The sequence below is a fragment of the Pantoea sp. sgz302252 genome (assembly GCF_047713085.1).
In the GTDB taxonomy this organism is placed as follows: Bacteria; Pseudomonadota; Gammaproteobacteria; order Enterobacterales; family Enterobacteriaceae; genus Scandinavium.
Window position 1 is genome coordinate 1 of record NZ_JBLFJW010000019.1, and the last position, 105155, is coordinate 105155.

98 protein-coding genes, 1 tRNA gene and 3 pseudogenes are annotated in these 105155 nt (G+C 52.7%); 30 read left to right on the forward strand and 72 right to left on the reverse strand.

The window, feature by feature from the left end; genetic code table 11:
* A pseudogene (locus ACLW56_RS14980) lies at positions 1 to 331 on the reverse strand (transposase); the annotation flags it as partial.
* Between the two features lie 64 nt (positions 332 to 395).
* Here ACLW56_RS14980 and ACLW56_RS14985 point away from each other — a divergent pair.
* Positions 396 to 524: pseudogene (locus ACLW56_RS14985) on the forward strand (chemotaxis protein CheW); the annotation flags it as partial.
* A 165-nt stretch (positions 525 to 689) separates the two neighbouring features.
* Here the strand turns inward: ACLW56_RS14985 and ACLW56_RS14990 are convergent.
* Genes ACLW56_RS14990 through ACLW56_RS15010 form a run of 5 tightly spaced genes read right to left on the reverse strand, consistent with a single transcriptional unit; the run spans position 690 to position 5983 of the window.
* Positions 690 to 1532: a hypothetical protein gene (locus ACLW56_RS14990; RefSeq protein ID WP_330984552.1), complete on the reverse strand. Its 843-nt coding sequence runs from the start codon at positions 1530 to 1532 to the stop codon at positions 690 to 692.
* 9 nt (positions 1533 to 1541) lie between these two features.
* Positions 1542 to 2576 carry an oxidoreductase gene (locus tag ACLW56_RS14995; protein ID WP_330984553.1) on the reverse strand — a complete coding sequence of 345 codons (1035 nt, stop codon included), beginning with the start codon at positions 2574 to 2576 and terminating at the stop codon, positions 1542 to 1544.
* Positions 2577 to 2596: 20 nt separating this feature from the next.
* On the reverse strand, positions 2597 to 4303 hold the full coding sequence (locus ACLW56_RS15000) for a PTS transporter subunit EIIC (protein WP_330984554.1): 1707 nt from the start codon (positions 4301 to 4303) through the stop codon (positions 2597 to 2599).
* A gap of 28 nt (positions 4304 to 4331) precedes the next feature.
* Positions 4332 to 4637 carry a PTS sugar transporter subunit IIB gene (locus ACLW56_RS15005; protein ID WP_330984555.1) on the reverse strand — a complete coding sequence of 102 codons (306 nt, stop codon included), beginning with the start codon at positions 4635 to 4637 and terminating at the stop codon, positions 4332 to 4334.
* A 23-nt stretch (positions 4638 to 4660) separates the two neighbouring features.
* Positions 4661 to 5983, reverse strand: a complete 1323-nt coding sequence (locus ACLW56_RS15010) for a PTS sugar transporter subunit IIC (RefSeq protein WP_330984556.1) — start codon at positions 5981 to 5983, stop codon at positions 4661 to 4663.
* 228 nt (positions 5984 to 6211) lie between these two features.
* Here ACLW56_RS15010 and ACLW56_RS15015 point away from each other — a divergent pair, with 228 nt between their 5' ends.
* Positions 6212 to 6952: a GntR family transcriptional regulator gene (locus tag ACLW56_RS15015; RefSeq protein WP_330984557.1), complete on the forward strand. Its 741-nt coding sequence runs from the start codon at positions 6212 to 6214 to the stop codon at positions 6950 to 6952.
* A 210-nt stretch (positions 6953 to 7162) separates the two neighbouring features.
* A complete protein-coding gene (locus ACLW56_RS15020) occupies positions 7163 to 8575 on the forward strand; it encodes a DUF1996 domain-containing protein (protein WP_330984558.1) in 1413 nt (470 codons plus the stop codon).
* A 57-nt stretch (positions 8576 to 8632) separates the two neighbouring features.
* On the opposite strand, the gene nuoN is transcribed toward ACLW56_RS15020, so the two are convergent.
* From nuoN to lrhA, 14 genes are all read right to left on the reverse strand, one after another.
* Entirely contained in the window at positions 8633 to 10090 is a 1458-nt protein-coding gene (nuoN, locus tag ACLW56_RS15025) for an NADH-quinone oxidoreductase subunit NuoN (protein ID WP_330984559.1), read from the reverse strand.
* A 6-nt stretch (positions 10091 to 10096) separates the two neighbouring features.
* On the reverse strand, positions 10097 to 11626 hold the full coding sequence (gene nuoM, locus ACLW56_RS15030) for an NADH-quinone oxidoreductase subunit M (RefSeq protein WP_330984560.1): 1530 nt from the start codon (positions 11624 to 11626) through the stop codon (positions 10097 to 10099).
* Between the two features lie 27 nt (positions 11627 to 11653).
* Positions 11654 to 13495, reverse strand: a complete 1842-nt coding sequence (gene nuoL / locus ACLW56_RS15035) for an NADH-quinone oxidoreductase subunit L (protein WP_330984561.1) — start codon at positions 13493 to 13495, stop codon at positions 11654 to 11656.
* The gene (gene nuoK, locus ACLW56_RS15040) at positions 13492 to 13794 is read right to left on the reverse strand and encodes an NADH-quinone oxidoreductase subunit NuoK (protein WP_154159391.1); all 303 of its coding nucleotides are present in this window, start codon (positions 13792 to 13794) and stop codon (positions 13492 to 13494) included. The genes nuoL and nuoK overlap by 4 nt, the downstream gene beginning before the upstream one ends.
* Positions 13791 to 14342, reverse strand: a complete 552-nt coding sequence (gene nuoJ, locus ACLW56_RS15045) for an NADH-quinone oxidoreductase subunit J (RefSeq protein ID WP_330984562.1) — start codon at positions 14340 to 14342, stop codon at positions 13791 to 13793. Before nuoJ ends, nuoK begins: the two co-directional genes overlap by 4 nt.
* Before the next feature lie 11 nt (positions 14343 to 14353).
* Positions 14354 to 14896, reverse strand: coding sequence for an NADH-quinone oxidoreductase subunit NuoI (gene nuoI / locus ACLW56_RS15050; RefSeq protein WP_330984563.1), 543 nt, complete (start codon positions 14894 to 14896; stop codon positions 14354 to 14356).
* A gap of 14 nt (positions 14897 to 14910) precedes the next feature.
* Positions 14911 to 15888, reverse strand: a complete 978-nt coding sequence (nuoH, locus tag ACLW56_RS15055) for an NADH-quinone oxidoreductase subunit NuoH (RefSeq protein WP_097161763.1) — start codon at positions 15886 to 15888, stop codon at positions 14911 to 14913.
* Positions 15885 to 18611 carry an NADH-quinone oxidoreductase subunit NuoG gene (nuoG, locus tag ACLW56_RS15060; RefSeq protein WP_330984564.1) on the reverse strand — a complete coding sequence of 909 codons (2727 nt, stop codon included), beginning with the start codon at positions 18609 to 18611 and terminating at the stop codon, positions 15885 to 15887. Before nuoG ends, nuoH begins: the two co-directional genes overlap by 4 nt.
* A gap of 142 nt (positions 18612 to 18753) precedes the next feature.
* Positions 18754 to 20091, reverse strand: coding sequence for an NADH-quinone oxidoreductase subunit NuoF (gene nuoF, locus ACLW56_RS15065; RefSeq protein ID WP_330984565.1), 1338 nt, complete (start codon positions 20089 to 20091; stop codon positions 18754 to 18756).
* Entirely contained in the window at positions 20091 to 20591 is a 501-nt protein-coding gene (gene nuoE / locus ACLW56_RS15070; protein WP_330984566.1) for an NADH-quinone oxidoreductase subunit NuoE, read from the reverse strand. Before nuoE ends, nuoF begins: the two co-directional genes overlap by 1 nt.
* A 2-nt stretch (positions 20592 to 20593) precedes the next feature.
* Positions 20594 to 22399 carry an NADH-quinone oxidoreductase subunit C/D gene (gene nuoC, locus ACLW56_RS15075; protein WP_330984567.1) on the reverse strand — a complete coding sequence of 602 codons (1806 nt, stop codon included), beginning with the start codon at positions 22397 to 22399 and terminating at the stop codon, positions 20594 to 20596.
* Positions 22400 to 22488: 89 nt separating this feature from the next.
* Entirely contained in the window at positions 22489 to 23163 is a 675-nt protein-coding gene (gene nuoB, locus ACLW56_RS15080; protein ID WP_097161758.1) for an NADH-quinone oxidoreductase subunit NuoB, read from the reverse strand.
* 15 nt (positions 23164 to 23178) lie between these two features.
* Positions 23179 to 23619, reverse strand: a complete 441-nt coding sequence (nuoA, locus tag ACLW56_RS15085; RefSeq protein ID WP_330984568.1) for an NADH-quinone oxidoreductase subunit NuoA — start codon at positions 23617 to 23619, stop codon at positions 23179 to 23181.
* Positions 23620 to 24248: 629 nt separating this feature from the next.
* Complete coding sequence (gene lrhA / locus ACLW56_RS15090) at positions 24249 to 25190, reverse strand: transcriptional regulator LrhA (RefSeq protein ID WP_330984569.1); 942 nt, start codon at positions 25188 to 25190, stop codon at positions 24249 to 24251.
* A gap of 937 nt (positions 25191 to 26127) precedes the next feature.
* Between lrhA and alaA the strand changes: the two genes are divergently transcribed.
* Both alaA and yfbR read left to right on the forward strand, forming a co-directional pair.
* Positions 26128 to 27342: an alanine transaminase AlaA gene (gene alaA / locus ACLW56_RS15095; protein WP_330984570.1), complete on the forward strand. Its 1215-nt coding sequence runs from the start codon at positions 26128 to 26130 to the stop codon at positions 27340 to 27342.
* A gap of 82 nt (positions 27343 to 27424) precedes the next feature.
* Positions 27425 to 28024: a 5'-deoxynucleotidase gene (gene yfbR / locus ACLW56_RS15100; protein WP_330984571.1), complete on the forward strand. Its 600-nt coding sequence runs from the start codon at positions 27425 to 27427 to the stop codon at positions 28022 to 28024.
* A gap of 71 nt (positions 28025 to 28095) precedes the next feature.
* Here the strand turns inward: yfbR and ACLW56_RS15105 are convergent, their stop codons facing one another.
* From ACLW56_RS15105 to yfbV, 4 genes are all read right to left on the reverse strand, one after another.
* Positions 28096 to 29922, reverse strand: a complete 1827-nt coding sequence (locus tag ACLW56_RS15105) for an SLC13 family permease (RefSeq protein WP_330984572.1) — start codon at positions 29920 to 29922, stop codon at positions 28096 to 28098.
* A 75-nt stretch (positions 29923 to 29997) separates the two neighbouring features.
* A complete protein-coding gene (locus ACLW56_RS15110; protein WP_330984573.1) occupies positions 29998 to 30657 on the reverse strand; it encodes a sugar phosphatase in 660 nt (219 codons plus the stop codon).
* Positions 30658 to 30668: 11 nt separating this feature from the next.
* Complete coding sequence (locus ACLW56_RS15115) at positions 30669 to 31163, reverse strand: YfbU family protein (RefSeq protein WP_330984574.1); 495 nt, start codon at positions 31161 to 31163, stop codon at positions 30669 to 30671.
* Between the two features lie 85 nt (positions 31164 to 31248).
* Positions 31249 to 31704, reverse strand: coding sequence for a terminus macrodomain insulation protein YfbV (yfbV, locus tag ACLW56_RS15120; protein WP_330984575.1), 456 nt, complete (start codon positions 31702 to 31704; stop codon positions 31249 to 31251).
* 339 nt (positions 31705 to 32043) lie between these two features.
* On the opposite strand from yfbV, the gene ackA reads away from it, so the two are divergent.
* Both ackA and pta read left to right on the forward strand, forming a co-directional pair.
* A complete protein-coding gene (gene ackA, locus ACLW56_RS15125) occupies positions 32044 to 33246 on the forward strand; it encodes an acetate kinase (RefSeq protein WP_330984576.1) in 1203 nt (400 codons plus the stop codon).
* 75 nt (positions 33247 to 33321) lie between these two features.
* A complete protein-coding gene (gene pta / locus ACLW56_RS15130; RefSeq protein WP_330984577.1) occupies positions 33322 to 35463 on the forward strand; it encodes a phosphate acetyltransferase in 2142 nt (713 codons plus the stop codon).
* Between the two features lie 120 nt (positions 35464 to 35583).
* Here pta and ACLW56_RS15135 read toward each other — a convergent pair whose 3' ends face one another.
* The 5 genes from ACLW56_RS15135 to ACLW56_RS15155 form a co-directional block, all read right to left on the reverse strand.
* Positions 35584 to 36537 (reverse strand): transketolase family protein, encoded by a 954-nt coding sequence (locus tag ACLW56_RS15135; protein ID WP_330984578.1) that lies wholly within the window; start codon positions 36535 to 36537, stop codon positions 35584 to 35586.
* The gene (locus tag ACLW56_RS15140; RefSeq protein WP_330984579.1) at positions 36530 to 37363 is read right to left on the reverse strand and encodes a transketolase; all 834 of its coding nucleotides are present in this window, start codon (positions 37361 to 37363) and stop codon (positions 36530 to 36532) included. The genes ACLW56_RS15135 and ACLW56_RS15140 overlap by 8 nt, the downstream gene beginning before the upstream one ends.
* Positions 37363 to 38751: a PTS ascorbate transporter subunit IIC gene (locus ACLW56_RS15145; RefSeq protein WP_330984580.1), complete on the reverse strand. Its 1389-nt coding sequence runs from the start codon at positions 38749 to 38751 to the stop codon at positions 37363 to 37365. Before ACLW56_RS15145 ends, ACLW56_RS15140 begins: the two co-directional genes overlap by 1 nt.
* Positions 38752 to 38780: 29 nt before the next feature.
* On the reverse strand, positions 38781 to 39053 hold the full coding sequence (locus ACLW56_RS15150) for a PTS sugar transporter subunit IIB (RefSeq protein WP_330984581.1): 273 nt from the start codon (positions 39051 to 39053) through the stop codon (positions 38781 to 38783).
* A gap of 82 nt (positions 39054 to 39135) precedes the next feature.
* Positions 39136 to 39579 carry a PTS sugar transporter subunit IIA gene (locus tag ACLW56_RS15155; protein WP_330984582.1) on the reverse strand — a complete coding sequence of 148 codons (444 nt, stop codon included), beginning with the start codon at positions 39577 to 39579 and terminating at the stop codon, positions 39136 to 39138.
* 218 nt (positions 39580 to 39797) lie between these two features.
* On the opposite strand from ACLW56_RS15155, the gene ACLW56_RS15160 reads away from it, so the two are divergent.
* Complete coding sequence (locus ACLW56_RS15160) at positions 39798 to 40817, forward strand: LacI family DNA-binding transcriptional regulator (RefSeq protein ID WP_330984583.1); 1020 nt, start codon at positions 39798 to 39800, stop codon at positions 40815 to 40817.
* Between the two features lie 3 nt (positions 40818 to 40820).
* Here ACLW56_RS15160 and yfcD read toward each other — a convergent pair whose 3' ends face one another.
* Genes yfcD through yfcF form a run of 3 tightly spaced genes read right to left on the reverse strand, consistent with a single transcriptional unit; the run spans position 40821 to position 42667 of the window.
* Complete coding sequence (yfcD, locus tag ACLW56_RS15165; protein WP_330984584.1) at positions 40821 to 41363, reverse strand: NUDIX hydrolase YfcD; 543 nt, start codon at positions 41361 to 41363, stop codon at positions 40821 to 40823.
* A gap of 55 nt (positions 41364 to 41418) precedes the next feature.
* Positions 41419 to 41970, reverse strand: coding sequence for a phosphodiesterase (gene yfcE, locus ACLW56_RS15170; protein WP_330984585.1), 552 nt, complete (start codon positions 41968 to 41970; stop codon positions 41419 to 41421).
* A gap of 52 nt (positions 41971 to 42022) precedes the next feature.
* The gene (gene yfcF / locus ACLW56_RS15175; protein ID WP_330984586.1) at positions 42023 to 42667 is read right to left on the reverse strand and encodes a glutathione transferase; all 645 of its coding nucleotides are present in this window, start codon (positions 42665 to 42667) and stop codon (positions 42023 to 42025) included.
* A 138-nt stretch (positions 42668 to 42805) separates the two neighbouring features.
* Between yfcF and yfcG the strand changes: the two genes are divergently transcribed.
* The 6 genes from yfcG (at position 42806) to ACLW56_RS15205 (ending at position 46322) form a co-directional block, all read left to right on the forward strand.
* Positions 42806 to 43435, forward strand: a complete 630-nt coding sequence (gene yfcG / locus ACLW56_RS15180) for a GSH-dependent disulfide bond oxidoreductase (RefSeq protein WP_330984587.1) — start codon at positions 42806 to 42808, stop codon at positions 43433 to 43435.
* Between the two features lie 50 nt (positions 43436 to 43485).
* On the forward strand, positions 43486 to 43848 hold the full coding sequence (folX, locus tag ACLW56_RS15185; RefSeq protein WP_330984588.1) for a dihydroneopterin triphosphate 2'-epimerase: 363 nt from the start codon (positions 43486 to 43488) through the stop codon (positions 43846 to 43848).
* 18 nt (positions 43849 to 43866) lie between these two features.
* Positions 43867 to 44763 (forward strand): TIGR01777 family oxidoreductase, encoded by an 897-nt coding sequence (locus tag ACLW56_RS15190; RefSeq protein ID WP_330984589.1) that lies wholly within the window; start codon positions 43867 to 43869, stop codon positions 44761 to 44763.
* Between the two features lie 217 nt (positions 44764 to 44980).
* Positions 44981 to 45232, forward strand: coding sequence for a hypothetical protein (locus ACLW56_RS15195; RefSeq protein ID WP_330984590.1), 252 nt, complete (start codon positions 44981 to 44983; stop codon positions 45230 to 45232).
* A 20-nt stretch (positions 45233 to 45252) separates the two neighbouring features.
* On the forward strand, positions 45253 to 45813 hold the full coding sequence (locus tag ACLW56_RS15200) for a DNA-binding protein (RefSeq protein WP_330984591.1): 561 nt from the start codon (positions 45253 to 45255) through the stop codon (positions 45811 to 45813).
* Positions 45814 to 45827: 14 nt separating this feature from the next.
* Positions 45828 to 46322, forward strand: coding sequence for a GNAT family N-acetyltransferase (locus ACLW56_RS15205; RefSeq protein ID WP_330984592.1), 495 nt, complete (start codon positions 45828 to 45830; stop codon positions 46320 to 46322).
* A 28-nt stretch (positions 46323 to 46350) separates the two neighbouring features.
* On the opposite strand, the gene hisP is transcribed toward ACLW56_RS15205, so the two are convergent.
* From hisP to ACLW56_RS15240, 7 genes are all read right to left on the reverse strand, one after another.
* The gene (gene hisP / locus ACLW56_RS15210; protein WP_330984593.1) at positions 46351 to 47124 is read right to left on the reverse strand and encodes a histidine ABC transporter ATP-binding protein HisP; all 774 of its coding nucleotides are present in this window, start codon (positions 47122 to 47124) and stop codon (positions 46351 to 46353) included.
* 7 nt (positions 47125 to 47131) lie between these two features.
* A complete protein-coding gene (locus tag ACLW56_RS15215; protein ID WP_330984594.1) occupies positions 47132 to 47848 on the reverse strand; it encodes an ABC transporter permease in 717 nt (238 codons plus the stop codon).
* The gene (locus ACLW56_RS15220) at positions 47845 to 48531 is read right to left on the reverse strand and encodes a histidine ABC transporter permease HisQ (protein WP_330984595.1); all 687 of its coding nucleotides are present in this window, start codon (positions 48529 to 48531) and stop codon (positions 47845 to 47847) included. Before ACLW56_RS15220 ends, ACLW56_RS15215 begins: the two co-directional genes overlap by 4 nt.
* A gap of 224 nt (positions 48532 to 48755) precedes the next feature.
* Positions 48756 to 49538, reverse strand: a complete 783-nt coding sequence (gene hisJ / locus ACLW56_RS15225) for a histidine ABC transporter substrate-binding protein HisJ (RefSeq protein ID WP_330984596.1) — start codon at positions 49536 to 49538, stop codon at positions 48756 to 48758.
* 251 nt (positions 49539 to 49789) lie between these two features.
* Positions 49790 to 50572 carry a lysine/arginine/ornithine ABC transporter substrate-binding protein ArgT gene (argT, locus tag ACLW56_RS15230; RefSeq protein ID WP_330984597.1) on the reverse strand — a complete coding sequence of 261 codons (783 nt, stop codon included), beginning with the start codon at positions 50570 to 50572 and terminating at the stop codon, positions 49790 to 49792.
* A gap of 294 nt (positions 50573 to 50866) precedes the next feature.
* Positions 50867 to 51436 (reverse strand): UbiX family flavin prenyltransferase, encoded by a 570-nt coding sequence (locus ACLW56_RS15235; RefSeq protein ID WP_330984598.1) that lies wholly within the window; start codon positions 51434 to 51436, stop codon positions 50867 to 50869.
* A gap of 41 nt (positions 51437 to 51477) precedes the next feature.
* Positions 51478 to 52491, reverse strand: coding sequence for a LacI family DNA-binding transcriptional regulator (locus ACLW56_RS15240; protein WP_330984599.1), 1014 nt, complete (start codon positions 52489 to 52491; stop codon positions 51478 to 51480).
* 294 nt (positions 52492 to 52785) lie between these two features.
* On the opposite strand from ACLW56_RS15240, the gene ACLW56_RS15245 reads away from it, so the two are divergent.
* Both ACLW56_RS15245 and ACLW56_RS15250 read left to right on the forward strand, forming a co-directional pair.
* Positions 52786 to 54189, forward strand: a complete 1404-nt coding sequence (locus tag ACLW56_RS15245) for an MFS transporter (protein ID WP_330984600.1) — start codon at positions 52786 to 52788, stop codon at positions 54187 to 54189.
* 10 nt (positions 54190 to 54199) lie between these two features.
* Positions 54200 to 56158, forward strand: coding sequence for a glycoside hydrolase family 127 protein (locus ACLW56_RS15250; protein WP_330984601.1), 1959 nt, complete (start codon positions 54200 to 54202; stop codon positions 56156 to 56158).
* 53 nt (positions 56159 to 56211) lie between these two features.
* Here the strand turns inward: ACLW56_RS15250 and purF are convergent, their stop codons facing one another.
* The 9 genes from purF to pdxB form a co-directional block, all read right to left on the reverse strand.
* Complete coding sequence (gene purF / locus ACLW56_RS15255; RefSeq protein WP_330984602.1) at positions 56212 to 57729, reverse strand: amidophosphoribosyltransferase; 1518 nt, start codon at positions 57727 to 57729, stop codon at positions 56212 to 56214.
* A 33-nt stretch (positions 57730 to 57762) separates the two neighbouring features.
* Entirely contained in the window at positions 57763 to 58251 is a 489-nt protein-coding gene (gene cvpA, locus ACLW56_RS15260; protein ID WP_330984603.1) for a colicin V production protein, read from the reverse strand.
* Between the two features lie 289 nt (positions 58252 to 58540).
* Positions 58541 to 59257 carry a cell division protein DedD gene (dedD, locus tag ACLW56_RS15265; protein WP_330984604.1) on the reverse strand — a complete coding sequence of 239 codons (717 nt, stop codon included), beginning with the start codon at positions 59255 to 59257 and terminating at the stop codon, positions 58541 to 58543.
* On the reverse strand, positions 59247 to 60515 hold the full coding sequence (gene folC / locus ACLW56_RS15270) for a bifunctional tetrahydrofolate synthase/dihydrofolate synthase (RefSeq protein WP_330984605.1): 1269 nt from the start codon (positions 60513 to 60515) through the stop codon (positions 59247 to 59249). Before folC ends, dedD begins: the two co-directional genes overlap by 11 nt.
* A 71-nt stretch (positions 60516 to 60586) precedes the next feature.
* On the reverse strand, positions 60587 to 61501 hold the full coding sequence (accD, locus tag ACLW56_RS15275) for an acetyl-CoA carboxylase, carboxyltransferase subunit beta (protein ID WP_330984606.1): 915 nt from the start codon (positions 61499 to 61501) through the stop codon (positions 60587 to 60589).
* A gap of 175 nt (positions 61502 to 61676) precedes the next feature.
* Positions 61677 to 62336 carry a DedA family protein gene (locus ACLW56_RS15280; protein ID WP_330984607.1) on the reverse strand — a complete coding sequence of 220 codons (660 nt, stop codon included), beginning with the start codon at positions 62334 to 62336 and terminating at the stop codon, positions 61677 to 61679.
* A gap of 26 nt (positions 62337 to 62362) precedes the next feature.
* The gene (truA, locus tag ACLW56_RS15285; protein ID WP_330984608.1) at positions 62363 to 63175 is read right to left on the reverse strand and encodes a tRNA pseudouridine(38-40) synthase TruA; all 813 of its coding nucleotides are present in this window, start codon (positions 63173 to 63175) and stop codon (positions 62363 to 62365) included.
* Positions 63175 to 64188: an aspartate-semialdehyde dehydrogenase gene (locus tag ACLW56_RS15290; protein ID WP_330984609.1), complete on the reverse strand. Its 1014-nt coding sequence runs from the start codon at positions 64186 to 64188 to the stop codon at positions 63175 to 63177. Before ACLW56_RS15290 ends, truA begins: the two co-directional genes overlap by 1 nt.
* A 66-nt stretch (positions 64189 to 64254) precedes the next feature.
* Positions 64255 to 65391: a 4-phosphoerythronate dehydrogenase PdxB gene (gene pdxB, locus ACLW56_RS15295; RefSeq protein WP_330984610.1), complete on the reverse strand. Its 1137-nt coding sequence runs from the start codon at positions 65389 to 65391 to the stop codon at positions 64255 to 64257.
* A gap of 105 nt (positions 65392 to 65496) precedes the next feature.
* Here pdxB and flk point away from each other — a divergent pair, with 105 nt between their 5' ends.
* Positions 65497 to 66498 (forward strand): flagella biosynthesis regulator Flk, encoded by a 1002-nt coding sequence (gene flk / locus ACLW56_RS15300; protein WP_330984611.1) that lies wholly within the window; start codon positions 65497 to 65499, stop codon positions 66496 to 66498.
* Between the two features lie 59 nt (positions 66499 to 66557).
* On the opposite strand, the gene ACLW56_RS15305 is transcribed toward flk, so the two are convergent.
* Positions 66558 to 68021 carry an aspartate aminotransferase family protein gene (locus ACLW56_RS15305; protein ID WP_330984612.1) on the reverse strand — a complete coding sequence of 488 codons (1464 nt, stop codon included), beginning with the start codon at positions 68019 to 68021 and terminating at the stop codon, positions 66558 to 66560.
* Between the two features lie 17 nt (positions 68022 to 68038).
* Positions 68039 to 69421, reverse strand: a complete 1383-nt coding sequence (locus ACLW56_RS15310) for a diaminobutyrate--2-oxoglutarate transaminase (protein WP_330984613.1) — start codon at positions 69419 to 69421, stop codon at positions 68039 to 68041.
* A 612-nt stretch (positions 69422 to 70033) separates the two neighbouring features.
* Between ACLW56_RS15310 and lysC the strand changes: the two genes are divergently transcribed.
* Positions 70034 to 71404 carry a lysine-sensitive aspartokinase 3 gene (lysC, locus tag ACLW56_RS15315; RefSeq protein WP_330984614.1) on the forward strand — a complete coding sequence of 457 codons (1371 nt, stop codon included), beginning with the start codon at positions 70034 to 70036 and terminating at the stop codon, positions 71402 to 71404.
* Positions 71405 to 71471: 67 nt separating this feature from the next.
* On the opposite strand, the gene fabB is transcribed toward lysC, so the two are convergent.
* The gene (gene fabB, locus ACLW56_RS15320; RefSeq protein ID WP_330984615.1) at positions 71472 to 72689 is read right to left on the reverse strand and encodes a beta-ketoacyl-ACP synthase I; all 1218 of its coding nucleotides are present in this window, start codon (positions 72687 to 72689) and stop codon (positions 71472 to 71474) included.
* A 158-nt stretch (positions 72690 to 72847) separates the two neighbouring features.
* Here fabB and mnmC point away from each other — a divergent pair, with 158 nt between their 5' ends.
* Complete coding sequence (gene mnmC / locus ACLW56_RS15325; protein ID WP_330984616.1) at positions 72848 to 74857, forward strand: bifunctional tRNA (5-methylaminomethyl-2-thiouridine)(34)-methyltransferase MnmD/FAD-dependent 5-carboxymethylaminomethyl-2-thiouridine(34) oxidoreductase MnmC; 2010 nt, start codon at positions 72848 to 72850, stop codon at positions 74855 to 74857.
* On the opposite strand, the gene ACLW56_RS15330 is transcribed toward mnmC, so the two are convergent.
* On the reverse strand, positions 74844 to 75701 hold the full coding sequence (locus tag ACLW56_RS15330; RefSeq protein ID WP_330984617.1) for an AraC family transcriptional regulator: 858 nt from the start codon (positions 75699 to 75701) through the stop codon (positions 74844 to 74846). The two genes, mnmC and ACLW56_RS15330, sit on opposite strands and share 14 nt — an antisense overlap.
* 228 nt (positions 75702 to 75929) lie before the next feature.
* Between ACLW56_RS15330 and ACLW56_RS15335 the strand changes: the two genes are divergently transcribed.
* The 3 genes from ACLW56_RS15335 to ACLW56_RS15345 are packed head-to-tail and all read left to right on the forward strand — an operon-like array spanning position 75930 to position 80258.
* On the forward strand, positions 75930 to 77762 hold the full coding sequence (locus tag ACLW56_RS15335) for a DUF2264 domain-containing protein (protein ID WP_330984618.1): 1833 nt from the start codon (positions 75930 to 75932) through the stop codon (positions 77760 to 77762).
* Positions 77763 to 77777: 15 nt separating this feature from the next.
* Positions 77778 to 79058, forward strand: a complete 1281-nt coding sequence (locus tag ACLW56_RS15340) for an oligosaccharide MFS transporter (RefSeq protein WP_330984619.1) — start codon at positions 77778 to 77780, stop codon at positions 79056 to 79058.
* A 9-nt stretch (positions 79059 to 79067) separates the two neighbouring features.
* Positions 79068 to 80258, forward strand: a complete 1191-nt coding sequence (locus ACLW56_RS15345; protein WP_330984620.1) for a glycoside hydrolase family 88 protein — start codon at positions 79068 to 79070, stop codon at positions 80256 to 80258.
* Between the two features lie 84 nt (positions 80259 to 80342).
* On the opposite strand, the gene ACLW56_RS15350 is transcribed toward ACLW56_RS15345, so the two are convergent.
* Genes ACLW56_RS15350 through prmB form a run of 6 tightly spaced genes read right to left on the reverse strand, consistent with a single transcriptional unit; the run spans position 80343 to position 84875 of the window.
* Entirely contained in the window at positions 80343 to 80618 is a 276-nt protein-coding gene (locus tag ACLW56_RS15350) for a YfcL family protein (RefSeq protein WP_330984621.1), read from the reverse strand.
* A 14-nt stretch (positions 80619 to 80632) separates the two neighbouring features.
* On the reverse strand, positions 80633 to 81178 hold the full coding sequence (locus tag ACLW56_RS15355; RefSeq protein ID WP_330984622.1) for an elongation factor P hydroxylase: 546 nt from the start codon (positions 81176 to 81178) through the stop codon (positions 80633 to 80635).
* A complete protein-coding gene (locus ACLW56_RS15360; protein ID WP_330984623.1) occupies positions 81178 to 81987 on the reverse strand; it encodes a sulfite exporter TauE/SafE family protein in 810 nt (269 codons plus the stop codon). Before ACLW56_RS15360 ends, ACLW56_RS15355 begins: the two co-directional genes overlap by 1 nt.
* Positions 81987 to 82811, reverse strand: a complete 825-nt coding sequence (mepA, locus tag ACLW56_RS15365; RefSeq protein WP_330984624.1) for a penicillin-insensitive murein endopeptidase — start codon at positions 82809 to 82811, stop codon at positions 81987 to 81989. The genes ACLW56_RS15360 and mepA overlap by 1 nt, the downstream gene beginning before the upstream one ends.
* Positions 82812 to 82834: 23 nt before the next feature.
* Positions 82835 to 83920: a chorismate synthase gene (gene aroC / locus ACLW56_RS15370; protein ID WP_330984625.1), complete on the reverse strand. Its 1086-nt coding sequence runs from the start codon at positions 83918 to 83920 to the stop codon at positions 82835 to 82837.
* 22 nt (positions 83921 to 83942) lie between these two features.
* The gene (gene prmB, locus ACLW56_RS15375; RefSeq protein ID WP_330984626.1) at positions 83943 to 84875 is read right to left on the reverse strand and encodes a 50S ribosomal protein L3 N(5)-glutamine methyltransferase; all 933 of its coding nucleotides are present in this window, start codon (positions 84873 to 84875) and stop codon (positions 83943 to 83945) included.
* 165 nt (positions 84876 to 85040) lie between these two features.
* On the opposite strand from prmB, the gene smrB reads away from it, so the two are divergent.
* Positions 85041 to 85592: an endonuclease SmrB gene (gene smrB, locus ACLW56_RS15380; protein ID WP_330984627.1), complete on the forward strand. Its 552-nt coding sequence runs from the start codon at positions 85041 to 85043 to the stop codon at positions 85590 to 85592.
* 71 nt (positions 85593 to 85663) lie between these two features.
* On the opposite strand, the gene sixA is transcribed toward smrB, so the two are convergent.
* From sixA to ACLW56_RS15400, 4 genes are all read right to left on the reverse strand, one after another.
* The gene (gene sixA / locus ACLW56_RS15385; protein ID WP_330984628.1) at positions 85664 to 86149 is read right to left on the reverse strand and encodes a phosphohistidine phosphatase SixA; all 486 of its coding nucleotides are present in this window, start codon (positions 86147 to 86149) and stop codon (positions 85664 to 85666) included.
* Between the two features lie 205 nt (positions 86150 to 86354).
* Positions 86355 to 88502, reverse strand: a complete 2148-nt coding sequence (gene fadJ, locus ACLW56_RS15390) for a fatty acid oxidation complex subunit alpha FadJ (protein WP_330984629.1) — start codon at positions 88500 to 88502, stop codon at positions 86355 to 86357.
* Positions 88502 to 89812, reverse strand: coding sequence for an acetyl-CoA C-acyltransferase FadI (fadI, locus tag ACLW56_RS15395; protein ID WP_330984630.1), 1311 nt, complete (start codon positions 89810 to 89812; stop codon positions 88502 to 88504). The genes fadJ and fadI overlap by 1 nt, the downstream gene beginning before the upstream one ends.
* Positions 89813 to 89984: 172 nt before the next feature.
* Positions 89985 to 90269 (reverse strand): YfcZ/YiiS family protein, encoded by a 285-nt coding sequence (locus ACLW56_RS15400; RefSeq protein ID WP_330984631.1) that lies wholly within the window; start codon positions 90267 to 90269, stop codon positions 89985 to 89987.
* Between the two features lie 372 nt (positions 90270 to 90641).
* Between ACLW56_RS15400 and fadL the strand changes: the two genes are divergently transcribed.
* Positions 90642 to 91928 (forward strand): long-chain fatty acid transporter FadL, encoded by a 1287-nt coding sequence (fadL, locus tag ACLW56_RS15405; protein WP_330984632.1) that lies wholly within the window; start codon positions 90642 to 90644, stop codon positions 91926 to 91928.
* A 227-nt stretch (positions 91929 to 92155) separates the two neighbouring features.
* On the opposite strand, the gene mlaA is transcribed toward fadL, so the two are convergent.
* Complete coding sequence (gene mlaA / locus ACLW56_RS15410; protein WP_330984633.1) at positions 92156 to 92911, reverse strand: phospholipid-binding lipoprotein MlaA; 756 nt, start codon at positions 92909 to 92911, stop codon at positions 92156 to 92158.
* A gap of 170 nt (positions 92912 to 93081) precedes the next feature.
* On the opposite strand from mlaA, the gene ACLW56_RS15415 reads away from it, so the two are divergent.
* Together ACLW56_RS15415 and ACLW56_RS15420 are read left to right on the forward strand one after the other, a co-directional pair.
* Positions 93082 to 94011, forward strand: a complete 930-nt coding sequence (locus ACLW56_RS15415; protein ID WP_330984634.1) for a formate/nitrite transporter family protein — start codon at positions 93082 to 93084, stop codon at positions 94009 to 94011.
* 80 nt (positions 94012 to 94091) lie between these two features.
* Positions 94092 to 94166 (forward strand) — tRNA-Arg (locus ACLW56_RS15420).
* Positions 94167 to 94196: 30 nt separating this feature from the next.
* On the opposite strand, the gene ACLW56_RS15425 is transcribed toward ACLW56_RS15420, so the two are convergent.
* On the reverse strand, positions 94197 to 94829 hold the full coding sequence (locus ACLW56_RS15425; RefSeq protein ID WP_330984635.1) for a hypothetical protein: 633 nt from the start codon (positions 94827 to 94829) through the stop codon (positions 94197 to 94199).
* Between the two features lie 232 nt (positions 94830 to 95061).
* On the opposite strand from ACLW56_RS15425, the gene ACLW56_RS15430 reads away from it, so the two are divergent.
* The 3 genes from ACLW56_RS15430 (at position 95062) to ypdK (ACLW56_RS15440) (ending at position 97085) form a co-directional block, all read left to right on the forward strand.
* The gene (locus ACLW56_RS15430) at positions 95062 to 95658 is read left to right on the forward strand and encodes an Ig-like domain-containing protein (RefSeq protein ID WP_330984636.1); all 597 of its coding nucleotides are present in this window, start codon (positions 95062 to 95064) and stop codon (positions 95656 to 95658) included.
* A 17-nt stretch (positions 95659 to 95675) separates the two neighbouring features.
* Positions 95676 to 96350, forward strand: a complete 675-nt coding sequence (locus ACLW56_RS15435; RefSeq protein ID WP_330984637.1) for a hypothetical protein — start codon at positions 95676 to 95678, stop codon at positions 96348 to 96350.
* A gap of 663 nt (positions 96351 to 97013) precedes the next feature.
* Positions 97014 to 97085, forward strand: coding sequence for a membrane protein YpdK (ypdK, locus tag ACLW56_RS15440; protein WP_077777854.1), 72 nt, complete (start codon positions 97014 to 97016; stop codon positions 97083 to 97085).
* 234 nt (positions 97086 to 97319) lie between these two features.
* Here the strand turns inward: ypdK (ACLW56_RS15440) and ACLW56_RS15445 are convergent.
* The 8 genes and pseudogenes from ACLW56_RS15445 to ACLW56_RS15480 form a co-directional block, all read right to left on the reverse strand.
* Positions 97320 to 97484: pseudogene (locus ACLW56_RS15445) on the reverse strand (alanine transaminase); the annotation flags it as partial.
* A gap of 176 nt (positions 97485 to 97660) precedes the next feature.
* On the reverse strand, positions 97661 to 98062 hold the full coding sequence (locus ACLW56_RS15450) for a type II toxin-antitoxin system VapC family toxin (protein ID WP_330984644.1): 402 nt from the start codon (positions 98060 to 98062) through the stop codon (positions 97661 to 97663).
* Positions 98063 to 98085: 23 nt separating this feature from the next.
* Complete coding sequence (vapB, locus tag ACLW56_RS15455; RefSeq protein WP_330984638.1) at positions 98086 to 98316, reverse strand: type II toxin-antitoxin system VapB family antitoxin; 231 nt, start codon at positions 98314 to 98316, stop codon at positions 98086 to 98088.
* Positions 98317 to 98645: 329 nt separating this feature from the next.
* Positions 98646 to 99305 (reverse strand): DsbA family protein, encoded by a 660-nt coding sequence (locus tag ACLW56_RS15460; protein ID WP_330984639.1) that lies wholly within the window; start codon positions 99303 to 99305, stop codon positions 98646 to 98648.
* Positions 99302 to 101089, reverse strand: a complete 1788-nt coding sequence (locus ACLW56_RS15465; protein ID WP_330984640.1) for an ABC transporter ATP-binding protein — start codon at positions 101087 to 101089, stop codon at positions 99302 to 99304. The genes ACLW56_RS15460 and ACLW56_RS15465 overlap by 4 nt, the downstream gene beginning before the upstream one ends.
* On the reverse strand, positions 101082 to 101939 hold the full coding sequence (locus tag ACLW56_RS15470; RefSeq protein ID WP_330984641.1) for a hypothetical protein: 858 nt from the start codon (positions 101937 to 101939) through the stop codon (positions 101082 to 101084). Before ACLW56_RS15470 ends, ACLW56_RS15465 begins: the two co-directional genes overlap by 8 nt.
* Positions 101923 to 103440, reverse strand: a complete 1518-nt coding sequence (locus ACLW56_RS15475; RefSeq protein WP_330984642.1) for a type 2 lanthipeptide synthetase LanM — start codon at positions 103438 to 103440, stop codon at positions 101923 to 101925. The genes ACLW56_RS15470 and ACLW56_RS15475 overlap by 17 nt, the downstream gene beginning before the upstream one ends.
* A 57-nt stretch (positions 103441 to 103497) precedes the next feature.
* On the reverse strand, positions 103498 to 103668 hold the full coding sequence (locus tag ACLW56_RS15480) for a hypothetical protein (RefSeq protein ID WP_330984643.1): 171 nt from the start codon (positions 103666 to 103668) through the stop codon (positions 103498 to 103500).
* Between the two features lie 1183 nt (positions 103669 to 104851).
* On the opposite strand from ACLW56_RS15480, the gene ypdK (ACLW56_RS15485) reads away from it, so the two are divergent.
* Positions 104852 to 104923 (forward strand): membrane protein YpdK, encoded by a 72-nt coding sequence (ypdK, locus tag ACLW56_RS15485; protein WP_077777854.1) that lies wholly within the window; start codon positions 104852 to 104854, stop codon positions 104921 to 104923.
* The last annotated feature ends 232 nt before the right edge of the window (positions 104924 to 105155 follow it).

The window sequence follows — 105155 nt, forward strand, 5'->3', positions numbered from 1 at the left end:
TCAGCCTGATGTTTTTCGATAAAGACATACTTCATTTCAGGCGCTTCGCGAAGTATGTCGCGGCCTTTTGGAGAATGGCCAGCTCTTCATCTCGTTCGGCCAATTGGCGCTTGAGTCGGGCATTTTCGGTCGCGAGTTCCTGCTCACGTTCGCAAGCGGACAGGCTCTGCTGTTGCTTGCTGCGCCAGGCATAGAGCTGAGATTCATACAGGCCGAGTTCGCGCGCTGCTGCGGCCACGCCAATACGTTGAGCAAGCTTAAGCGCTTCGTCACGAAAGGCAGGCGAGTGTTGTTTACGGGGCTTGTTTTTCGTTGCTGATGGTTTAGTCATGAGTCACCTCTGGGTTAAGAGTTTACTCACTTAGTGCCGTGTCCACTATTGCTGGGTAAGATCAAACGTCTTTAAGCTGCGTGAAATTGTGCCGATGCCCTCCTTCACCAAACCTGCTGGCATTAAAGCGCCGGTGATGGGTATGGTGAACATTCGCGACCAGATTATCCCGGTTATCGACCTGCCGTCGGTGATTAAGGAAGTGCTGGAGCGCGCCGAGCGTCACGAGGATGGGCCTTTGATCAGCCGTTTGCATTCGGTGTGATGTTTATTGCGAGCAAATCGCAGAGAGAACAGGGTGATTCTCTCTGCGCCAGGGAGGATAAACGCAAGCCCCCCCGTTAAGCCTGACTCTCAATTATCGTGTCCGGGAAGCCGCCATCCTGACCCAGGTATGGCGCTTGCCGCGTACCGCCATCGATAACGTATACACCGCCTGTGGGTCCGCCATGCCAGCAACGCCCGCATCACCGAAATTGTAGACATCAGCCCCACAGCGTTTGCTGGCGAGCGCTATCTGGCGCACCGTCGCTTCGTCCGCCCCTTCCTGGCTACTGCTGATCGTCGTAATCGCCAGACCTCCCGCCGCCTGAATGGCACAGAGAATCGACTCCACACGCGCTTCCGATGCTCCCCGGCAACTGGACGGCGCGGGCACAATAACCCCGTCGGCCCCCGCAGCAATATAGCCCGCATACTCTTCGGCACAGGCAAGCCCTGCGCTGTAGAACTTCGCCACCAGAACAAGTTTATCGGTTAGCCCGCGCAGTTGCCCCAGCGCATCGCGGACGCGCGCCGCGGTAACGCCAGGCTTATCGTAGGCCGTCAGGCAGTAAAAATCCGCATTCGCCACCAGCCTCAGATTCATCGGGTCCCAGGCTCGCGGGTTATCCGGCGTGTCTTCCGCCAGCACTTCCAGACTGACCCCCACCAGACGCCCCGTAAGCTGTTTGAAATGGTGCAGACTGTCGCACCCCTGGATCTTCTGGCTATGGCAATCCATCCCTTTTACCAGCAGCAAATCCGCACCAAAGGCACACAGCAGTTCACCGTTGGTCACTTCGCCGTACAGCGGCGCAGTACCTGCGGCAACTTCTGCCATAATCACCCGCCCTTCCGAAGCGCCGATCGCCTGCTTTAACGCTCCCGCCGTCACCGATTGTGAAAAATCACTGGCTCGGCAATTCAGTATCCGTTGCATATCTTGTCCTTAATTTAACGTCACCAACGCGGGTGATGGCTGGCGAAAAGCCCCGTCGAGTATTTCCAGATTGGCTAACGCCTGCTCTTCGCTAACGTAGTTCGCCGCACCGGTCGTCAGGGTCGCAAAGATGGCATCGTAAACCCGGCCATAGTCGCCCTTCACCGAAGGCAGATGTTCAATATGGTTCACGCCCTGCTCGTCAACGTACTCCAGCCGCGCCCGTTCTTCGTCTTGCGCAAAGTGGGCGTCATTTGGCATCACGTCGTTTTTCAGGCTGGTTTCCTGCTGGTCAATTTGATAGCGCACGAACGAACCGCGCGTGCCATGAACGAGGAATTTAGGGTACGGCGTTTTCACCAGGTGGCTGGTTTTGATAATGGCCGTCATGTCGTCATAAATAAGCTGCGCTTCAAACGTATCGTCGGGATTATCCGGCTGCCGCAGATGTCGCAGGTGATAGAACACCTGCTGCGGGCGGCCAAACAGCGCCAGCATCTGATCGAGCGTATGCACCCCAAGGCCATAGAACGCACCGTCAAAATGGTCGCCTGGCTGACGCTCCGCCTCCGGGCGGAAGTAGTCGAAGTGGCTTTCCACCTCGACAATCTTACCCAGTTTTCCGCTTTCAATTGCCCGCTTCATGGTCAGAAAGCAGCTATCAAAGCGACGGTTCTGGAAAGGGGTAATCAGCAGCCCTTTTTCACGAGCCAACGCAAACAGGGCTTTTGCTTCTTCATAGGTAGTGGTAAACGGTTTCTCTACCAACACGTTTTTTCCATGTTCCAGGCAACGCCTGGCGTAGTCAAAATGGCTGTCGGGATGAGTACAGATTGTCACCAGCGAAATATCCGCATCATTGAGAATATCCTCAACTTGAGAAGTAAACTGAATACCACGATAGGCCGCTTCCTGCTCGCGCTGCGGGTTTCGCCGATGGTCATAAATACGCTTAACGTTAAACTTCTCTTTGCGTATCAGAACATAAGGCAAATGGTAGCGCGTGGCACTTTTGCCAAAACCAATAAATGCACTGTGAATCATCGTATAACCTCCTGTTAAACCTATTGCGCGCACGCCAGTTGAGCCGCTGCATCTTCGAGGGCGGATTTCCCGTCAAGTTTGCTGAAATATTGCGTATTAATGGGGAGTACCGGACAGGCGGAATGAATATTCGCCACAATGCTGTCTTTCATATAAACCACCTGCGGCCCTAATAAAATCAGGTCAGCCTTGTGAGATTCCTCTTCAATGCGCCCAATATTGACGGCATATACCGAAAGCGAGCAGCCCTGCGACTGCGCGTACTGGCGCATTTTGTTCGCCATAATCGAGGTGGACATTCCTTCGTTGCACGTGAGGATAATGGTTTTATTATGCAGAATATCCAGCCCGCTTAATTCAGGAGCCGTTTCCGGAGCAGCGGTCGTCGTCGCGGCCGCCAGATGATTCACCAGCACCTCGACTTTGCTTTTCAGCATCGTGCGTTCATAAGCCATTAAGAACGGTAAATAGATCATCACGCCTAATGCGATTAACAGCACTTGCAACAGCACGTTGCGAAAATCACCGCCAGAGCCTAACCAGCCGGATAACAGCGGCGGAACGGACCACGGAACATAGGCGACAATTTTCGAAACCATCCCAAACTGAGTGGCGAAATAAGCGATCACAAAGTTAATCTGCGGGTAAATAATAAAAGGGATCATAATCAACGGGTTATACAGCACCGGAAAGCCGAAAATGACCGGTTCGTTGATATTAAACAGCCCCGGCCCCAGCACCGTTCTCCCGAGCTTTTGATGACTGGAGATTTTGCTGCGCAGGAATACCGCAATCAACAATGCCAGCGTGCTCCCCGTCCCTCCCATATGCCCGTACAAATCACGAAATGGCAGCACGATAATATGCGGCGGTACATCACCACGGGCAAACGCGGCCATATTTTCCTGCATTGCCACCAGCAACGGCGGTTCGAGAATCGGGTTAATAATGCCTGACGGATGGATCCCCAAAGAAAAGAGAAAGTTAGTTAACGTAGTGAGTACCAGAAACCCCGGCAGGTTGGTGGTCAGATGAACTAACGGAGCCTGAATGACCGTCTGGATAATTTCATGTACTTCTTTGTCGAAAATCGCCTTCACACCGGCCGCAAACAGCGCAAATGCCAGAACCACCAGCATGATGGAAAACATGGACTGGAACGACTGAACCACCATCGGTGGTACTTCATCCCCCATGCGGATTTGCAACCAACGAACGTTCGCCACCCATAAAAAGAGGTCAGTGGCGATAACCGCCGTAAGAATCGCTACAAAAACCCCGCCAGCATTTGTCAGACTAAACGAAACAACACCGCTGACTTCTACTGGCGTTTGACCGGATAACGGCATCAGTGTTTGACTAACAGGCATCAGCACTAAAAAGCAGGTCAATGAGGCCATCGCCGGAATGATTGGCGAATCAAATTTGCGTTTACTGGCAATACTCCACGACACCAGAATCACCAGCATAAGCGCCAGTATACTCATGGTACCGTTAAGGATCCGATCACCAACGCCGCGCAAACCGACCAGCGTTTTGGCATCAACGATTGAACTAAGGATCCCTTTGCTGTCCAGGAAAACAGCGTTCACCATAATGAACAGGCCTGCGAGTACAAGGAATGGCACCGTTATGATGAAACTGTCACGCAGACTGCGTAAATGGATCTCTGACGCCATTTTCTGCGAGGCATTAGTAATACGTTGTAATACTGTTTCGCGGCTCATTCTTCTATCCCTCCCGGATAACGAGCGTTTATTCTTTAATTAATGAAAGCGCATGCTCGAGAACCGCCTTTGCATTTGTTCTACCAAAATCAACCGGGTTTATGGCATCTACCGGCACACTATTCCCAACACGCTGGCGGATAGACCCCAGTAAATATTTTATTTGCGGTCCAACCATGATCACATCCACCTCTTTGTAGTGACCCTCCAGCGCTGATTCAGGTACCGCTCTGGCTCTGACCAGGATCCCTTGCGCCTGCGCAACTTCATTCATTTTATTGCACAGATACCCTGTCGACATGCCTTCATTGCAGATCAAAAGAATATTTTTCATCACCACTCCTTTAGCATTTATAGTTAAGGGTTCATCGTTTTTGCATCCTGTGCACTTAATACTTTTTCATACAACATCAAGAACGGTAGATAGAAAATAACGCCCAGGACTAACAAGATGAACTGCAAAATAACATTTCGATAGTCACCGCCACTCGCCAGATAACCAGAAATTAACGGTGGCACTGACCATGGCACAAAGACCACGATTTTTGACACCCATCCCCAGGCCGTCGCGTAATAAGCAATAACATATAATACTGATGGCACAAAGGTGAAGGGAATCATCAGAACAGGGTTAAATATAATAGGAAAACCAAAAATAACAGGCTCATTAATATTAAAGGCCGTTGTAGGTATCACCGTTCGTGAAAACGAACGAAGCTCCTTTCTTTTGCACCGGATAAATGTGGCAATGATGAGACATAAGGTCATCCCGGTACCGCCCATTCGCCCATAGAGATCGCTAAATGGGCGCACGATAATATTGGGAATTTCCCTGCCAGCGGCCCAGGCATCCATGTTTTGCTGCATAGCGACCAACATTGGCGCTTCAAGTACGGCTCCCGTAATACCACCAGGATTGATCCCCAATGAAAAAACAAAATTGTTGACCATATCAATCAGGATATAAGCCGGCAAGCTAGTGGTTAACCCCAGCAACGGCGCCTGAATAATATTATTGATTAATTCGTGAAGTTCCATATTGAGAAATCTGACAATCAAGTAAGATGCCAGCGCAAAAGCCAGGATAGTGATCATGACCGCAAAGAGCGTATTAAATGACTGAATAACAGCGGGTGGGACATTCCCCTCAATGCGGATTTGCAGACGCCGGTTTTTACTGATTCGAATAAATAATTCGGTCGCCAGCCCACCGCAAACTAAAGCCACAAACGTACCACTGGTCCCTAACAATGAATAGGGTGCGGCTCCCGTAATCATTATCGTCTCACTAGCGCCTGGTGGCTTAAACTCGTTCATCACCGGCATGAGTACGAATAAACAGCTCATGACCACCAGCGCCGCCATAAGTGGATTCGTGAATTGTCGATTACGGGCAAGTGTGTAACTAAATACGGCCCCGATAAGCAAACCCAAAATATTCATTGTGCCGTTAACGACTTTGTTCCCAACCGTTTGCCATGAGGAGAGCGTCGCGTCAGTAAACAAGCCAGATAAAATACCGCCAGGATTAATGACAATATTATTCACAAGTATCATTATCCCTGATAAAACAAGAAATGGTATCAACATAATAAATGAATCACGCATGGTACGGAGATGTATCTGCGATGCCATCCATTGCGCTAGCGAAAGCATTTTTTTCAAAATAAGGTCTTTCATGATAAATCCCCAGACATGGTGTTAAAACATTCATGAATTGAATTAAAAAAACAAATAAATTCATGATTGTGATTGTATTATCAGTGACCACGTGTTGAGGATGCGTTGAATAAAAAATCAAGTCAATACATTTACTTTAAAAGTAGTCCACTTTTAAAGTAAATGAGATCTGGATAAAATTTTAAGGTGTAGAATATACTTAGCTTAATAGCAAAACGGGGGTGTACATTGCGGCGATATATTGAAATATCAAATATAATAAGAGAAAGGATAATCAATAATATATATTTGACAGGAGAGAAAATCCCCTTTGGGCATCAGCTTTGTGAGGAGTTTAGCTGTAGCAAAATTACGCTGAACAACGCTCTGGAGATCCTGGTCAACGAAGGTTTTATCACTCGCCAGCGCGGATTAGGTACGGTGGTCAAAACAGCCACTCCGCGTTATACCCACTCCGAAGGAAATCCGGTATCACCGATTCTTGGGGTAAGCACGATTAACCTTGCGCAGGGACATAACGTCAGGAGCCATATACTGCTGTTTGAAATAGCCAACCCTTCCACAGAGATCGCGGAAATTTTGGCTATCCAGGGGGAGCGTTTCTGCTGGCACTTTCGTCGTGTGCGCTACGTGGACGACCTGCCCCTCTCCATTGAGGACACATGGTTGCCGCTCCACATTCTGCCGGAATTTACCCGCCAGGACGCACTAAGTTCGATTTACCAGTACGTTGAAACGACGCTAAGGAAAATTCCGACCAGCAGTCATACCCAATTTGCGTCACTTCCAAGCGATGCAGAAGCACAGGAGTGGTTACAGTTACAACCCCATGAGCCGGTTAGCGTGACCCGTTCGGTCACCTATCTGAATGACGGACAGCCATTTGAGTTTTGTACCAGTCGGTATCACTATCAGCGCTTTAACTATAACTCTGTTATCCAGCGAAATGGCACGAATGTGGGCATGTAAGGTTCGCCTTCAACTGGAATGATCAGGAGCCAGCCTCGACTGTCTGGCTCACACACTCTCTTTGTTAGCACGACCCATGTCACCCCGATGGCTTGCGAAATCATAAAACATTAAAAAAAATGAAAAACTGACCTGCTGATAGTTTTTGATTTTTTCCTTATTCGACAGCGAATTATGTTGGTATTCCCTTAATTGCTGAGAGTAAAGAAAATGAAAAATGTCCCCTTATTCGGATGTTTAGCCCTACTTACGCTTCTGTTTGGCCCGCTGACTGCCCAGGCAGGACCGCAGGCGCAGGTCGATTGTAGCTATAGCCACACATTGGGGGACGATCCCATCATGATGTTTGGCAAACCCAATCAGGCCATGATCCATGACTTCTATGGTAATGAGCACACGGACGCATGGTCCGACTATGTCTCGTTGCGCACGAAATCTGAGACAACCTGTGATAATCAGGCAGATGCAACAGGTTACTGGACGCCTGCCCTGCGCCTGCCTTCAGGGGAGGTGGTACACCCGGCTTATCAGAAGACCTATTACCAGGCGACGAGCACGGTCAATAATCCATTGACGGCTTTTCCCCCAGGCCTGCAACTATTAGCAGGTAACCATCACGGCTCATCACCGAATCCTTACGTCAATTTTCTCTGTGCTAATGGCAAAGGCTATACCCATGAAGTGGGTGAGGTTTGTGGTTTAAGATCCACTGGCGATGCCGTACAGTTTAATATTGCCATCCAGTTTCCGGACTGCTGGGATGGCACAACGCTGGCGCCCATGAAAGGCATGCCCAATGCCGTTTACGATGTAGACGGTACCTGCCCGGCCAACTATCCGGTCAAAATACCCACCGTAAACCTCAATGCCGCCTGGGTTCTGCCACAAATCACCTCTCTCGATACGGCACAGGTCAGCCTCTCTATGGACCCCATCATGGAGGGCAATCAACGCATTGAACAGTGGGGTAGCCTCTATACCGCTCACGCTGATTTCATGAACGGCTGGGCCCCAAGAGCGGCGGAATTTATGGTCAGCCAGTGTATGAACCTGGACATGGATTGCGGTACCAATGTCGCTTATGACTGGACAAATGCGCAGGATACTTACGTCGACAGCACTCATCCGGACGATAACTTCAGCGCCAGCCAGCAGTTACTGGTGCAGGATGACTGGAGCGGACAGGGGCGAAACACCCATCCTCAAATCATGACTCTGGTGAAGTTCAGCATTCCTCCTCTGCCGAAAAATCTCTCCCCGGAAGAGGACGCTTTGTACACCTACCAGCTTCGGACCTTCGGGGGAAAAAACGAACATAATGGCTCAGACCAGATCTTTTTTTACCCCACCTCGACGGACTGGAATGTTGATACGGTGAACTGGAATAACCGTCCCGCCTGCAATTACAGCTCGGACGCCATTCTTTACCTCGATGACGCGAAAACTTATCGCTATGTCAACGTTGATCAAGTGGTACGCGATGCTTTAGCTCAGGGTCAAACTGAAGTGGCCTGGTTTATTGGCGGTGACCGGAAAGGCGATACCTTTACGTTCAATTCAGCCGAAACGTCGGAAAACTTTATTCTGATGCTAAAAGGTTATCAGCACGTTCCGGAAAATTAAAAACAAAAGCCCCCGATTTGTTCGGGGGCCAGAGTGTTTTTACTTCAGAGTGACAAATTACATCATCGGCATGGCCATCTGAACAATGTTGATCAGCGGCTGCGGGTAAATACCGAGGATCAGCACCAGCAGGGCGGAAATCAGGACCACGATACCGCCAGCGCTGTACTGCCAGTTCGACGGCGCATCGCGGTTCAGCTGCTGCGGCGCTTCCAGATACAGACTCACCGCTACGCGCAGGTAGTAGTAGAGACCAATCGCAGAACCGATAACCACTGCTGCGGTCAGCCACCACAGGTTGGCCTGAACACCGACGGCCAGCACGTAGAACTTACCGATAAAGCCCAGCGTCATTGGGATACCCGCCAGAGACAGCATCATCACGGTCATGACCGCTGACAGAATCGGACGGTGCCAGAACAGACCACGGTAAGAGTACAGAGAGTCTGCATCCGGGCCACGGTATGGGCTGGACATCAGGCTGACTACGCCGAACGCGCCGAGGCTGCTGAACAGGTAACCGGCCAGATACACGCCAACGGTTTCCATGGACATCTTGCCGCTGTGTAGCGCAATCAGCGCCACCAGCAGATAACCCAGGTGCGAGATGGAGGAGTAACCGAGCAGACGCTTGATGTTGGTCTGACTCAGTGCCATCAGGTTACCGAAGATGATGGAGACGAAGGCGATGACGCCCAGCACCACGCGAACGGCTTCGCTGTCGCCCACTGGCGCGTACAGGAACAGACGCATTACCACGCCAAAGATGGCGATTTTGCTCGCGGTCGCCAGGAAGGTGGAGACCGGTGCAGGCGCGCCCTGATACACATCTGGCGTCCACAGGTGGAACGGCACCAGAGAGAGCTTGAAGCCAAGGCCAACGATCATCAGACCCAGGCCTGCCAGCAGCAGCGGCTCATGCAGCATGTTGTCTGCCAGCGCTTTCCCCAGCGCCAGGAACGACAGGCTGCCGGAGTTCGCGTACACCAGCGCCATACCGAACAGCAGGAAGGAAGACGCTGCAGCAGACAGAATGGTGTACTTGATGCTCGCTTCCAGTGAGCGCTTCTGACGATACGCATAGCCAATCAGGCCGAACAGCGGCAGCGAAATCAATTCGATACCGAGGAACAGCGAGGCCATGTGATTGGCGTTAGCCAGCAGAATTCCCCCGAGGGCAGCAATCAGCACCAGCAGGTAGAACTCTTCTTTGTTGTCGTAGTAGCCCTCAAGCCATGGGTAGGCAAACGTACAGGTGGCGAGGCTCGCGAGCAGTACCAGCCCGGTGTAGAGCATGGCATAGCCATCGACGCGCATCAGCGGCGTCACATCCATTGCACCCGCCTGGCCAACAAACCAGAGCGACAGCAGCGCGGCGTTAAGACCGAGCACCGCCAGCGTGGCATTCAGGAAATGATTGCGTCGCCACGCAATGGAGAGCATCACAACCACCACCGTCAAGCCGACGATCAGCAGCGGTAGCAGTGCGATCAGTTGTTGTGGAGTTATTGTCATGGCGATTTACGGCCTTGTAGTAGAAACAGAATGAACAAACCACTGCTGAATATTGCCCATCGCAGCATGAGAAGTGTCGAGGATCGGCTGCGGGTAGAACCCGAGCAGAACCAGCAGCACTACCAGCAGCAGGATGATAAACAGCTCGCGCAGCGACATCCCCGGCAGCTCTTTCGCTGCAATTTCACTCTTCGCTTTACCGAAGTAAGCGCGGTGCAACATCGCCAGCGAGTAAACAGAGGCAAAGACCAGACCGAAGGTCGAAATCACGGTGATGACCGGCACAACGTGGAAGCTGCCGAACAGGATCATGAATTCACCGACGAAGTTACCGGTGCCTGGCATACCCAGAGTCGCCACAGCGAAGAACATCGACAGCGCTGGCAGCCACTTAATTTTGCTCCACAGACCGCCCATCAGACGCATGTCACGGGTGTGCAGACGTTCGTACAGCTGACCGCAGATGATGAACATCCCCGCCGCCGACAGACCGTGAGCAATCATCATGATAATTGCGCCCTGGTACGCCAGCTGGCTGCCGGTGTAAATCGCAATCAGCACGAAGCCCATGTGCGAAACAGAGGTGTAGGCGATCAGACGTTTGATGTCGTACTGCGTGAAGGCCATCCATGCGCCGTAGAAGATACCGATAACACCCAACCACATCGCGATAGGCGCGAATTCAGCGGACGCATTCGGGAACAGCGGCAGTGCGAAACGCAGCAGACCGTAGGCCGCGGTTTTCAGCAGGATGCCCGCGAGGTCAACAGAACCTGCAGTTGGTGCCTGAGAGTGCGCGTCTGGCAGCCAGCCGTGCAACGGAACCACTGGCATTTTCACCGCGAAGGCGATGAAGAAGCCCAGCATCAGCAGATATTCCACGTTGTGGGCCATCGGCGTTTTCAGCAGCTCTTCATAGCTGAAGGTCCACACACCGGTGGCGTTGTAATGCACGAAGACCAGCGCCAGGATGGCAATCAACATCACCAGACCACTCGCCTGGGTGTAGATGAAGAACTTGGTGGCCGCCGTGATACGCGTTTTACCGTCAGAAGCCTTGTGGCCCCACAGCGCGATCAGGAAGTACATCGGCACCAGCATCATCTCCCAGAAGAAGAAGAACAGGAACATGTCGATGGCGAGGAACACGCCGATCACGCCGCCCAGGATCCACATCAGGTTCAGGTAGAAGAAGCCCTGGTATTTTTGAATTTCTTGCCAGGAGCAAAGTACCGCCAGAACGCCGAGCAGGCCGGTCAGCACCACCATCAGCAGCGACAAGCCGTCGAGTGCGAGGTGGAAGGTAATGCCAAAGCGCGGGATCCACGGCAGAATAAATTCAGACTGCCATTGTGGAATGCCTGCAGCTTGCGTCAGAGAGTAGCCGCCCTGCAGCCACAGCTGCAGGGAGAGGGCCAGTGTCAGTCCCATTGTTATCAGCGCAATCCAGCGCGGCATCTTTTCGCCGAAGCGTTCAGTCTGCCAGCATAAGAAGCCGCCGATAAACGGGATTAGTATTAGCCAGGGTAATAACATGGCGATCTATATTCCTTTTCTGTCAACTCAACGCAAAACCATCAGCAGCGCGAGAACAACCACCGCGCCAATGCTCATGGATGCCACATACCAGCGCAGGTAACCGTTCTCGCTGACCAGCAGGCCTTTGCCTGCGAAGCGGGAAAGAATGGCCGGGATATTCATCAGACTGTTCAGCGGATCGCGTTTCAGCAGCCACGCAATGCCCAGGAACGGCTTAACGAAGATGTTGTCGTACAGCCAGTCGAAGCCCCACGCGTTATACCACAAGGCTCCGAGCAGACGGCCCGGTGCGCTGTTGGCCATCGCAGTAACCAGCGTACGTTTACCCAGCCACAGCCATGCGGCAATCAAGATGCCAGCAATCGCCACAACCCCGGAAGTGATTTCCAGCGTCAGGACGCGGCCATGTTCAAGTTCAGTTGTCTGCGGCAGTACCCCCTGCAGCGGTGGCACAATCATCGCGCCAACGAAGGTGGACAGAACCAGCAGCACGATCAGCGGCAGGTGATGGGTAATGCCCTTCCCTGCGTGAGCGTGGATCTGCTCTTTGCCGTGGAACACGATGAAGATCATGCGGAAGGTGTAGAGCGAGGTCATGAACGCCCCCACCAGACCGGCAATCATCAGGTTGATGTGACCGTTCGCCATCGCACCTGCGAGGATTTCATCCTTACTGAAGAAGCCTGCGGTAATCAGTGGCAGAGCGGACAGTGCCGCCCCCCCGACCAGGAAGCAGACATACACCAGTGGAATCGACTTACGCAGGCCACCCATTTTGAAGATGTTCTGCTCGTGGTGGCAGGCCAGAATGACCGAACCGGACGAGAGGAACAGCAGCGCTTTGAAGAACGCGTGAGTCATCAGGTGGAAAATCGCCGCATCCCACGCCTGTACGCCGAGCGCCAGGAACATGTAGCCAATCTGGCTCATGGTGGAGTAAGCGAGAACACGTTTGATGTCGGTCTGAACCAGTGCCGCAAAACCTGCCAGCACCAGCGTCACCGCGCCCACAATGCCCACCAGATGCAAAATTTCTGGGGTCATCAGGAACAGGCCATGGGTACGGGCAATCAGGTAGACGCCCGCGGTCACCATGGTCGCAGCGTGGATCAGCGCTGAAACTGGCGTTGGGCCAGCCATCGCATCCGCAAGCCAGGTCTGCAACGGCAGCTGTGCCGATTTACCGACCGCACCGCCCAACAGCATCAGCGTCGCCCAGGTCAACATATTGTTGCCTGCTTCGAAGTGCTGCGGTGCCAGTTCAACCATTTCGCGGAAGTTCAGGGTGCCCAGCTCGTTGTAGAGGATGAACAGCGCGAAGGCGAGGAACACGTCACCCACACGGGTCACGATGAACGCTTTCATTGCCGCTGCGCCATTCTTCGGATCGGTGTAGTAGAAACCGATCAGCAGATAGGAGCACAGGCCCACGCCTTCCCAGCCCAGGTACATCAGCAGCAGGTTGTCTGCCAGCACCAGCACCACCATGCTCGCGATGAACAGGTTGGTGTAGGCGAAGAAGCGGGAGTAGCCCTCTTCCCCGCGCATATACCAGGAGGCAAACATGTGGATCAGGAAGCCGACACCGGTGACCACAGACAGCATGGTCAGTGACAGGCCATCCAGCACCAGGTTGAAGCCGATGTTGAAATCACCGACAGACATCCAGTTCCACAGCGGCACGCTGACCGCTTGTTTACCGTTAGCGAAGAAATCAACGCCAACAAAGGCAGCAACAACGGCAGCCAGGCCGACAGATCCCATTCCCACCGCGGCGGAAAGATTTTCCGACCAGCGGCCACGGGAGAAGGACAGCAGCAGGAAGCCGATTAAAGGAAAAATGATGGTTAAGGCAAGCATGTTCATCCACGCAACTCACTTACTGAATCGATGTTCAGGTTCTGGCGGCGACGGTGGAGCTGCAGCAGCAGCGCCAGGCCAATACTCGCCTCCGCAGCCGCGAGGCTGATAGCGAGGATATACATCACCTGACCGTCGGTCTGGCCCCAGTAGCTACCGGCAACCACAAAGGCCAGCGCGGCGGCGTTAATCATGATTTCCAGCCCAATCAGCATAAACAGCAGATTGCGACGGATAACCAGACAGGTCAGCCCGAGAACAAAGAGGATCGCGGCGAGGATCAGTCCATGTGTTAAGGGGATCATGCGTGCTCCTCCGTTTTTCTTTTGCTGTCGTTCGGGCGATTGCTCAGCACTTCGCCACCCCGATCTTCACGTCCGAGGTGGAAGGCCACAACCAGGCCCGCCAGCAGCAGCATGGAAGCCAGCTCCACTGCCAGAACGTACGGACCAAACAGCGCAATACCCACTTCTTTAGCGTTGATGGCAGCGCCTTCAATACCCTGGTCGCTTACGCCCAGGATACCGTAGACAATCACCGCCAGCAGGATAACGGACAGAACGCCCGGCCCAATCCAGACCTGCGGCTTCAGCCACTGGCGTTCCTGCTCGATTTCCGCTCCGCCAAGGTTCAGCATCATCACCACGAACACAAACAGCACCATGATCGCCCCGGCGTAGACGATGATCTCCAGCGCACCGGCGAAATACGCGCCGAGCGAGAAGAACACCCCGGCAATCGCCAGCAGAGAGATAATCAGGTACAGCAGCGCATGCACCGGATTGGTGTGCGTGATAACCCGTAGCGTGGCCAGGATGGCGACGAGACCACAAATATAAAATGCGAATTCCATTGCCCCTCTCCTTACGGTAACAGGCTCTTGACGTCGATAGGCTTGGCTTCGTTTTCCGCTTCGCCCTTATCTTTGCCGTCGATTGCCATACCCGCCATCCGGTAGAAGTTATATTCCGGGTATTTGCCCGGACCGGAAATCAGCAGATCCTCTTTCTCGTACACCAGATCCTGACGCTTGTATTCACCCAGTTCGAAGTCCGGGGTCAACTGAATCGCCGTGGTTGGGCACGCTTCTTCACACAGACCGCAGAAAATGCAGCGTGAGAAGTTAATGCGGAAAAACTCTGGGTACCAGCGGCCGTCTTTGGTCTCTGCTTTCTGCAGAGAAATACAGCCTACCGGACAGGCTACTGCGCACAGGTTACAGGCTACGCAACGCTCTTCGCCGTCCGGATCGCGCGTCAGCACGATACGGCCACGGTAGCGCGGCGGCAGGTAAACCGGCTCTTCCGGATACATCTGCGTTTCGCGTTTGGCGAACGCGTGCATCCCGATCATCCAGATACTGCGAACCTGGGTGCCGAAGCCCACTACTAATTCTTTTAAAGTCATGGTCTATTCGCCCCTTATGGCTGCTGCCAGAGAATGACAGCCGCCGTTACCAGCAAGTTGATCAGCGTCAGCGGCAGGCACACTTTCCAGCCGAAGGACATCACCTGGTCATAACGCGGACGAGGCAATGCTGCGCGGATCAAAATGAACATCATCATGAAGAACGCCGTTTTGATGGCGAACCAGATGAATGGCGGTAAGAACGGACCCTGCCAGCCACCGAAAAACAGCGTGACGATCAGCGCTGAGACGGTGACGATACCGATGTACTCACCCACGAAGAACAGACCGAACTTCATGCCGGAATATTCAATGTGGTAACCGTCCGCCAGTTCCTGCTCTGCTTCCGGCTGGTCAAACGGGTGACGGTGACAAACAGCCACGCCCGCGATAGCGAAAGTAATGAAGCCGAAGAACTGCGGAATCACGTTCCACAAGTGAGCCTGGTTGTTGACGATGTCGGTCATGTTGAACGAGCCAGCTTGCGCCACCACACCCATCAGCGACAGACCGAGGAACACTTCGTAGCTCAGCGTCTGTGCAGAAGCACGCATCGCACCGAGCAGTGAGTATTTGTTGTTACTCGACCAGCCCGCGAACAGCACGGCGTAAACCGCCAGACCGGCCATCATCAGGAAGAACAGAATGCCGATGTTCAGGTCGGCAACCACCCAGGTCGGGCTGACCGGGACAATCGCAAACGACAGCAGCAAAGAGGTGAACGCGATAACCGGTGCCAGGGTGAAGATCACCTTGTCGGTAAATTTCGGCACCCAGTCCTCTTTGAAGAACATCTTGATCATGTCTGCCACGAGCTGGAGTGAACCACCCCAACCTACGCGGTTCGGTCCGTAACGGTTCTGGAACAGACCGAGAAGACGACGTTCGCCGAAGCTCATGAACGCGCCGCAGGTGACGACCACCAGCAGAATGACCACGGCTTTCAGGATGCTTAACAGAATGTCGATAACATCCGGTGTTAACCAACTCATGCTTTCGCCTCCTGCAGATTTTCAATACGTGCACCCGCCAGCACTGGCGCAATACCCGGCATGCCCATTGGCAGACCAATTTGTCCGGCGGTCAGTGCATCGGACAGCACCAGCGGCAGAGTCATGGTTTGGCCGTCGTAGCTGAAGGCAACCGTCGCACCCGCATTCACGCCAAGCTTCGCGGCATCTGCCGGGTTGAGCTTGAGGTAAGGCTGCGGCATACGTTGCTGGAAGACCGGTGAACGCTGTGACAGTTCATCACTGCCGAACAGGTGATAGTACGGCGCAATACGCCAGTTACCGTCCTGCGCTTCGAAGCTTGCCGGTACGGTGCTGAAGTACTCCAGGCCGTTTTCAGACGCTTCAATCAGACGCACGCCCGGATCGCCGTTACGCAGATGACCGCCCACTTCAGCCTGGAACTTGTTCCATGCCTGCGGGGAGTTCCAGCCTGGTGCCCATGCGAACGGAATTTGCGAACGCGCGGCAGTTGGCTGGTTGTTCCCTTCCATCGAGAAGGCGAACATGGTGTCTTTATCCTGAGGCTGACGCGGCTCGTGCACACTGATATCAGCGCGCATAGCGGTACGACCGCTGGAGCGGATAGGTGAACGAGCGAGCTTTTGACCACGGATACGGAACGACGCATCAGGTGCAGCTTCTTTGATACCCGCCAACTGTGGCAGTTTGGCCACTGCGGCGTCGATAACATGATCGAGCTGCGTCCAGTCCACTTCGCGGCTCTGCACGGTGCTGTGCAGCGAGTGCAGCCAGCGCCAGCTTTCGAGCATCACGATGTTGTTGTCGTAGTAAGCCGGATCATAAACCTGGAAGAAACGCTGGGCGCGGCCTTCGTTGTTAATGACCGTGCCATCGCTTTCAGCAAAGCTTGCGGCAGACAGCACCAGATGGGCTTTGTCCATGATAGCGGTACGCTGATGGTCAATAACCATCACCAGCGGCGCTTTGGCCAGGGCAGCATCAACACGGGTCGCAGAAGCGTGACGGTGGAGATCGTTCTCCAGCACCACAACGGCATCAGCAGAACCAGATTCCAGCTCGCTTAATGCTTCTTCCAGGGAACCGCCGCCAATCATGCCGAGGCCGACGCTGTTGACTGCGCGAGCAATCATGGTCACGCCAACGTCTGCGCCACGGCCTTTCAGCGCTTTGGCAACGTTCGCCGCAGCCTGAATCACTTCCGCGCTACCGGCGTTAGTACCCGAAACAATCAGTGGCTTCTTCGCACCGGCCAGAGCCTGCACGATGACGTCAATTTTGCCTTTCAGATCGTTGCTCAGGCCTTCAACCGCTGGCGCGTTGTTATCCAGTGCGTGGGCGATTGCAAACCCTAAACGAGCCTGGTCTTCGACCGGTGCGCAGTAAGTCCACGCCGCGATGTCATCCAGACGAGTGCTGTCGACGTTAGTCACAAACAGCGGATGCTTAGCGCGCTGACCGATGTTAAGGATGGCCGCAATCTGCCAGTCAGCCACTTTCTGGGCTGCCGCCATTTCACGTGCTTTGCCTTTCACCGCCTGACGAACCGCCAGGGCAACGCGGGCACCGGTCTGCGTGATGTCTTCACCCAGCACCAGAACCGCATCATAAGATTCGATGTCGCGCAGCGCAGGCGTGTGGATGCCGCCTTCGCGCAGCACTTTCAGTGCCAGCTGCAGACGTTCCTGTTCACCTTTGGCGATACCGGTATAGAAGTTTTCTTCCCCGACCAGTTCACGCAGCGCGAAGTTGCTCTCTACGCTCGCACGTGGGGAACCGATACCGATGACTTTCTTCGACTGACGTAGAATGTCTGCGGCACCCTGCATCGCCTGCTCAGCGTTCAGAGTAATGAAGTCATCACCACGACGCTGTACCGGCTGACGCGGGCGGTCTTTCAGGTTGACGTAGCCATAACCGAAACGACCACGGTCGCAAAGGAAGTAGTGGTTTACGGTACCGTTGTAACGGTTTTCGATACGGCGCAGTTCACCGTAGCGCTCACCCGGGCTGGTGTTACAGCCAATAGAACACTGCTGGCAGATGCTTGGCGCAAACTGCATGTCCCATTTACGGTTATAACGTTCGGAGTGCGTCTTATCGGTGAAGACGCCGGTCGGGCAGATTTCAACGAGGTTACCGGAGAATTCGCTCTCCAGCGTGCCGTCTTCCGGGCGACCGAAATAGACGTTGTCGTGTGCGCCGTAAACACCCAGATCGCCGCCATCAGCGTAATCTTTGTAGTAACGCACACAGCGGTAACAGGCGATACAGCGGTTCATTTCGTGAGAGATGAACGGCCCCAAATCCTGATTACGGTGGGTACGTTTGGTGAAACGGTAGCGACGGAAGCTGTGACCGGTCATGACGGTCATATCCTGCAGGTGGCAGTTGCCGCCCTCTTCACAGACCGGACAGTCGTGCGGGTGGTTGGTCATCAGCCACTCCACCACGCTTTCGCGGAACTGTTTTGCTTCTTCGTCATCAATAGAGATAAAGGTGCCGTCGGATGCCGGAGTCATACAGGACATCACCAGGCGGCCACGCGTGTCTTCCGCGTTTTGGTATTGCTTCACCGCACACTGGCGGCAGGCGCCAACGCTTCCCAGCGCCGGATGCCAGCAAAAGTAGGGAATATCAAGGCCATGAGAGAGACAAGCCTGTAACAGGTTGTCCGCTCCGTTGACCTCGTATTCTTTGCCGTCTACATGAATCGTAGCCATTAGCGTGCTTCCAGTTGGCCCAGTCGAAACCGGGCGTTAATCAAAATTCTTTGGTGTTTCCACCCTCTCCCTAACCCTCTCCCTGAGGGAGAGGGGATTCCCCGAGCTTTCCCTTAAGAAAGCGGAGGTGAGAGGTGAAAAATTACCAGCGCGTCTTCAGCAGGTTTGGCTGGATGCCATTGATCGCATGGGTGTTGCTGACCTGCTGCTTGATGCCTGCCTCGAACTCTTCGCGGAAATATTTAATCGCGCTTTGCAGCGGTTCAACCGCACCTGGCGCGTGGGCACAGAAGGTCTTACCCGGCCCGAGGAATCGACACAGTTGCTCAAGTGTCTCGATATCGCCCGGCTGGCCTTCGCCACGCTCCAGCGCTCGCAGAATTTTCACACTCCACGGCAGACCATCACGGCATGGCGTACACCAGCCGCAGGACTCGCGGGCGAAGAACTCTTCCAGGTTACGCACCAGCGGTACCATGCCGATTTCATGATCGACGGCCATCGCCAGCGCCGTACCCAGACGGCTGCCTGCTTTACCGATGCTTTCAAATTCCATCGGCAAATCGAGGTGAGATTCGGTCAGGAAGTCCGTCCCTGCCCCACCTGGCTGCCAGGCTTTGAATTTCAGGCCATCACGCATACCGCCCGCGTAATCTTCCAGAATTTCACGCGCGGTGGTGCCAAACGGCAGTTCCCAGACGCCTGGATTTTTCACGCGGCCGGAGAAGCCCATCAGCTTGGTGCCTGCATCTTTACTGGTAGAGATGTTCTGATACCACTCCACGCCGTTGGCGAGAATGGCTGGCACGTTACACAGGGTTTCTACGTTGTTCACGCAGGTTGGCTTGCCCCAGACGCCAGAGCTCGCCGGGAATGGCGGCTTGGAACGTGGGTTAGCACGGCGGCCTTCGAGGGAGTTGATCAGCGCGGTTTCTTCACCACAGATATAACGCCCTGCCCCGGTGTGCACGAACAGCTCGAAGTCGAAACCGGAACCGAGGATATTTTTCCCAAGCAGGCCCGCTTCTGTTGCTTCAGCAATCGCACGACGCAGATTGGCTGCCGCTTCGATGTATTCGCCACGCAGGAAGATGTAACCACGCCAGGCTTTCAGCGCAAACGCGGAGATCAGCATGCCTTCCACCAGCAGGTGTGGCAGCTGTTCCATCAACAGACGGTCTTTATAGGTGCCCGGCTCCATTTCATCGGCGTTACACAGCAGGTAACGGATGTTCATGGATTCATCTTTTGGCATCAGGCTCCACTTAAGCCCTGTGGAGAAGCCCGCACCGCCACGCCCTTTCAGGCCAGCGTCTTTTACCTGATTGACGATTTCGTCAGGCGCCATGCCACCCAGCGCTTTACGTGCGCCTGCGTAGCCGTTTTTCGCCTGATACTCGTCCAGCCAGACTGGCTGTTTGTCATCACGCAGACGCCAGGTCAGCGGATGCGTTTCGGGAGTCAGGATAATGTTTTTCATTATTTATACCGCTCCAGCAGCTCAGGGATGGCTTCCGGCGTCAGATGGCTGTGAGTGTCCTCATCAATCATCATGGTCGGCCCTTTGTCGCAGTTGCCCAGGCAGCAGGTCGGCAGCAGCGTGAAGCGGCCATCAAACGTGGTTTGACCCGGTTTGATGTTCAGCTTAGCTTCAATCGCCGACTGAATGCCCTGATAGCCGGTAATGTGGCAAACCACGCTGTCGCAGTAGCGAATGACGTGACGGCCCACTGGCTGGCGGAAGATCTGGCTGTAGAAGGTCGCAACGCCTTCGACGTCACTGGCCGGGATCCCGAGGACATCGGCGATCGCGTAGATCGCGCCATCCGACACCCAGCCACGCTGCTTCTGAACGATCTTCAGCGCTTCAATGGACGCCGCACGCGGGTCTTCGTAATGGTGCTTTTCGTGCTCGATAGCGTCACGCTCGGCCGCACTCAGCTCAAAAGCCTCGGTTTGTGGTTGTTGATTCTCGTGCATAATTAGCGGTCCACATCTGACATGACAAAATCGATACTACCCAGATAAACGATCAGGTCCGACACCAGGCTGCCGCGAATCGCCGCCGGGATCTGCTGCAAGTGCGCATAGCTCGGGGTACGAATACGGGTGCGGTAGCTCATGGTGCTGCCGTCGCTTGTCAGGTAGTAACTGTTGATCCCCTTCGTCGCTTCAATCATCTGGAAGGATTCGTTGGCCGGCATGACCGGGCCCCAGGAAACCTGCAGGAAGTGCGTGATCAGGGTTTCGATATGCTGCAGCGTGCGCTCTTTCGGTGGCGGCGTCGTCAGCGGGTGATCCGCTTTGAACGGGCCTTCCGGCATGTTTTTCAGACACTGCTCAAGAATGCGCAGGCTCTGGCGCAGCTCTTCCACTTTCAGCATCACACGGGTGTAGCAGTCGGAAACGCCACCGCCCACCGGGATCTCGAAGTCGAAGTTTTCATAACCAGAGTAAGGACGCGCTTTACGCACGTCGAAGTCGATCCCGGTGGCGCGCAGGCCAGCACCGGTGGTGCCCCACTCCAGCGCTTCTTTTGCGGTGTATGCCGCAACGCCCTGAGAACGCCCTTTCAGAATGGTGTTACGCAGCGCGGCTTTCTCGTAGGAAGCCAGACGCTTCGGCATCCAGTCGAGGAATTCACGCAGCAGACGATCCCAACCGCGCGGCAGGTCGTGTGCAACGCCGCCGATACGGAACCAGGCCGGGTGCATACGGAAGCCGGTGATCGCTTCAACCAGATCGTAGATTTTCTGACGATCGGTAAACGCGAAGAAGACCGGCGTCATTGCGCCGACGTCCTGGATGAACGTGGAGATGTACAGCAGGTGACTGTTGATACGGAACAGTTCGGAGAGCATCACGCGGATAACGTCTACACGCTCAGGAACCTTGATACCCGCCAGTTTCTCAACGGCCAACACGTAAGGCATTTCGTTCACGCAGCCGCCGAGGTACTCGATACGGTCGGTGTACGGAATGTAGCTGTGCCAGGACTGACGCTCACCCATTTTCTCCGCACCACGGTGGTGGTAGCCGATATCAGGGACACAGTCGACAATCTCTTCGCCATCAAGCTGAAGAATGATACGGAAAGCACCGTGCGCAGACGGGTGGTTCGGGCCGAGGTTGAGGAACATGAAGTCCTCGTTCTCGGAGCTGCGCTTCATGCCCCACTGTTCAGGCTTGAAGGTCAGCGCTTCCATCTCCAGATCCTGCTTGGCTTTGGTCAGCTCAAACGGGTCGAATTCGGTCGCACGTGCCGGGTAGTCTTTACGCAGCGGGTGGCCTTCCCAGGTGTCCGGCATCATGATACGACGCAGGTTTGGGTGACCTTCGATGTTGATACCAAACATTTCCCAGGTTTCACGCTCATACCAGTTGGCGTTCGGGAAAAGTTTGGTGACCGTTGGTACGTTCAGATCGTTTTCAGAAAGGGCCACCTTCAGCATGATGTCGCGGTTGCGATCGATAGAAATCAGGTGGTAGAAAACGGAAAAATCCGCGGCGGGTAACCCGTCACGGTGTGTGCGCAGACGCTCGTCCATGCCGTGTAAATCAAACAGCATGACGTAAGGTTTTGGCAATTTCTTGAGGAAATCGACCACTTCCAGTAACTGTTCACGCTTAACCCAAACCACCGGAACCCCGGTGCGGGTAGGCTGAACGGTAAAGGCATCCGGCCCAAAACGGTTGCGCAGTTCGCCAATCACCGGGTCGTCGAGATGATCCCGGGTCTGCCATGCGGCGGCGTCATGCGCGGTTAAATCGGTCATATTGTTCACCATTGCAAAAGGTCCGTGCTGACTGTTGGGCGTGGCTCCGCGCTATTAATTTTGATATGCGAAGGCTTATTCCACCGCCCACAGGCGCAAAGTTAAATCTCGTCAGGTGTACGAAGATTCGTCACAGCAATACGTTCGCCGCGTTTACGCTCGCGCTCAGATTGCATATTGGCGCGATACACGCCCTGATCGCCAACCACCCAGGAGAGCGGACGACGTTCTTTGCCGATGGATTCCTGCAGCAGCATCAGTGCCTGCATGTAGGCTTCCGGGCGCGGCGGGCAGCCAGGGATGTAAACATCAACCGGGATAAACTTATCAACGCCCTGCACGACAGAATAAATGTCGTACATGCCGCCAGAGTTTGCACAAGCGCCCATGGAGATAACCCATTTCGGCTCCAGCATCTGGTCATACAGACGCTGAATGACCGGCGCCATTTTGGTGAAGCAGGTTCCGGCTACGACCATCAGGTCAGCCTGACGTGGGGAAGCACGCAGTACCTCGGCGCCAAAACGCGCAACGTCATGCACCGCAGTGAATGACGTCACCATTTCAACGTAGCAGCAGGAAAGGCCAAAGTTATAGGGCCAGATTGAGTTCTTGCGGCCCCAGTTGACCATGTCGTGCAGAGCATTTTCGAGCTTGCCCATGTACACGCTTTTGTTCACTTCCTGCTCAAGAGGGTCGGTTACGATCTCCTGTTTTTGCAGGGGGTAACGGTCGTTCTCACCGTTAGGATCTATGCGGGTGAGCGTATAATCCATCTTATTGCCTCGCTTCTACTGCGTATGACGATTAGTGTCGGTTTCCGGGTTAACCAGCGCGCGACGGGAGCGCGCAGGCGTCCAGTCCAGTGCGCCGATGCGGACGAGGTAAACCAGGCCTGCCAGTAACACTAAAATGAAAATTGCGGCTTCCACAAAGCCCACCCATCCGCTTTCGCGAATTGACGTAGACCATGCGTAAAGGTAAAGGGCTTCCACGTCAAAGATGACGAAGAACATGGCGACCAGGTAAAACTTCGCCGAGAGACGTAAGCGGGCTGTGCCCACAGAGTCGATACCCGACTCGAACGGGGTGTTCTTGCTACGCGCGCGCGCGCGACCGCCGAGATACCAACCGCCAATCAGCATCAAACAGCAGAGGCCAATGGCAACGATGAGAAATATAGCGAGTGCCCAGTGATGAGCGATGACTTCAGTGGATGTTGACATACGCAAAGCTTTACCAAAATAAGTAGCGCTAAACCCTCTGTTCTTGCTGACAGATGAACGCCACATGATTCATGGGGAGGAATTAAAAAAACCACATAAAGTGTGCCACTAATGGGCTTAAACATCTAAATGATGTGGTTTTTTACTCCTTTCTATAACCTTTTGTCAACTTTAACAAAAGTTTCCTCACAGTAATTTACACCAAGCACGTTTCATTAACATTAAATGCCCTTTACCCTGGTGGGTACATGAGAGATATGGAAATTTACGGCTGGTGAATCGTGTCCGCTTGAGGCTAAAACATCAATTACCCCTCTATTTTGACAGGAATCCACGGTGATTCCTCCCCCTCATGGGGAGTATTTTCTTGATCTGAGACACGCTTTTGTTAATTCGCAATAAAAAACGACAACAATGCGATCGTTTTTTTAACATTAGCAGGAAGTTTGAACTTGTGGGTGTAAAGGTGCATAAAAGTACGAGGAGAAAAATAACATACTGAAAAATAACAATGAAATTGCAAATCTCTGGCAAACCGATGACGCTTGATACAAAAAAAGGCCGCTGAACGGAATTTATACGCCAGCGGCCTTTTTTTTGCACTTACATTTTGTTACCAGATATCGGTGCGATTGTTACTCCAAATCCCCTGCCTTAATAAGGGTATCATCTCCTCCTTCGGAGGTATAAGCCCCGTACTGATACCAGGGATTATTGTAACTTTCGAGCGACTGGAAAATGGCCTGCACCAGCTCATTGCTGTTCTGGTTATTGCAGCTCAGCAGATACTCGGTATCCGGAAGCTGCGGCAAACCGTCACTTTTGCCCAACACACGCAATTCTGGGCTCATCATCTCGACAGGACGAGCGGTTACGCCAAGCCCTGCTTTAACCGCCGCACGCACAGCGGAAAGCGTAGAAGCCACATAGGCCAGACGCCACGGGATCCGTGCTGCATTCAGAGTATCGATGATCATGTCACGGAAAGGACTGGGATCATCGAGTAAAACCAGTGGCACCGCTTCGCCAGGCGGCATGACATAATCCGCTGCACAGTACCACAGCGTTGGCGAGATCCGTAGTGAAGTCGACTCAAAATGCGCCAGCCGATGGGTGGTCAGCGCCAGATCCACGCTGCCCGCCTGGAGCATTTCGCCCATTTCCGCATGGCGTTTCACGCGAACGTCCAACGCCAGCTTCGGGTACACCGAACTGATGCGGTTGAGCAGGAACGGCAGAATGGTATCGGCTGATTCATCAGAAGATCCAATGGTCAGCATCCCCTGCAGCGAGCTAAACATTAACGATGTGCACGCTTCATCATTGAAGCGCAAAATCTTGCGGGCATAGCCCAGCAGCTGAATGCCATGTTCAGTGAGTAACTTGTTGCGGCCATGCCGGGCGAAAAGCTCTTTGCCCACCAACTGCTCCAGACGCTGCATCTGCTGACTTACCGCTGACTGTGTGCGACACACGGCAGCCGCCGCTGCCGCGAAGGTGTTCAGATCAGCGACCGCAACAAACGTTCTCAGCAGATCGAGATCGAGGTTCAATATCGGACGATTTGCGTTAATCATATTTCTTCACTTACAGGTTGCTTCTGCTGACCTGCCTGGTTGATGCTGTGCTCTGGATAAGTCAGGCAATTCCCTTTGAATCCCTCCTCCAGCCCAACAAGCCGAAAGAACACCTGAGAGAGCGTTATTGCATTCTATTTGCTTGCCTGTGACACATTGCACAGACCCCTTAGCTATATTTTCACTTACACCCGGATAACGAATTAATTATTTCGGCACTTTTATGTGATATATTTCAAAAAAAACCTTCACTTTTACCAAGAGTTCTTTAAGAACACTCAACTTTACTGCCAAATTTAACAAGCGTTTCGATGCAAGTAAAAACACAGGCAATAACATCACGTCGTATTGTTATCAAAACCAGGGAAGTCATACACATAGAGACTGTTCTGGCTTGTATACCCGCGTATCCTACCGCAAAAACATTATCGTTATAAGTGGTATTAGGGATAATCTTACGTAAATATTTTTAAATACACCTACTTTCAGGAATAAATTAACATCCTCTGAAACCTGTCTGGAAATTAATGCAAAAACATTAATTGATTAAATATTCTTTCATTAACAATGCTTAACAATACATTCACAGATATAAAGTATTAGCGCCCATCCTTTTCTTTGTAAACCCTCAGGCCCTGGACAATTTTTGAACGGTCACCTCGTGAGCGAAACAGAAGACTGTTCGGCTGCAATAATGAATTTAGTGATAAATTCAAAAACAAACCAAAACATCAACATTTACAACCATGATTAATATTAATCATGGTGAATTAAATAGTCGAAGCGGCGTTCTAACAGGCAAACAGAAAGCATCAACTTCCGCGATGGCACAAAATCTTCTCCTGTCGACCCTTCAAAATGCCCGGGATGGGGAGTACATTGTTCCGTGCTGACTTCCACGGCAGGGAGTGGCAAACTAGCGAAAAGGTCAAGATTCATGTCTCCCATCGAAAAATCCAGCAAATTAGATAATGTCTGTTACGACATTCGTGGTCCGGTTCTTAAAGAAGCCAAACGTCTTGAAGAGGAAGGCAATAAAGTCCTCAAGCTGAACATTGGCAACCCGGCTCCATTTGGTTTTGAAGCGCCTGATGAAATCCTTGTTGATGTGATTCGCAACCTGCCTACGGCGCAGGGCTACTGCGATTCCAAAGGGCTCTATTCTGCCCGTAAAGCCATCATGCAGCATTACCAGGCGCGTGATATTCGTGACGTAACGGTAGAAGATATCTACATCGGTAACGGCGTGTCTGAACTGATCGTTCAGGCGATGCAGGCGCTGCTGAACAGCGGCGATGAAATGCTGGTTCCCGCCCCGGATTATCCGCTGTGGACCGCTGCCGTATCGCTTTCCAGCGGTAAGGCTGTGCATTATCTTTGCGATGAATCTTCTGACTGGTTCCCGGATCTTGACGATGTTCGCAGCAAAATCACCCCGCGCACTCGCGGCATCGTGATTATCAACCCGAACAACCCGACCGGTGCGGTTTACTCTAAAGAACTGCTGCTGGAAATCGTCGAAATTGCCCGTCAGCACAACCTGATCATCTTCGCCGACGAAATCTACGACAAAATTCTGTATGACGAAGCGCAGCATCATTCCATTGCTGCCCTCGCGCCAGACCTGCTGACCGTGACCTTTAACGGCCTGTCAAAAACCTACCGCGTGGCGGGTTTCCGTCAGGGCTGGATGGTGCTGAACGGCCCGAAAAAACACGCCAAAGGCTACATTGAAGGGCTGGAAATGCTGGCCTCGATGCGCCTTTGTGCCAACGTTCCGGCACAGCATGCGATTCAGACCGCACTCGGCGGTTATCAAAGTATCAGCGAGTTTATCGCCCCTGGCGGTCGCCTGTATGAACAGCGTAATCGCGCATGGGAGCTGATTAACGAGATCCCCGGCGTTAGCTGTGTGAAGCCGAAAGGCGCGCTGTACATGTTCCCGAAAATTGATGCGAAACGCTTCAATATTCATGATGACCAGAAAATGGTGCTCGACTTCCTGCTGCAGGAAAAAGTGCTGCTGGTTCAGGGGACTGCGTTTAACTGGCCATGGCCGGATCACGTGCGTATCGTCACGCTGCCGCGCATGGATGACCTCGAAATGTCGATAAGCCGCTTCGGCCGTTTCCTGTCTGGTTATCATCAGTAATCTCTCCTGACCGCCGGAATTTGCATCCGGCGGTCAACTCTGCGCACAATGGATTTCCTGCTGTAACGGATATAGGAACACCATGAGCCAGAGCCATTTCTTCGCCCATCTTTCCCGTCTGAAACTGATCAACCGCTGGCCGCTGATGCGCAACGTGCGCACAGAAAACGTCTCCGAGCACAGCCTTCAGGTTGCGATGGTTGCCCATGCATTAGCGGCTATCAAAAACAAAAAATTCGACGGCAACGTTAACGCCGAACGCATCGCTTTACTGGCTATGTATCACGATGCTTCAGAAGTGCTTACCGGTGACCTGCCTACGCCTGTCAAATACTTCAATTCCCAGATAGCGCAGGAATATAAAGCCATCGAAAAAATTGCTCAGCAGAAGCTGATTGAGATGGTGCCGGAAGAGTTACGGGACATTTTCGAACCGCTGATCGATGAGCATCGCTACAGTGATGATGAAAAATTGATCGTCAAGCAGGCCGATGCCCTGTGTGCATATTTGAAGTGTCTGGAAGAGTTGTCTGCGGGTAACAACGAATTTTTGCTGGCTAAGGGCCGTCTTGAGAAAACACTGGAGTCCCGACGCAGCGCTGAGATGGATTACTTTATGCAGGTCTTTGTGCCAAGTTTTCAGCTGTCGCTGGATGAGATAAGCCAGGATTCACCGCTGTGATTGATTGCCCGGTGGCGCTGCGCTTACCGGGCCTACAAACATGTCCAATGTGAGCTCCACCGGGGAGTCCATTAAAACGGAAACAGCACCGGAATCAGGATCACACACACCACCATCACCAGCAGCGTGAACGGTACCCCCATCTTCACAAAATCGCTGAAGGTGTATTTTCCAGGCCCCAGCACCAGCGTGTTCACCGGTGATGAAACGGGGGTCATAAATGCAGCCGACGCGGCCATGGCGACCATCATCGCGAACGGATACGGCGAGACGCCCATCGATTTTGCCGCAGCCAACGCAATCGGCGCCATCAGCACCGCAGTTGCGGTGTTCGAGATAAAGAGCCCGATAGTTGCGCACATCACGAACAGGCAAATAAGCATCAGATAAGGCCCTTGCCCGCCGCCAATCTCCATCAACCCTTTCACCACTAAGTCGACACCGCCGGTCTTTTGCAGCGCATGCGCAAACGGCATCATGCCGACAATCAGGATGATGCTCGGCCAGTGAATCGCTTTATAGGCGCTTTCCGCATCGATACAGCGAAATTTACCCATCAGCAAACAGGCGATAATGGCGGCGATCGGGTTGGGAATTTCATCGGTGAGCATCAGCGCCACCATCAGCACCAGGCAGAAAATGGCATGCGGTGCCTGGCTGTGAGCAGGCGATGCGTCATTCACTTCAATCGGCATGTTGTGAACCACAAAGTCACGCCCCTGCTGTGAGAGTTGCGCTATCTGTCGCCAGTTGCCGACCACCAGCAGGATATCGCCAGGCTCGATGGCATCGTCGACCACCAGCCCTTCGACGGCTTTCCCGTTTCGCTTCAGGCCCACCACGTTCAAGCCAAAACGGGTACGAAAGCCCATTTCACGTACCGATTTCCCCACCAGCCCCGAATCGGGGATCAGCGAAATCTCGGCCATCCCCACATCCAGCGCCTGGTCGGAAAAATACTCGCCGCGCAGCACCATCGGCTCCAGCATCTGCTCACCGCAAAACTGGCGTAAATCAACGTCGGCTGCCGACATGTCAATCAGCAGCACATCTCGCGCCCGAAATTCAGACACGCCATTCACATTGACGATCACCCGACGAAAGCGCCGCCAGCGCTCGACGCCAATCACGTTTGCGCCGTAACGTTCACGCAATTTCAAATCATCAAGGCGCTGGCCGACCATCGGCGAACCTGGGCGAATAGTCAGACGACGCGCACGCCCGTTGAGGCGATATTCTTTAATGAGGTCGCGGAAAGTGCGGCGCTTATCATGCCGCTGTTCATTGTCATCACCCGGCAGCATAAAACGCATCAACAACATATACACAATGCCCAGCAACAGCACGACCAGCCCTATCGGCGTGACGCTGAAAAAGCTAAATCCCTCCAGCCCTTCACGTAAAAGCTCGCTGTTGATAACCAGATTGGGCGGCGTGGCGACCAGCGTCATCATGCCGCTGATAAGCCCGGCAAAACTTAGCGGCATCATTAGCCGCGAGGGAGAAGTGTTCATGCGCATGCAGACGCTAAGCACGACAGGAATAAAGATCGCCACCACGCCGGTCGAACTCATAAACGCTCCGAGTCCGGCGACGGTCAGCATCAGAAAAACCAGCATTTTGATTTCGCTGTTTCCGGCCACTTTCACCAGCCACGTTCCCATACTGGTGGCAACCCCGGTGCGCACCAGTCCATCGCCAATGATAAACAGCGCGGCAATAAGAATAACGTTAGGGTCGCTGAAGCCAGAAAACGCTTCGCTTAAGGTGAGTGTGCCGCTGAGCACAAAGGCCACGATAACCAACAGCGCCACCGCATCCATGCGAACTTTGCCCGTCGCAAAGAGCAGTACGGCCACCACCAGCAGGCAAAGCACCCAAATCAATTCGCTGTTCACAACATATCCTTGTCCGAAAAGTGAGTGGGGAATTTGGCATAAAAAACCCCGTCAAAACGGGGCTAAATCATGCGTTCAGTCTTTCAGGCTGACATTCACCGTGCCGTCAGCTTGCCGGACAACGTTGAGCGCTTCAAGCGTGGTCAACACATAGTCCGCCTCGCTGAGTCGTGGAGTATCCTCGGGAACATTTACCGCTATCACATGGCAGCCAGCCGCCAGGCCAGAGAGCACACCAGCGGCGGCATCTTCCACCACCGCGCATTCACCCGGTTCAAGGGAGAGAAGCTTCGCACCCAGCAAATAGGCATCAGGTTCGGGTTTGCCCCGCTTCACCTGTTCCGCCGTGACAAACGCTTTTGGTGCAGGCAACCCTGCCGCTTTATGCCGTGCATGGGCAATCGGAATCGAGCCTGATGTCACAATGGCCCACGGAATACCCGCTTCGTCCAGATGATTGAGCAGTTCGACGGCGCCAGGTAACGCGGTGATGCCTTCGATATCATTCGCTTCAATTTGCTCAAGCCAGGTAAATTCAGCCTGGATTTCCGCTTCCGTTTTGCCTGGCAGGAAATGGCGCAACGAAGTTATCGCCTGTTTACCGTGAATAAAATTCAACACCTCATCGTGACTCAGACTATGTTTATCCGCCCAATTGCACCATGAACGCTCAACGACTGGCAGAGAATCGACCAGCGTGCCATCAAGATCAAGCAAAAAGCCTTTACACTGCACAGCGGCCTCCATCAGGCGTTGATGATCTGGTTAATTTCGTTGCTGCTTAAATGATACTGGCGCGGGCAAGCGTGCCATGCGCCCAGCATGCGCTGGTATTTCTCCCACATTGGGGTCTGCGCGTTGAAACCATGAGTGCCGGCATCAAAGTGGGTATAGCGGCCTTCGGTGTTCACCATGAAGCGAACGTAGCCGAGATAACGTGCTTCGGTTGCCGCATCAAAACCGAGGAAGGTGACGCGACGTTCGTCGATGCTGCTGCCATCTTTAAGGTTGGTCCAGGAGACATGCAGCGCGTGATACATCTCCATGATGTCGATAATCACCCGACAGGTGTCTTCGGTCAGTTGACCGAATTCACGATCCAGTTCGCGCATTTGCAGCCCATAGCCGCGCTCGATGATGGTCTGCAGACGGCGGTAACGCTCAGCGTTATCCGGATCCATCATGGTCATCATTTTGTACTGATTGGACAAAATCAGACGTTGAGCGTTGGTCATTTCCATTTTTCGACTCCTGTTGCACTTTCGGCAAGAAAAAAGAGGGCTTACAAACTGTATGCCCTCTTTTATATGCGTTTTTGATGGTTAATTACAAATCATCGAGGAAAGTTTTATCCAGTTGTTTGAACGCACGCTTAAGCGTGTCAGCTAACGCCTGGTAATCGGGTTTCCCTTCAACGGGCGCGAGCGCCTGGCCGGACTCCTGCAATTTGCCGCGGACTTCATAGAACCAGCTAAGAATGGTAGGCGGCAGCGGCGTAACCGAGCGCTTGCCCAGCCACCACATTCCCTGCATCGGTAGACTCAGCGCGAAAAGCGCAGTGGCGGCGGCCGGGCCAAGCTGCCCACCGAGCGCAATTTGCCAGCACAGCGTAAACACAGCCAGCGGTGGCATAAAACGGATCGCGTGGCGAGTGGCACGGATCACACGATTCTCAACAAACACCGGGGCAAGGCGTTTTTCCATTGGCCACGTCTTTGCGTAGTGCTGCCCACGGCGAAACAGACTGAAAAAGCTGACCGGGCGGTTATCGGGTGTCGACATGGCGTTACCTCAACTTCACTGATAAAAATTCAAAATTTTGTACAAAACAACAACTGGGTATGACAACGTTCAAAAGATTTTGCCTTCAAAGGTGGCAATCGGGTATTCTGTGCCGCTTGAGACGGGCGTAGACCTCATCTCGCGATTCGTCAAATTATTGCATATTCTGCCATTGGCTGAAAATTGTGCAAAACTGGATGTTGAACCATCGAATTTTCTTCGTCATGCCCGAAAAAACTATCAGGCATGATGTTAATCATAAATGTCAGCGCCATCCTGCGCTACGCTCTTTGGCTCACTGACGTTTTTTTAGCCACATAAGATAAAATAGGTACTTCCATGTCGAGTAAGTTAGTACTGGTTCTGAACTGCGGTAGCTCCTCACTGAAATTCGCTGTTATTGATGCAGCAAACGGTGAAGAACACCTCTCTGGTTTGGCCGAATGTTTCCATCTCCCAGAAGCACGTCTCAAATGGAAAATGGATGGCGGCAAACAAGAAGCGGCTTTAGGTGCAGGCGCCGCTCACAGTGAAGCGCTTAACTTTATCGTTAACACTATTCTGGCACAAAAACCAGAACTGTCAGCGCAGTTGACCGCAATTGGTCACCGTGTTGTTCACGGCGGCGAGAAGTACACCGGCTCTGTGGTTATCGACGATTCCGTGATTCAGGGTATCAAAGATGCAGCCTCTTTTGCACCACTGCACAACCCGGCGCACCTGATTGGCATCGCGGAAGCGCTGAAATCCTTCCCGAATCTGAAAGACAAAAACGTGGCTGTGTTCGACACCGCGTTCCATCAGACCATGCCGGAAGAATCCTACCTGTATGCCCTGCCGTACAGCCTGTATAAAGAGCACGGCGTTCGTCGTTATGGCGCACACGGCACCAGCCACTTCTATGTGACTCAAGAAGCTGCAAAAGTGCTGAACAAGCCGGTTGAAGAACTGAACATCATCACCTGCCACCTGGGCAACGGGGGTTCTGTTTCTGCTATCCGTAACGGCGAATGTGTTGATACTTCTATGGGTCTGACCCCGCTGGAAGGTCTGGTGATGGGTACCCGTTCTGGTGACATCGACCCGGCAATCATCTTCCACCTGCACGACACCCTGGGCATGAGCGTTGACGCTATCAACAAAATGCTGACCAAAGAGTCTGGCCTGCTCGGTCTGACCGAAGTCACCAGCGACTGCCGTTATGTTGAAGACAACTACGAAACCAAAGCTGACGCTAAGCGCGCAATGGACGTTTACTGCCACCGCCTGGCGAAATACATCGGCTCTTACACCGCGCTGATGGACGGTCGTCTGGATGCAGTTGTGTTCACCGGTGGTATCGGTGAAAACGCCGCAATGGTTCGCGAACTGTCTCTGGGCAAACTCGGCGTACTGGGCTTTGAAGTTGATCATGAACGCAACCTGGCTGCCCGTTTCGGCAAGTCTGGCTTCATCAACAAAGAAGGCACCCGCCCTGCCGTGGTTATCCCAACCAACGAAGAGTTGGTTATCGCACAAGACGCCGCTCGTCTGACTGCCTGATTCCACACCGCCAGCCTGGCTGGCGGTGCTGTTTTGTCTCCCGCCCCATCTGGCGGTAACGAAAGAGGATTAATCGTGTCCCGTACAATTATGCTGATCCCTACCGGAACCAGCGTCGGCCTGACCAGCGTCAGCCTTGGCGTGATCCGCGCTATGGAACGTAAAGGCGTTCGTCTGAGTGTCTTCAAGCCTATCGCTCAACCGCGCGCCGGTGGCGATGCGCCAGATCAGACCACCACTATCGTGCGTGCCAACTCCAATCTGCCAGCGGCTGAACCGTTAAAAATGAGCCATGTTGAGTCTCTGCTCTCCAGCAATCAGAACGATGTGCTGATGGAAGAGATCATCGCTAACTACCACGCCAACACTCAGGATGCTGAAGTGGTGCTGGTTGAAGGCCTGGTGCCAACGCGTAAACATCAGTTCGCACAGTCCCTGAACTACGAGATTGCCAAGACGCTGAACGCAGAAATCGTGTTCGTGATGTCTCAGGGCACCGACACTCAGGAAGAGCTGAAAGAGCGTATTGAACTGACTCGCAGCAGCTTCGGCGGCACGAAGAACACCAACATCACCGGCGTTATCGTTAACAAACTGAACGCGCCAGTGGATGAGCAGGGCCGTACTCGCCCTGACCTGTCAGAAATTTTCGATGACTCTTCCAAAGCGAAAGTTGTGAAAATCAACCCGACAGAACTGCAGACTGCAAGCCCACTGCCCCTGCTCGGCGCGGTGCCATGGAGCTTCGATCTGATCGCAACGCGCGCCATCGATATGGTTCGTCACCTGAATGCGACCATCGTTAACGAAGGCGACATCAACACGCGTCGCGTGAAGTCCGTGACCTTCTGTGCGCGCTCTATCCCGCACATGCTGGAACACTTCCGCGCGGGTTCTCTGCTGGTGACATCTGCAGACCGTCCAGACGTGCTGGTTGCTGCGTGCCTGGCCGCGATGAACGGCGTTGAAATCGGCGCTATCTTGCTGACCGGTAACTATGAAATGGACGCGCGCGTCAGCAAACTGTGCGAACGTGCTTTCGCTACTGGCCTGCCAGTCTTCATGGTCAACACCAACACCTGGCAGACTTCCCTGAGCCTGCAGAGCTTCAACCTTGAAGTTCCGGTTGATGACCATGAGCGTATCGAGAAAGTGCAGGAATATGTGGCAAGCCACATCAATGCAAGCTGGATTGACTCTCTGAGTGCGACCTCTGAGCGTAGCCGTCGTCTGTCTCCACCAGCATTCCGTTACCAGCTCACCGAGCTGGCACGTAAAGCCGGCAAACGCGTTGTTCTGCCAGAAGGCGACGAACCACGTACCGTTAAAGCAGCAGCCATCTGTGCTGAACGCGGTATCGCCACCTGTATTCTGCTGGGTAACCCGGAAGAAATTAACCGCGTTGCGGCAGACCAGGGCGTTGAACTGGGTGCGGGTATCGAAATCGTTGATCCAGACGTGGTACGTGAAAGCTATGTGGCTCGCCTGGTCGAACTGCGTAAGAGCAAAGGCATGACCGAAGCCGTGGCTCGCGAACAGCTGGAAGACAACGTGGTTCTCGGCACCCTGATGCTGGAGCAGGACGAAGTTGATGGTCTGGTTTCTGGCGCGGTTCACACCACCGCCAACACCATCCGTCCACCGCTGCAGCTGATCAAAACGGCACCGAACAGCTCGCTGGTGTCTTCCGTGTTCTTCATGCTGCTGCCTGAACAGGTTTACGTTTACGGTGACTGCGCGATTAACCCAGATCCAACGGCTGAACAGCTGGCTGAGATTGCTATCCAGTCTGCGGATTCCGCTGCTGCATTCGGTATCGACCCACGCGTTGCGATGCTCTCCTACTCCACCGGCACCTCCGGCCAGGGTAGCGACGTTGAGAAAGTGCGTGAAGCGACCCGTATCGCACAGGAAAAACGCCCAGACCTGGTTATCGACGGCCCACTGCAGTACGACGCCGCGGTCATGGCTGACGTTGCGAAATCCAAAGCGCCGAACTCTCCGGTTGCAGGCCGTGCGACCGTGTTCATCTTCCCGGACCTGAACACCGGTAACACCACCTACAAAGCGGTACAGCGTTCTGCCGACCTGATCTCCATCGGGCCAATGCTGCAGGGTATGCGCAAACCTGTGAACGACCTGTCTCGTGGCGCACTGGTTGACGATATCGTCTACACCATCGCTCTGACCGCGATCCAGTCCGCTCAGCAGGATTAATCCAAATGCCCGGTGGCGCTAGCGCTGACCGGGCCTACAGTAGGTCCGGCAAACGCAGTGCCGCCGGGCAAAAAAAGGCGATCCATTAACAGGATCGCCTTTTTTATTTCCTGAGAACCGTCACAGCAGCGCTTTCGCCGCCTTCACAATCTCATCTGCCGTCAGGCCATATTCTTGCTGTAAAAACTCCTGGGTTCCTACCTGACCATAGCGTTCTTTCACGCCAACACGACGCATCGGCACAGGACAAGTTTCCACCAGCACTTCCGCCACAGCAGATCCCAGCCCATTGTGAATACTGTGATTTTCACAGGTCACAATACGCCCGGTTTTCTCCGCGTAGTTTTTCACCAGCATTTTGTCGATGGGCTTCAGGGTAAACATATCGATAACGGCCGCGCTGACCCCTTCTCGCTCCAGTCGACGCGCCGCTTCCAGCGCTTCCGCCACCATGATGCCGTTGGCAATCAGGGTGATGTCGTCACCCTCACGCAGCACGTTGCCTTTGCCGATGGTGAAGGTTGAGCCAGCCTGATACACCGTCGGCGCCTGTTTACGAATCGTGCGTACCCAGTAAAAACCTTCCAGACTGATCAGTTGATTGAGAATGTCTTTGAACATCGTCGCGTCAGTGACTTCCAGCACTATCGAGTTCGCCAGGCCTCGCACAATGCCCATATCCTCAAACGACATGTGCGTCCCGCCGTTGTGGCAGGCCGTTACGCCAGCGTCAGAAGCAATCACTTTGACGTTATTGCGCTGATAATCGAGCGACATAAACAGCTGATCGAAACAGCGACGGCTGGCGAAAGCCGTGAAGGTGTGCACGAAAGGTTTTCGCCCGGTCAGCGACAGCCCTGCTGCAGTACCAATCACGTTAGCTTCCATAATCCCGCAGTTAATCACCTGCTCAGGATATTTTTTATGGACACCGTCCATCGCCATGGAGCTCATCAGATCCGCCTCCAGCGCAATAATCTCGCTGCCGGCTTCAATCTGTTCAGCGACAAAACCCGCGTAAACCTTGCGCATCTCGATGGCGTCTTTTTCCCCGGTAAGTGCGACCTTAATCATGCGCGGCCTCCAGTTTGGCGATGGTGTCGTTAAGGATGGTTTTCATGTCGTCCGTCAAACGCAGGTGATGCGAGTTGCCCAGGTTTTCCAGATACGGCACGCCCTGCCCTTTAATGCTGTCGAGGATAACCACTCGCGGTCGTGCATCGGGTGCAGGAACGGGTTTTACCGCCTCCAGAATGGCGGCAATGTCATCCCCTTTTACCGTCACAGCATCGAACCCGAAGGCGGTAAATTTCTCTTCCAGAGAGAAAGCACAGATGATGTCGTCCAGCTCACCGTCTAATTGCTGTTTGTTCCAGTCAATGAACACCGTCAGGTTGTTCAGCTTGTGATGAGCAATAAACTGAAATGCCTCCCAGCACTGGCCTTCGTTCAGCTCTCCATCGCCCATAATGCAGAACACGCGGTTGCTGCGCCCGGCGAGTTTGTGTGAAAGCGCCATTCCGCCCGCAATGGAAATGCCTTGTCCTAACGATCCGGTGGTCGCATCCACACCGCGTGTTTTCAGCCTGTCCGGATGGCTCGGCAGTTTTGTGCCGTTGTGGTTCAGGGTGCTCAACTCTTCCTGCGGGAAATAGCCTTTGATGGCTAATGTGCTGTACAGCGCTGGCCCCGCGTGCCCTTTTGACAGCACAAAGTAATCGCGCCCTTTCCAGTCAGGATCGCCCGGATCGATTCGCATCACATCGCCGTACAGCACTGCCAGCGTTTCCACCACCGACATGCTGCCGCCGTAATGCCCAAACCCCAGTTCCGTCAGTGATTTCAGTGTCGCCACGCGGATATCTCGCGCCAGGTTCTTTATTTCAGCAAGCGTCGTCATTATTTGGCTCCTGTATTCTGCGGTGAATCATTGCCCGCCATTTTGCTTTTCGCCAGATAGTTGAACAGCACCAGCAGCGCGAAAATCACAACAACCAGCCCGGTGATCGCCATCGGCGACAGATAGCGCGCCAGATTACCCAGCACGATACCCACCGCACCAAAATCGGCATCAGAGAAGGTTGTGTTGGCGAAACCCAGTGCGCCAAGCACGGGCAATAACAGCACTGGCAGGAAAGTGATCAGCAAACCATTCGCGAAGGCGCCTGTCATGGCCCCGCGACGGCCGCCAGTGGCGTTTCCGAAGACACCCGCCGTTGCGCCAGTGAAGAAGTGCGGCACAACGCCGGGCAGAATGAGCACCCATTTGAACTGACCACAGAGGAATAACCCCACCAGGCCACCGAGGAAGCTGAACAGGAAACCAATCAGCACGGCGTTAGGCGCATACGGATAAACGACCGGGCAATCGAGCGCAGGACGCGCATTCGGCACCAGCTTTTCTGAGAACCCCGTAAAGGCCGGAACGATCTCTGCCAGAATCAGACGCACGCCCTGCAGGATAATGAATACGCCCGCCGCGAAAGTGATCGCCATGATGATGGCGTAAACCAGGTAGTTCTGGCCGCCGCTAAACTGGCTTTCCACGTATTCCCGCCCGGCACAAATCGCCATGATCAGGTAGATTACCATCATCGTCAGCGAAATGGAGATGGAGCTGTCACGCAGGAAGCTGAGGTTTTTCGGCAGGTTCATCTCTTCCGTAGAGCGCGAACCTTTACCCACCTTGCTGCCAATCCAGCCGGAAAGCACATAGCCCAGAGTACCAAAGTGGCCAAAAGCGATGTCATCATTGCCGGTAATACGCTTCATGTAGCGCTGCGCTATCGCCGGGAAAAACGCCATCACCAGCCCGAGAATCAGCGATCCGGTAAACACCAGAGCAACGCCTTCAAACCCAGCAACCGTCAGGATAACCCCAATCATGCAGGCCATGTAGAAAGTGTGGTGGCCGGTCAGGAAGATATATTTAAGGCGTGTGAAGCGGGCGACCACGATGTTTGCCACCATGCCAAATGCCATGATGAGCGCCGTCGCTGCACCGTATTTTTCCAGCGCAATAGACACAATCGCTTCGTTATTGGGGATAATGCCCTGAATGCTGAAAGCATGTTCAAACATCCCGCCCAGAGGATTTAGCGAGCCAACTAATACACCGGCACCGCCGCCAAGCACAATAAAGCCAAGGATGGTTTTTACAGTACCTTTAACAACGTCTGAGAAGGATTTTTTCTGTGCCACCAAACCGATTAAGGCAATAAGCCCTACCAGCACTGAAGGCACTTTTAAAATATCTACCACAAAGTTAAGCGTTTCGAGGATAAACATATCTGCCCCTCACTCAATGTGATGTTTGATTAACGGCTGGCAAAATAAGCGCTGAGCTTATTTTCCAGTTCGTTGATGTCGATAATATTATTAATGACCACCAGTTGATGGTCTGGCACGCTGGCGCTTTCGGCAATGTCCTTGGCCATAACAAAGACGTCAGCCGCATCCGACGTGGCTGACGAGAGGTCTGAATGCTCCACTTCAGCCTCAATATTCAGCTTTTTAAGCACTTTTTTAATATTCATCTCGACCATAAAACTGCTACCCAGGCCGGAACCGCAGATCGCCATAATTTTCATTATTGTCACCTTTTTTATGTAGAGTCAGCCCGCACTTTACCCGAAGGTAAAATGTCAGAAGTCAGGGGTAAAAATTAAAAAATCAGAAACGGTTAATAATCTTTTTTATCTCCTCAAGGGTTTTCACCTGGTGCAGCAACAGCATGTCGTCGTCACTGGAAAATAATTCCGCGAGCGATGAAATCATTTCTATGTGACTGTGTTTGTCGGGCGCCGCCAGCATAATAATCAGATCCACCGGATCGTGCTCTGGTGAGCCAAAGCTGACGCCTTGTTGCAGTTTGAGCAGAGAAAGCCCTAACCCTTTCGCCCCTTCTTCCGGCCTGGCATGCGGCATCGCTAATCCTGGTGCCAGCACGTAATAAGGCCCGAGTTTCTGGTGCTGTTCGATGATCGCCGTAATGTACTCCGGCGTGATCGTTTGTGAATCCAGCAGCGGCTGAGCGCATAGCTCAAGTGCCTGCGACCAGCTCTCAACGCTGTCCCGCAAAGCAATCGTACCATCGTGGATCCATTGACTCAGCATGGTGTTCTCCTGTCGAGTTGGAAAGTGAACAAACTTTATGCAAGGTCTTCGCCACTGACTGTGACGATAGTCGCAAAGATAGCGCTACCAAAAAGGATCATCCTGAATTTGTGATAGCGCTATCAAAATGTGAACATGCTGTAATAACTCAGCAAAAAGAGGGAGTTCCGGCGTATACTGCTTTCACTTTCAAAACGATATTTCAATCAGGAAGAAGCATGTCTCTGACGCGAAAACGGCGTAGCACGGGTAAAGTCACGCTGGCAGATGTGGCGCAACTGGCGGGCGTAGGAACCATGACGGTTTCTCGTGCGTTAAGAACGCCCGAGGCGGTGTCCGATAAGCTGCGAGAGAAAATCGAAGCGGCGGTGCAAGAGCTGGGTTACATGCCCAATTTACAAGCCAGCGCCCTGGCCTCTGCGTCTTCCTGGACTATCGGCATGGTTGTTCCAAGCCTGAGTGAAGCGGGCTGTTCTGAAATGTTTGCAGGCTTGCAACAGGTGCTGCAACCTGCCGGTTACCAAATCATGCTGGCGGAGTCCCGTCATCATCTTGAGCAGGAAGAAAAGCTGCTCGAAACGCTGCTTGCCTCAAACATTGCGGCGGCAATCCTGCTGAGCGTGGAACACAGTGATACGGTTCGTCAGTGGCTGAGCAACAGCTCAATTCCGGTGATGGAGATTGGCGCGAAACGCACCGATCCGCTGGATATGAATATCGGTATTGATAACGTTGCGGCGATGTTCGAGCTGACGCAAACGCTTATCCAGCGCGGCTATCAAAATATTGGCTTACTGTGTGCCAACCAGGAACAGTGGATTTTTCAGCAGCACCTTCAGGGCTGGTATAAAGCGATGCTGCGCCACCACATGTCGCTCGACCGGGTCATCAATGCCGCTGAGCCCCCCACGTTTACAACGGGTGCCGCACAGCTACCGGAGTTTTTGCTGGCATGGCCGGAACTGGATGCGCTGGTCTGTGTGTCGGATGAACTGGCGTGCGGCGCGCTCTATGAGTGTCAGCGCAGAAGGATTAAAGTGCCGGACGACCTGGCGATTGTCGGTTTCGGCGATAGCGACGTCAGCCGCGTTTGTCAGCCACCGCTGACAACCATTGCCGTTCCGCATCGTCAAATTGGGATTGAAGCAGGACGCGCCCTGCTGGCGCGTCTGAATGATGAAGAGTGGGATGAAACAACGCCTATCGCCGCAAAACTCTGTTTGCGAGAGAGCTGTTAATCGTTACTCCGTCTCTTCTTCTTTGTGGGTTTCGTTGCTGGCATTACGGCTCATCCACAATGCCAATGCTTTCAGGGAATCCGGCGTGAACTCATCACAGCGAGCGGTTATCTCTTCTGGCGTCAGCCAGCAGACTTCGCTGACTTCTTCTTCCTGCAGGGCAAAGGGCCCATGGGAGACACAGCTGAAAAGGCTGCCCCAGACGCGGCAGTTTTTGTCTTCAAAGTAGAACTGCCCATGGTCGGCAAACGGAACGCCAGCAATGCCTAACTCTTCTTCTGCTTCACGACGCGCCGACTCCAGCAGTTGTTCATCAGCCTGCACCACGCCACCGGCGGTGGCATCAAGCATGCCGGGCATAAAATCTTTGGTTTCTGTACGGCGCTGCACCAAAATTTTGCCCATGCCATCGTGAACCACAATGTAGGTTGCGCGATGACGTAAGCACTGCGCCCGCATTTGTCCACGGCTTGCCTGCGCAATCACCTCATTGTCTTCATTGACAATGTCCACCCATTCAGTGCTTGCAAAATTCTGCTCTACCATCAGAAAACCTTCTCTCTAAAGCGCTCTCGCGGCGCGTTTGCAGTTGTCGGGTAAATTACGGATTAATTGCCACCTCTGCAATAACCCGTTGATCATTGAGTGCTAAAACCTGCCATTTATTGCCGTCCATCATGCCAAAGCTTGCCGTATTGCCCCCTTTGGGGAGGCTGACGGAGCCTGGATTAAAGTGGAAGAGTTCCCCTTTAAGCGCTGCAACCGGAATATGAGTATGACCATAAACCAACACATCGCCAGCACTCAGCGGTGGCAGATTATCCGGCCCCAACAGATGACCATGAGTTAAAAATAGCCGCTGTTGTTCGGTTATCACCTGTTGCCAGGGCGCTGTTAGCGGGAAGTGCAGCAACATCTGGTCTACTTCGCTGTCGCAGTTACCGCGAACAGCAATGATTTTGTCGGCGACAGTGTTGAGCTGTGCCGCCACTTCAGCAGGCGCGTAACCTTCGGGCAGCGCGTTACGCGGCCCGTGGTTCAAGACATCGCCGAGGATAATCAGATACTTCGCCCCGCTCTCCCCGAACAAGGACAGTACACGCTCGGTGGCCGGTAAAGAGCCATGAATATCCGATGCAAACATCAGTTTCATCAATCAGTCCCTCACAAAAACCGCACTATCATAACGGATTATTTCCGCCCGTTCAGCCCGTGTGTTTTGCAGAAAGTGAGATAAACCGCAGGACAGAAGCTCGCTGCCATTGAAACGTCGCGTAGTCCACCAGCGCTTCTGGAACATCATCCCCGTTAAGCACCAGACGATTAAGCATCAGCGCTAAATCCGTATCAGCGATACACCACTCGCCAAATAAATTGGGCTTCCCGTGGGCGAGCAGATCCGTGGCGGTATCAATCAATTTGGTCGCGGTTTTTTGCCCTGCCGCACTGAGCGCGGGCTTCTTCACGCCACCAAAGATAACGTCGGTAGAACGCTCTTCGCGGATAGCCATTAAATCGCTGCGTAACCAGGCCTGAATCTGTCTGGCTCGGGCACGCTTTTCAATATCGTGCGGGTAAAGACGTTCCCACTCTGGTGGCGCAAAGCACTCATCCAGATATTCAGTGATGGCTGAAGATTCCGTCAGTTGAAAATGATCGACTTCCAGCAAAGGCACACGGCGGGTATGACGATAGCCCTGCCAGCCGGACTGCAGGTGTTCCCCTTTATTCAGGTCCACCGTTTTCAGGCTAAATGCCAGCCCTTTTTCCTGCAAAGCGACATACACGGACATCACATACGGCGAGTAAAAATTGGCATCAGACCACAGCGTAATCACAGGACGACTCATAGTTTCCTCGGGAGTGTTCGGGGGAAAGCTTCAACATATCGCGTCTTTTAAAGGCTGTCACTTGATGAAAACTCACACAATTGTCGTAGCCGCCTATACTGCAATTGTCATCAAAATAGCCCAGGAACAGGAGTTACAATGATTGACCTTTATTACGCCCCGACCCCTAACGGCCATAAAATCACGTTGTTTCTGGAGGAAGCACAGCTGGCGTATCGCCTGATTCGTGTTGATATCAGCAAAGGCGACCAGTTTCGCCCTGAATTTCTCTCGGTGTCACCGAACAATAAAATTCCCGCGATTGTCGATCATGTCCCCGCAGATGGCGGTGCGCCGCTGAGCTTATTCGAATCCGGCGAAATCCTGCTGTATCTGGCAGAAAAAACAGGAAAACTGCTGAGCGGTGAATTACGGGAGCGCCATGTCACGCTGCAATGGCTCTTCTGGCAGGTTGGCGGGCTTGGGCCGATGCTGGGCCAAAATCATCACTTTAATCATTTCGCCCCTCAGCCCGTGCCATATGCGATTGAGCGTTATCAGGTCGAAACGCTGCGCCTTTATAACGTGCTGAACAAACGCCTTGAGACTTTCCCCTGGCTTGGCGGCGAGCATTACAGCATCGCTGATATTGCCTGCTGGCCCTGGATCAATGCCCATCAACGCCAGCGCATCGACCTGCAAAACTTCCCGGCCGTGCAAAACTGGTTTGAGCGGATTCGCACTCGCCCAGCCACTGAACGGGCGATGCAGAAGGTCGACTCGAAATAGCGTGATTTTGTTGTAATATGACTGGGATAACAACTCAGAGGAAGCCTGCAATGTCCCAGCCAGACGCCATTATTCGTATCAAAAACCTGCGCCTGCGTACTTTCATTGGTATTAAAGAAGAGGAGATAGCGAACCGCCAGGATATCGTCATTAACGTGGCAATCCACTATCCGGCAGACAAGGCGCGCGGCAGTGAAGACATTAACGATGCGCTGAACTACCGCACCATGACCAAGAGCATTCTTCAACACGTCGAGAATAACCGCTTCTCTTTACTGGAAAAATTAACTCAGGATGTGCTCAATATCGCATGCGAACATGCCTGGGTCACCTATGCTGAAGTAGAAATCGATAAACTTCACGCGCTGCGGTACGCCGATTCAGTCTCCATGACCATGAGCTGGCGTCGTTAAGCGCCTCCTGGAGGTTGCATGAAGATTCTGGTTACCGGCGGGACCGGGTTGATCGGCCGTCATTTAGTGCCGCGTTTGCTTGAAATCGGCCACCGTGTCATTGTCCTGACGCGAAGCCCTGAAAAAGCTCGCCAGCTTCTGGACGCTCGGGTAGAACTTTGGAAAGGGCTCGACGACCGGCTAAACCTGGACGGCATCGATGCGGTAATCAATCTCGCGGGCGAACCTATCGCGGATAAACGCTGGACCGAAGAGCAAAAGCAGCGGCTGTGCAACAGCCGTTGGCAGATAACTCAGCAGCTTGCTGAGTTATTCGCTGCAACAGCTTCGCCGCCCGGCGTGCTGATTTCGGGCTCAGCCACCGGGTATTACGGCGATCTCGGTGAAGTGGTTGTGACGGAAGAAGAACCGCCTCATAACGAATTCACCCACAAGCTTTGCGCGCGCTGGGAGCAAATTGCCTGTTCAGCCCAAAGCGAATCAACCCGCGTTTGTCTGCTGCGCACGGGCGTTGTATTGGCACCGTCTGGCGGGATTCTGGCTAAAATGGTGCCCCCTTTTAAATTAGGACTCGGTGGGCCTATTGGTAACGGGCGTCAATATCTGGCCTGGATCCACATCGATGATATGGTCAACGGCATTCTCTGGCTGCTCGACAACGATCTGCGCGGCCCGTTCAACATGGTGTCACCCTACCCGGTTCGAAATGAGCAGTTCGCACATGCGCTTGGCCATGCGCTAAAACGTCCGGCTATTCTGAGAGTGCCGGCAACCGTCATTCGGCTGTTAATGGGGGAATCCTCCGTGCTCGTGCTGGGGGGCCAGCGCGCACTGCCCAAACGCCTGGAGGATGCTGGCTTCGTGTTCCGTTGGTTCGATCTCGAAGAAGCCCTGGAGGATGTTTTAAAAAACTGACAGCCTGCTACGCATCTCTTCTCTGCCTCCAGTGCAACTTTTCAGTTGTGCTGGAAGGACGCTCGCAATACGAATGTTTTCCCCCCTGTATTCGCCGCAACCACGCTTGATTTCCTGCCACTACGGGTACTCTTAGCACGGAGACGCGCTGCTTTTTCACCCAAAACAACTGTTGACATGCGTCAACATTCGTATTCATAATGAGCAGGAAGACATGATGAAGGAACATCCAGACAAACATATTCGGGCAGCAATACGCTACGCAGAATCCAAAGGTTGGCACTTCACCTTCGGAGGCAAAAGTTCACATTGTTACGGACGGTTGATGTGCGGGGTTCCCTGGCATCGGGAACATATGATGAGTGTCTGGTCAACGCCCGGTAACCCGCAAAATCATGCTTACCAAATCATCCGGAAGGTAGACAGTTGCACCCCGGAATATGGCACAGAACAAGGGTGGTTGATGTGAGAAAACAGAAGGAAATAACCATGGCACTTTATAATTTTACACTGACGCTTTCAGGGGTGACATCAGACACTCCCGGTCTGGAAGATGCTTTATTTTCAGCCGGTTGTGATGATGCTCTGGTCTGTTTTTATGGCACGGCCGTGTATCTCGAATTTGACAGAGAAGCCGAAACGCTGACAACGGCCGTCATGTCCGCCATCCGCGATATCGAATTTGCCGGTCTTAATGCCCGGGTTGAATCGGTTGATTCAACTCTGGTTGGCTTAAGCGATATCGCGGAACTTGCGGGCCTGACTCGTCAGGCCATTGCCCTGCTCAAAGATGGCGCCAGAGGCTCAAGACAGTTCCCGGGCCCGGTGCAACGAGTCAAAGGCAACTCCCCTCTCTGGCACTGGCGCACGGTCGTTGACTGGCTGGCGAGAGAAGGCCGCATTCCGGCGGATTCGCCGCTGATTGCCAACGCCCACGTACTTGATAGCCTCAATCTGGCGTTACAACTTCGTGCTTCTCTCGAAAAAAATGAGGTGCTGAACTTTATGCATCAAATGGAAAACAACGAGACTGCGCGTAAAGTGCATTGACTTCAGGAGGCCACATGCCGGTTTTAACAACGCCTCGCCTCACGCTTTCATCACTGGAAGAAAGCGACTGGCCGGGCTTTCTGGCTCTCCGACAGGACCCACAGGTCATGCGGTTTATGGGGGAACAGCAAACGGAAGAAGCCATCCGGCGGAAATTTACGTCTCGCTTGCATTCAACGGTATTTGCTATTCGTAGCCCACAGTGCGCTTTTCTCGGTGATATTGGCCTAATGGTCAGCGATCGCTATCCACAAGAAGCGGATATCGGCTACGCACTGTTGCCGCAGGCACAGGGAAAAGGCTATGCACAAGAGGCACTGCAAGCCGTGTGTGACTACGGTTTTGAGCAACTCGGTTTGCAGGCCATCAACGGCTGGGTACTGGCTGAAAATGCGGGTTCTGTGGCGTTGCTGGAGAAAACAGGTTTTATCCGAACGCAAATCCTGGAGAAAGCCTTTCAGCTTAATGGCGAATGGTACGACGACTGGGTCTATCGGCGGGAGAAATAACCCCTCGCAGAGCGCGAGGGGCAAAGACTTACTTGAGCGAACCTTTCAGGAACTGTTGCAAGCGCGGGCTTTTCGGGTTGCCAAACACCTCATCCGGGTGTCCTTCTTCCTCAATGAGCCCCTGATGCAGGAAGATGACATGGGAAGAAACGTTACGGGCAAAGCCCATTTCGTGTGTGACCACCACCATGGTTTTCCCCTCTTCCGCCAGCTTCTGCATGATGCGCAGCACTTCACCGACCAGCTCAGGATCAAGTGCAGACGTTGGCTCATCAAACAGCAGGACTTCAGGCTCCATCGCCAGCGCACGGGCTATCGACACACGCTGCTGCTGACCACCGGAAAGATGCACCGGATACTTAATCTGCTGACGCTCGTCAATACCGACTTTTGTCAGGTATTTTACCGCACGCTCACGAGCTTCCTGCTTGCTAAGCCCTAACACCTGAATCGGCGCTTCCATGACGTTTTCTAACACCGTCATGTGGCTCCACAGGTTGAAATGCTGAAACACCATCGTCAAACGAGTCCGCAGCAAACGCAGCTGATTTTTATCTGCCACCTTGAGTTGCCCGTCTTTGTCGCGAATCAGGCCAATGTTCTGACCGCTCACCACGATATTCCCTTCGCTCGGTTTTTCGAGGAAGTTAATGCAGCGCAGAAAGGTACTTTTCCCGGAGCCGGACGAGCCGATAATACTGATAACATCACCAGCATTGGCCTTCAGTGACACCCCTTTCAGCACTTCATGTTCGCCGTAGCGCTTGTGCAGGTCGATTACGTTTAATTTATTGTCAGCCATGATGTTCTCAGTGTGTCGAAGACGGGTTCACATGTTGCAGCCAGCGTTTTTCCGCTTTGCGGAACAGGCTAATCAGCACATAAGAGATAATCAGATACAGGACCGCCGCAATCCCGAATGCCGTAAACGGCTGGTAGGTTGCAGAGTTAATATCACGCGCGATTTTCAGCAGATCCGGTACCGTCGCAGTAAACGCCAGCGCGGTCGAATGCAGCATCAGGATAACTTCGTTGCTGTAGGCAGGAAGCGCGATACGCAGGGCTGAAGGCAGAATGATGCAGCGATAAAGCTTCACACCCGAAAAACCGTACGCACGCGCCGCTTCGACTTCACCCGCAGGCACAGAACGAATAGCCCCTGCGAAAATCTCTGTGGTATACGCACAAGTGTTGAGCGTCAGCGCCAGCACGGTACAGTTCAGGCCGCTGCGGAAAAAGGCATTCAGCAACTCAGTCCCTTTCACAATCTCCAGCGTGTACATTCCCGAGTAGAACACCAGTAACTGCACATACAACGGCGTGCCGCGGAAAATGTAGGTAAAGAGCCAGATAGGGAACTGGATAAATTTGTTGCTTGAGACACGGCCAATCGCCAAAAACACCGCCAGAATGCCGCCCATCACCACGGACGAAATCAGCAGCCAGAGCGTAATGGCAACGCCCGTGAAGCGATAACCGTCGGTCCACAGCAGGGACTTCCAATACTCCTGAATAATCTCGATCACAGGTCAGCCCTCTTCACACCCACGGAGTAACGACGCTCCAGCAAAAGCAGCACACCGTTCGAGACCGTTGTGAACACCAGATAGATAATGCCGCAGACAATAGCGAAGTAGAACGGCTCCCAGGTGCTTTTCCCGGCGAGCTGGGTTGCTTTCACCACATCTTCCAGGCCGAGCAACGACACCAGCGCGGTGGCTTTGAGGATAACCTGCCAGTTATTGCCAATGCCCGGTAAAGCGAAGCGCATCATCGCCGGAAACAGAATACGAACGAAGGTCTGACGAGAGGTGAAACCGAAGGCCGTCGCCGCTTCAATGTGTCCTTTTGGCACGGCAAGAAAGGCCCCGCGGAAAGTCTCAGTGAAGTAGGCTCCGTAGATAAAACCAAGGGTGATGATACCGGCAATCATCGGGTCGATATCAAACTGCGCCATGCCCAGTGCATCGGTGATGCTGTTCAGCGCAATCTGCAGACCGTAGAAAATCAGCAGCATCAATACGAGGTCCGGCACTCCGCGAATCAGCGTGGTGTAAGCTTCAAAAAGCAACGCCAGCACACGATTTCCGGAGAGTTTGCCCGCCGCACCCGCCAGGCCAATGAGCACGGCCAGCACCACGGAGCTGATTGCCAGCTCAAGGGTGACCAGTGCGCCCTGTAATATGACTTGAGAAAACCCGTACAGCATTGAGCCTGTCCTGTCTGTCCACTACCGCCAGGCCCGGGAACGACGGGCCGGACGGTAAAACGGCAATGACTCGCCGTCTAATTGTTGGCAAAGAAGGAAAAAGCGTGGTTTTTCCTTCTTTGGGTTAACAGCCGAAAATCAATAAATTGATTTTCCTTATTCTCTGTTTGGTGAAATAGGACAACCCAACGTCGTAATGAGACCTGTCACTGGTCTCACGGCGATCACTCGCCGTATACGTTAAAGTCGAAATACTTCTTCGCCAGCTTGTCGTAGGTGCCATCTGCACGCATCTCAGCAAAGGCTTTATTCAGCGCAACACGCAGTTCGTTATCCTCTTTACGCAGACCCATACCGGTGCCTACGCCGAACAATTTTTCATCCTTAATAGACGGGCCGCCAAACTGATAATCTTTGCCGATAGGCTGCTTCAGGAAGCCTTCGCTTGCCGCCACTTCATCCTGGAAAGCGGCGTCGATGCGCCCGGCCGTCAGGTCAGCATAGATATTGTCCTGCCCTTGATAGGAGACAATTTCGATACCTTTTGGCGCCCAGTGCTCGTTACCGTAGGTTTCCTGAGTGGTGCCTTGCAGCACGCCGACACGTTTGCCCTTCAGCGTGGCCAGGTCCGGTGTTACCGGGCTGCCCTTTTTCACGACCAGACGGGAGTCGGCGGCATACAGTTTGTCGGTGAAGGCAATTTGCTGCTGGCGTTTTTCCGTGATTGACAGGGAGGACATAATGGCGTCGATTTTCTTCGCTTGCAGCGATGGGATCAGCGCATCCAGCGGGTTCTCAATGAAGGTACATTGCGTTTTAATCCGCTTACACAGCTCTTTTGCCAGATCGATATCAAAACCAATCAATTCCCCCTGCGCATTTTTCGATTCAAAGGGGGCATAAGTCGGATCGGTACCGATGCGAATTTTCTGCGGAATGGCTGCGAATACGGTAGAAACGCTGGAAAGTGCCAGCATAAGAGAAAGAGACAACGCCAGTTTTTTCATCACTATCCTCAACAGACTGTCATTTAACGGGTAATCAGAAGTATCGAGGGGTTATCGTGCCACCTTTTATGCGGGTAAGGCAAAAGGTTATGCGGTTCGGTACGCACTTTTTTGCATTAAGAATGCTTAACTATGCAGTTGCGCACCGTTTTGGTGCGGGTTTTGCACCACAAAAAAGCATCCCCACATTATGTCACACATGTATAGATAACCACTCAGCCCGAAAGGCCCGGTTTCCCGGGCCGACAGCCTTAGTCACCGTAGACGTTAAAGTCGAAGTACTTCTTCGCCATCTTGTCGTAGGTGCCATCTTTGCGCAGCGAGTCGAATGCTTTGTCGAACGCGGCCTTCAGCTCAGTATCGTCTTTACGCAGACCGACACCGGTACCGTCACCGAAGTATTTTTTGTCTTTAACGGAAGGGCCGGCGAAAGCGTAATCTTTACCCGCTGGCTGCTTCAGGAAACCTTCACTGGCTGCCACTTCGTCCTGGAATGCAGCATCCAGACGCCCGGCCGCGAGGTCAGAATAAATCAAATCCTGGTTCTGGTAGGCCACCACGTCGACACCCTGGCTACGCCATTTGTCGTTGCCGTAAGTTTCCTGAATGGACCCTTGCAGCACGCCAACGTGCTTACCTTTCAGTGAGTCGATGGTTGGCACAATCGGTGAACCTTTGGCGGCAATCAGGCGTGAATCTGCAGCGTAGAGTTTTTCGGAGAAGCCGATTTCCTGCTGGCGTTTTTCAGTGATCGACAGGGAAGAGATGATGGCGTCGATTTTCTTGGCCTTCAGAGAAGGGATAAGGGAGTCGAAATCACTGCCCACCCAGGTGCATTTCACCTGCATGCGTTTGCACATTTCGTTGCCCAAATCGATATCGAAGCCAACGAAATCGCCCTTCGCATCCTTAGAGGAGAAGGGTGCGTAAGTGGCATCTGTCCCGATGCGAACCGTCTGCGGCAGCGCGGCGAATACGCTGGATACACTGCCCATCCCAAGCATTAAAGAGAGAGCCAGAACCGTCTTCTTCATACATTACCCTTAAGTGTCGTGATGCAGTTGCGTGTTATGTGTAGTCGATATTGTGTGTTGCAGACCAGCCCTGCACGTTTTATGCCACTTAACAGGCTGCTCAAAAAATCAGCGCTAAATGTGTTAATGAATAGTTGCGGAGTTGTCTTAAGAATGAAAGATAACAGCAACGACGGATAAACCGCAGCGCTAAACGGTGAAAAAGGGGATTAAATGTTGAGGATTTGATCGCGATTACAAAATCGCCCACTGCCCGGGCATGCACCAGGAAGATGCACTATTTTAGTGCGGGATTTAAGCGCCCTGCCAGCGGGTGAAAAGATCTTCGGGAAGTTCAATATCAAACTGGTCGAGAACCCGGTTAACCGTCTGATTAATGACATCATCTAACGTTTGCGGGCGGTGATAAAACGCAGGAACCGGCGGCATAATGACTGCACCAATCTCAGCGGCCTGAGTCATCAGGCGTAAATGGCCCAGATGCAGCGGTGTCTCGCGTACGCAAAGCACCAACGGGCGGCGCTCTTTCAACACCACATCCGCTGCTCGCGTCAGTAATCCGTCGGTGTAGCTGTTCACAATGCCGGAAAGGGTTTTTATCGAGCAAGGCAGAATCACCATTCCCGCCGTCTTAAACGAACCGGACGAGATTGTCGCCGCGATATCACGGGCATCATGCACCACATCCGCCAGCGCCTGTACTTCACGTAAAGAAAGAGGCGTTTCCAGAGCCAGCGTCTGACGAGCGGCCTGGCTCATGATCAGATGCGTTTCAACGCCGACGACATCACGCAATACCTGCAACAAACGCACGCCATAAATTGCGCCGCTGGCACCGGAAATTCCAACAATGAGTCGTTTCACTCTTTCAGCCCTTTTCACGTGAGGAAGCAAACTTTGCCGGATTATGGTGCAAGACGCAACCTGACGGGTGACAAATCCCCGGATGTGCTTTCGCGAATCACCAGTTTCACCGGCAGGAGCAGATTTCGGTCGTTTCCTTCGCTATGCAGTAGCTGAAAGGCATCCCGGCCCAGCTCACGTTTATCTATCGAAACAGTGGTTAATGGCGGGTGAGCCCAGCTTGCCGCATCGATGTCATCAAACCCAATGATGGCGATGTCTTCTGGAACACGTAGCCCCTGTTGTGCACAGACACGCATAGCGACCAGCGCAGCCATATCGTTATAAGCAAAAATAGCGTCTGGCGGCTCAGGCAGCGCCAACAGCTTTTCCATTCCGGCAATGAGGACCTGCTCAATATCCTTCACCGGTGGAGCCTCAACCAGATAGTCATCAGATAAGGTCATTCCGGCATCAAACAGGGCCTGCTGATAACCCTCGACGCGCTGCCGAATACTGTAATGGCGCTGTGAATGCCCGAGAAAAACAATACGCTTGCGACCGAGTTCAATCAGGTGTCGCGTCGCAACAAAGCCGCCGTGATAATTATCAGGATTAACGCAGGGAAAATCCGCTGCCCATAAATCGGCTAGCGCCACAGGCAAGGCTGTTTTGCGTAATTCCCCCAGAATTTCAGCTTCAAGATAGCCCGCACAAATCAGCGCGTCCGGCTGATGGAGTGCCACCAGCTCGGGTATCGAATCGCAAGGACCTATCGGCTGGAAGCTCATAGCGACATCATTTTCCCGGCAAGCATCTGCCACACCCAGCATGACCGTTGAGTAAAAAGGAAAGGCACTGGCGATGTTGTGTTCCCGGTGCATCAGGAAAAGTAAACGCTTAATCCGTCCGCTGCGCAAACGGGTAAAGTCATAGCCTTCCGCTTGTGCAATAGACAAGATCTTCTGACGAGTCTCATCACTCAACCCCGGCTGGCCTTTGAGCGCCCGGGAGACTGCCCCAATCGACACCCCGCTCGCCGCTGCGATATCTTTAATTCTGATTTTCTTCGCCATACACCCTGTTTCCTGAACCCCCTTCCCCCTCAAGTATATGGGATTTTTTTACTAAACATAAATCTCTGTTAGCCCAGTTTCTCGCCTTTAAACAGTCGTGATGTGATTCACATCACCAATTAAAAATTATTTATAGTAAAAATTAAGATCAAATTCACACCAAAAGCACATCACCCTGTACCAGACAAAGCGTCCAGAACTACTCTCATGATCAATTATTTTTACTAAAAATAGTCAGAGATAAGCCGTAATGACTTCCTGCTAACGACGACTGAAAACGGGTGAGGATAGGCTATGGCAATTGCCGATAATTTGGACAGCGATGTGCAACTTCTTGAGCCGGGAGAAACACTCTCGACTCGCGAAAAAATAGGTTACGGGTTGGGTGATGCAGGCGGACACTGCATCTCCGATTTGATCAGCGGTTTTTTACTCTTTTTCTACACCGATATCTTTGGGCTCAGCCCGGCCATCGTCGGCGCAATGTTCCTGATCCTGCGTATTTTCGACGCCATCTCCGATCCCGTGATGGGCGTGATTGCTGACAGAACCCGCAGCCGTTGGGGACGTTTTCGCCCCTGGCAACTGTGGATTGCGGTTCCGCTTGGGGTAATCGGCGTACTTACCTTCACCGTACCGGATCTCAGCCCTGACCTGAAAATCGCGTGGGCATTTGGCACCTACTTGCTGTTGTCCGTTGGCTACACGGCCATTAACGTGCCCTACTGCGCGCTGATCAATGCCATGACAAACCGGCACGACCAGGTCATGTCCTGCCAGTCCTGGCGTTTTGTTTTGAGCGGCATCGCCGGTTTTCTGGTGTCGGTGGGCCTGCCGTGGATGGTGGAATTTTTTGGCAAAGGAAACCTGGCGAAAGGCTATCAATATGGCGTCACCGTGCTTTGTACTGTGGGCGTGGTGATGTTTTTGTTGTGCTTCTTCTGGGTCAAAGAGCGAGTCCCCGTCTCACTCGCCGGGCAGTTTACTTTACGCCAGCATCTGCAAGGCCTGCGTAAAAACGATCAGCTTTTAATGATGCTGGTGATGTCGTTCCTGCTGGTGAATATTCTGTGTATTCGCGGCGGCGGTTACATGTATTTCATCTCTTACGCTCTGCACGGAAGCGCCGGGTTTATGTCGCTGTTTTTCGCGATTGTTACCGTAGCCGCCATCCTCGGGGCCATCATCGTCAATCCACTCTCACGCCGTATCGACATGGTGAAGCTCTACTTCTTCACTAACCTTCTGCTGGCCGCCTTTGGCGTGGCAATGTGGTTTTTGCCGACCGGCCCGCAGCACCAGACTTTGTGGCTGGTCTGTATTTTCATCAACAATGTGGTGCTCGGGTTCACCCTCCCTCTTCACTTTTCGATCATGGCTTTTGCGGATGATTACGGCGAGTGGAAAAACGGCGTGCGCTCATCGGGCATGAACTTTGCCTTCAACCTGTTCTTCATCAAGCTCTCATGGGCCTCCTCTGGCGGCATTATCAGCCTGATCCTTATCCTGGTTGCCTACCATCCAGGGCTTGCGAATCAGACCGCAGCCTCCATTCAGGGCATCACCGCCCTGCAAAGCCTGGCTCCTGCGATTTTCCATCTGGCTCTGGCACTCTGCCTGCTCAAATGCCGACTCAACGGCCCGATGATGCAGCGCATTTCCTTCGACCTTCGCCAAAAATATTCACACCAATCTTGAGGTTAACAGCATGTACTCTGAAGTGATTGAAGCCGATCTGAAGCACATCAACGTCACCGACCCCTTTCTGGGCGAATACCAGCGGCTGATCCGCGATGTCGTCATTCCTTATCAGTGGCAGGCTCTCAACGATGAAATCCCGGACGCCGAACCCAGTCATGCTTTAGCCAATTACCGTATCGCCGCAGGGAGAGAAAAAGGTGAGTTTTACGGCATGGTTTTCCAGGATAGCGATGTCACTAAATGGCTGGAAGCGGTTGCCTGGTCGCTGCTGCAAAAGCCGGATGCGGTTCTGGAAAAGACCGCAGACGAAGTCATAGAACTGTTAGCGCAAGCACAATGCGAAGACGGTTATCTCAACACCTGGTACACCGTGAAGGAGCCAGGCCAGCGCTGGACGAATCTGGCAGAGTGCCACGAACTCTATTGCGCAGGCCATCTGATAGAAGCCGCTGTCGCCTTCTTTAACGCGACGGGTAAAGGCAAATTACTGGACATTGCCTGTCGTTTTACCGATCACATCGATACCGTTTTTGGGCCTGATAACGGCCAGCTACGCGGCTACCCAGGGCATCCTGAAATAGAGTTAGCCTTGATGCGCCTGTTTGAAGTGACGCAAGAACCGCGCTATCAGTCGCTGGCCCATTTTTTCCTTGAGGAGCGAGGCCGTCAACCGCACTACTACGACGCTGAATTCGAGAAACGTGGCGGCACCTGGCACTGGGATAACTGGGGCGATGCGTGGATGATCAAAGATAAAGCTTATACCCATGCTCACAAACCGTTGGCCGAGCAGGATCAGGCTGTCGGCCATGCCGTCAGATCTGTCTATCTGATGACAGGTCTTGCCCATATCGCGCGAATGACCCACGACGAGGAGAAACGCCAGGCCTGCCTGCGCATCTGGAATAACATGGTGCAACGGCGGATGTACATCACCGGTGGGATTGGCTCGCAGGGGATCGGGGAAGCTTTTACCAGTGATTATGATTTACCGAATGATACGGCTTACGGCGAAAGCTGTGCCTCTATCGGCCTGATGATGTTTGCTCGCCGGATGCTGGAAATGGAAGGTGATGCCCACTACGCAGATGTGATGGAACGCGCCTTCTACAATACCGTGTTGGGCGGCATGGCGCTGGATGGCAAACACTTCTTCTACGTGAATCCGCTGGAAACACAGCCAAAAAGTATTCCGTTTAACCATATTTACGACCATATAAAACCCGTTCGCCAACGCTGGTTCGGCTGCGCCTGCTGTCCTCCGAACATCGCGCGCACGCTGGTCGCTATTGGGCACTACATTTTCACCCCTCGCCCGGATGCGCTATTTATTAACTTCTATGCAGGAACCGACGCTCGATTCCAGATTTCCGCAGGCGAACTGGCGTTAAAGATTGAGGGGAATTATCCATGGAGCGGCCAAATATCTGTCACTATCACCAACGCTAGACCTGTTGCTCATACGCTGGCGCTGCGTTTACCCGAGTGGTGCCCGACACCCAACATTCAGGTGAATGGCGATAAGGCTCAGGGTGAACGACTCAAAGGTTATCTGCATGTGACCAGACAGTGGCAGCAGGGAGATATCATCACCCTGGATTTGCCGATGCCGGTAAAAAGAGTGTATGCAAATGCCAAAGTGCGCCATAACGCAGGGAAAGTCGCCGTCCAGCGCGGGCCGCTGGTGTATTGCCTGGAGGAAGCGGATAACGGCTCTGAGCTGCACAATCTTTCCCTGCCTAAAGTGAGTGATTTCCATGAGCAACCCGGCAATGGCGTGCTGACAGGGAAAATCATCTTAACCGCGCAGGGTTTGCGCTTGCCTACAGCGCCGGAAGACCAGCCGCTCTACAGTTTCGATACTCGCCAGACCAGCACAGAGGCACAAACCCTGACGTTCATTCCCTGGTTTAGCTGGGCTAACCGTGGGGAGGGCGAAATGCGAATCTGGGTTGACGAAGCCTGAATGCGAGACACAAAAAAGCCCGCATTTTCGCGGGCTTTTTTCGAAGACGGGTATTAGCCTTCGTTATGCATCTCAAGGTTTTCCACTTCGTTCTGACGTTGCAGGGCTTTCGTGTCGTCATTACGCAGGGCATCGAGATAATCGAGGTATTGCTGGTTCACGTCTTTGGTGACGTACACGCCGTTGAAGACTGAGCATTCAAACTGCTGAATGTCCGGGTTTTCGGCACGTACTGCATCAATCAGATCGTTGAGATTCTGGAAAATCAGGCCGTCGGCACCGATTATCTGGCGGATCTCATCCACTTCACGCCCATGAGCAATCAGCTCGGTTGCGCTTGGCATGTCAATGCCGTACACGTTCGGGAAGCGAATCTCGGGTGCCGCTGAGGCCAGGTACACTTTTTTCGCCCCTGCTTCACGCGCCATCTCGATAATCTGTTCGGAGGTGGTACCACGAACGATGGAATCATCAACCAGCAGCACATTCTTATCACGGAACTCAGCACGGTTGGCGTTCAGTTTGCGGCGTACCGATTTACGGCGCAGCTGCTGACCCGGCATGATGAACGTGCGGCCAACGTAGCGGTTTTTCACAAAGCCCTGGCGGTACGGTTTTTCGAGGATACGAGCAATTTCCAGCGCGATATCACAGGAGGTTTCGGGGATCGGGATAACCACGTCGATATCCAGGTCTTCCCACTCACGAGCAATTTTCTCGCCGAGCTTTGTGCCCATGTTCACGCGAGCGCTGTAAACGGAAATTTTATCGATGAATGAATCCGGGCGCGCGAAGTAAACATACTCAAACAGGCAAGGATTGCTGACCGGGTTGTCCGCACACTGACGGGTAAACAGCTGGCCTTTTTCGGTAATGTAGATAGCTTCACCCGGCGCAACGTCACGCAGGAATTCGAAGCCCAGCGTATCCAGCGCCACGCTTTCGGACGCCACCATGAACTCAGTGCGCCCATCACCCACGTCACGTTTGCCCAGCACCAGCGGACGAATACCGTTCGGGTCGCGGAAGGCAACCATACCGTGGCCGATGATCATCGCTACACAGGCGTATGCCCCGCGAATCTGACGGTTCGTCGCAGCAATCGCGGCGAAAATGTTGTCAGCTTCCAGCGGATAGTGGCGGAAATTGTCCAGCTCGCTGGCAAAGATGTTGAGCAGGATTTCGGAATCGGAGGTGGTGTTAATGTGGCGGCGTTTTTCTTCGAACAGCTTTTTACGCAACTCGTGGGCGTTGGTCAGATTGCCATTGTGGGCAAGCGTAATACCATACGGGGAGTTGACGTAAAACGGTTGTGCTTCAGAGGCACTGGAGCTGCCCGCAGTCGGGTAACGGACGTGGCCGATGCCCATATTGCCCTGCAGGCGCTGCATATGCACGGCGCCAAATACATCGCTCACCAGGCCGTTGGCTTTACGCAAACGGAAGCAGTTGTTTGCATCGATGGTGATGATGCCTGCGGCATCCTGCCCACGGTGCTGAAGCACCGTTAACGCATCATAAATCGACTGGTTTACCGGCATAACACCGGCGATACCGACAATACCGCACATACGTCATTTTCCTCGTTCAGTACTACCCAAAGCTTATGCTTTGGGCAAGAAACTTGACGAGCTTTGCAGATAGTCAAAGAACATTCTGATGACGACACTGAACTGGGGTATGAGCTGCGACTTCTGCCAGTCTTCACCCTTCGAAAACGTGGTAAAGGTGTCGAGGAAGAACAGTATGGCGGCGACGATCAACACCCCACGCAGCGCACCAAAGCAAATTCCCAGCACCCTGTCCGTTCCGGACAGACCCGTTTTTTCGACCAGCGCACCGATAACATAGTTAACGATAGCACCCACAATGAGCGTCGCGACAAACAGCACCGCGATAGCAATCCCGTTTCGAACCAGTTCGTCTTCAAAGCCCGTAAACCAGACAGACAGGTAAGTGTAGTAATGACTGGCAACAAAGAAAGCACAACCCCAGGTTACCAGTGACAATGCTTCACGAACAAAGCCGCGGATAAGGCTTACCAGACAGGAAAAACCAATCACCGCAATAATGGCGTAATCAATCCAGACCATAGTTGTCCCACGATTTTACGCCCTGTCGTCCAGTTCGGGGCGCATTCTAACAGAAAAAGAAAACGTTTGCGTAGGGATTTCCTGTCCCCGCGTAAATAAAAATGGCGCTGAAAAAATGTTCAACGCCACCTGCGCTTTTGGCCTTATTGAGGACCATTTAGCGCTCATCGAACATTCTCGATGCTGTCCCCAGTCCCCATGATGTTGCCGGGCGGCACGCTGTTTGCCCGGCCTACAAACGAAATCACCTGTAGGCCGGATAAGCGTAGCGCCATCCGGCAATTCAAAATCAGTTAGGGGTATATCCCATCACCACACCGTTCAGACCGGACAGTTGCTTCAGTTCGCCAAGCGATCCTTTCATCTTGTCTTTTGAAGCATCTGGCCCCACCAGAATACGGGTGATTTTTCCCTGCACTGGCGTAGAAGGCACGGTAAAGACCCGATACCCGCCGCCGCGCAGTTTACCCACAATCTCATTGACCTTATCGGCGTTTTTCAACGCACCCAACTGCACAACGTAGGCTTTGCCTGTCGGCGCTGGCTTCTCTTCCGCGACCGGCTTCTGTTGAGCAGGCGGAGGCGCTTCTGTCGCAGCAGCCAGTTGCTGACTGGTGTTGTCACGCTGCGTTTTGGTTTGCGGCTGAACCTGCGGTTTTGGCGCGACGACTTTCGGCTTCGGCGGCTGTACCGGCTGGCCGTTGTCATCAATCTCATTTCCGCCATTATTGGCCGCAAAGCGCGATGCATCAAGCGTTGGCGCCGCCGCATCACCCGCCCTCACCTCTTCTGCTGCGCCTTCAGGAGGCTGAGCAGGCAAAGCCTGGGTCACGGCTGGCAGCATATCGGGTTCATCGCGGTCGCCGGGTTTAGGGACCAGCGGGATCGCCGCAAACTCATCCTGATAATGCTTTTTCTGACCGTCCAGCAGCCCCGGAAGCACAATCACCCCCAGCGCCACCAGCGCAATGGTTCCGACTAAACGATTTTGAAACTTACTCGCCACCGGTTTTCCTCGCGTCCATCTCTTCCATTACATGAGCCACCGTGTGGAACGAACCACACACCAGTACCGTATCTTCCGGACGGGCCTCTGCCATCGCGGCATGCCACGCCTGCGCTACAGTGGCATAGACTGCACCCTCGCGCAAATGTTCCACCAATTGTTCCGCTGTTGCGCCGCGCGGGCCTTCCAGCGGGGCGCAGTACCAATTGTCTACGACCTCAGAGAGGCACGTCAGGGTACCGGCAATATCTTTATCATGTAGCATACCAATCACCGCGAGCGTGCGCCCACGAGCAGGCTGCATTTTCAGACGTTCCGCCAGCCAGGCCGCTGCATGAGGGTTATGTGCCACATCAAGGATAAGGCGCGGTGAGTCGCTCACAATCTGGAAGCGCCCCGGCAAAATGGCATTCTTGATACCCTCACGAATCGCCGTTTCACTGACGGCCAGGCCACTCGCACGCAATGCCGCCAGCGCTGTCGCGGCATTCGGCTGTGGAACTTGCGGTAACGGCAGGCCGTTCAGCTCGCCGTCGGCATCTTTAAACGCCCAATCGGTATCATGGGCGGTATAGTGCCAATTTACGTCGCGACGCAGCAGCTGAGCACCTTTCTCATTCGCGACATCAGCAATGCTTTGCGGCATATCTGGCTCACCCACTACGGCAGGTTTTCCACCACGGAACACGCCCGCTTTCTCGCGACCAATGCTTTCGCGATCTGGCCCCAGCCAGTCAGTATGATCAAGCGCAATGCTGGTCACAACGGCCACATCAGCATCCACAATATTGGTCGCATCCAGTCGCCCGCCCAGCCCCACTTCGAGGATAACCACATCCAGTTGTGCCTGTTTAAACAGCCACAGTGCAGAGAGCGTGCCGAATTCAAAATAGGTCAGGGAGACTTCACCACGCGCTTTTTCGATTTCAGCGAAAGACGCGGTATGGGCAGACTCTGCAAGCTCTTTCCCCTCAACACGCACGCGTTCGGTGTAGCGCACCAGATGCGGAGAACTGTAGACGCCAACCTTGTAACCCGCGGCCGTCAGCACAGACTCCAGCGTGCGGCAGGTGGTGCCCTTGCCGTTGGTTCCCGCCACCGTAAACACAAACGGCGCTGGTTTCAGCACACCCATGCGCGCGGCAACTTCGCTAACACGCGCCAGACCCAGGTCGATGGTTTTGGTGTGCAGATGTTCCAGATAAGAAAGCCACGTGGCGAGAGGCGACGTGGCGATTGGCGTAGTTTCTTTTTCCATGATGCCCGCGACTGTTAACGGTTAACACAAGCAAAAAGGGCAGCGCCGTCTGGCCCTGCCCTTTTCATTTATCAGGCCTCAGGTTCCTGATCCGGTACCGGCGGTACCGCCACGGCTTCGCGCGGCTCTTCCGGGTTTGGTGCCGGGAGATTCATCAGCTTCGCCAGAATGCTGGCAAGCTTGAAACGCATCTCAGGACGGCGAACGATCATGTCGATCGCACCTTTTTCAATCAGGAACTCACTGCGCTGGAAGCCCGGCGGCAGTTTTTCACGTACGGTCTGTTCGATAACGCGAGGACCGGCAAACCCGATCAGCGCTTTTGGCTCAGCAATGTTGAGATCGCCCAGCATCGCGAAGCTTGCCGATACGCCACCCATGGTTGGGTCGGTCAGTACGGAGATGTACGGCAGACCACGTTCCTGCATTTTCGCCAGCGCAGCGGAGGTTTTTGCCATCTGCATCAGCGACATCAGCGCTTCTTGCATACGGGCACCACCGGAAGCGGAGAAACAAACCATTGGGCAGTTGTTTTCCAGCGCGTATTCAACGGCACGGACAAAACGCGCGCCGACGACAGAGCCCATTGAGCCGCCCATAAAGGAGAACTCAAAAGCTGCAGCGACAATTGGCATGTCAAACAGCGTGCCTTTCATCACCACCAGCGCGTCTTTCTCGCCCGTTTCTTTCTGCGCAGACGCCAGGCGGTCTTTGTATTTTTTGGAGTCACGGAACTTCAGCAGATCTTTCGGCTCAAGCTCGCTACCCAGTTCCACCAGTGAGCCTTCATCCATCAGGCTATGCAGGCGATTACGCGCCGACATACGCATATGATGGTCACACTTAGGGCAAACCTCCAGGTTGCGTTCCAGCTCGGCACGGTACAAGACCTGGCCGCAGCTGTCACACTTGGTCCATACCCCTTCAGGAATGCTCGCCTTACGGGTGGGGGCTATGTTGCTTTTAATTCGTTCAATCCAGCTCATTGATAACCTTTCTGCCTGAACCTGGTCGATACCAGTTTTTGCTGTAAGCGGCGAATAATGCCATTTTTAGGGCTTACAGACCATGAAATGTTGCACATTAAAACATAAGAGACCTGAACATGGGATAAAAAAGTGGTCGAACCGGTGACACTTCTCCCCTGTTCAGGTTCTGTGGTTATTTAGCCTGTTTCGCCGCCGCACGCTTGTGGCGGATGATTTCAATCACCCCAGGCAGAATCGACACCACAATAATGGCGACAATCAGCAGTTTCAGATTTTCTTGCACAATCGGCAAGTCACCGAAAAGATAGCCCGCGTAAGTAAACAGCAGCACCCACAACAGCGCGCCAATCACGTTGTAAGCCGCAAAATGACGATAAGACATGCGTCCCATTCCCGCGACAAACGGAGCAAAAGTTCGAACGATGGGCACGAAACGCGCCAGGATAATGGTCTTGCCGCCGTGCTTCTCGTAAAACTGGTGGGTTTTATCCAGATAGCTGCGACGGAAAATTTTGGAGTTCGGGTTGCTGAATAGCTTCTCACCGAACAGCCGACCGATAGTGTAGTTCACCGCATCGCCGACAATCGCGGCGATAATCATCAACACCACCATCATGTGAACGTTCAAATCGTTGGAAGGCAACGCCGCGAGCGCACCAGCCACAAACAGCAGCGAATCACCAGGCAGGAACGGTGTCACCACCAGCCCGGTTTCACAGAACAAGATCAAGAACAAAATAGCGTAAACCCAAACGCCGTACTGAGCGACCAGCTCGGCGAGGTGCACATCAATATGCAAAATAAAATCAATCAAAAAGCGAATGAGATCCATAGTGGCTTAACCTTATGTGACTGCAATCAGTCCGCTAAAAATAGCGGGCCCATAGGCGGCTTGGGAAGGTCGAACCGTTCCGGGTAATCTACCGACACGAGATACAACCCTTCCGCTTTTGCCGTTGCTGCCGCCAGCGTTCTGTCCTTCGCGGCCAACAGCTCTGCAATCCAGCTCTCTGGCTGGTTTCCGGCGCCCACTTCCATCAGGCTGCCCACAATATTCCGCACCATATGATGAACAAAAGCGTTAGCTTTGATATCCACCACCACATATGCACCGTAACGTTCAACGTTAATGTGCATCACGTTTCGCCATGGCGTGCGCGACTGGCACTGCACGGCCCGAAACGAGGTAAAGTCATTCTCACCAAGCAGGCTTTGCGCTGCACGTTGCATACGCTCCGCATCCAGCGGCTGGTGATAATGCGTCACGCCCTGACTTAACACCGCCGGACGCAGACGATGATTGTAGATGACGTAGCGATAACGGCGTGCGGTCGCACTGAAACGTGCGTGAAAATCGTCGGGCACATGTTTCACCCAACGCACCGCGATGTCTCCAGGCAAATTCGCATTTACCCCGAGCGTCCACGCCACATCTTTACGGTCGGCAGTCGTTTCAAAATGCACGACCTGACCGGTGCCATGAACGCCTGCATCGGTACGTCCTGCGCAAAGCACATTGACAGGCTCATTCGCCACTTTAGAGAGCGCTTTTTCAAGCTTCTCCTGTACGCTGCGCACTTCGTTTTGACGCTGCCAGCCGTAGTATTTGCTGCCGTCGTACTCGATACCGAGCGCGATTTTAAAGCGTGGCAGCGATTCCACTTCAGACATCAGTACATATGCTCCTGAACCAGTTTTTCAGCGATTTTCACGGCCATCAGCGCGCCGCCGAAGCGAACGTTATCTGCGACAGACCAGAACTGAATTTGCTCTGGCATGCCGTAATCGTTTCGGACACAGCCCACAGACAGATGCGCACTGCCGGAAGCATCGCCCACCTGAGTCGGGAACTCCTGCTCTTCAGACAGCGTGATATCTTCAGCACGAGCAAACGCATCGCGAGCTTCTTCTGCCGCCAGCGGACGCATTGCTTCAAAGCTCACCATCTGCGCATGGCCGTAGAACACCGGCGCGCGCACACAGTTTGCCGAAATCATCAGCCCTTCGTCCTGCAGGATTTTTCGAGTTTGTTCCACGATGCGACGCTCTTCTGCCACGCTGCCTTCGCGATCGGGCAGCATCGGCAATACGTTGAATGCCAGCTGTTGGCCGAAGAAATCGTCTTCATCAACAGGAATGCCATTCAGCAATTTGGCGCTTTGGCCTGCCAGGGCATCCACCGCTTTCTTGCCCTGCGCAGAAGCCGACATCAGGTTAGTGACGCTGATACGCGACAGGCCGCCCACATCAATCAGGGGTTTCAACGCCACCAGCATCTGGCTGGTCAGGCTGTCCGGTACGGCAACAATATTGCGATTACGGTATTCATCCAGCACAAACGGGTTCACTTCCGGTACAACCAGCGGCACGTCAGGCTCAAGCGCGAAAAGCCCGCTCAAATCGATAACCAGACAACCTGCGTTGGTCGCGTCATCAATATAAGTTGCAGAGGCTTCTGCACCTGCGGCAAAGAACGCTAACTGCACCTGGGTCCAGTCAAATTCAGCAACATCCTGCACGCGCACGGTTTTCCCTTCGAAGCGCAGAGACTCGCCCGCGCTTTCACTACGCGCCAGACCATAAAGGTCACCCACCGGGAACTGACGCTCCGCCAGCGTTTCAAACAGAGCATGGCCTACAGCGCCCGTTGCGCCCAGTACGGCAATATTCCAGCCTTCAGACATGGTGGTTTACTCCAGAAATAATGAGCCGCCCTGTCGGAGTATCCAACAGGGCGTATTAAGAAGACATTAATGAGCGGCGTGATGCACTGCGTTAAAGCCCAGGTTTTTGAGTAGCGTCGCCGTCTGCGCATCGTCGCACAGGACGTTCAGCGAGGACCATTCGCGGCGCTCAAGGTAGTTTTTACGCAGCTTGTCGAATTCACCAGGGCCCCCGGCGACTTTCCGCAGCGGTGCATCATCGCGGCGCACATCATACACCAAATGGACCAGCCTTTTTAGCGTTGGCTGATCCAGCACGCCATGCAGCGTAATACGGCCAAATTCCGGCGCAGGCAGCAGTGTATCCAGCGATACCTGATGGGGCTTGCCGATGAACTTGCTGTAGGCTTCAAACACCTGCGTGGTACCGCGGGCTTTGCCTTCCAGCGTATAACCGGCGATATGAGCAGTGCCGATATCCACCCGATTCAGCAGTTCAGTATTCAGTTCTGGCTCAGGCTCCCAGACGTCCAGCACCACGCTGAGTTTTTGCCCGCCCTTCAGGCATTTCAGCAACGCGGCGTTATCAACCACCGGACCGCGGCAGGCATTAATCAGAATTGAGCCAGGTTTAAGGCGGGAGATCAGCGCTTCGTCGGCAAGATGCAGCGACTTATAGGGGCCGTCTTTAAACAGCGGCGTGTGGAAAGTCAGAATATCCGCTTCCTGCACCAGTTCATCCAGAGTGCGGAAATCCCCTTCGTCACCGCGATCGGCACGCGGTGGATCGCAAAGCAGCGTGCGGATGCCCAACGCTTCCAGACGTTTTTGCAGACGCCCGCCGACGTTACCCACGCCGACAATCCCCACGGTGCGATCTGCCAGCGCGAAACCATCACGCTCCGCCAGCATCAGCAGCGAGGAGAAAACATATTCAACCACCGCAATCGCATTGCAGCCCGGTGCAGCGGAAAAACCAATGCCCGCCTCAGCCAGCCACTTGTCATCCACATGATCGGTCCCCGCCGTGGCGGTGCCGACAAATTTAATCCCCTTTCCGGCCAGCAGCGCTTCATTCACTTTCGTGACCGAACGCACCATCAGCGCGTCAGCGTCATCGAGTTCATGCTGTGGAATGGGACGGCCGGGAACCGCCTTAACTTCACCCAAACGGCTAAAAAGCTCGCGGGCGTAGGGCATATTTTCATCAACAAGGATTTTCACGGTACAGTACCTGTCTGAAGCGAGAGTTAACCGGGGAAGTGTGCCATAATCTTGCCGCCAGGAACACTGAGCCTTGAGAACACCGACGGACATTCAGGATTTATCATGACGCAACCCATTTCAGGTCTGCCCGCCCGCCCTCCGGGGGAAGGAACAGCAACAAACACCATCGGCGAACAGCCGCTCTCCACCCAGCAGCGCACCGTGCTTGAAAGGCTGATTACGCGTCTTGTCGCGTTGACCTCACAGCAAAGCGCAGGCGTGTGGGCGGCAATGAAGCACGATTTAGGCCTGAAAAATGATGCGCAGCTTCTGTCGAAGCACTTCCCTGCCGCAGAGCAAAACCTGAACCAGCGTCTGGAAAGCGCGCAGCAAACGCACACCGTGCGCCAGGTTGTTGCCCAGTTAACCGAATTGCTGAGCCAGGGGAACAATCGTCAGGCCGTGAGCGATTATATCCGCCAGCAGTACGGTCAAACCGCGCTGAGCCAGCTCACGCCGGATCAACTGAAGAACGTCCTGCAACTTCTGCAAAGCAATCAGCTTGACATTCCTCAGCCACAGCAGCGACCAGGCACCACACGCCCCCTGCAACCGGCAGAGCACAACACGCTTAATCAGATGGTCAACAAAGTGGCTGCCTCTACGGGCGAATCCAGCAAGATAATCTGGCAGTCGATGCTGGAGCTGTCTGGCGTGAAAACCGGCGAACTGATCCCGGCTAAACACTTCAACCAGTTGATGACGTGGCTGCAGGCTCGCCAGACGCTAAGCGACCAAAAAGCGCCGACGCTGAACAGCCTTCAGGCCGCACTGAAACAGCCGATGGAACCGCAGGAGTTTTCCGCGCTGCGTGACTATGCCCAGCAAAACTGGCAGGCCACACCGCAGACTATTCTCACACCAGCGCAGGTGCAGGATTTGCTGAATCAGGTGTTCCTCAAGCGCGTAGAGCGTTCGCAAGATACGCTCGATATCAGCCATATTCAGCCAATTTACAGCCCGTTCACGCCATTCATTGAGAACTTAAAAGCGATGTCAGCCCGTCCTGGCCTGATGCTCGTCATGCTGTTAGTGGTGATTTTCCTGCTGTGGATTGTTATCTGACACAAAAAAAACGCCAGCGCCGATGAGACATCATGCGCTGGCGTTCTACTGACAGGCTATTAAGCGTTCAGCAGCTGTTTCGCCGTCTGTTTCACGCTTTCCAGCAGAACCTTAATATCTTCAAGGCAGACAGTCGGGTTCAGCAACGTCATCTTCAGGCAAGTCACGCCGTCTGCTTCCGTTACCCCAACGTTCGCACTGCCAGAGGCCAGCAGGACATCCCCGATACGCTGGTTTAACAGCGCCACAAACGCAGTATCTTTCTGCTCTGGACGGAAGCGGAACAGCACGCTCGCCAGTTGAGGCGTCATGACCAGCTCAAGTTCCGGCTGAGCCTGCACATATTCCGCAACCTGCTGTGCCAGCGTCACACCGTTATCGATGATCCCGGCGTACTGCTTTTTGCCCAGCGCTTCAAGACCCATCCACAGCTTCAGGGCATCAAAACGACGCGTGGTTTGCAGTGACTTCGACACCAGATTCGGCACCCCGTGCTCTTCGTCAAAATCAGAGTTCAGGTAAGCCGCCTGATAACGCATCAGCTCATAATGACGCGCTTCTTTTAACAGGAAAGCGCCGCAGCTGATGGTCTGGAAGAATTGCTTATGGAAATCGAGCGTGACGGAATCAGCGCTTTCCAGGCCATCCAGATAATGACGATACTTCTCTGAAAGCAGGAGTGCCCCGCCCCAGGCCGCATCAACATGCACCCAGATATTTTCTTTCGCCGCCAGAGCGGTAATATCAGGCAGCGGATCAATGGCACCGGCGTCGGTCGTCCCCGCGGTGGCCACAATCGCCATCACCTGCTCGCCATTGGCTTTCGCCTGCGCCAGTTTGGCTTTCAGGTCGTTGATGTCCATCCGCGAGAAAGCGTCGGTTTCGACCTGAACCACGGACTGATAGCCCAGCCCCATTAAAGCCATGTTCTTTTGCACCGAGAAGTGCGCTTCTTTAGAACAGAACACTTTAATTTTGCTGAGATCGCCGGTCAGGCCATGCTGCTGTACCGAGTGACCCTTGCCAGCAAAAAAGGCATCGCGCGCCAGCATCAGGCCCATCAGGTTACTTTGCGTGCCGCCGCTGGTGAACACACCAGCATCACCTGCGCTGTAGCCAACCTGCTCGCGCAGCCACTCAATGAGCTTGATCTCAATCAGAGTCGCCGACGGGCTTTGGTCCCAGGAGTCCATGCTCTGGTTGGTGGCGTTGATCAGGACTTCCGCAGCCTGGCTTATCACCAGGCTTGGGCAGTGCAGATGCGCCACGCACTGCGCGTGGTGCACCGACAGGCTGTCTTTGAGGAAATAGTCTACTGCCCGCGCAATGGTGGCCTCGTTACCGAGACCTTCCTGCGTGAAGGAGAGTTGAATGCGCTCGCGCAGCTGGTCAACGGTTTTGCCCTGATACATCTCAGGCTGCTTCAACCATTCCACGACGGCGCGCGTACTCTGCTCAATCGCCTGCTGGTAGGCCGCAATACTTTGCGCCGACCCGGACAGAATTGGATTTACGTCTGACATGTTGCTCTCGACTCCGATTAAACCGGCTTCACGCCAGCGCCCAGCAAGGCGTTCTCGAATTTATCGAGGAAGATTTCCAGCTCGCCCTGGGTGATCAGCAGCGAAGGCAGCAGGCGCAGAACGCAACCGTTGCGGCCACCACGCTCCAGGATAAGCCCGGACTCGAAGCATTTTTTCTGCAGCAGCGCAGAGAGTTCGCCATCTGCCGGGTAGCAGCCCATGTGATCCTGCGCTTCGTTTGGTTTGACGATTTCGATGCCGATCATCAATCCCAGGCCGCGAACGTGACCGATAACAGGGTAATGCTTCTGCATCTCCTTCAGTTTGCCTTTCAGCCACTCGCCTTTGGCGGCGACCTGATCGGCAATCCCTTCATCTTTCAGGATTTTCAGCGTGGTCAGGCCCGTTGCCATCGCCAACTGGTTGCCACGGAACGTGCCGGTGTGGTGCCCAGGAGACCAGGCATCAAACTGCTTTTTAATGCCCAGCACTGCCAACGGCAGACCGCCGCCGACCGCTTTTGACATCACAATGATGTCTGGCTCAATGCCTGCGTGTTCGAAGGCGAAGAATTTGCCAGTACGGGCAAAACCTGCCTGAACTTCGTCGATAATCAGCAGAATGCCGTGTTCCTGAGTCACTTTGCGAATGCGCTGCAGCCACTCAGCCGGCGCCGGATTCACGCCGCCTTCACCCTGCACTGCTTCGAGGATCACCGCGGCAGGTTTACGCACGCCGCTCTCAACGTCGTTGATCAGGTTGTCGAAATAGTAAGTCAGCGCTTTCACACCCGCTTCACCGCCAATGCCCAGCGGGCAGCGGTATTCATGCGGGTAAGGCAGGAATTGCACTTCCGGCATCATGTTGCTGACGGCTTCTTTCGGCGACAGGTTGCCGGTAACGGAAAGCGCGCCGTGCGTCATGCCGTGATAGCCGCCGGAGAAACTGATAACACCGGAACGGCCGGTCACTTTTTTCGCCAGCTTTAGCGCCGCTTCTACCGCATCTGCGCCAGATGGCCCAGTAAATTGCAGGCAATATTCGCGGCCCTGGCCCGGTAAAAGAGAGAGCAGATAAGCGGAAAACTCATCTTTTAAAGGGGTCGTGAGGTCAAGTGTATGTAACGGTAAGCCACTTGTGATGACACGTTGAATGCTTTGCAGCACATCGGGATGGTTATGACCAAGCGCCAGAGTGCCGGCACCGGCAAGACAGTCAAGATATTGATTATTTTCCACATCGGTTATCCAGACGCCCTGCGCTTTGGCAATCGCCAGGGGCAGTTTACGCGGATAACTCCTGACGTTAGATTCAAACTCAGCTTGTCTTTTTAAATAGACATCATTGCTTTGCGGGAAGGAAGTAGCACTTAAAGTATCAATACGGACTTTATCCGTCATCATATCACTCCTACAACCGCGGCTGATTAATCGCCGGATTGAATAATCGTTAAAAGGGTTCAGCCCAAAAAGGCGCGGCTAATATATGCCCTTTTGCCTGAGGACTCAATAATTATTTGCCTGCAAGAAAAATGAGATAATAATCTTATAAATCAAAGCAAAACAGACAAAGATGGGTCAACAATCAATTAAAAAGCTCGCTGGGATGCCAGCATTTAAAAAAATCAGATACTTTGAAAGTCAACCATAAGACCCGCAATGATATTGCGGTCTACACTCTATTTTACAGATTTTTACCAATTTGATGTAAAGACTGGCGTTCAGGATATTGTTTCCGCTTGTTTTACTGTAAAAGCCAATAAATATATCGCTTCGTTGTTGGAAATAATTTACTATCTCGCCGCTTTAATACCCCTTGTGGTTGTCATAAAAAATTAATGCGCAAATACCGGTAACGCGTAACGGCGAAACACGTTATCGACAACAGGAAATTTTTCCTGGGTTGTCACCAGAGAACTCCGCGGGCGGAGCTCTCGTAAGGCAAAGCAACTTGCCTTATGCCAGGAATGAAATTTTCTGCCATCCGTGATGGCGCCCTGATATGAGATTGTTATGACACGCATTTACCCACCTTTTGTCGTGGCCAAATTTGGCGGCACAAGCGTAGCCGATGCTGACGCGATGAACCGCAGTGCCGCTATTGTCCTCGCTGATCAGCAAGTCCGAGTGGTTGTTTTATCGGCCTCTTCCGGCGTAACCAACCAACTGGTCGCACTTTCTGAAGGCCTGGACGCCCAACAACGCCAGGATAAAATCGAGACGCTTCGAGCCCTTCAGCACACGATTCTTGCTGCCCTGAAACAGCCTGCCACTGTTCGTCAGAAAATTGACGCGCTGCTCGACAGGATCTCCACGCTTGCGCAAATCGCAGCCACCACGCCTTCTGCTGAGCTCAGTGATGAACTCGTCAGTCATGGCGAGTTGATGTCCAGCCTGCTGTTTACGGAGATATTACGTGAACGCGGCGTCAACGCTCAGTGGCTTGACGCCCGTGAGGTTATCCGTACGGATGCGCATTTTGGTTGTGCCGAACCCGACGTCAACGCTATCGCGCTACAGGCAAAAACTCAGGTTTTACCGCACGTCGAGCACGCGGTTGTCGTCACCCAAGGGTTTATTGGCAGTGATGCCGAAGGCCGAACAACGACGCTCGGGCGCGGCGGCAGTGATTACACCGCCTCCTTGCTTGGGGAAGCCTTACAGGCCAGCCGGGTGGATATCTGGACAGACGTGGCCGGGATCTACACCACCGACCCGAGGATCGTCCCTCAGGCCCAACGCATCGATACGATTTCGTTTTCCGAAGCCAGCGATATGGCGGCCTATGGCGCGAAAGTGCTCCATCCCGCCACGCTCCTGCCTGCCATGCGCAAGAATATTCCCGTGTTTGTTGGCTCCAGCAAAAATCCGTCTGCGGGCGGGACGCTGGTGTGTTGCGAAACAGAAGAGGTCCAGCGCTACCGGGCCATTGCCGTGCGTCGTAAGCAGACGCTCGTCAAATGCCGCCGCCCGGATAGCCTGCCGGTCTTCGACTTCAACGCAAAAATGTTCAGCCTTTTAGCGCAGAGCCAAATTGCGGCCGACCTGGTGACGACAGCCGAAACCGGCATGGCATTAGTGCTGGACGCAACCCACGCCACATCCGGTGACGACAACGAACTTATCGCCACGCTGCACGCGGCTCTCTCAGCGCATTGCACTCTGGAAGTTGAAACCGGGCTGGCATTGATGACCCTGGTCGGCCATCAGCTTTCGCAGTCGGCGGGCGTCTGTCAGGACGTGTTCTCTGAGCTGGATGAGTGTGCGGTTCGCCTGATTTGCCAGGGCGCTTCAGAGAGTAACCTCAGCTTCCTGCTTCCTGGCGATGCGGCAGATAACGCGGTCAAAGCTTTACACCGTCAGCTTTTCGAGCGAGTAGCCTGATTCTTAGCTGACTGTAGACGTAAAAAAAGGAGCCTTTCGGCTCCTTTTTCATTATCCGGCGTAATGATTACGCTTTCAGTTTACGCATCACCAGCGTGGCGTTGGTGCCGCCGAAACCGAAGCTGTTAGACATCACGGTGTTCAGCGCCTGCTCAGTTGGCTTGGTCACGATGTTCAGGCCAACAGCCTGCTCGTCCATCTCTTCGATGTTGATGCTTGGCGCAACGAAACCGTGCTCCAGCATCAGCAGGGAGTAAATCGCTTCCTGCACGCCAGCGGCACCCAGAGAGTGACCCGTCATCGCTTTGGTTGCGGAGATAGCTGGGGTGTTGTCGCCAAAGACTTCACGGATCGCGCCCAGTTCTTTCACATCGCCCACTGGCGTAGAAGTACCGTGGGAGTTCAGATAGTCGATAGGGGCATCCAGGCCTTCCATCGCCATCTTCATGCAGCGCACTGCGCCTTCACCGGATGGAGCAACCATGTCTGCACCGTCAGAGGTTGCGCCGTAGCCAACCACTTCTGCGTAGATGTGTGCGCCACGGGCCAGAGCGTGTTCCAGTTCTTCAACCACAACCATACCGCCGCCGCCTGCGATAACGAAGCCGTCACGGCTCGCATCATAAGTACGGGAAGCTTTTTCTGGGGTTTCGTTGTACTTGGTGGACAGCGCGCCCATCGCGTCGAATTCACAGGCCATTTCCCAGCACAGCTCTTCGCCGCCGCCAGCAAACACGATGTCCTGTTTGCCCAGCTGAATTTGCTCAACTGCGCTGCCGATGCAGTGTGCAGACGTCGCACAAGCAGAGCTAATGGAGTAGTTTACGCCGTGGATTTTGAACGGGGTGGCGAGGCAAGCAGAAACCGCAGAGGCCATCGCTTTGGTGACCACATAAGGGCCAACCGCTTTCAGGCCGCGCGGGCTACGCATGGCGTCTGCACCGAACACCTGAGATTTTGAAGAACCGCCAGATCCGGCAATCAGGCCCACACGTGGATTGTTCTGATAGACCTCTTCTTTCAGCCCGGCGTCTTCAACAGCCTGCTGCATAGAGAGGTAAGCGTAGATAGAGGCATCGTTCATGAAACGGACCACTTTACGGTCAATCAGACCGGTGGTGTCCAGTTTGACGTTACCCCACACGTGGCTACGCATTCCAGAATCTTTGAATTCCTGAGAGAAAGTGATCCCCGAGCGTCCTTCACGCAGAGATGCCAGGACTTCCTGCTGGTTGCTACCGATGCTGGAAACGATGCCCAGGCCAGTAATCACTGCACGTTTCATTCAATACCTCTGTAAGTCGCACTATTTTAAGTTTCGAGTCGCAAGATAGCGTACACTTGTACGCCGAACAAGTCCGATCAGCCAATTTATGTATAAATTTGCGCCTTCAGGCACACATCGCTAAGATCGCCGCACGCCTTGCATTGCGAGTAACTTACGTGAAACAAAACGCCATACAACCTGCCAACCTTGAATTTAACGCTGAGGGTACACCTGTTTCCCGAGATTTTGATGATGTCTATTTTTCCAACGATAACGGTCTGGAAGAGACCAGATACGTGTTTCTCGGTGGTAACCGGATACCCGAACGTTTTGCTGCTCACGACCGGGCCCATTTCGTGGTTGCCGAAAGCGGATTCGGTACAGGATTGAATTTCCTCACGCTCTGGCAGGCGTTTTCAGAATTTCGCCGCACCTCCCCGCAGGCTACGCTGCAAAGATTACATTTCATCAGTTTTGAAAAATTCCCGCTGCGTGCCGATGACCTGAAACTCGCTCATCAGCACTGGCCTGAACTGGACAGTTTTGCCACGCAGCTTCAGGCGCAGTGGCCACTGCCGTTTTCTGGCTGCCACCGCCTGCTTTTGGAGGGCGGAAATGTCACGCTCGACCTGTGGTTTGGCGATATTAACGAGCTGGTTGATACGCTGGACGACTCGCTTAATCAGCAGGTTGATGCCTGGTTCCTCGATGGCTTTGCTCCCTCGAAAAACCCGGATATGTGGACGCCGACGTTGTTCAATGCCATGGCGAGGCTGGCACGTCCGGAGAGCACGGTGGCAACTTTTACCTCCGCAGGTTTTGTGCGTCGTGGTCTGAATGAGGCCGGTTTCAGCATGCAAAAAACGAAAGGCTTCGGGCGTAAGCGAGAAATGCTGACCGGGCAGCGGAATATTACTCAACCAGCCCAGAGCAAAACGCCGTGGTTTGCCCGCACGGGCAGCACAACGAAAGAGACCGCCATCGTCGGCGGCGGCATTGCCAGCGCCCTGCTCTCTCTTGCACTTTTGCGTCGCGGCTGGAAGGTGACGCTCTATTGTGAAGATGCGATGCCTGCACAAGGGGCATCCGGCAACCGTCAGGGCGCGCTTTATCCCTTGCTTAGCGCTCACGACGCCGCGCTGGAACAATTCTTCCCCGCCGCTTTTACCTTCGCCCGCCGGTATTACGATTCGCTGCCTCTCGACTTTGATCATGAGTGGTGTGGCGTCACTCAGCTGGGCTGGGATGAGAAAAGCGCTAAGAAAATAACCAACATGCTGGCGCTGGGCCTGCCCGAAGAAATTGCTGTTGCGATTTCAGCAGAGCAAGCGAATGACATGACCGGCGTGGAAACAGGCTGCGGTGGCATTCATTATCCGCTCGGCGGCTGGTTGTGCCCGGCTCAGTTAACGGCGAATGCGCTGGAATTCGCGCGTCAGCAAGGTCTGAACGTGCACTGGAATCACTGTTGTGAACAGCTTGTGGCTGACGATAAAGGCTGGAACCTGCGTTTTGCCAGTGGCGAAAACGTTCATCATGCCAGTGTGGTGCTGGCAAACGGACACAAGATTCATCAGTTTAGCCAGACCGAAGCGCTGCCCGTCTATGCTGTTGGCGGTCAAGTGAGCCATATTCCCACCACGCCTGCTTTAGCAAAACTTCGCAATGTGCTTTGTTATGACGGCTATCTGACCCCGCAGGATCCTCACCATCAACAACACTGCATCGGCGCCAGCTACCATCGTGGCAAGGCAGAGATGCACTACAGTGATGAAGATCAGCAGCAGAATCGCCAGCGTCTGCTGGATTGTTTCCCTGATGCGGAATGGGCAAAAGAGGTGGATGTCAACGCCGGTGACGCTCGCTGCGGCGTGAGATGTGCCACACGCGATCATCTGCCAATGCTTGGCAATGTGCCGGATTATTCGCGAACGCTGGACACTTACGCCAGCCTGGCTGAGAACAGTGAAAATGCGCCGACTGCGCCTGTGCATGAAAATCTGTTCATGCTGGCTGCACTGGGTTCCCGTGGTTTGTGTACCGCGCCACTGACAGCCGAAGTGCTGGCGGCACAGATGAGCCACGAACCGTTGCCGCTAAACAGCATCACGCTTGCGGCACTCAATCCAAATCGCCTGTGGGTCCGAAAACTACTGAAAGGTAAAGCCGTGCTCAAAGCAGGCTGATGCGCTGCCGCGCCTGCTTGCGGTACTGCAACGGCGTCTGGTGCATCATGCGTTTAAAGCAGGTGATAAAGTAGGTTGTTTCCTGAAAACCTACTTTCACCGCGATCTCCTCCACGCTCATTTCGCTGGTGCGCAGCAAATCACAGCTGCGCTTTAACCTTCGGGTCAGCAAATATTCGTGAATACTGCCGCCCGTCTGCTGACGAAAAATGCGCGAGGTGTAGCTGCGGGACAAGCCAATGTCACGCGCTAACTCCTCCAGCGAAAACTTCTCCCCGTAGTGTTTTTCCAGCCATTGCATGATTTGCGCAGAAGCCGTTTGCTGCTGCGGCGTGCTGATCGTCGGCTGTGCCGGAAGCAACGACAAAATTTGCATCACCAGAAACGCGACTTCATCCGCCGGATAATGTTCACGCGACTCCAGCGCGGCAAACTGTGCCAGCACGGTTTCCATATACGCGGCATGTTCACCTAAATCATAAGCCTGAGCGGGTGCGCTGGTCGCCGCCAGATGCGCAAACTGCGCCTGAAAACGAGGAAACTGTTGCAGGTTACTTTCGACGGCTGACTGCTCGATATGCATCGTCGAACGGTGGTAATGATTGTGCTCGCTCTCGTCGACATGCACTTTGTGCAACCGAAAGGGCGGGAAGATAAACAGACGACCGGGGCGCGCAGTGTAGTGCTGATTATCAACCACCACGATGCCATAACCGTTAGAAATATAAAGAAACTCTACGCACTGATGCCAGTGGTAGTAGAGCGCGCTCGACCCTCTCATCCGGTTGAATGAGATAGCCTGATGTTCAAGCGTTATCCGTTCCAGTAATTGCGCATCGCCCATACCGCCACCATGACAACAGAATTAAATTTTTAGCCTACGGTTTGCAATTTATTGCCCTGTTTGGCGGGAAAATCCAGTGAAGTTGAAATGGCGGTTCATTTTTGTGAAGCGGCTCACTCAGCGCAGGAAAGAAAAGCGGCTAGGCTTGGTTTCGCCGCAGGAATGCTGGCGATAACAAATCCAATAACAATCACTTTTCCTTGATCTCGTGTCTGACGGGAGGGCCTCGTGCAACCTGAAAACATTACCTTTGATAATCCCTTAAAAGAACGTCGCGACCTGACAAAATGGGTGAACGAAATACTCAATGCCGTGACGCCATTCTTCAAAAATAATGCCAGCGGGATCGATCTCGCTAACTTCACCACCCATTACGGCCAACGCATTGCCAACATGGAAGCGTTCTCCCGTTTGCTGTGGGGCGTGACACCGCTGCTGGCAGGCGGTCAGGAACCGGAACAACTTTCACTTTATATTCAGGCCATTAAAAACGGTGTCAATCCAGAACATCCAGACTATTGGGGTGAAATCGACCAGAGCGATCAGCGTGTTGTGGAAATGGCGGCTTACGGGCTGCTGTTAGCGCTCGCCCACCAGCCGCTGCTGGCGCATTTTAATGAGCAGGAAAAGCAGCAACTCTGGCACTGGCTGAAGCAAAGTGAAACCGCCACCATTCCGGACAACAACTGGCATTTTTTCCCGATTCTGGTGCAAGTCGGTTTTCATCGCGCAGGAATGCCGGTCAACCGCGAGGCCATCGAGCGTCATTTTGATGCCATGGAGCGCTACTGGCTGGGTGACGGCTGGTACAGCGACGGCCCAGAACGCCCGCGCGACTACTACATTTCCATGGGCTTTCACTTCTACGGCCTGATTTATTCCCATCTGATGAAAGACGTTGACCCACAACGTTGCGCAGTGTTGCGTGAAAGGGCCGCCGTTTTCGCTCAGGATTTTATTCACTTCTTCGAGGAAAACGGCGCAGCCATTCCTTTCGGTCGAAGCCTGACCTACCGTTTCGCCCAGGCCGCCTTCTGGAGCGCCGCGGCTTTTGTCGGGCTGGACGTATTTTCGCCGGGCATCATGAAAGGCATCGTTTTGCGCCATCTGCGTTGGTGGATGCAGCAACAGCCGTTTGACCGGGATGGCGTGCTGAGCGTCGGCTACAGCTATCCGAACCTGATTATGGCTGAAGATTACAACGCGCCAGGTTCACCGTACTGGGCATTGAAAACCGTGCTGGTACTGGCGCTCGGTGAAAACAGTACCTTCTGGCAGGCGGAAGAAGAAGCTCTGCCAGCACGCCACACACCTCACGCTATTCCTCGTGCAGACCAGGTGTTGGTCCATCAGCCGCATCATCTGTGGATGCTGACCTCCGGGCAGTGGGAGCGAAATAACTTCGTCAACACCGAAGCCAAATACTGCAAGTTTGCCTACTCCACACGCTATGCCTTTAACGTTGAACGCGGGCGCTTCGACCTGCCGCATGCTTCACCCGATTCGATGCTGCTGCTCAGCGAAAAAGACAATTACTGGCGCGGCCGTCGTGACTGCGTGCAGGTCACCACCCAGCAAAATTACCTCTACAGCCGTTGGCAGCCCTGGAATGACGTCACTGTCGACACCTGGTTGGTGGCGCAAGGAAACTGGCAAATTCGTGTTCATCATCTGAAAGCAGCACGCGAGCTGGACACGGCGGAAGGCGGTTTTAGCCTTTGCTCTCGCCCTCAGCCAGAACAATGTACGGAAACCGGAAAAAGCCTGCTGAGCAGCGAAACAGATCTCAGTGCGATTCACTGTCTGAGCCTGCATCCGCGCCAGGGCGAGGTCGTTCTCACACCGCCAAACAGCAATCTTCTGTTTGCCGACAGGGCTGCCGTGCCGGTTTTACGCGGTGAGCTTTCCGTTGGCCAGCATTTACTGGTGTGCGCCGTCTGGGCCGGTGATCCGCAGGATTACGACGCAAACAGTCTGCCGCAGATAAGCCTTCACGAAAAAGTGATCCAGCTGAAATCAGCGGCAATGGAAACGCAATTCACCCTGCCGGAACTGCCGTAAAGCGGAGGAAAAATCATGTCGACAAGGTCCCCACGCAGTGCGCAATTCAAGATGAGCAGCTTCATCTTTCTGTACTTCTTTACCTGGTCTTCAAGCTTCGGGCTGTATGCCCTGTGGCTGAGTCAGAAAGTTGGGCTCGACAGCATCACCATCGGCAGCGTGTTCGCCATTAACGGCGTGTTTGCGGTGATCATGAAGCCGGTTTATGGCTACATCATGGACAAGATCGGGATGAGCAAATGGCTGCTCTATTTTGTCTGTGCCGTTTCCGCGCTGATGGCGCCGTTCTTCGTCACCGTCTATCAGCCGTTGCTGTTGAGCCATACAACCGTCGGTATTTTTATCGGGGCGTTTTATCTCAGCCTTGGCTGGTACGCGGGCGTTGCCGCCGCGGAATCCTATACCGACCGCTTCAGCCGCCTTTATGGGTTAGAGTTCGGACGCATCCGCATGTGGGGTTCGCTGGGCTGGGCGATGGCGGCCTCGGTCTCAGGCGTGCTGTTTAACTTCACACCGTTAGCCAACTTCGTGGTCAGCAGCACGACCTCCGTTTTGATGCTGCTGGTGCTTATTAGTCTGAAAATTGGCGATGAACAGCTGCGCAGCAACAACGTCATCTCTGAGAACAAAATCGTGTTCAGCGATGTGATTTTGCTGCTGAAGAACCGCAAATTCTGGATGTTCAGCCTGTATGTGGCGGGTGTGGCCTGGATGATGTTTGTCGCCGAACAGCAATTTCCGCGCTACTTCGTCTCCTTCTTCGACACCAAAGAGCAAGGCAACGCCTGGTATGGCTACCTGAGTACCGTCCAGTCCGGCACTGAGTTCGTGATGATGATGTTTATCCCGATGCTGGTGAACCACTACGGCGCCAAAAAAGGCCTGCTGCTGTGCGGTTGTGTGGTTGGCGCGCGCCTGATTGCCTCAGGGTTGACCACCGATCCGCTGATGATCTCCATTATCAAGCCGTTGTACGGCATGGAGATTGCCCTGCTGTTGATTTCGGTCTTCAAGTATATCGCCGAGCACTTCAACAAGAAGGTCAACGCCACCATGTATCTGCTGGGTTATCAGGCAATGATCTATGTCGGCTCGGTGGTTGTCGCGCCGCCAGCCGGTTATCTGTACGCCAAAATCGGCTTTGAACACACCTATCTGATGATGGGCTGTTGCGCCCTGTTCTTCACCCTGGTTTCCAGTTTCACCCTTTCGCGCTGCCGTTCAGCTCGCCATCCCGAGGCTGAAGAGCAGCACGTTCTGGACACTGTGTCCGTTGCCCCCGCTAAAAGTCATTAAGGAGATACCATGACCGCTTCCGTTGTTACCGAACCGCTGCGCCCTGTTGAGCTCTACGCGATTGACCGCCAGGCGTTGCGCCAAAGTCTGGATGCCGCGCTGGGTCGCGTCACAAGAAAACTCGACAAAAATATCACCGCCTTCGGCGACAGTTTCCCGGGCGAAGCCTGTGAAGGCGGCATCTGGCCACGTACGAAAAATGTTGAGTGGACCACCAGCTTCTGGACAGGCCAGCTCTGGCTGGCGTGGGAGATGACCGGAAAAGCGCATTATCGTGAGGCCGCCGAACGTACCCTGCCGTCTTTCTACGAGCGTATTGAGAAACGAATCGAAACCGCCACGCATGACCTGGGTTTTCTCTATTCATTGTCTTGCGTCAGTGCCTGGCGGTTGACCGGCAATGAAACCGCACGTCAGTCGGCATTACAGGCGGCGGACGCGCTGATGGAGCGTTTCAACCCGACGGCAAAAATCATTCAGGCGTGGGGCGACCTGAACGACCCAGAGCAGCAAGGTCGGATGATCATCGACTGCAATATGAACCTGCCGCTGCTGTACTGGGCCAGCGAACAAACCGGCGATGCACGTTATGCACAAGCCGCAACTGCGCATGCAGAACAAGCGGCACGCTATATTGTGCGCCCCGATGCTTCCACCTATCACACGTACTATATGGATGTGAAAACGGGTGAACCACGCTTCGGCAATACCCATCAGGGTTACAGCGACAGCTCCTGCTGGTCACGCGGTCAGGCGTGGGGGATTTATGGCTTTCTGCTGAGCTATCTCCACACCGGCGATAAAAGCATGGTCGAGTTATCACGCAGCCTGACGCACTACTTTATCAATCGCCTGCCGGAAGATTCTGTTTGTCATTGGGACCTGGCATTGCTGGGCACAGACGCCGTGCGCGACAGTTCAGCAGCAGCGATCACCGTGTGCGGGTTGCTGGAACTGGTCAAAGCACTGCCAACGCTTGATCCCCATCGGGCGCATTACGAAGAGATGGCGCTGCGGATCATGCAATCGCTGACGGACAATTACCTCGCCCATGACGATGAGCCTTGTGAAGGTTTGTTGAAGCATTCCGTGTATCACATGGCGAGCGGCAAAGGCGTGGATCAGTGCTGTAGCTGGGGGGATTATTTCTATCTTGAAGCGATGGTGAGATTACGTCAGATTTGGCCACTTTACTGGTAAACCATGATGCCGGGTGGCGGCTAACGCCTTACCCGGCCTACGGAACTTGTAGGCCGGGTAAGCGCAGCGCCACCCGGCAATCCTTCAGACTTTCGCCTTCTGGAACAACGTGTCCCACATTCCCAGCACCAGAGCCTGGTCACGAGGATTGAGTTCCCCCGCCTGAATCGCCTTTTCCAGGCTGTGAGACACTTCTCCGTAAACCGCTTCTGGGGAGTGATCGTCGCCCGCTTCCAGCTCAGCGACGGCCAGCGTCAAGTGACCGCGCAGATAACCGCTGGCAAACAGCTCGTCATCACTGGCGTGTTCCACCATCTCATCAATTAACGCCAGAATGCGCGATTCAAATTCTGCGATCATCTTCTTTCCTCAATTTAGATATCTTCCGGCCAGGGGAAGTGTTCCGCCTTTAACGTCGGCGTTTGATAAAACTCTTGTAATGCCTTGATGAAACGCGCCGGGCGAGCAGGAATGCCTTGTTCCAGATACTCCATCACCTGCGCGTGGACACGGCGCTGAAAGACGATGCGATCAGGCTCGAAGTCACCTTCAAGGTTGTCGCAGCTCACGTTGAACGGGAAACCCGCCGCCACGCAAAACAGCCAGTCAAACGCCTGCGGTTTCACTTCCACATCTTCGAACTTGCTTTGCGTCATCGCATCGCGACCATCCGGGCAATACCAGTAACCAAAATCAACCTGCTTACGGCGTTCCGCCCCGGCAATGCACCAGTGTGAAATTTCGTGCAGCCCGCTGGCATAGAAGCCATGCGCAAAGACGATGCGGTTGAACAGCGCCTCGTCATCAGCAGGAAGATAAACGGGTTCGTCGTCGCCTTTAATCAGACGGGTATTAAAATCATCGGCAAAGCAGCCGTCGAAGATGTCGATCAGCTGCTGATAATGGTGTTGTTGTTGCATCAGTGAAGTCCCAACCACTGGAGGATTTCAGCCCCATGGCTGTCATAGAGAAGTTTAGCGCTCATCACCGCCGAAACGATAACAATCATCGGTCGGATCAGCTTTTGTCCTTTGCTGAGCACCAGCCGCGATCCCATTCGCGCCCCTAAAAATTGCCCGGCCATCATCACGACCCCCGTCGCCCAAAGGACTTTGCCGCCGATAATAAACAGCAGCAATCCGCCCACGTTAGAGGTGGCATTCAGCACTTTGGCATGAGCGGTGGATTTTGCCAGGTTAAACCCGGCGAGCGTGACGAAGGCCAGCGCATAAAACGAGCCTGCACCTGGGCCAAAAAAACCGTCATAAAAGCCGACACAACCGCCTGCAATCAAGGCAAACGGTAAACCGTGAAGGCGACGCTGACGATCCTCTTCCCCGAGTTTTGGCATCAACAGGAAGTACAGCCCAATCCCTATCACCAGCAGCGGTAGAATCTGACGTAATACGTCGGATTTCACGTGCTGCACCAGCAGCGCACCGGTCATCGACCCGATAAAGGTCATCAGGATATTGAGCTTTTGATCCTTTAAATTCACCACGCCGCGGCGAACAAAATAGAGCGAGGAAGAGAGCGACCCACCGCAAGCCTGCAGCTTGTTAGTGGCCAGCGCATTGGCCGGTGACATTCCCACCGCCAACAGCGCCGGTATGGTCAACAGACCACCGCCACCCGCCAGCGAATCGATAAACCCGGCCAGCAGCGCGACAAAGAAAAGTGCCACCAGCAACAGCGGTGACACCATAAAAATTTCAGTGAAATGTTCCATCACAGCACATGTTCATCCAGTAGCGCCTGGCAGGAAGGCGGCAACGGTGGCGGCGTCTTCTTCTCAGGTTTGGTTGATCCTGGTTTCGGTGGCTCAAACCAGCTTTGCAGTTCCGCCCCGCAACCGTCACCGGCAGGTGGCGCAGCCTGATCCTGACATTCCAGGCTTCCCGCCGGGCAACGCAGACGCACATGCATATGCGCACGATGCTGGAACCAGGGACGCACTTTGCGCAGCCAGTCGCGATCGGTGCCCGCATCCAGGCAAAGCTGCTGCTTGATGGCCGGGTTGACGAAAATACGCGTCACGTCGTTATCTTCCGCCGCCAGCTTAATCAGGCTGCTGATTTGCGGTGTCCACAGCGACGAGCGTACGTGCTTGCCGTCTGCCGCGACCAAATCCAGCGCTTGCGGCTTCAGCAATTGAGCCGACGTCCAGCGTGTTTGCGGAAGTTGCAGGAAAATGTCCACGTCCAGACCACTCTGGTGACTGGCGTGGCCACCGTTAAAACGTCCGCCCGCCGGCATCCCCATATCGCCAATCAGCAGCGTGCCCATCCCCAGGTTATGCACCTGATTGCTGAGACGCTGAATGAACAAAATCAGATCGGGATGACCGAAGTAGCGACGCTGGTCGGTGCGCATGATCTGATAGTTATCAGACTGCGGCGGCAACCCTTGCGCCCCAACGATACACCCGTTGGCAAACGCACCGATTGACTGCGCAGAGCCGGGGATCGGCTGAGTGATTTTCTGCCATGGCGTGGCGGCGAAACCCGCGCTACTGGCGAGCAGAGCCAGCAGCGCAATAACAGTTTTTTTCATTTTCCCGCATCTTCCTTGCGTGATTACCAGCGAGGAATGGAGGTGGTGACATCCGCATTCTGCGCACGCTGGCGCAGCAGATGATCCATCAGTACGATCGCCAGCATGGCTTCTGCGATCGGCACTGCGCGGATACCCACGCACGGATCGTGACGCCCTTTAGTGACCATCTCCACTTCTTCGCCGAAACGATTGATCGTGCGGCCTGGCACGGTGATGCTGGACGTCGGTTTCAGCGCCATGTGAGCCACAATTTGTTGGCCACTGCTGATCCCGCCCAGAATACCGCCAGCGTGGTTGCTCTGGAAACCGGCTTTGGTGATTTCATCGCGGTTTTCGCTACCGCGCAGACTGACAACCTCAAAACCGTCGCCAATTTCCACGCCTTTCACCGCATTGATGCTCATCAGCGCATGCGCGATATCCGCATCCAGTCGGTCGAAAACAGGTTCGCCCAGGCCTGGCGGCACGCCATCAGCCACTACGGTGATTTTCGCGCCAATCGAATCGCCTTCTTTTTTCAGGCCGCGCATCAGTTCATCGAGCGCTTCGATTTTGTCCGGATCCGGGCAGAAGAACGGGTTCTGCTCGACCTGGCTCCAGTCTTTGATGTCCAGCGGAATGTCGCCCATTTGGGTCATGCAGCCGCGGATAGCAATACCGAATTTCTCGGCCAGATATTTTTTGGCAATCGCCCCTGCCGCCACGCGCATGGCGGTTTCGCGAGCGGAAGAACGCCCGCCGCCGCGATAATCACGCAGACCATACTTTTGCTCGTAGGTGTAATCGGCGTGGCCCGGACGGAATACGTCCTTGATGGCGCTGTAATCCTGCGAGCGCTGATCGGTGTTTTCAATCAGCAGCCCAATGCTGGTACCGGTGGTCACACCTTCGAAAACGCCGGAAAGGATTTTCACCTGATCGGGTTCACGGCGTTGGGTGGTATAGCGTGACGTGCCTGGGCGACGACGGTCGAGATCGTGCTGCAGGTCGGCTTCCGTCAACGGGATGCCCGGCGGCACGCCGTCAACGATGCAGCCAAGCGCGACACCGTGAGATTCGCCAAAGGTGGTTACGCGAAAGAGTTGTCCAATTGTGTTTCCTGCCATCACGGCTCCGATCGAGTTTTCATTAATCTTTATAGAGGCTGAAGTGTTCGCGGGCAGCGAGAAGCTGCGCTTTGGTGAGCATAAAGACGCCGTCACCGCCGTTATCAAACTCAAGCCAGGTGAACGGAACGTCAGGATACTGCTCTATCAGATGTACCATGCTGTTACCGACTTCACAAATCAGAATGCCGTCGTCAGTCAGGTAGTCCGGTGCGTTACCAAGGATGCGACGCGTCAGCTTCAGGCCATCGGAACCCGAAGCCAGACCCAGTTCGGGTTCATGACGATATTCGTTTGGCAGGTCTGCCATATCTTCAGCGTCAACGTACGGCGGGTTGGTCACGATCAGGTCGTACTGCACTTTCGGCAGGTCACGGAACAGGTCGGAACGGATTGGCGTGACGTGGTTTATCAGACCATGGTCTTCGATATTGTGCTCGGCAACAGCCAGCGCGTCTGGGGAGATATCCACCCCATCGACTTCCGCTTCCGGGAAGGCGTAAGCGCACGCAATGGCGATACAGCCGCTGCCGGTACACATATCAAGAATGTGCTCTGGCTGATGGGAAATCAGGCCAGCAAAACGGTTGTTGATAAGCTCACCAATCGGTGAACGCGGCACGAGTACGCGCTCATCAACATAGAACTCGTGGCCGCAGAACCAGGCTTTGTTGGTCAGGTAAGAAACCGGAATGCGTTCGTTAACGCGGCGAATCACACGCTCAACGATACGGTGTTTCTCACTGGAAGTCAGACGTGCGGTGCGCATGTCTTCAGGAATATCCAGCGGCAGATACAGCGAAGGCAGCACCAGTTGTACAGCTTCATCCCACGGGTTGTCGGTACCGTGACCGTACCAGATGCCCGCTGCGCTGAAACGGCTGACCGCCCAACGCAACATGTCCTGAATGGTGTGCAGTTCACTGACTGCTTCATCGACAAAAATTTTATCCACTTTCCCCTCCAGGGCATGCTCGCTGAATTTCGGCGGCTAGTTTGCCATGAAGACGGCGATAAATCAGCACTCTTGCAGCTTACGGGCGGGGAAAAAATGCGTTTTCCCTGCCCGCAAGCCAATGGAGTCGGGTAAACTGTCGAAAAGCGAAAACGGAAAGAGAACATGAAGAAGAAAACCTCACTCAGCGAGGAGGATCAGGCGCTGTTTCGCCAGCTGATGACCGGCACGCGGAAAATTAAGCAGGACACCATTGTTCACCGCCCGGCACGCAAAAAAATCAGCGAAGTGCCGGTCAAACGTTTGATTCAGGAGCAGGCCGATAACAGCCACTATTTTTCAGACGAATTTCAGCCGTTGTTGAACACCGAAGGCGCGATGAAATACGTGCGTCAGGACGTGAGTCATTTTGAGGCGAAAAAACTGCGTCGTGGTGATTACTCGCCCGAGCTGTTTCTGGATTTGCATGGGTTAACGCAGATGCAGGCCAAACAGGAATTAGGCGCGCTGATTGCCGCCTGCCGCCGTGAACACGTCTTTTGTGCCTGCGTGATGCACGGACACGGTAAACATATTCTGAAACAGCAGACGCCACTGTGGCTGGCACAACATCCGCACGTGATGGCTTTTCATCAGGCACCCAAAGAGTACGGCGGAGATGCCGCATTGCTGGTGTTGATTGAGGTAGAAGAGTGGCAGCCGCCAGAATTGCCTTGAGTCGAACCGGGGTAATGGCCTGAAAAGGCTTAAAAAAGCGGCGGGAAGCGCACGGCTCACCCGCCTTTTGCTCAGATGGCTTTGGCCATCTTCAGATTGCACGGACTCATTTGCCAGTTGAAATGGCCTTGTCCGTCTGCCTCAAGGGTGACATTGGCAATCGCGGATGTGGAGAACATCGGCGGCGCTTCCCCCGGGCACAGCTCGGAGACCAGGTAACCGACCAGCGGCAGGTGAGAAACCACCAGCGCAGAGGCCACCCCTTCGTTAGCCAGCGCCTGCAGATAGGCGCTCACCAGGCCCACATCGCCGCATGGCGTGAGCTCCGGCAGGACATCAATCTCTTTTGGCAGGTTCATGCATTCCCCCACCACATCCAGCGTCTGTTCTGCTCGTAAGAACGGGCTGACCAGTACGCGCTCAATATCCACTTTTTGACCTTTCAGCCAGGTTGCCATTTGACGGGATTCATCACACCCACAGGGGGTGAGAGGACGAACCGAGTCGCTGGCTGCATCCAGGGCAGCGTCGCCGTGACGCATAATAAAAACTTGCATATTGCACCGCTTTTGTTAACCAGAAGCATCGAAGTAAATCAAACGTGCTGACACGCTCTTTACTCGATGGCCGGGCATTGTGCCTGATCCATCCAATGAATGAAACGCTGTTTTTTACCTCAATGGCGTAAGTATAGTCAATCTTTGTTTACAAAATAACCATTAAGCAGCGTTATAGATTGTCCGGATTACCCTTTCTTTGACCTCAACTCAACGTCTCAGTTTCATTTATCGGCCAAAAGGTCAGTCCCTGTTCTGCCATCCTTGTTAAAGCTTCGCACGGCGTGAACCGTGGCCCGTACTGGGCAGTGAGGCGTTGCAGAATCGCCACCACTTCTCCCGCGCCGAGGGTATCCATATAGCGGAACGGGCCGCCCAAAAACGGCGGAAAACCGATACCAAACACCGCGCCAATGTCACCATCACGCGCGCTGCGCACAACCTGTTCGTCAAAACAACGCGCCGCTTCGTTCAGCATCATCATCACGCAGCGTTCAGCAATCTGCTGCTCAGAGAGTGCGTTTCTCTGCCCGACCTGAATAAGCTTATAAATGTCAGGGTCAGGCTGTTTTTTGCTTTTACGCCCTTTTGCGGCGTAAAGATAGAAACCCCGACCATTTTTTCTGCCTTTGCGATCGTCGTTCAAAATTGCGCTAATGATATTTGCAGGCGCGCTAAAACGTTCTCCCCAGGCACTTTCCAGTACCGGAATAATTTTAGTCCCGGTATCAATCCCCACCTCATCCAAAAGTTGGATTGGCCCCACCGGGAAGCCGAATTTCACCAGCGCATCATCAATATGATCAATACCTTCGCCTTCCGTCAGCAGGCGCATCGCCTCGTTAATGTAAGGCGCAAGAATGCGGTTAACGTAGAAGCCAGCCTTATCGGCGACCACCACCGGTGTTTTGCCGAGCTGTTTCGCCAGCTTCACCGTGGTGGCAATGGTCGTTTCCGATGTGCCTTTATGGGGAATGATTTCCACCAGCGGCATTTTCTCGACCGGACTGAAGAAGTGCAGCCCAATCACCTGCTCCGGGCGTTGTGCCGTTGCGGCAATGTCGCCAATCGGCAACGAAGAAGTGTTGGAGGCAAAAATGGTGTGCGGCGCAAAATTCGCCTCCACATCAGCCACCATTTGCTGCTTTAGCGCCAAATCCTCAAAGACCGCTTCAATCACCACGTCGCGGTGTGAAAAGCCCTGATAGTCGGTTGTGCCGGAAATCAGCGCCAGTTGACTGTCGCGCTCACTGGCTCTGATATGGCGGCGACGGACCTTTTTATCAAGCAGCTCCCAGCTGTACTTCAGCGCATGGTTGATGCCCTTAGCATTAATGTCTTTAATGCGTACTGGCAACCGGGCTTTACTCGCCGTCACAAAGGCAATTCCCCCGCCCATTAACCCGCCCCCCAGCACGGCAGCAGAGCGCAGCGTCTGAGGTTCGGCATTGGCACCGGGATCTTTTTTCACTTCGGTACTGGCGAAGAAGATTGAGCGTAAGGCTTTGGATTCCGGCGTCATGGCCAGTTCGCCAAAAGCCTGTGCTTCAGCTTCATAGCCGCTGGTACTACCGTGCGCCAGACCGGTTTCCAGCACCTTCAAAATGCGGGTGGTTGCAGGATAATTACCGTGGGTTTTCTGTTCGGTTTTCTTTCCAGCCATGCTGAAAACCAGATTGCGCGCCAACGGCCCGGCAAGCAGGCGTTCACGCACCGGCAAGCGGCGGCTTGCTGGGCGTTCTTGTTTTGCCCGTTCAACGGCAGCCTCAAGCAGGATCGTGTGTGGCACAACATCATCCACTAACCCGGCCTTCAGCGCCTGGCGAGCGCGAAGCTGCTTACCCGTCAGGATCATCTCCAGAGCCGTGCTGATGCCGATCAAACGCGGCAATCGCTGCGTTCCGCCCGAACCGGGTAATAAGCCAAGCTGCACTTCAGGCAGACCCAGTACGGTTTTAGGATCGTCACTGCAAATACGGCTGTGGCAGGCCAAAGCCAGTTCCAGCCCACCGCCGAGGCAAGCACCGTGAATCGCAGCGATGACAGGGATCCGCAGAGCATGGATCTCAGCCATAATCTGTTGCCCCTGACGCGCCAGGGCTTCAGCTTCCTGCGCTGTTTTGCAGCTGCCAATCATGTTGATATCGGCCCCGGCGATAAAGTTGTCCGGTTTTGCCGAAATAAAGACCACGCCGCGCAAGGCCTTATTGTCGCGGATCTGCTTGAGTATCGCGCGAACCTGAACGCCAAATTCTGCTTTCAGGGTATTCATCTTTTCGCCTGGGACATCAATGGTGATGACCGCGACGTTATCAAGGCGCTCTGTCAGGGTAAATGCGGATGTCATGTCCATTATTCGGCCTCCAGAACCATTGCCGCGCCAAGCCCACCGGCCGCACAAGCCGTCACCAATCCGAAACCGCCGCCGCGACGACGAAGCTCATTCAGTGTCTGAGTGATCATCCTCGCGCCTGTTGCGGCGAAAGGATGTCCGTAAGCAATTGAGCCACCGAGCACATTGAATTTGCTGTCGTCGATCTCGCCGGTGGCATGGCTGCGCCCCAGCACGTCGCGGGCAAAGCGTTCGCTTGCCAGGAGCTGCACATTCGCCAGTGTTTGTGCGGCAAAGGCTTCGTGCATATCAAAGAGAGTCAGGTCAGCCATTGTCAGCCCGGCTCGTTCCAGCGCCAGCGGCGTTGACCAGGCGGGGCCGAGCAGCATGTCCTGCCAGACATCAATCGCGGTAAACGCATAGCTGCGCAGGTAGCCTAGCGGCTTGAGGCCGAGTTCTTTTGCGCGAGATTCAGTCATCAGGATCACCGCAGCGGCACCGTCTGTCAGCGGCGTGCTGTTAGCGGCGGTCACTGTCCCGTGTTTGCGATCAAACGCCGGGCGCAGTTTGGCGTAATCAGCAAGCGACGAGTTGGTGCGGATATTGTTATCTTGTTCCAGCGGCTCGCGAAACGGCGGTGAATAAGCCGTCATGACTTCTTCCGCCAGTTTCCCCTCTTCCCAGGCTTTCGCCGCATGTAAATGAGAGCGATGCGCCAGCGCATCCTGCTGTTCACGGGTAATGCCCCAGGTTTTCGCCATTTGCTCCGCGGTATCGCCCATCCGCAATCCGGTGGAATATTCAGCCACAGCAGGTGGAACAGGGGCTAAATCTTTGAGCTTCAGTCGCGAGAACAGTTTGAGCTTCTGACCCAGCGTGCGGGCTTTATTGGCATCCACCAACGTTCGCGCCAGCGTTTTACTCACGCCAATCGGCAGAACGGAAGAAGAATCCGCCCCACCGGCAATACCTGCACGAATGGTGCCTGCCATCAAACTTTCCGCCACGTTAGCAACCGCCTGGAAACTGGTGGCGCAGGCACGGCTGACGCTATAAGCATCGGTATGTACGCTCATTCCGGTGCCGAGCACAATTTCGCGAGCAATATTGGGCGCTTCCGGCATCTGCACCACCTGGCCGAAAACCAGTTGTTCAATCACTTCAGGAGGAATTTCACTGCGAGCCAGCATTTCGCCCACGACCATTTTCCCCAGATCGATAGCCGGAATGCCGTGAAACGCCGTCGCCTGGCGGGCAAACGGGGTTCGTAATCCGCTGACAATGGCAATGCGATCGCCCTGACGGGTGATAAGCGGTAATGCCTGACTCATAACCTTCCCCTGATAAATGTAAAAAAGTGGTCTGACCTGATAACAGTCTTAACTAATTTTTTACAGGCAGCCAATCAGGGAAACAAAAAAGTGAGAGCCAAAACACACTGAGGAGAAAAAGAAAACGCCCCTGCAAAGCAGAGGCGTTTGGCAGACGTGAGTCGCGAAGGAATTAACGCAGACCGAGCTGGAAAATCAGGGTTTCCGCTTCGCAGGCAAAGACGAAATCAATATCAAGCTGTACGCCGCCTTCAACGTCTTTAAAGACCGGGGTAATGTTGCACGGCTCAGACTCCACGCCGCGAGCTTTTGCACTCAGTGCAGCCAGAGTTTCCTCTGCCTGCGCGCGGTTTTCGAAAACGCGGCTGTAAGAAGCGGTGCAATCGGTGTTGTCCATGATGGTGCCAACATCCATACAGCAGCAAACCGGGGTTTCATCAGCACTGCATTTACTCATCGTAGATTTCCTCTGTGTTCGCACTCAGGGTGCCAGATAAACAATGCGTTTATTTTACGCCCCTGCCCTGAGTGTCTCCAGTCGATATTTTCGCTAATTCAGAGAAGTGACCAAAATCACAATTAAAAATGATCTAAAACAATTTCCCTCTCGTAAGACACCTCATGAAAGTCGCAATTTTGCCAACCGGATCGCGTTTCTTAGATCACATTTGAAAAAACCTATAAACATACTTGCAACATTTTAGCTGGTCAGACCTATACTCTCGGAACTGGTCTGATTTCTCTGACGTAACACAGACCCTACACTTCGCGTTTCTGTTACGGCATGTAACAAATATTGCATAAAAATAACTCAATTGAGGTTATGGTCATGAGCCAAAAAACCCGTTTTACAAAATCTGCTCTCGCAGTTGCAGTGGCACTTGTTTCTTCTCAAGCCTGGTCCGCCGGCTTTCAGTTAAACGAATTTTCAACCTCAGGTTTAGGCCGTGCTTATTCCGGTGAAGGCGCTATCGCCGATGACGCCGGCAACGCCAGCCGTAACCCGGCGCTGATCATGATGTACGATCGCCCGGAATTCTCTATCGGTGCGGTCTATATCGATCCTGATGTGAATATCTCTGGTAAATCGCCATTCACAGGCCGTAGCACCGACGCCGATAACATCGCGCCGACCGCCTGGGTACCGAACATGCACTTCGTGATGCCAATTAACGATCAGTTTGGCTGGGGCGCTTCCGTCACCTCCAACTATGGTCTGGCAACCGAGTTCAACAACAACTACATCGCGGGCGAGTACGGCGGTAAGACCGACCTGACCACCGTTAACCTCAACCTGAGCGGTGCGTATCGTCTGAACCAGAACTGGAGCTTTGGTCTTGGTTTTGATGCCGTTTATGCTGACGCGAAAATCGAGCGTTATGCCGGCGAGCAAACCGCAGGCGCAGGTCTGGCGGCACCGGGCTCTCAGATTGCCAAGCTGAAAGGCGACGAGTGGGGCTATGGCTGGAACGCCGGTATCCTGTATGAACTGGATAAAAATAACCGTTGGGGTCTGACCTACCGTTCGGAAGTGAAAATCGACTTCGACGGCGACTATAAGAGCAATATCCCGGCACAAGCGAACGTCATTCCAGGCGCAGGCACAGCGTTCCCTTGGGGGACGTCTGGCTCAACAGTTCCAGGTGCTCTGACCCTGAACCTGCCTGAAATGTGGGAAATTTCTGGTTACAATCGCGTTGCGCCACAGTGGGCCGTTCACTACAGCATCGCTTACACCAGCTGGAGCCAGTTCCAGGAGCTGAAAGCGACCGGTTCTGACGGCCAGACGCTGTTCTACAAAGATGAAAGCTTCAAAGATTCGTACCGCATCGCGCTGGGTACGACCTATTATATGGATGACAACTGGACGTTCCGTACCGGTATCGCGTTCGATGACAGCCCGGTTCCGGCCGACCATCGCTCCATCTCCATTCCGGATCAGGACCGTTTCTGGCTGAGCGCAGGCGCAACCTACGCCTTCAACCCAGATGCCTCCATTGATGTGGGGGCTTCCTATATGCACGGCCAGCACGTCACCATCGAAGAAGGTCCTTACACCTTCCGTTCTGAAGGTAAAGCGTGGCTGTTCGGTACCAACTTCAACTATCGCTTCTGATAGTCTGATTTCAGACACAAAAAAGGGTGAGCTTACTGCTCACCCTTGAGACTGATGACAAACCTCTAACGAGTGCCGTTTTGTCATTAACGACCGAACAAAAACCAGGAAAATCAATTCATTGATTTTCGGCTGCTCACCACAAAGAAGGAAAATCCACGCTTTTTCCTTCTTTGTCAGCAGTCTGAAGGGTGAGCTTACTGCTCACCCTTTTTCTTTTCCTCGCTTTACTGCGAGTCGATATCTTTCAGATCGCCTTCAATCGCTTTCGCGTTCGGGTTCTCTTCAGCGCTGAGTTTCCCGCCATTAGCGATAAAATCATGCTGCTGGAAGTAGGCTTCACGCACCATGATGTAAGGGTCAGAAGACTGGCGCAGCAGACCATCAGAGTCCAGAAGCTGAGCTCGGGTTTCAATCCCTTCCACCGCCCATTTACCGATAGACATCGGCCAGGTCAGCCAGGAAAGCACCGGATACAGGCCATCCGCCATATCACCCACATCATCACGCACGGTGAAACTGCCATAGAACGGCAGCTGCATATAAGGGCCATAGCCGACGCCATAATGCCCCATCGTGCTGCCAAAGCGGTGCGGTGCCACACGCTGCAGTTTCTGATTCGCCATTCCCGCGACATCAATCAAACCGCCCATCCCTAACAAGGTATTAAGGAAGAAACGCGTGAAGTGAACCATCCCCTGATAAGGATCGCCCTGCAGGAACATGTTCACCATGATCGCAGGTTCTTCGAGGTTACTGGTGAAGTTGCCGATACCGTTTCGCGCAGGCTGTGGAACATAGTCTCGCCAGACGACGGCCACCGGGCGAAGGACATACGGGTCCAGTACGTTGAAGTTGAAATCGTACATGGTACGGTTAAAACCTTCGAATGGGTCCGAGCGCCCTTGCGGCTGCTCACCCGTGCTGGCGCATCCCACCAGCAATGTCGCGCTCAGCGCAAGCGCAGACAGGCGAAAATTCATAAATATCTCCCTGTAAAGATGGCAATCGCTGCTCTTATGATTTTATACATATATCGAAACAAGCGTATCGCGATTGATGGCATATCCCCAAAATAACAGTATGCCCTGCAAGGTTTCTGATGAAAACCCGCTACGCTTAATCAATCACCAACCAAGACAGGTCTTTCCGCATGGACAATGTAAAAGAAGAGAAAATCACTCGCCATACGGACGAACTGGAAGTCGAAAGTGATGAGAAACGTCAGGGTAAAAAAATAGAAGTGGATGAAGACAGGCTGCCTTCCCGGGCAATGGCGATTCATGAGCATATTCGACAGGACGGCGAGAAAGAACTGGAACGAGACGCCATGGCGCTGCTGTGGTCTGCCATCGCTGCCGGATTGTCGATGGGCGCTTCGCTGCTGGCAAAAGGCATTTTCCACGTTCAGCTTGAAGGCGTACCGGGCGGTTTTTTACTGGAAAATCTCGGCTACACCTTTGGCTTCGTGATTGTCATCATGGCCCGCCAGCAACTCTTTACAGAAAACACCGTCACCGCCGTATTACCGGTCATGCAAAGCCCCACCGCAAGGAATTTTACCCTGTTGATGCGACTGTGGGGCGTTGTGCTGCTCGGCAATATTATTGGCACGGGCACCGCTGCCTGGGCTTTTGAATATATGCCGATTTTCGATGAGCCCACACGAGATGCATTCGTGAAAATCGGGATGGACGTGATGAAAAACACGCCCTCAGAAATGTTCGCCAATGCCATTATTTCCGGCTGGATAATCGCCACCATGGTCTGGATGTTTCCGGCTGCCGGTGCCGCAAAAATCGTCGTCATTATTTTGATGACCTGGCTGATTGCCCTTGGGGACACGACGCATATTGTGGTGGGCACCGTGGAAATTCTGTATCTGGTCTTTAGCGGCACACTGCACTGGCAGGATTTCTTCTGGCCGTTTGCGCTGCCAACCCTTGCGGGCAATATTTGCGGCGGGACTTTTATCTTCGCCTTAATGAGCCACGCGCAAATCCGCAATGATATGAGTAACAAACGCAAAGCAGAGGCTAAAGCGAAAGCAGACGAAAAGCGTGAGAACTCACAGGAAAAGTAGGGTCAGTGGCGACACTTTAAGCAGTCAGTTAGCTATGTGCTTAACGCAGCAGTCAAAAAACGCTATACTCGTGCCGCTTCGTCCCCTTAGTTAAATGGATATAACGAGCCCCTCCTAAGGGCTAGTTGCAGGTTCGATTCCTGCAGGGGACACCATCTGGCCCCTCCCTCCTGTTAATCACTGCTTCATGCAGGCTGCAATACAAATCCTGAAGCAGCAATCCCTGGCCAAATTTCGTAAAAAACTTCTGCCGCCTTAATGCCACCGTTTTTAGGGCTTGCCGGTATGCCAAGCCGTCTTGCAGCCTCAATGCTAATCTCGCCAATTTTTGACTTCGGTCCTAAATCCGCCACGACACAATCAACGGAAGCTCCGTTCCAGGTGACTCGAGCCTTACACCCCCTCACAACACCTTTCGTTTTCTGGACGATCAAAGAGGGCACAACAACGTACGGAACGCTCTCCGAATCGACATATGCCTCGGGAACGTCAGACGCCAGGCCGGGGATCCGATACCAGGTTGTCGATGCAATAATACCGCCGGGAAAGACTTTCGGCTCATTGTTGCTATCCAGAATGACGATACTTCGTGCCCATTCATGAGCACACACGACTTTTCCTGCCACGATCTTCATTCCACCGTTCGCCAGAGACTCCGTACCGGAATCGTCAGATTTGTAAGCTGCTGGTTTTTGGTTCTGCCCGTTTGCACCATCAGCATCGATTGCAGCCCCTGCTGTATAGTGAACACGCCCATCATCATCTTCAAATATTTCACAGGAATAAGCGTCATTGGTGATAATACCCAGAGTTTGCATAGAAGCTCCTTATTCATATTACCCAATGATTTAAGCCAGACTAAATAATAATTTAACCCTACTTAATTCACCAGAGATGATTGTGTTATAAAAAAGATACCAACTAAAGCCACTCCCCCCACTCATTCGTTATCATTAAACCCTACTTTCCACACCACCTTTTTTTTATGATAGATGAGTTTTTATTGCCTTACATAATGAAAACACCTTTCATCACTTCTCGGTGTAAATCATGCAACCACTTACTCAATCAGCTATAATCTTACTGCTCTGTGCAATCATGGGATTATTTGGCCAAGGTGTTAGAGTTATTGTTGGCCTAAAAAAAGCCGGGCGCTTATCTCAGGCCGATACGAAAAGCACCTTTGATGCTGCATTTATGCTTATCAGCCTCATGATTGGCGCCATTGCAGGCATTGCAGCCGGCTTTATGATGGGAATAATTGATCCCTCTGCTGCACCAAAAGCATTTGACACTGCTAAATTATTGTCAATTGCAGCAGCAGGTTATGCTGGCGCAGATTTCGTTGAGAATACTGCGGGTCTTGTCATTAACCGTGCAACTCCGGGAAGTATTCCTCCAACAGGCGTGAGTTTTCTGAACTCACAATACTGGGTAGAAACTGGAAAAACGTTAACGCTGGCCCCCTCATTTACTCCAGAAAATACAACTAACAAAACAGGGAAATGGTCAAGTGAAGACAGCGCAATAGCGACTATTGATCCAGATTCAGGCTTAATCACCGGAATAACCGCAGGTACCACAAGTATTTCATTTGTAGCCAATGACTCCGGAAATACAGCAACAACAAAAATCACTGTCAAATAAGCACCTGAGAGGTTTACATGTTTTATTTTAAAATAAATCGCGTTCGTTTACATGATACTCAAAGTAGCTCACTGCTTCCCTGGGCTAATAAACCCATCATCAATATGGTTAGTTTTATAGTAACTCAAACCGCAGACACTGTTAGTCTTGACAACTGGATTAAAGAAACTGACACAGGAAAGAAAAAAACCAGTTTAAACGCTATCATTAACAACAATATTACGATGATAGACATTCCAGACATCAGTGTGAAATATAGCACCGATGCATCGATTACCTTTGGTGATACCGGTTATTTACTTTATCGTTCAGAGACGATCCCTGATGATTTAAGCTGGGTATTTTTAGCTATCAAAAACAATGACAGAAACAGGATTGTCTGGACGGAGATAACAAATACGATAACCAGCTCAGAAACCGAAACATTAACACAACCCCTGTCGGTGATTTTGCAGGCTAACCCAGCTATAGATCTCGCTCTCGCGGTTACCCGACTGGTGGCTGGCGAGGCAGCAAAGCAGCTTTCTACAAAACCGGATGACATTTTAGGCAGTGCCTGCCAGTCCTTTATCCGACAGCAACATTATCCTTACGGAGAACGATCGCGTGATGGAATTCCGGATACAACCGGAAATATGCTGGTCGACTATTCATTGTTTGCTTATAACGCCCAGCAAATATCCTCTCAATAACGCATTTACGGATAACGGTTTTGTACCGTTATCCGCTGTTTTTTGATCGCTAATTCCCTTCCCAATGGCGGGTTATACCTACAACACCGGTGAACATAACAGCTGTGACAAAGGCGATAGCTACAAGGGCTACTTTGGCGGTATTGGTCTGGGGGTATTCGTTCGATAAGCACAATTCGGTGAGCGGGTTTACCTACCTTCAGGACAACAACACTTATCTGGATGAGGCTGAGAAGCGTTTCCTGTTCTCTTACAAATATCAGTTCTGGTCCTTCCTGAAAGACTCACTCAGCTCACCGCTCTGGTGGGCTGAGTGTTCTCTCTTCACTAAAAACCCTATAGTTTCAATAGGGTACTACTTCGTTTTTTGATGCTTCTCTGTGCGTCGCCAGGAACAGATTTATACCCCTTCGAAATTATTGTGTCGCCGTTTCACGACAGTTGTAAGTAACTAAAAATTAATAAAAAAATCTTACTTGTCACCCCCATTTTTTAAGCGTACATTAGCGCCGTCTGGAGCGCTTGAAGCACAGAATTTTGAGGTGATGCCGAAGAGTAAAAAGGGATAAATCCCCGTGTTTATTCGAGGCGGTGTCAGCTCTCTATACTCAGTCAGGATATTTTTTCATTTGGGCGTGGCAAGACTACGCGGAGTGATGAGACGTGAAATACTTTTTGATGGGCATCTCTTTTATGGTCATCGTATGGGCCGGTACTTTCGCCCTGATGATTTAGAGCTAGCTTGCGTATGACGAAAAACAGGAGCCGATTGGCTCCTGTTTCAGACTGCTGACAAAGAAGGAAAAAGCGTGGTTTTTCCTTCTTTGTGGTTATCAGCCGAAAATCAATAAATTGATTTTCCTTGTTTTTTATTCGGTACCCTATGACAGATCTCATTCGTTAGAGGTTTGTCATCACTCTCAAACAGGAGCCGATTGGCTCCTGTTTGCGTTTTTGTTGTAGCAAAGATTACTCGGCGTCTTCCGTGCTCGGCTTTGCCGCCGCCGGTAGCAGGCCATCTGCACGGAACATCGCTTTGATACCTCGCACGGCCTGGCGAATACGATCCCGGTTTTCAATCAGGGCAAAACGCACGTGAGTATCGCCGTAATCGCCAAAACCTATGCCCGGCGAGTTATTAGAACCTGTTCATTTTGGCCCTTTGCGTCAAGAACTTGGGCCCAGACTTCCCGACAGTTTGCATTGGCTGAACGGCCTTGACCTTCTTCCAGAATATCCAGCAATCTTTGAGCTGGATTATCAATTTTTAGTTCACTCCCCCCTTATTTACCCTGTTATCAACGATCTTATTATTTTACCCAGTCTTCCAGCTTCAGACCAGGTACCCGCTCAAACTCCCGTGTATTATTGCTCACCAGAATGGCCCCTACCGATACCGCATGTCCGGCAATCGCCGTGTCATTGGGGCCAATCGGTGTGCCGGCGGTCATCAGGGCCACTTTAATGTCGGTGGTCGCATCCACTGCGGCCCGGTCCCACGGCAGAACGGCATCGAGACGGACGCAGAACGCTTCAACCAGCTGAGCATGACGCGGGGAGGCCTTTTTGCTGGCGGCGCCGAAGCGCATCTCCGCATAGGTAATGGCCGATACCACGATACGGTGATTACGCAGCACCGCCTGCTCCAGGCGCCGGATGACGGCTTCCGGCTGCTCGCGCATGATGAATGAGCAGATACAGGTGTCGAGCATGTAGATCCGATCTCTGGTTTTTTTCACAGGTCAAAACGTCCTTCGTCGCTGACAATGTCCTCACGCTCCGCCATAAAGTCCGCATCGGCCCTTTCGAGCTCAAAGAATGAGCCCCAGGTCGGACGGACCGGGCGCAGAATGATGCTGTCGCCCTCGCGGACGATCTCCAGTTCGCTGACGCCGTCAAAATCCAGGTCGCGGGGCAGACGGATGGCGCGGTTATTGCCGTTTTTAAAAATGGATACGGTTCGCATGTTTTACTCCTCACTTCTGCCGCTTTGGGCGGTATTTGACAATGTGCACGGAATTTCATACATATGGTTAGTATATGCTACCTTTCGTTGTATGTATAGGCGATGGATATGCGTATGCTTACCATATGCAGATGTTCGGCATATGGATATGTCACACCTATACTCCTTTCCTTCATTTTCTCTGAAGATCCGAAAAAAGGTTGTTCCGGAAGCAGGAATTGGCCTGAGAAAATTCACACAGAATGGACAAGGAGAGGATTTACTTCGCTAACTTACGGGGGCCACCTCCCGCAAGGTGGCAGAGTTTTAAAGAGACTGGCATTTAGTTGTTATGATTTGTCTTTTGATAATAAATATTTTATCGCATCGGAAAAATCATTTTCAAAGCTTTCATCCGTTGATTTATCCATGGCATTATTATTGATGAGATATTTTCCATTGATAAAAAATGCAGGAACAAAGCGAACACCAAGCTGTTTGGACAATAATTCCTGCTGACTGACGAGTTCATCGGTTTGTGGTGAATTCCACGCGTTTGTCAGTATGCTCTCTGGTATCCCTGCGGAGATGAACAATTTCTTTAAGTCAGAGGGCGATTTTATTGTGTGTGAGGTTTGCATAGCAGTGAATATTTTTGGCTGCAGGTCATTTTCTCTGTTAAGAGATTGTGCCACAACCCAGGCGCGGGATAATTCAGTGCCGTAAGGATCGATATGTGAAGAATGATACTGAACAAACTGCGTTCCGGGAGGAAGACTTTGTATAATGGATTTGTTGATGTTGGATTTCATTTCAAAATAAAAACAGTGCGGGCAATTGAATGAAAAAAAATTAACAACACCAGGATGTCCGTTAACGGGATTATCAAGAATGAAATAATCTTTCCCTGCTACATAATCACGTGCAAAGGCAGTCACGGATGATATTCCGCCCATAATTAAAAGGAAAAAACCAGTGACAATGTCCTTTTGAATGTTTTTAGTTTTCATGCTGAAGCCTCTATATCATATTCGGAATGATTATATTGTTCTTTCTGTAATTTTAATAACTGGTAATATTCACCGCGCATCCTGTTCAGACTCAGAGGATCACCCTGTTCTACAATCTCACCTTGTTTAAGGACGATCATCTTTGTGGCATAACGGACCACACCTAACCGATGGGTTACTATGACGGATGTTTTTCCCTGAACCAGGTTTGAGAATTGATTAAATATTTCAGCTTCAACACGTGGATCCATTGCACTGGTTGGTTCGTCAAAAATGATCAACTCACCATTGGAATAAAATGCCCGTGCCAATGCAAGGCGTTGCCATTGCCCTCCGGATAAATCCGTACCGCTAAACTCCTGACCAATACGACTGTTACCGTTTAAATAACGAGTCAACTCAAACTGAGCCAGATGACATGCTTCAATAAAGTTATCATCCTGTGCATCATTATGTTCCATTGTGAAAGTCACATTTTCTTTAACTGTCAAATTATAATGACCAAAGTCCTGAAAAATTGCAGAAAGTTTTCTACGCCATATCACTGGGTCTATCTGTGAAATATCGATTCCGTTACAGGTTATTTTCCCTGAGGTTGGCCGGTACAGGCCACATAGTAACTTTATCAGCGTGCTTTTACCTGCCCCGTTTTCCCCGACGATAGCCAGGTGATCACCCGATCTTAGGGTAAAACTGATATTCCTCAGTACGTCAACCCCCTCCTGATAGGCAAAAGAAACATTATCAAAACAAATGACATCAATCCTGTCCATCTTGTCATATGATTGTTCTGACTCGCATTCAGAAGATATTTTCTCGAGTGATTTTAAACGAGCGAAAAAACTAAAGCATACACCGACATTTGCAAATGAATACACCATCCACTGACAGGACAGTCCAAAGAAAGAAATGGACTGAATAGTGCCTACCAGGCCACCGACTGATATTCTCCCTGAGGCAAGATAATTGACAAACCAGAACATCACTCCAAGAGATACAAGAAGATAAAGTAAATTCCATGGCTGTGGGCGCATCAACTGCTTTCTTCGTACCTGGTTAAGTTCACTTTCAAGTTCACTGAAAGCCTGCTTGTGTTTATTAAGAAAGAATCCACCTAAATTAAATAACCTCACTTCTTTAGCTGTTTTAACATCAAGAACCGCAGAGAGGTAATATTTAACCAGTCTTGCCGACAGTCCCTTACCCAGCATCGCTTTAAATATATCAAGCTGGGACCAGGCAACAGCAAAGGTCACTGGTATAAGCGGCAATAAAAATGCAAATGGCAGCCACCAGATAACACTGCCCAGTACCAGGGACAAACTAATCAGGGTTAATGATCCCCGAAAAATATCTACAAGGCTTACCAGTAAATTCAACGGCCGATGAGCCGCTTCACGGGAAAGTACTTCCAGGTCGTCATGAATATCCGGTGATTCAATCACTTTCAGATCGTCAATCCGGCATGCCGCCTGCATGATTTTACGTTGCGTCAGGTACGTTGCCTGTGCGTTAAGCACACTCTGCACGGTACTGATTACGGGTGACAACACTCCGGGTATCACAAAAGTCAGCGCCCAGATCACAGCAATGACGGTCAGGGAACTGTGATCCGTGCTGGTGATGATGTTTCCCAACCGGATACTGGTCATCACACTCAGTGTTGGCATCAGTCCCTGGAGGGTGATCAAGCCAAGAAATAAAAAGGATAACCAGGGCGACGACCGCAGCAGCAAAGAGACAGAGTACATAACCAGTTGAATATTTTCTTTTATCTTATTCATTCATCACCTCTATCGTTATAGGGTTTCCTCTGTCATAAACCACCACATCGTCATAATGCTCCGGAATATTCAGGCACAGAGAAAGCGAATCATGCCCTTTCATCCGGAAAAATGATGATACCATTTTTACCTCCCAGTGAGTCTGGTGCGGATGACAGGCATTTTCAATGTAAAATTCCTGAAGTGAATGCCCGTCAGGAGTGGCAATAAATGCCATATAGCGCGAAAACACAGCGACAGAATTGACTACCAGGCCGCTGCCGGCATTTTCAATGACCCGCTCACACAAGGAACGATAGGACAACCACGACCTGCGTGTTGCATGGAAATTATGACAGATAACAATAATATTACGGTAACCGGCGTTGATGACAGTAAAGACTTTCTCCGCCATGGTAGCTTCGCGGACCTCAGGAGAGACGGTGGCTAACGTCGCGTCATGAAACAGGTCTGTACGCAACAGTTCCTGAATTACATTGCTTTCCGGGAAATTAATTTTTTCAATGTTTTTAATATAATTAGCATGCTGCCGAAGGGTCAGAGGAACATCAAATCCAAAGATGTCAGCCTGTGACGGCAGTGACGTCATGAAATGGATGAATTCATTACTCCTCATCCACCAGTACGTTGAGGATGACAGATATTTTTTCATTGCATGCGCATCAATCCGCCCTTTTTTAAAGGCATAAAGCACCAAATCAACGGTCGGGCACTCCACAAGGACCGCCAGCGAACCTTTTTCAGAAATCTGACGGATCACCCTCTCACGGTAGTCCCATGCTTCATGCGAGCCATGGCTGTTCTGTCCTAAAAAGGTAATGTTCTGCTGAGAACTACCGGAGATGAGCATGTATGCTCCCGGCGATAAGTTCACGCTGGTGAATTAAGTAGTCCGGAGATCGCGAGAAGTTAGACTTTATTTGCTCAAGAGGTGTTTTTGTCAAAAAATCAGGAATCCCCTCACAATCCTCACTGAATAATGTTGTTGATTTGCAGTCTATGTAAAAAATGGGGATGTCAAAATGAGAGAGGCACTTTGCCTCATACGGGATCAGGGTTTTAAACCGGGGGTGAGCCCCTTCATAGTTTAAATACTCCGCGATGATTTCATCAAATTTACTGTGAAAATGACGACTGGTCGCCGGGTGAATGATTTTATTCATGACTAAAGTATAGTACGCAGTGGTTCTTATCAGATATCGAGGTCTGATTTTCCCGGCATTTTCTATTGCGCTGTAGATCTCGCTGGCACAACTCAAAAGTTTATAATAACCCTCCTCATAGCCGTGAATGACATTATCAATATATTCTGACGCGTATACAGGATTACCGTTAATATGCGGGTAGTTCTGAGTTCTTCGCTGAAAACCCTGCTCATAACGCACCTGAATATCTTCACTGGCATCGTTAATAGCATGAGGACGTGTGTATGACTTGAACGTGGATGTAATCGCGGTGATGGCCGACGTATGACCAATTCCATTCATTACAACTTCCGGACTCTGGAGAAGACCACTCTGATAGACAGAGCGTACAAATTCCGGATTGTCTTCAAAAAAATACTGAAAGCTGGTCTCCGGATCTATCAGATACACATGATTCTGGTCCACAATGAAATTTTCAAAATGACAGTCATTGATGTTCAGCAAATCGGCAAGCGCGAGAATAACACCGTACCGGTGGAAGACTCCCCCGGCGTCGGCTTCAGCCTTCAGCGGCCTGTTCTCAATGAATGCCTGCCATAAATACGTTCCTTTATTTAAGGTGGCCGGGCACACCGGGGGGATCCCGGCCAATATACAAATTGTTTCGAGAAGCGGTTCCACTCCAGCATCCCTTGGTTTATAGATGATCCGTGATCCGCCTAATGTCAACAGGATGGGCTGCTGTCCGTTTTCATGTCGATCCCCGCCAAGAATTTCTAACGCCCCGTAAGAAGAAAGTGCGTTAAGTAAAAACTTGCTCTGTATCTCAGGAAAATCATCACCCAGGCGTTTTAAAAAGCACTCAATATTCCTTAGGGTGGTATCACAAATGTGTGTTGCAAGATGTTCTATCCATGCATTTGTGCTTAAGATTGATTTATTCCATTCCCCATCCGGTTTCTTGAAATATTGTGTATATCTGTCTTCATCAGAAGGAGGCTGAGTTTTGAGCCAATGATCAAACTGTGTGACAAACTCAGGAAGATAAATCTGATCCAGAGTAGCAGCAATCTCGGTGATTATTGCTGAACATTCCAGGTGGGAGAGACGGAATGACAAAAGGAGTGAGGAAAGTTTTTTCTGAAACATCTGTATGTGCTGGAAGTAAAGAAAAGCCCGATACGGTTCTTTAACCTTATATTTCACTCTGATTATCCTTTATCGAATAAAGCGACGCATGACTGCGCCGCTTTACTATTTACATCAGAAGAAGAATTCTGCAGAAATTTCTTCCAGTTCCTGAGTCAGCACTTCTTCTGCGGAAATGAAACCTCCGCAATCACAGGTACCGCTGGCGCAGTCGACACTGCTATTCGCCATATAACCGCGGATTTCAGAGATTTTGGTCTGTGTAACTTCTACGATACGTTCCATTTAATACCTCAAAAAAGTTGATTGTTATGAGACATTGAATTCGCGAAGTACTGCCGTGTGCACGATATTAATAAATACTGCACTAATAAATTTAATGCACGTGAAGCGCATCACAATTATGGTTGATGCTTTTAAAATAACAATTCCGCACCTTATTATTTTAAATGCGCAATATAACCCAGGATATTAATTTTGTAACTTAGTATCGGTTGTGCTTATAATTGAATTTCTCAAATCAGAATTATTGATATTTATGTGCGTGATTTAATGAGGAATTAAGCACTAATTAAACCAATATTCCGGGTGCTTAATTGTTAATTACAACCGGTGCCACACAGTGAAGAGATCTTCCCGCTGATTTAATGGACAGTCGCACCTTGCTGTTTAAGATTATTCTGAACACGTACCTGACTGCCCGGGTGATGTCAGGGACTGACGCCCTGATATTATGAGACCTCCTTGTAATGAGAGCAGTTGCTTCCCTCCGGATACGTCGGATTGGGTATTCAGAGGCATTTTTACAGGAGAGATTACACTGAAGTTTACGTTGGCTTAACACCCAATGAATCAGAGCGATTGTTTTGGGAAAACTCTAAAACTGTGGCCAGTTTTTGTTGACCACTTCAGACAAAGGCGATAGCTACAAGGGCTACTTTGGCGGTATTGGTCTGGGGGTATTCGTTCGATAAGCACAATTCGGTGAGCGGGTTTACCTACCTTCAGGACAACAACACTTATCTGGATGAGGCTGAGAAGCGTTTCCTGTTCTCTTACAAATATCAGTTCTGGTCCTTCCTGAAAGACTCACTCAGCTCACCGCTCTGGTGGGCTGAGTGTTCTCTCTTCACTAAAAACCCTATAGTTTCAATAGGGTACTACTTCGTTTTTTGATGCTTCTCTGTGCGTCGCCAGGAACAGATTTATACCCCTTCGAAATTATTGTGTCGCCGTTTCACGACAGTTGTAAGTAACTAAAAATTAATAAAAAAATCTTACTTGTCACCCCCATTTTTTAAGCGTACATTAGCGCCGTCTGGAGCGCTTGAAGCACAGAATTTTGAGGTGATGCCGAAGAGTAAAAAGGGATAAATCCCCGTGTTTATTCGAGGCGGTGTCAGCTCTCTATACTCAGTCAGGATATTTTTTCATTTGGGCGTGGCAAGACTACGCGGAGTGATGAGACGTGAAATACTTTTTGATGGGCATCTCTTTTATGGTCATCGTATGGGCCGGTACTTTCGCCCTGATGATTTAGAGCTAGCTTGCGTATGACGAAAAACAGGAGCCGATTGGCTCCTGTTTCAGACTGCTGACAAAGAAGGAAAAAGCGTGGTTTTTCCTTCTTTGTGGTTATCAGCCGAAAATCAATAAATTGATTTTCCTTGTTTTTTATTCGGTACCCTATGACAGATCTCATTCGTTAGAGGTTTGTCATCACTCTCAAACAGGAGCCGATTGGCTCCTGTTTGCGTTTTTGTTGTAGCAAA

Bases quoted from the DNA above. Each gene is read 5' to 3' on its own strand.
- ACLW56_RS15240 (WP_330984599.1), bottom strand. From the start codon at position 52,491: ATGGCGAAGAAAATCAGAATTAAAGATATCGCAGCGGCGAGCGGGGTG.
- nuoN (WP_330984559.1), bottom strand. From the start codon at position 10,090: ATGACAATAACTCCACAACAACTGATCGCACTGCTACCGCTGCTGATC.
- nuoJ (WP_330984562.1), bottom strand. From the start codon at position 14,342: ATGGAATTCGCATTTTATATTTGTGGTCTCGTCGCCATCCTGGCCACG.
- vapB (WP_330984638.1), bottom strand. From the start codon at position 98,316: ATGCGAACCGTATCCATTTTTAAAAACGGCAATAACCGCGCCATCCGT.
- nuoK (WP_154159391.1), bottom strand. From the start codon at position 13,794: ATGATCCCCTTAACACATGGACTGATCCTCGCCGCGATCCTCTTTGTT.
- ACLW56_RS15430 (WP_330984636.1), top strand. From the start codon at position 95,062: ATGCAACCACTTACTCAATCAGCTATAATCTTACTGCTCTGTGCAATC.
- ACLW56_RS15345 (WP_330984620.1), top strand. From the start codon at position 79,068: ATGACCGCTTCCGTTGTTACCGAACCGCTGCGCCCTGTTGAGCTCTAC.
- ACLW56_RS15310 (WP_330984613.1), bottom strand. From the start codon at position 69,421: ATGACGGATAAAGTCCGTATTGATACTTTAAGTGCTACTTCCTTCCCG.
- ACLW56_RS15005 (WP_330984555.1), bottom strand. From the start codon at position 4,637: ATGAAAAATATTCTTTTGATCTGCAATGAAGGCATGTCGACAGGGTAT.
- yfbR (WP_330984571.1), top strand. From the start codon at position 27,425: ATGAGCCAGAGCCATTTCTTCGCCCATCTTTCCCGTCTGAAACTGATC.
- ACLW56_RS15400 (WP_330984631.1), bottom strand. From the start codon at position 90,269: ATGAGTAAATGCAGTGCTGATGAAACCCCGGTTTGCTGCTGTATGGAT.
- lrhA (WP_330984569.1), bottom strand. From the start codon at position 25,190: ATGATTAACGCAAATCGTCCGATATTGAACCTCGATCTCGATCTGCTG.
- ACLW56_RS15350 (WP_330984621.1), bottom strand. From the start codon at position 80,618: ATGATCGCAGAATTTGAATCGCGCATTCTGGCGTTAATTGATGAGATG.
- ACLW56_RS15480 (WP_330984643.1), bottom strand. From the start codon at position 103,668: ATGGAACGTATCGTAGAAGTTACACAGACCAAAATCTCTGAAATCCGC.
- hisP (WP_330984593.1), bottom strand. From the start codon at position 47,124: ATGGCTGACAATAAATTAAACGTAATCGACCTGCACAAGCGCTACGGC.
- ACLW56_RS15020 (WP_330984558.1), top strand. From the start codon at position 7,163: ATGAAAAATGTCCCCTTATTCGGATGTTTAGCCCTACTTACGCTTCTG.
- folC (WP_330984605.1), bottom strand. From the start codon at position 60,515: ATGGAAAAAGAAACTACGCCAATCGCCACGTCGCCTCTCGCCACGTGG.
- nuoF (WP_330984565.1), bottom strand. From the start codon at position 20,091: ATGAAAAACATTATCCTGACTCCCGAAACGCATCCGCTGACCTGGCGT.
- ACLW56_RS15450 (WP_330984644.1), bottom strand. From the start codon at position 98,062: ATGCTCGACACCTGTATCTGCTCATTCATCATGCGCGAGCAGCCGGAA.
- ACLW56_RS15330 (WP_330984617.1), bottom strand. From the start codon at position 75,701: ATGGGCGATGCGCAATTACTGGAACGGATAACGCTTGAACATCAGGCT.
- ACLW56_RS15360 (WP_330984623.1), bottom strand. From the start codon at position 81,987: ATGGAACATTTCACTGAAATTTTTATGGTGTCACCGCTGTTGCTGGTG.
- folX (WP_330984588.1), top strand. From the start codon at position 43,486: ATGTCCCAGCCAGACGCCATTATTCGTATCAAAAACCTGCGCCTGCGT.
- lysC (WP_330984614.1), top strand. From the start codon at position 70,034: ATGACACGCATTTACCCACCTTTTGTCGTGGCCAAATTTGGCGGCACA.
- nuoG (WP_330984564.1), bottom strand. From the start codon at position 18,611: ATGGCTACGATTCATGTAGACGGCAAAGAATACGAGGTCAACGGAGCG.
- hisJ (WP_330984596.1), bottom strand. From the start codon at position 49,538: ATGAAAAAACTGGCGTTGTCTCTTTCTCTTATGCTGGCACTTTCCAGC.
- ACLW56_RS15305 (WP_330984612.1), bottom strand. From the start codon at position 68,021: ATGTCAGACGTAAATCCAATTCTGTCCGGGTCGGCGCAAAGTATTGCG.
- ACLW56_RS15145 (WP_330984580.1), bottom strand. From the start codon at position 38,751: ATGTTTATCCTCGAAACGCTTAACTTTGTGGTAGATATTTTAAAAGTG.
- fadI (WP_330984630.1), bottom strand. From the start codon at position 89,812: ATGAGTCAGGCATTACCGCTTATCACCCGTCAGGGCGATCGCATTGCC.
- ACLW56_RS15340 (WP_330984619.1), top strand. From the start codon at position 77,778: ATGTCGACAAGGTCCCCACGCAGTGCGCAATTCAAGATGAGCAGCTTC.
- ACLW56_RS14995 (WP_330984553.1), bottom strand. From the start codon at position 2,576: ATGATTCACAGTGCATTTATTGGTTTTGGCAAAAGTGCCACGCGCTAC.
- alaA (WP_330984570.1), top strand. From the start codon at position 26,128: ATGTCTCCCATCGAAAAATCCAGCAAATTAGATAATGTCTGTTACGAC.
- nuoC (WP_330984567.1), bottom strand. From the start codon at position 22,399: ATGGTGAACAATATGACCGATTTAACCGCGCATGACGCCGCCGCATGG.
- yfcG (WP_330984587.1), top strand. From the start codon at position 42,806: ATGATTGACCTTTATTACGCCCCGACCCCTAACGGCCATAAAATCACG.
- nuoH (WP_097161763.1), bottom strand. From the start codon at position 15,888: ATGAGTTGGTTAACACCGGATGTTATCGACATTCTGTTAAGCATCCTG.
- truA (WP_330984608.1), bottom strand. From the start codon at position 63,175: ATGTCTGAAGTGGAATCGCTGCCACGCTTTAAAATCGCGCTCGGTATC.
- yfbV (WP_330984575.1), bottom strand. From the start codon at position 31,704: ATGTCGACACCCGATAACCGCCCGGTCAGCTTTTTCAGTCTGTTTCGC.
- ACLW56_RS15140 (WP_330984579.1), bottom strand. From the start codon at position 37,363: ATGACGACGCTTGCTGAAATAAAGAACCTGGCGCGAGATATCCGCGTG.
- nuoB (WP_097161758.1), bottom strand. From the start codon at position 23,163: ATGGATTATACGCTCACCCGCATAGATCCTAACGGTGAGAACGACCGT.
- ACLW56_RS15190 (WP_330984589.1), top strand. From the start codon at position 43,867: ATGAAGATTCTGGTTACCGGCGGGACCGGGTTGATCGGCCGTCATTTA.
- flk (WP_330984611.1), top strand. From the start codon at position 65,497: ATGACGCAACCCATTTCAGGTCTGCCCGCCCGCCCTCCGGGGGAAGGA.
- ACLW56_RS15115 (WP_330984574.1), bottom strand. From the start codon at position 31,163: ATGGAAATGACCAACGCTCAACGTCTGATTTTGTCCAATCAGTACAAA.
- ackA (WP_330984576.1), top strand. From the start codon at position 32,044: ATGTCGAGTAAGTTAGTACTGGTTCTGAACTGCGGTAGCTCCTCACTG.
- purF (WP_330984602.1), bottom strand. From the start codon at position 57,729: ATGTGCGGTATTGTCGGTATCGCCGGTGTTATGCCGGTAAACCAGTCG.
- yfcF (WP_330984586.1), bottom strand. From the start codon at position 42,667: ATGAGTCGTCCTGTGATTACGCTGTGGTCTGATGCCAATTTTTACTCG.
- mlaA (WP_330984633.1), bottom strand. From the start codon at position 92,911: ATGAATTTTCGCCTGTCTGCGCTTGCGCTGAGCGCGACATTGCTGGTG.
- nuoM (WP_330984560.1), bottom strand. From the start codon at position 11,626: ATGTTATTACCCTGGCTAATACTAATCCCGTTTATCGGCGGCTTCTTA.
- ACLW56_RS15220 (WP_330984595.1), bottom strand. From the start codon at position 48,531: ATGCTGTACGGGTTTTCTCAAGTCATATTACAGGGCGCACTGGTCACC.
- ACLW56_RS15200 (WP_330984591.1), top strand. From the start codon at position 45,253: ATGGCACTTTATAATTTTACACTGACGCTTTCAGGGGTGACATCAGAC.
- ACLW56_RS15205 (WP_330984592.1), top strand. From the start codon at position 45,828: ATGCCGGTTTTAACAACGCCTCGCCTCACGCTTTCATCACTGGAAGAA.
- ACLW56_RS15195 (WP_330984590.1), top strand. From the start codon at position 44,981: ATGAAGGAACATCCAGACAAACATATTCGGGCAGCAATACGCTACGCA.
- ACLW56_RS14990 (WP_330984552.1), bottom strand. From the start codon at position 1,532: ATGCAACGGATACTGAATTGCCGAGCCAGTGATTTTTCACAATCGGTG.
- ACLW56_RS15460 (WP_330984639.1), bottom strand. From the start codon at position 99,305: ATGAAAACTAAAAACATTCAAAAGGACATTGTCACTGGTTTTTTCCTT.
- fabB (WP_330984615.1), bottom strand. From the start codon at position 72,689: ATGAAACGTGCAGTGATTACTGGCCTGGGCATCGTTTCCAGCATCGGT.
- ACLW56_RS15425 (WP_330984635.1), bottom strand. From the start codon at position 94,829: ATGCAAACTCTGGGTATTATCACCAATGACGCTTATTCCTGTGAAATA.
- ACLW56_RS15010 (WP_330984556.1), bottom strand. From the start codon at position 5,983: ATGAAAGACCTTATTTTGAAAAAAATGCTTTCGCTAGCGCAATGGATG.
- ACLW56_RS15250 (WP_330984601.1), top strand. From the start codon at position 54,200: ATGTACTCTGAAGTGATTGAAGCCGATCTGAAGCACATCAACGTCACC.
- ACLW56_RS15245 (WP_330984600.1), top strand. From the start codon at position 52,786: ATGGCAATTGCCGATAATTTGGACAGCGATGTGCAACTTCTTGAGCCG.
- ACLW56_RS15415 (WP_330984634.1), top strand. From the start codon at position 93,082: ATGGACAATGTAAAAGAAGAGAAAATCACTCGCCATACGGACGAACTG.
- ACLW56_RS15470 (WP_330984641.1), bottom strand. From the start codon at position 101,939: ATGCTCATCTCCGGTAGTTCTCAGCAGAACATTACCTTTTTAGGACAG.
- mepA (WP_330984624.1), bottom strand. From the start codon at position 82,811: ATGAAAAAAACTGTTATTGCGCTGCTGGCTCTGCTCGCCAGTAGCGCG.
- accD (WP_330984606.1), bottom strand. From the start codon at position 61,501: ATGAGCTGGATTGAACGAATTAAAAGCAACATAGCCCCCACCCGTAAG.
- nuoI (WP_330984563.1), bottom strand. From the start codon at position 14,896: ATGACTTTAAAAGAATTAGTAGTGGGCTTCGGCACCCAGGTTCGCAGT.
- nuoL (WP_330984561.1), bottom strand. From the start codon at position 13,495: ATGAACATGCTTGCCTTAACCATCATTTTTCCTTTAATCGGCTTCCTG.
- fadJ (WP_330984629.1), bottom strand. From the start codon at position 88,502: ATGGACATGACATCCGCATTTACCCTGACAGAGCGCCTTGATAACGTC.
- ACLW56_RS15280 (WP_330984607.1), bottom strand. From the start codon at position 62,336: ATGGATCTCATTCGCTTTTTGATTGATTTTATTTTGCATATTGATGTG.
- argT (WP_330984597.1), bottom strand. From the start codon at position 50,572: ATGAAGAAGACGGTTCTGGCTCTCTCTTTAATGCTTGGGATGGGCAGT.
- yfcD (WP_330984584.1), bottom strand. From the start codon at position 41,363: ATGGTAGAGCAGAATTTTGCAAGCACTGAATGGGTGGACATTGTCAAT.
- ACLW56_RS15155 (WP_330984582.1), bottom strand. From the start codon at position 39,579: ATGCTGAGTCAATGGATCCACGATGGTACGATTGCTTTGCGGGACAGC.
- ACLW56_RS15355 (WP_330984622.1), bottom strand. From the start codon at position 81,178: ATGCAACAACAACACCATTATCAGCAGCTGATCGACATCTTCGACGGC.
- sixA (WP_330984628.1), bottom strand. From the start codon at position 86,149: ATGCAAGTTTTTATTATGCGTCACGGCGACGCTGCCCTGGATGCAGCC.
- ACLW56_RS15135 (WP_330984578.1), bottom strand. From the start codon at position 36,537: ATGATTAAGGTCGCACTTACCGGGGAAAAAGACGCCATCGAGATGCGC.
- nuoE (WP_330984566.1), bottom strand. From the start codon at position 20,591: ATGCACGAGAATCAACAACCACAAACCGAGGCTTTTGAGCTGAGTGCG.
- ACLW56_RS15435 (WP_330984637.1), top strand. From the start codon at position 95,676: ATGTTTTATTTTAAAATAAATCGCGTTCGTTTACATGATACTCAAAGT.
- ACLW56_RS15290 (WP_330984609.1), bottom strand. From the start codon at position 64,188: ATGTCTGAAGGCTGGAATATTGCCGTACTGGGCGCAACGGGCGCTGTA.
- ACLW56_RS15160 (WP_330984583.1), top strand. From the start codon at position 39,798: ATGTCTCTGACGCGAAAACGGCGTAGCACGGGTAAAGTCACGCTGGCA.
- cvpA (WP_330984603.1), bottom strand. From the start codon at position 58,251: ATGGTCTGGATTGATTACGCCATTATTGCGGTGATTGGTTTTTCCTGT.
- fadL (WP_330984632.1), top strand. From the start codon at position 90,642: ATGAGCCAAAAAACCCGTTTTACAAAATCTGCTCTCGCAGTTGCAGTG.
- yfcE (WP_330984585.1), bottom strand. From the start codon at position 41,970: ATGAAACTGATGTTTGCATCGGATATTCATGGCTCTTTACCGGCCACC.
- aroC (WP_330984625.1), bottom strand. From the start codon at position 83,920: ATGGCAGGAAACACAATTGGACAACTCTTTCGCGTAACCACCTTTGGC.
- ACLW56_RS15150 (WP_330984581.1), bottom strand. From the start codon at position 39,053: ATGAAAATTATGGCGATCTGCGGTTCCGGCCTGGGTAGCAGTTTTATG.
- ACLW56_RS15000 (WP_330984554.1), bottom strand. From the start codon at position 4,303: ATGAGCCGCGAAACAGTATTACAACGTATTACTAATGCCTCGCAGAAA.
- smrB (WP_330984627.1), top strand. From the start codon at position 85,041: ATGAAGAAGAAAACCTCACTCAGCGAGGAGGATCAGGCGCTGTTTCGC.
- ACLW56_RS15465 (WP_330984640.1), bottom strand. From the start codon at position 101,089: ATGAATAAGATAAAAGAAAATATTCAACTGGTTATGTACTCTGTCTCT.